This window comes from Mesorhizobium sp., from assembly GCF_965229135.1.
In the GTDB taxonomy this organism is placed as follows: Bacteria; Pseudomonadota; Alphaproteobacteria; order Rhizobiales; family Rhizobiaceae; genus Mesorhizobium.
Genome location: NZ_OZ245860.1, coordinates 453,224 through 565,653, shown reverse-complemented (window position 1 = coordinate 565,653; position 112,430 = coordinate 453,224). Strand labels below are relative to the sequence as shown.

Genomic DNA, 112,430 nt, shown 5'->3' with positions numbered 1-112,430 from the left:
CGCCGAGCGTATCTTCCTGGCATTGTCGGCGTGCAGCGTGCGCTCCGAGAAGAACACATCATGGTGCACGTTGAGCAGCGCCAGATCCTCGCGGATCATCGCCATCATCGCATCGATTGTCCGGTCCTTGACGATGGCAAGCGCCTCGTCTTCAGGCATCTGCAGCAGCTTGCGGCCAAACTCCTTGACCAGCGCCTCGCCAACAGGAACCAGATAGTCCCCCGGATAGAGCCCGGCTGGTATCTCGCCGATGTCCTCGCCCAGCGCCTCGCGATAGCGCAGCATCGCCGAGCGTCCGAGAACGTCGATCTGTGAACCGGCGTCATTGATGACGTATTCCTTTGTCACGTCGTAGCCGGCGAACATCATGATGTTGGCGAGCGCGTCCCCCACGACGGCGCCACGGCAATGGCCGACATGCATCGGCCCGGTCGGATTGGCCGAGACATATTCAACATTGGCCCTCTTGCCGCCGCCGACGGTCGAGCGGCCATAGCTGCGGCCTTCGCCGAGAAGCGCGGTCAGATGTGCCTGCCAGAAGCCATCCTTCAGCCTCAGATTGACGAAGCCAGGGCCGGCGACTTCAGCGCCCGCAATGTCCCTGTCGGCGCGCAGCGACTCCGCCAGCTTCTCGGCCAGCGCCCGCGGGTTCTGCCCGGTCGGCTTGGCCAGGACCATCGCCGCATTGGTCGCCAGATCGCCATGGGTGGCGTCGCGCGGCGGCTCTACGGCAATGCGGGACAGGTCCGGAGTGACGCCGTCGCGGTCCTTGAGATCGAGCGCTTCTACAGCTTTTATGATTCGCGCGTTGAAATCGGCGAAGATGTTCATGGGTGTGGCTCTGGCGGTTTTTGCAGGGAATCCGGCCCGTTGACCGGCAAAATCGAGCCCGCCCTAGCTCAAATCCGGCGTATGGTCAAACAAACGCCGATGTTCCTTGAGCGCGTAGGTGTCGGTCATGCCCGCCAGGAAATCAGCCACGCTGCGTGCCTTGATGCGATTGTCGGCCCGGTCGAGCCCCTCGCGCCAACCATCCGGCATGGCGCGCGGATCGGCGAAATAGACATCGAACAGGTCCTTGACGATCCGATCCGCGTCGCCGCGCACGCGCATGACATCCTTGTGCCGGTATAGGTGCTTGTAGAGAAAGGCCTTCAGTTCCTTCTCCATGGCAGCCATTTCGGCGGAAAAGGCGACCATCGTCTCGCCAGCCGCCCTCACCGCTTCGGCGCTGCCGGGCTTTATGCGCTCGAGATTGGCGGTGGTCGACTTGATCACGTCCTCGACCATCATCGTGATCTGCCGCCGCATGAGCTCATGACCGGTGCGCACGTCGTCGAGCACCGGATAGCGTGCGCGAACACCCGCCAGGATTGTCCCCGGCAGTGAGACCGTCTCCAGCATGTCCAGCGTCAGCAGCCCCGCCCTGAGGCCATCGTCGATGTCGTGGGTGTTGTAGGCGATGTCATCGGCGATCGCCGCGCACTGCGCCTCGATGCCCGCGAATCGGTCGAGTTCGAGGTCATGTAGCTCGGAATAGTCGCGAATCGCCTGCGGCACCGGCCCTTTCAGGCCCTTTCCGGTGGCGTCCACCAGCGGACCATTGTGCTTGACCAACCCTTCCAGGGTCTCCCAGGTCAGGTTCAGGCCATCAAACTCCGCGTAGCGCCGCTCCAGCCGCGTCACCACGCGCAGCGACTGCGCGTTGTGGTCGAAGCCGCCCCAGGCAGTCATCTTCTCGTTCAGGGCATCCTCGCCGGTATGGCCGAACGGCGTGTGGCCGAAATCATGAACCAGCGCCACCGCCTCGGCGAGATCCTCGTCGCCGCGCAATGCACGCGCGAGCGCCCGCGCGATTTGCGCCACCTCTATCGAATGCGTCAGCCGGGTGCGGTAATGATCGCCTTCATGCGCGACGAACACTTGGGTCTTGTGCTTCAGCCGGCGGAACGCCGTCGAATGGATGATGCGGTCGCGGTCGCGCTGGAACGGCGTGCGTGTCGGGCTCTCGACTTCGTCGAACAATCGCCCGCGCGACTTCGCCGGATCGCAGGCGTATAAAGCGCGCGGCCGGTAGCCGAAACCGATGTCGCCCAATTCGTTGGTCATGGTCGATGCCGCAGGTTGACGTGATGCAGTTGACTTGGTTGCAGTTGACTTGGCCCCTCGCGCTTCATACCTATCATGTGAAACCGAAAGCAAGGTGACGCCTATGGGCGCGGATGCAAAGACCGCCATGAAAGTCGATATGACCGAGGCCGCTGCCAAGCGGATCGCCAAGATTGTGTCTGGCGAAGCGGGCAAAACGGCGCTGCGCGTTTCCGTAGAGGGCGGTGGCTGTTCGGGCTTTTCCTACAAGTTCGATCTGGTGGATGGCCGCAACGACGACGACGTCGCCATCGAAAAGGATGGCGCCACGGTGCTGATCGACGACCTGTCCCTGGTCTATATGGGCGGCTCGGTCATCGATTTCGTCGATGACCTGATGGGCCAGTCATTCCAGATCCGGAACCCGAATGCGGTCGCGTCCTGCGGCTGCGGCACCAGCTTCTCCATCTAGAAATGCCTGCCATAGGCGCGGTCCGGCAGATCGCGCTTTCGGCCGGGCGCGATCTCGACACCACGCTTGCCTTCTGGCGCGATGTCTTGGGGCTGGGCCCGCATGCCCGTTTCGATCCGCCAGGCATCGCCTTCATCATGGCTGGCGGCGTGCGGCTGCTGTTCACCGATGGCATCCCGGCCGGAACCGTCTATCTCGACATTGCCGGCCTCGATGATTTTCACGCCCACGCCAAGGCGGCGGGGGTCCCTTTCACCGCTCCGCCGGCGCTGGTTCATCGCGACACCGAGGGCCTGTTCGGACCGGCAGGGGAAAGCGAGTGGATGGCCTTCCTAAAGGACCCGGCAGGCAATACGATCGGCCTCGTCGAGCGCCATCCGCCGCAGTAGCATCGAGGCCGTCATGAAAATCGTCACCTGGAACATCAACGGCGTCCGCGCCCGCATCGGCAATTTGACCCACTGGTTGACCGAAAGCGCACCCGACATCGTCTGCCTGCAGGAGATCAAGTCCGTCGACGAGCAGTTCCCGCGCGCCGAGATCGAGGCGCTTGGTTACAATGTCGAAACCCATGGCCAGAAGGGTTTCAATGGCGTCGCCATTCTGTCGAAGCTGCGCTTCGATGAGGTCAATCGGGGTCTGCCCGGCGACGACGCCGACGAGCAGGCCCGTTTCATCGAAGGCGTCTTCTCCACCGACAAGGGCGCGCTGCGCGTCGTTTCGCTCTATCTGCCGAACGGCAATCCGATCGATGACGAGAAGAAGTTTCCCTACAAGCTCTCGTGGATGGCGCGGCTGGAACGCTGGGCCGAGGAGCGGCTTCGGCTCGAAGAAGCTCTGGTGCTGGCCGGCGACTACAACGTCATTCCCGAACCGATAGATGCCCGCTTTCCCGAGAACTGGCTGGGCGATGCGCTGTTCCAGCCGCGGACGCGGCAGGCCTTCCGCCGGTTGCTCAACCTTGGCTTCACTGAAGCGGTTCGCGCGGTCACCGACGCGCCGGAAACCTACACGTTCTGGGACTATCAGGCCGGCGCCTGGCAGAAGAACAACGGTATCCGCATCGACCATCTGCTGTTGTCGCCGGAGGCCGCCAACAGGTTTTCATCGGCCTCCATCGAAAAGCATGTCCGGGCCTGGGAGAAGCCGTCCGACCACGTTCCAGTGGCAATAGAGCTCGCGCTGCGGCCCGCCTGACAGATGGGCCGGTCAAACCTATCCGCCGACCGGATCCACATCTCGCCACAATCGCGCGTTTGATCGGAGATCCTGATGCTGGGACGGACGCTGCCAGTGACATTGCGACTTCTTGTTTGCCCGATTGCCATGGGATCGATAATCGCGGCGACAGCCGCGGCGCTCGCCGCCCCGGAATGCCTGGCCAACGGCAAGTCATTCCAGCTCGGCCAGTCCGTCTGCCTCACACTCGCCGGTGAAAGCCACCTCGCCCGATGCGACAAAGTCCTCAACAATTCGTCGTGGACGAAGGTGGCGGACAATTGCCCAGGCGACGCGCCCACGCCGCATCCGACCGCGCCTCTCTCGACACCCCCGCCAAAAGCCGCGCCGGCAGAGCCGACGGCAAACTGATTCTATCGAGACTCTGGAACCAGCACGCGGCGCACGATCACTCGGCTACTGGCAGTCGGCTACTGGTCGCCGCCGCCGTCGCCGCCAGCCTCACCACCGCCTTTTGTGAGGATATCATCGGCCAGTGAAATCGCGGTGCGGCGGTCAGCCTCGCCCGCAGCAGCGAAAGCCTCTTCCTGCATGCCGCGAATCCATGGCTGATCGGCCGGCGAAGCGCGTTCGAGTGCCGCCGTCATCATCGCCAGCCCGCGCACGATCTTGCCGCTCTGGAACAGCAGATTGCCAAGCGTCGCCTGGGCTCCGGCATGGCCTTTCTCAGCAGCGAGCTGGAACCAGCGGCCGGCCTGCTTCACGCTGGCCTTCACCCCGCCCTCGCCCTTCAGGAACATCTGCCCCATCTCGAACTGCGCGTTCGGATTGCGGTAGTTGGCTGCGGCGCGCATGTAATATTCTTGCGCCGCCACCTCGTTTTCCGTGACTGGGCTGCCCGGGATGCCCTTGCGCAGATAGTCGCCGAGCGCCACGAGCGCGTCGGAGACGTAGCTTTCCTCAGGCGAACCGGGCTCGACGTCCTGATCGACGATCTCCGAGAAGAACTTGAATGCCGCGTAATCGTCGCGCTGCACACCGTCGCCCTCGGCATACATGCGGGCAAGCTTCCAGGTGGCGCCGATCTGGCCGTTTTCGGCCGCGTATTTATAGGCCTCTACGGCCTGATCCTTATGACCGTTCTTGTAGGCGGAGAATCCGAATTGGAACACGGCCCATGGGCTGGACTGCGGCTTCACGCCGGTCTTGTCGTCGAACACCTTGTCGTCGAAGGCCAAAGCCTGGCCCACGGCGCCAAAGATCGCAATCGCGACCAGCGCCGAAAGGACAGACGACCTCAACAACTCAGATGTCCGCATAGCAGTGTGTTTCTTTCGCACCGCCCGGATGGGTGACCGCGCCGTCGCGCGCGGGCCCTACGGTCTGTGCATATTTCCAGATCGCGCCCGACTGATAGTCGGTCGTGCGCGGCGTCCATGTCCTTGCCCTCGTCTCCAGTTCAGTTTGGGACAACGCGACTTCGATCGTGCCGTTCACGGCGTCGATCGCGATCATGTCGCCATCCTTGAGCAGCCCGATCGGGCCGCCCACGGCAGCTTCGGGGCCGACATGGCCAATACAGAAACCACGTGTAGCACCCGAGAAGCGCCCGTCTGTGATCAACGCCACCTTGCCGCCCATGCCCTGGCCATAGAGAGCCGCTGTCGTTGACAGCATCTCGCGCATGCCTGGGCCGCCGCGCGGCCCCTCGTAGCGGATGACGAGCACTTCGCCTTCCTTGTAGTTGCGGTTTGTCACAGCCTCGAAACATTCCTCTTCCGAATCGAAGCAACGGGCCGGGCCTGAGAATTTCAGCTCCGCCATGCCTGCGACCTTCACAATCGCACCTTCGGGGGCAAGGTTTCCCTTCAAGCCCACGACGCCGCCAGTTTTTGTGATGGGCCGGTTGGCGGGACGGACCACGTCCTGATCTTCATTCCAGGCAACGTGTTCCATATTTTCGGCCAAAGTACGGCCAGTCACCGTCAGGCAATCTCCATGCAGATAGCCATGGTCGAGCAAGGTCTTCATCAGCAGCGGAATGCCGCCGGCCTCGAACATATCCTTGGCGACATATTTGCCGCCGGGCTTGAGGTCGGCGATGTAGGGCGTCTTCTCGAAAATCCTCGCGACGTCGAACAGATCGAACTTTATGCCGGCCTCATGCGCGATCGCCGGCAGGTGCAGTGCCGCGTTGGTGGACCCGCCGGTGGCGGAAACCACGGTCGCCGCATTTTCCAGCGCCTTCAGCGTGACGATGTCACGAGGACGGATGTTGCGGGCAATCAGCTCCATGATCTTTTCGCCGGAGGCAAAATTGAAGCGGTCGCGCATCTCATAGGGAGCCGGGGCCCCGCAGGAATAGGGCAAGGCCAGCCCGATCGCTTCCGCCACCGTGGCCATGGTGTTGGCGGTGAACTGGGCGCCGCATGAACCCGCCGAAGGACAGGCGGCCTGCTCGATTTCGAGCAGTTCGGCATCGCCGATGGTGCCGACCGAGTGTTGGCCGACCGCCTCGAACACATCCTGCACGGTGATCTGGCGACCACGATAGCTGCCGGGCAGGATCGAGCCGCCATAGATGAAGATCGACGGCACGTTGAGCCGCACCATGGCCATCATCATGCCCGGCAAGGATTTGTCGCAGCCGGCGAGGCCGACCAGCGCATCGTAGCAGTGGCCGCGCATGGTGAGTTCGACCGAGTCGGCGATGACATCGCGCGACACCAGCGACGACTTCATGCCCTGGTGGCCCATGGCTATACCGTCGGTAACGGTGATGGTGCAGAACTCGCGCGGCGTGCCGTTGGCCGCGGCCACGCCCTTCTTGACCACTTGTGCCTGGCGCATCAGGGAGATGTTGCAGGGGGCAGCTTCATTCCAGCAACTGGCGACGCCAACCAGCGGCTGCGCGATCTCGGCCGCCGACAACCCCATCGCATAGAGGTACGAACGATGCGGGGCACGCGCCGGACCGACGGTCACATGGCGGCTGGGCAAGTTGGCCTTGGAGATGACTTTGGCGTCCATTCTCATCCTTGCCGCAGGGTTGCGGCCCACCCCATCGCCGAGCCTTTTGGCGCGTGTCCCGAGACAATTCGAGGTGCGCCGGGTTTATGGCGGGAAATAGGCGATTTCCGTGACGGAATTTGTAGCGCGGGGGTTGTTCAGAAAGTGTTGCCGAAACGTCACAATCGTACGAGGTGACGCAGGTGCGGCTTATCTGCAACGCCAGGCGCGAACACGCGCCAGGCGAGCCGGGGCAAAGGGCTCGCGCTAACAAAAAGGCCGGGCAATGCCCGGCCTTTTTGTTAGCAAATCGAACAGCTTACCACTTGAAGCTGTAGCCACCCGAGAAGGCATAGCCCCAGGCGCCGTCAACGGAACGGTTGATATTGGCGAAGTTACCGCCGCCAACTGGATAATTCGAGTACTGCGTTTCGGACACGGACGCGAGGTAGACAGCCGCTACGCCCAAACGAAGCTCACCGCCCATCTTGTCCTTCATCGAGACGCCGGTCCCAAGCGTATAGCTCGCGCCGGTCAGATCCCATCCCGTGCTTACGCCCCGATCCCAGGTTGCGAACACCGTACCGGACAGCCAGTCGTTGAACTTGTGACCGATGCCCCCGGTGACGGTCCAGCCATCGCGCCAGAAATAGTCATTGCCGCTATTGAGACCAATCAGCGGGACCTGCAGGTTGAGCTGCTTGGTGACCGACCAGTTCGTCCATTTCACGCTGCCGTAGGCGAGCCAGCCTGGAGCAACGCCGGTCTGAGCCTTGAACTCCACGGACTGGGGAAACTGCGCATCGCCAGTCGCGGGAACGGTAATTGGCGTCGGCGGGCTCGTCGGAGCAAAGGTATTGGCTTCCCCGGATGCGTTGATGCTGACGCCGGAGCGATACATCAGCTGCGCGCGCAGCGCGATCTCCGGGATTTCATAAGCAACACCTGCGCGCCAGCCTACATTGCTGTCATTGAGATTGACATGAATGGGCGCGAAACTTGACCCCAGCGCGGCTCCGGCAGCGAGATTGTAATCGGTGACTTCGTCGTAGATGCCGCCAAGAAACCAGATGCGTCCCTTGCTGAGGTCGTACTTCACCCCGCACGTTACGCCGTATTCATACATGGTGAAGTTTTCACTCAGCTTGCCGAGTGGGCCGCTCGATTGAGGCCAGGACGCGTCACCGCCATAGGATTGCGTCATCGTCCCCGCGCAAGACAGATTGTCCGTGAGCTTCAATTTGACGGCAAACGAGGGAACAACATATGCGTCCGAGTAATTCACCCCGATCAAATACGGATTGAGCGGATTTACTGAATATTTCCTGGTCGGCGCAACATACGTCACGCTGGTGCGCATATTGAAGTTGCCGTCTTCAAAAAGGATGTCGGTGTCCGCGGTGCCGCGCGAAAAGCCGCCGGCATGCACCGAACCGATCAAGGTCAAAGAAACGCACCCTGCCCCCAGCAGTGCTTTCAGACGCAAAATGTCCATGGAATTCCTCCCCGAAATACTAGTGCGGCAAGCTAGAACCAATTCAGGTTAACGGCGCAACAACGAATTCAGGAGGCGTACACGTACAGGTGACCAGAACGCAATTTCGACAAAGTGGGGCTCACCGGCAGGAGGTCGAAAACCCGACGTTTGGAAGCAAACAGACCCAAAAAGAGAGGAAAACCTGACCAAAACAGTGCAAAATAAGCACTTTTCAAGGGGGCAACGCCCCATTGTTACATTATGGCAACAATGGGGCTGAAACTTTCCGTTTACGTCAATATTAACGCAACGGAATGTGTCTTTTCGAGACAAAAACGCGGTCGGCGAGGCTGCTTGAGTGCCTCGCCAGTCGCATTGGCTCAACCGGCGTCGCGCACCCGACTCAGGGCCACCGAAAGCTTTTCCTGCGCCTCGCGATATTCGGCGAGTTTTTCACGCTCGGCCGCCACGATCTCCTCCGGGGCGCTGGCGACGAATCTCTCGTTGGAGAGCTTCTTGTGCAGCCGCGCGATTTCCTCGGTCACCTTGACCAGTTCCTTCTGCAGCCGCGCCGCCTCGGCGGTCAGGTCGATCAGGCTGCCAAGCGGCAGGCAGATGGTCGCCTCGTTGAGCACGATCTGGGCGGCCCCCTTGGGGGCGGCATCGGCCAGCGAGATATCGCCTACGCGCGCCAGCCGCTTGATCGCCGAATCCTGGCGCTGAAGCCTTTCGCGCGTCACCGCGTTGGCGCCGATCACCACCAAGGGCGCGATCGCCGCCGGCGGCACGTTCATTTCCGAACGGACCGAGCGGATGCCGGAGACAAGGTCGACCAGCCAGTTGATGTCGGCAGCCGCCTCCGCGTCCTCGAAATCCGGTGCCGGCCAAGCCGCGTGGCAAAGCAGCGACGACCGCTCCTTGCCCTCTCCGGCGGTCTGCGCCCAAAGTTCTTCCGTCATGAACGGCATCATCGGGTGCAGCAGCTTGTAGATCTCGTCGAGCACGAAGGCCACGCATGCCCGGCTTTCCGCCTTGGCGGCCTCGTCCGTGCCCATGAACACCGGCTTCAGCAGCTCCAGGTACCAGTCGCAGAACAGGTTCCAGACGAAGCGGTAGGCCGCGCCCGCGGCCTCGTTGAAGCGGTAGGACGTTATCCCATCGGTGATGTCGCGCGCGGCGCGCGTCAGCTCGGTCAGGATCCAGCGGTTGACCGCCAGCTTGGCGTCGTTCAGCCAGAACTCGTCGTTGCGGGCGACTTCATTCATCTCGGCGAAGCGCGTGGCGTTCCAAAGCTTGGTGCCAAAATTGCGGTAGCCGGCGATGCGGGCCGGATCGAGTTTCACGTCGCGCCCCTGCGCGGCCATCACCGTCAGGGTAAAGCGCAGCGCGTCGGCGCCATATTCGTCGATGAGATCGAGCGGGTCGATGACGTTGCCTTTCGACTTCGACATCTTCTGCCCGTTCTTGTCGCGCACCAGCGCGTGGACATAGACGGTGTGGAACGGCTCTTCATCCATGAAGTGCAGCCCCATCATCATCATGCGGGCGACCCAGAAGAAGATGATGTCGAAGCCCGTCACCAGAACGTCGGTCTGGTAATAGGTCTTCAGCTCCGGAGTCTGGTCCGGCCAGCCGAGCGTGGAGAACGGCCACAGCGCCGACGAGAACCAGGTATCAAGCACATCCTCGTCGCGGGTCAGGATTTCGCCCGGCTTGAAGTTCTCCAGCTTGTCCTCGACCCAGGCCTTCCACGGCCCTTCGAGCGCCAGATAATATTCGATCGCCGCGCCCAGTGCCTCTTCCTCGGTCTTTTCGACGAAGACCCGCCCGTCTGGCCCGTACCAGGCGGGTATCTGATGGCCCCACCACAGCTGACGCGAAATGCACCAGGGCTGGATGTTCTCCATCCAGTCGAAATAGGTTTTCTCCCAATTCTTCGGCACGAAATTCGTACGGCCCTCGCGCACCGAGGCGATCGCCGGCTTGGCCAGTTCGGCGGCATTCGCATACCACTGCTCGGTCAGGAACGGCTCGATCGGCACGCCGCCGCGGTCACCGTGCGGCACGGCATGGCGATGCGGTTCGATCTTGTCGAGGAAGCCACCGGCTTCCATCAGTTCGACGATCTTCTTGCGCGCGACGAAACGGTCGAGCCCATTGAGTTCATCCCACACGGCCTGGCGCTCCGGCGTCACATCGAGGCCGGCCAGGAAATCCTCATTGTCCCTGAGGTTTATCGCCGCCTCTATGGTGAGGATGTTGATCGCCGGCAGCTTGTGGCGCTTGCCGACCTCGAAGTCGTTGAAATCATGCGCCGGCGTGATCTTGACGGCGCCCGAACCCTTTTCCGGATCGGAATACTCATCCGCAACCACCGGAATCTTGCGGCCGACGATGGGCAGGACAAGGTTCTTGCCGACCAGATGCCGGAAACGCTCGTCGTCCGGATGCACGGCGACAGCCGTATCGCCCAGCATCGTTTCCGGGCGCGTCGTCGCCACGGTGATGAAGGTATTGGGGTTCTCCGGATCGAACACCTCACCTTCAATGGGATAGCGAAAGTGCCAGAGATTGCCGTTGACCTCCTGCTGCTCGACCTCCAGGTCGGAGATCGCGGTCAGCAGTTTAGGATCCCAGTTCACAAGGCGCTTGTCCTTGTATATCAACCCTTCCTTGTAGAGCGTGACGAACACTTCGAGCACGGCCTTGGACAGGCCTTCATCCATGGTGAAGCGCTCACGCGACCAGTCGGCCGAAGCGCCGAGCCGCTTCAGCTGGTTGAAGATCGCGCCACCGGATTCGGCCTTCCACTCCCACACTTTTTCGATGAACTCCTCGCGCGTCAGGTCGCGGCGATGGATTTGCTTCTCCATCAGCTGGCGCTCGACCACCATCTGCGTGGCGATGCCGGCATGGTCCATGCCTGGCTGCCACAGCACGTTCTTCCCGCGCATGCGCTCGAAGCGCACAAGGATGTCCTGCAGCGTGTTGTTGAGCGCGTGGCCCATATGCAGCGAGCCGGTAACGTTGGGTGGCGGGATGACGATCGTGAACGCCTCGGCCCCCTCCTCCGCGCCGGCACCGGCACGGAAGGCATCCGCCTCTTCCCAGATTTTGGCGATCTTCGGCTCGACGGTCTTGGCGTCGTAGGTCTTTTCAAGCATGGGGAAATGGTCCGCGCTGTCGGGAATTTTTGCTGACCCGGTGTAAATCGGAAGGCTTTGGCCAAGTCAACCGCGAGGGCTGCCCTGATGCATCAACGGCAAATAGGCGTGGCTCCGCTCATTTCAACAGACGGCCATATCCGCATTCGACACACAATCTTGCGCATGGCTTGCGCTTGATGCGCATTGGCTTCTGGCCAAAGTGGCTGCCCGGCCGGAATTCGCTAAACACAAAAGAGAAAGCGCCGCTCGATGGCGGCGCTGTACGCAAGGCCTGTGGCGACGAATTATTGCGCGCCGCGCGCCACGCGCTCTATCTCTTCGCGCACCAGTCGCTCGACCAGTGTCGGCAGATTGTTGTCCAGCCAGTCCTGCAACATCGGCCTCAGCATTTCCTCGGCCATCTCGTCGAAGGTTTTCTTGCCGCGGCTGGCGAAAGCATCGGACAGTTCGCCGAAAGCGGCGGCCACCTGGCGCCCCGTATGCTCCGACACGATCGCCGGACGGGCGGACGCCGGTTCATCCCGCGACGGTGCCGGGTCGAAAGCCGGTTCAGCCGCCAATTCTCTGTCGGGAGCCACGGCCACCGGCTGGGAGGGCGGTGCCCTTCGCAGGGCGGCCGCGTCGGAAAGCGATGTCGTTGCCTTTATCGTTTCGCCCACGGCCGCGATATCACGACGCCAGTCAGCGACAATGCTGTCCGTTGTCTCCGACACCCTGGCGGCGGCAGGTACATCGACGCTGGCTGCCGCAACCGGCGCGGCAGCGATCCTGGCACCCACTTCGGCCAAGGTCGGTGGTGCCTGGGTCACGGGCGCAAGCCCCACCGGGTGCGCCTTGACCGGAGCAGGATCGGATCGAACCGGCGTTTCCATGCGCGCGATCACCGGGTCGACAGCAGGAAGCTGAGCCTGGACCTCCGCGAAGTTCGATGGCCTTCTGACGTCCAATCCGCCGCGCAACTCGGCGCGAAATGCGTCGACCTCCTGTACCGGAGCGGGAGCAGATGCGAGGTCAAGGTCGTGACCAAGATCCTGACGCGGTTCGTCCGCTTCGCCCGCAGGCTTGCGGCCGCTATCGCTGTCCTCGATGATCCTTCGGATCGAAGCCAGTATCTCTTCCATGGAAGGTTCGCGCTGTGCGCTGCTTGCCGTCGCCATCGTCACATCCGCCGCCCTTGTGACTCGTTGTAAATGTCCCATCCAGCAAGGGGCCGGATTCGAATCATGGCGCCAGCGTAACCGACGGATTGCCACACGAGAATCCCCAATGTGGAGACATGTTGGATTTCAACAGATTAGAGCAATCACCGGCCGCATCGATTGCTCTGGATTGGCATTGCCGACGGTGGGGATCTCGATCACGTCCCTGCGCCGGAATGCCGGGGACTATGCCACCGGCAATCGACTGAGTATCCACCTGCACTCGCGCGCGAGAAACGCCGGCGGGAAGTTTGTCGACTAGTGGCCGTCCGGCGTACGCAGGCCGGTCCACTTGTCCTTGACCGCATTGTAGTGCTCTTCGGGCTGGTACTTCGTCACCTGAAGGCCAAGACGGTCGACCGACAGGCGTCCCATGGCAGACAGGATGGCATAGCTCGCCACCACCACATCGTGCTCGGAACCGGCCTGATTGATCTTGGCGGTAATGACGGCGGCCTGCGCGTTGAGGACGTCGAGCGTGGTGCGCTGGCCGACATTGCGCTCCTCGATGACGCCGTTAAGTGCCAGCTGGGCGGCATCGATGACCTGCTTGTTGGCGGCGACGCTTTCCTGAGCCGCCGTGTACTGCGTCCAGGCCGCGGTCACGGCCTGACGCACCTGGTCACGGCTGACATCGACCTCGATCCGCGCCTGGCCCAGCGATTCCTTCGACCGACGCACCGTGGCCTCGGTACGGCCGCCCGAATAGATCGGAATGGTCAGCGTCGCGCCGATGTTGGCGGAGGTCGAATTGCCGTTCGGGCTCGATATGGATGCGGGAATGTCGTGGTTGTAGCTGTCCGAAATGCCCGCCGAGGCCGACAGCTGAGGCAACAGCGCACCCTCGGCCGATTTCACCGAAAAGGCCGCCGCGTCGACCAGATGCTGGTTGGCGAGAATGGCGGGATGCTCGTTCGACGCCACCCCGATGGCAGAACCGAGACTGGCCGGTAGAAGCTTCCCAAGCGGCGAAGCACCCTTGAGCTTGCCCGGCTCGTCACCGATGATCTGATGATAGGTCGCGGCACTGGACAGCGCCTGTGCGCGGGCGGCACTCAGCTGCGCCACCGCCGATGCGCGCGACGCATCCGCCTGGGCAACGTCGGTGCGCGTGCCTTCGCCGACTTCGAAGCGGGAACGCGCGGCGCGCGCCTGCTCGGTCAGGAACTGCAGGTTCTGCTCGGTCAACACCGCGATCTGCCGGTCGCGAATCACGTCCATGTATGCGGTTGCCGCGTTATAGAGGATGTTTTCTTCGGTGTTGCGCAGGCTCTCGACGGAAGCACGCACCTGGGCCTCGGCCGAAGCGACGTTGTTGCTTGTCTGGAATCCGTCGAACAGGGTCTGGTTGATCTGGATGCCGAAATTGGCGGTCGTAGCCTTCAGGTAGCCGCCCGGATAGTTTGTCTTCGTGTAGTCTATGCTCGAAGAGCCGTTGATCGTCGGCCGCCAGCCCGACTTGGCCAGGGGCACGCCTTCGTCGGTAACGCGGACGCCCGCACGCGCCGCGTTCAGCGTCGAATTGTTCTGGTATGCTTTTGCAAGTGCGCCAAGGATGGTTTCCGCCGAGGCGGTCAGGGGAGAAAGCGCTGTCGCGGAGAACAGGACGGCGGTGAAAAGACTCTTGCGTACAGACGGCACGGTATATCCCTCATTCGTTTAACATGGGAACTGCGCCGCGCCGGCCCCTCTCAAATTCGAGCAGTCGGCGCCGCGTTTTGTTGTTCCCTGCTGTCAGCCCCAGATCACCCCGGATAAACGGATCAGCAACGATTGTTAACGCAAGCGACCATGACAGCGCTTTGGCTGCAAGACCAAATTAACTAGAATTCGAAGGCGCGAGCACGTTCAAATCCGGGTAGTGGCTTAATTGCCGCATTAAATGCGCGTCTTCCGGTTACAACCCCCCCAGCCTTGAAAAACAGTCGAGCCACGCCGGAATTTCCTTGCCCTTCAACGGCAACGAGCCGGCCACCTTCGGCAAGTTGGTCAAGCAACGGCGCCGGTACCTTTTCCACGCTGCCGCCTATGAAAATGACATCGTACGGTGCCTTGCCGGCATGGCCTTCGGCCAAGGCGCCCTTGACCACGGTGACATTGTCGCAGCCCAGCGCCGCAAGCGTTGATATGGCGGATTCCGCAAGGGCCGAATCGCTTTCCAGCGCCACGACCGACTTTGCCAGCCGCGACAGGATGGCGGCGGCATAGCCTGTGCCGCAACCGACATCGAGCACCGAATCACCCGGATTGATCTCGGCCAGCTGCAACAGCTTGGCGAGAGGCGAAGGCTCCATGAGATAGCGGGCGCCATCGGGGCCGCTGGCAATGCGGATGTCCTCGTCGATATAGGCGAGGTCACGCTGGCCGGCGCCGACAAAAGCCTCGCGCGGGATCGAAAGCATGGCATCGAGCAGCGGCGCGCTGGTCACGTCGGTGGTGCGGACCTGGCCATCCACCATCTTCACGCGGCGTTCGGAGAAATCAGCGCTCATGTTCCAACCAATCCGCTTGCCGCGAGCAACCGCGGTTCATTTCGACCGGAACGTCGCGCTCCGGCGCTGACGCGCGGGAGCCCGGGTATTGGAGGCCTCGCCCGGAATCGAACCGGGGTGCAAGGATTTGCAGTCCTCTGCGTAACCACTCCGCCACGAGGCCTCATTGCTCCCGGCGTTCCACCCGGTTCCAATAGGTTGCGGCGAAAATGCCGTCAAGCGGCCACGGCGCATTCCCTGCGGTTTCCTCAGCACCAATCCAAAAGCTTGCGTTGAAGGATCGCCGTAGCGGGCCGCTCCCACTCGTTAGCCGGTTGTTAAGCATGGTAGCCGGCGGCGGAAACCGCGGGAACGTTCGTGACGTTGAGTAAGCAGGAGGGCCGCGCCATGCATCAGGCTGAGCCGGACGGAAACGAGAGTACGCGACGCGAACTGTCCCTGATGAGATGCGAGCGGCTTGTCCGCTGCGCCATCGATTGCCTGGGCATCGAGAGCGCCAGCCGCTTATCGCCTCACGACCGCGCGCGGCTGGCTTCCGCCGCCGCCATTTTGAGGGAAATATGCGAGGCATTGGAACAAGTCCGCCCGTCGAGGCATGGTCCGTCCGCAAACAGACCGGGCCCTCCAGACTCATCGCCCGGTGTGGGCGGGCCCGCCGGGCTGAACCGTGACAAGCCCCATCGCGACAGGAATCAATGACGCAACCCCTCGAAGCGCTCATGATCCCAGCCGGCGCCAATCACGCATCCAGCCGCCGGCGCCGCTCCCACCACACGACGAACCGGCGCCGGTGCCGGCGTATCACCGCGAACTCATAGGACAGGACCAGGATGCCGAGGGGAATCATCCAGAAACCCAGGATCGGCAGGAAGCCGAGTATCCCGCCCAGGGCGAGCAGCACGCCGATGGTGATTCTTAGGCCGCGCGAGCGCGGCATGGTGAACTCGCGGCCAAGAATCGAAATCTTCCGCGCTGGCGCCTGAGTATCGTTAGCCGTCATGTCGATCGAATTAACCGCGTTTCACAAATCCCGGAGATCAGGAACACAAGCCGCAACCGCCCTTTTGGCTCCAAGATCCCTTTAAAAGGCTAATATGTGGGCGTACGCGGATGATTGCGAGAAATCGCATGGTGAAAAACCTGACAAAAAATACGAAATGCTTCTTTGCAAAGCTGAAACGGGTTTGCTATAGGCTGCCCCACTCACAGAGAGAGCGACTGTTCCCCGGTAGCTCAGTGGTAGAGCAACCGGCTGTTAACCGGTTGGTCGCTGGTTCGAATCCGGCCCGGGGAGCCAAGTTTTTCAAAGTCTTGCTAGCCTCCCTCGCCCCCCTGATACGTGAAATATTCGTCAGGGCTGCAGACAGCGTTTCGTGAGAAAACGCCATGAATTTAGCTGTGTGACCAGACGTATTGATTTCCGCCGGCTTTCGGGACTACCGGCGGGTATAGGTGCCCCCGTGGCGCAGGCATGTTGAACTGGCGTGCGAGCCCGCACGAGAACGTAGAGCGCCCCTTGGTTGGACGGCGCTTGGAGCCTGGGCATAAGCAGGCAGGCGCACCCATCAACTCTCCCCCTCTCCGCGCCAGCGCGACAAAGTTGATGCAGGTCAACGCCGACGCTTGATCGGCATGGTCTCATGCCTCCATCATCGAATGGAGAAGACCATGACCCAAGAGAGCCTGCTCGTCGTAACGTCGATCGTCACCGTTTTCGTCCTTTTCATAGCTGTCCTGGCATACGTGACTTTCCAGGAATCGCGCCAACAGCCGCGTCGGCAGCGGGCAGCTTCGATCGAGACCAACCGGACACCGGGCCGGCGGGCGGCCTGATCGACGACGCTTCGCGAAAGGTCCGGATTTTTCAGCGTCGCAGTCCAACCCCGCGGGCCATGTCCAGCGGTTCGTCGCGTCGAATTCCACCCCCGGTAACCAAGGGCCGACGGCGCCACGAAATCGTGATGACATGCGCTGGATGGCTGAGGACTCCCGCATTGCTGGCATTCTGGGCCGATGCTAGCGTCGCTTCCGGGGGACTACCAAAGGAGATCGCAATGAGGATTACCACCATCTTGGCTTCCGTCGTTCTGGCCGGGCTCGTTTCGGGCGGAGCCATGGCCGCCACGGCAACCGCGACAGCGCCAGCGACGGCACCGGCTACAGCACCGGCCGCAGCGACGCCGATGAAGAAGGCGACGACACCTCAAACCGCGGTTTCGAAGCAGTGTTCCGCGCTCGCCGACGCCAAGGGCCTGCATGGCAAGGATCGGGAGAAATTCCGCGCAGCCTGCAAGAAAAATGGCGGCAAGGCTCCGGCCTGATCCGCGCATTTCGCCACTGGCATCGCCAGTCGCTTGCAGGGCGTCGGCTGGCCTGATGGGCCGATGGGCCGGATAAGGAAATCCGGCCCAACATAAACAAGACATATGATGCGATCCGCTACGGGGCGGAGGCTGCCGTTCAGTCCTCGACTGTGGCTTCGATGATCTTGCGTGGGGCCGCGCGCCGCGCGAAAGTGGCATGGTTTCGGGGAGGAATCATGCGCAAGATCCTGGCTACGACGCTGCTGATGGCGGGTGCGCTCTATGCGAATGCCGTGCTGGCGCTGGACAGCACCGGCACGCCGGTTGTCGTAACCCCGCTGGCATCGCGCGCCACGACAGCATCCGGTCAGCCGATCACCCTGCCGCGGAAGAACGTGCAGGTGCTGGTTTCCACCTATGATATCGCGCCAGGCGCCACCTTGCCCGTCCACAAGCACCCCTTCCCGCGCTACGCCTATGTCGAAGCTGGCACGCTTCAGGTCACCAACGTCGACACCGGCAAGAGCAATACCTACAAGACCGGCGATTTCATCATCGAAATGATCGGCCAGTGGCACCAGGCCACCAATGTCGGCGACGGTCCGGTCAAGCTGCTGGTGATCGATCAGGTCGAGGAAGGCGCCAAGAACACGATTCTGCGCCAGTAGCCCCCTCACTGAGACCCTCGAACAGTACCCGGGCCAGGAGTGGCCGCCTGGCACAAGCGGCGGCGCGCTGTTCGCGCTTTCGCGGCAATCGGCCCGATGCTAGGGCTGGCGGCGAAAAAATCATGGATTGGATTGCCCTTGACCAAAGCTCCTCGCCCGCCGCTGATCGAAATCTGTGTCGAGGGCATCGATGGCCTTCTGGCCGCGCAGGCGGCCGGCGCCGACCGGGTGGAACTGTGCGCCAGCCTGATAGAGGGTGGCATCACACCGAGCCTCGGCACGGTGCGTGCCGCGCTTGACCAGTCAACGATACCGTTTCACGTCATGGTGCGGCCGCGCGGCGGCGATTTTCTCTACAGCGAAACCGAATACCGCTCGATGCTCGCCGACGTCGTTGCGCTGCGCGACCTCGGCGTTGCCGGCGTCGTCTTCGGCTGCCTCAATGCCGACGGCACGATCGACGACCGACGCATGGGCGAGCTGACCGAGGCGGCCGGCCTCGTGAACGTCACCTGCCATCGCGCCTTCGACATGACGCGCGATCCGGTCGAGGCGCTGGAAGCACTGATCCGCTGCAAGGTCGGCCGCGTCCTGACGAGCGGCCAGCGCGATACCGCCGTCGAGGGGGCAGCACTGCTCGCCGATCTGGTCCGGCAGGCGGGCGACCGCATCATCATCCTCGGTTGCGGCGCGCTTGACTTGCAAAACATCGCTGAGGTGCGCAAGACCACCGGACTGACCGAAATGCATTTCGCCGCGCTCAAGGACGTGCCGAGCGGCATGCACTACCGCAACCCTCATGTCGGCATGGGCGGCTCTGACCTCGACCGCGAATATCGCAACACCCTGACCGACACGGACCTTGTCGCGGCCACCATCGCGGCGGCCAAGGCATGATTTCTTCCCCGTCCCCAATCGCCCATGTCTCGGCGGACGATGAAGCAATAATCCTCGCTCTCAACAACGAGCATGCGGCCGAATTGTCGTGGCTGGAGCCCGAGCGTCTGTCCTTCCTGCTCGGCGAGGCTTTCTACGCACGCCGCATCGGCACGCTTGAAGCCTTCATCATGACCTTCGACCAGGACGCGCGCTACGACAGTCCGAATTTCCTCTGGTTTCGCGAACGCTACCAGCGTTTCGTCTATGTCGACCGTGTCGTGGTCGCGGCGCAAGCGCGCGGTCGCGGCCTTGCCCGGCGGCTGTATGAGGATCTGTTCGACCACGCCTCGCGCGCCGGCCAGACGATCGTCACCTGCGAGGTGAACGCGGAACCGCCCAATCCGGCATCGGATGCCTTTCATGCAACCCTTGGCTTCGCCGAGGTTGGCGACGCCGTGATCCATGGCGGCGAGAAGGCAGTGCGCTACTATCTGCGCGAACTGAAGGCGTAACGAGCCAGAATTGATCGATAATAAGCCGGCAAACAAAAGGGGCCGCAAGACCCCTTCTGTTGTTTACCAACTCCCTCAGGCGTTGGCGGCGGCCACGGCACGCTTTGCCATGACCGCGATCAGATTGGCGCGGTATTCGGCGGACGCGTGAATGTCGCTCATCAAATTCTTCGCCGGCACCTTGAAGCCTTCGAGCGCGGAAGCCTCGAAATTCCTGGCCAGCGCCGCTTCGATTTCCTTGGAGCGGAAGACGCCGTCATCGCCGGCCCCGGTTACGGCAACGCTGACGCCGTCCTTGCCCTTGGCGACGAACACGCCGACGATCGCATAGCGCGAGGCCGGATTGCGGAACTTTTCATAGGCAGCCTTGGCCGGCGCGGTGAAGGTCACAGCGGTAACGATCTCGCCTTCCTTCAGCGCCGTCTCGAACAGGCCCTTGAAGAACTTGTCGGCTGATATCTCGCGCTTGTTGGTGACGATTGTGGCGCCCAGCGCCAGCATCGCCGCAGGATAGTCCGCCGCCGGATCGTTGTTGGCGATGGACCCGCCGATCGTGCCCTTGTGGCGCACCGCGGGATCGCCGATCAGCGACGCCAGATGCGCAAGCGCCGGGCAGGCTTTCTTGAGCTTCTCATCATTGGCGACATCGAAATGCGTGGTGGCCGCGCCAATGGTTACCGTCTTGCCCGACACCTTGACGCCCTGCAGCTCCTTGATCCGCGACAGGTCGACCAGGTCTGAAGGCGCGGCAAGCCGCGTCTTCATGGCGGGAATGAGCGTCATGCCGCCCGACAGCAGCTTGGCATCGCCGGTCCTGATCAGCTTGGCGGCGTCAGCGACCGACGCGGCGCGATGGTAGTTGACCGAATACATGGGCTTTCCTCCTCAGTGTTTCGTCGCGGCGCGGATCGCTGCCCACACGGTGGACGGCGACGCCGGCATGGCCAGGTCGTTGCTGCCGATGGCGTCGGTGATCGCATTGATCACCGCCGGCGGCGAGCCGATGGCGCCGGCTTCGCCGCAGCCCTTGATGCCCAGCGGATTGCCGGGGCAAGGCGTGTTCGAGGTCGAAACCTTGAACGACGGCAGGTCGCCGGCGCGCGGCATCGTGTAGTCCATGTAGCTCGCCGTCAGCAGCTGTCCGCTGGGATCGTAATATGCGCCCTCCAGCAAAGCCTGGCCGACGCCTTGCGCGATGCCGCCATGCACCTGGCCTTCGACGATCATCGGGTTGATGATGTTGCCGAAATCATCGGCGGCGACAAACTGGATGATCTCGGTCGTGCCGGTTTCCGGATCGACCTCGACCTCGCAGATGTAGCAGCCTGCCGGGAAGGTGAAATTCGACGGATCGTAGAAAGCCGTCTCCTTCAGTCCGGGCTCCATTCCGCCCGGCAGATTGTGGGCGGTGTAGGCGGCAAGCGCCATCTGGAACCACGGCACGCTCTTGTCGGTGCCGGCCACCTTCAATGCGCCGTTCTCGATGACGATGTCGCCCTCGTCCGCTTCCAGCAGGTGCGCCGCGATCTTCTTGGCCTTGGCCTCGACCTTGTCGAGCGCCTTGACGATGGCCGACATGCCAACCGCACCGGAGCGCGAACCGTAGGTGCCCATGCCCATCTGCACCTTGTCGGTGTCGCCATGGACGATTGAGACCGAGTCGATCGGCACGCCGAAGCGCTCGTTGACCAGTTGCGCGAAGGTCGTCTCGTGACCCTGGCCGTGGCTGTGCGAGCCGGTCAGCACTTCGATCGTGCCGACCGCGTTGACGCGGACCTCCGCTGATTCCCACAAGCCGACGCCGGCGCCGAGCGAGCCGACCGCGGCCGACGGCGCGATGCCGCAGGCCTCGATGTAGCAGCTCATGCCGATGCCGCGCAGCAGCCCCTTCTTGGCGGCGGCGGCCTTGCGCTTGGCAAAGCCGGCATAGTCGGACGCCTTCATCGCCGCGTCGAGCGAAGCCGCGTAGTCGCCAGCGTCGTAGCACATGATGACCGGCGTCTGGTGCGGGAACGAGGTGACGAAGTTCTTACGACGCAGTTCCGCCGGCGAAACGCCGAACTGCCGCGCGGCCGTCTCCATCATCCTCTCCATGACGAAGGTCGCCTCCGGCCGCCCTGCCCCGCGATAGGCATCGACGGGCGCGGTGTTGGTGTAGATCGCCTTCACATTGGCGTGGATCGCGGGGATGTTGTACTGGCCCGACAGCAGCGTCGCGTAGAGATAGGTCGGCGTCGCCGACGAGAACAGCGACATGTAGGCGCCGAGATTGGCCTGCGTCTCGACCTTGAGACCAAGGATCTTGTGGTCAGCGTCGAAAGCCATTTCGGCGTGGGTATGATGGTCGCGGCCATGCGCGTCGGTGAGGAAGCTTTCGGTGCGGTCGGCCACCCATTTCACCGGCACGCCGGTTTTCTTCGAGGCCCACAGGCAGACCAGTTCTTCCGGATAGATGTAAATCTTCGAGCCAAAGCCGCCGCCGACATCCGGCGCGATCACGCGCAGCTTGTTTTCCGGGGCGACATTGTAGAAGGCGCTCATCACCAGCCGCGCGACATGCGGGTTTTGCGATGTCGTCCAGCAGGTGTAGTGGTCCTCGGCCTTGTCGTAGTGGCCGAGAGCCGCACGCGGTTCCATGGCATTGGGAACCAGCCGGTTGTTGATGATGTCCATCTTGACGACATGGACTGCCTTCTTGAAGGCCGCGGCGGTGTCGTCGGCATTGCCGATGTCCCAGTCGAAGATCAGATTGTTCTCGGCTTCCGGGTGGATCTGCGGCGCACCCTTGTCCATGGCCCTGGAAGCATCGACGACGGCCTTCAGTTCCTTGTAGGTGATCTCGACCGCTTCGGCCGCATCGCGCGCCTGGCCCTTGGTCTCTGCAACGACGATGACCACCGCGTCGCCGACATAGCGGACCTTGTCGAAAGCGAGCGGGGACCAGGCGCCCATCTTCATCGGCGAACCATCCTTGGAATGGATCATCCAGCCGCAGATGAGGTTGCCGATGCCGTCGGCCTTGAGTTCCTTGCCGGTCAGCACGCCGATGACACCCGGCATCGCCTGAGCCTTCTTGACGTCGATCTTCTTGATCTGCGCATGCGCGTGCGGGCTGCGCACGAATGCCGCGTGCTTCATGCCGGGAACCACCATGTCGTCGACATAGCGGCCGGCGCCGGTGATAAATCTCTTGTCTTCCTTGCGCGCAACGCGAGCGCCAACACCTTCAATACCCATCAGAAATTCCTCCGAATTTAAGGGATTAGGCAGTAGGGCGTAGGGCAGTAGTGAAAAGGGGCTCGTGGTTTCTTATAGCCATTTGCCCTACTCCCTATTGCCTACCCCCTAAGTCCTACGCAGCTTGCCTGGCTTTGCCCTTGACGCCCTTGGACATCGTCTTCGATGCCGCGAGGATCGCCTTGACGATGTTGTGGTAGCCGGTGCAGCGGCAGATGTTGCCCTCGAGCTCGGCGCGGACCGTGGCCTCGTCGAGACCTTCGGGATGGCGGCTGATCATGTCGGTCGCCGTCATGATCATGCCCGGCGTGCAGAAGCCGCATTGAAGCCCGTGATGTTCCTTGAAGGCCGCCTGCACAGGATGCAGGTCGGCTCCGTCAGCCAAGCCTTCGATCGTAACGATCGTTGATCCGGAAGCCTGTACGGCGAGCATTGAGCACGACTTCATCGCCTTGCCGTCGACATGCACCACGCAGGCGCCGCATTGCGAAGTGTCGCAACCGACATGCGTTCCGGTGAGGCCGAGATTCTCGCGCAGGAAATGAACCAGAAGCGTTCGGTCCTCGGCCGTGCCGCTCACCCGCTTTCCGTTCACCGTCAACGATACGTCCGACATGATTCCTCCCTGGGTACGACCTTGGTCATCACGTGCCGACGCCATGCGGAAGCTTCGGCGATCCGCTATTCTTATACTGCATAACGCATGAAAAACAGCGCGGCGGAAAAGCCGGCACATTGTACTTTCGGTCATGGCCTCGCGGAAATCGTGGCACCCAACCGCCCCATTGCCAAACGGGTGCCTGAAGACAACAATGCAGCCTGACGCTCGCGGTCCAAAAGCACAAAAGAGCGTCGGAGGAAATGCGGAGGAAGCCGCTGGCCAGTTCAAGGACTAGCTATGCATGCGGCCTGTCGGCGCTCACCACCGACGAGCCCGACATGGACGCGTTCGCCAAGGCGATCGCGGCGGAAGCCGCCGCGATCGATGCCGGCTTCGCGCTGCTGTTTTTCTCCCAGAGCCTCATCGATGCAAGCGCCCTGTCAGACGCTCTGCGCACCCATGCGCCGGCACTACACTATGCGGGCTGCTCCACCGCCGGCGAAATCACGCCGCAGGGTCTGGAGGATGGCCATGTGCTGGCCATGCTGCTTCCGTCCGAGTCCTTCACGGCCGTAAGCGCGATGGTCGATGATCTGTCCTCGTCCGGCATGGACAGGATCACCGGCGAAGTGGAGGCGCTCAGGCGATCGCTGCGCCTGAGAATAGGGGGCGAGCGCCCCAAAAGCACCTTTGCGCTCTGCTTCATCGACGGGCTCTCCTATGCCGAGGAAGCGGTGACATCAGCCATCCACTGGGGCCTCGACGACATTCCGCTGATCGGCGGTTCGGCCGGCGACGATCTGAAATTCGAGACAACGCGCCTGATCTCCAACGGCAAGGTCACCTCGGACAGCGCCATCATCGTTCTGATCGCCAGCGAGATTCCCTTCCACGTCTTCAAGACCGACAATTTCGTTCCCACCGACGAGAAGCTGGTGGTGACGGCGTCCGATCCCGACCATCGCATCGTGCGGGAATTCAACGCCACCAACGCGGCGGAGGAATATGCCGCTGCCGTCGGCATCATGCCCCAGACGCTGACGCCGCTCAGCTTTGCATCGCACCCGGTGGTGGTGAAGGTCGGCGGCGAATATTACTGCCGCTCGATCCAGAAGATGCACCCGGATGGCTCGCTGTCGTTCTTCTGCGCCATAGACGATGGCGTGGTGCTTTCCATCGCCCAGCCCAAGAGCATGGTGGAATCGACGCGGGCCGCCCTCAAGGATGTCGAGGACAGGCTTGGCGGCATCGACATGATCCTTGGTTTCGACTGCGTCCTGCGCCGGCTCGATGCGCGCAACCGGCAGGTCTTTCGCGACATTTCGGAGCTCTACCGGGTCAACAATGTCATTGGCTTCGGCACATATGGCGAGCAATATCGCTCCATGCACCTGAACCAGACTTTTACCGGCATAGCCTTCGGCGAACGCCAGGCGGCGGAATAGGACATTGCCATGCCGCTGAAGGACATCGACGACCTGGAGAAGCTGAAGAAGATCAACGCAGCGCTCGTGGGCCGCGTCGAACGCTCCATGGACCAGCAGGGCAATGCCTTCTCGCTGTTCCAGACAGCCATTTCGCTGGAGAACCGGGTGCGTACGCGCACCGATGAGTTGCATTCGACCCTGCGCCGGCTGGAACAGTCCAACATCGACCTCAGCGCCGCCAAGGAAAATGCCGAACTGGCGAACCTGTCCAAGACAAGGTTCCTCGCCGCCGCCAGCCATGACGTGCTGCAGCCATTGAATGCCGCGCATCTCTCGGTCTCGGCGCTGGCCGAGGTGCAGACCAGCGACGAGGGCAGGAAACTGGTCCGCCAGGTCGAGCGGTCGCTGGAGACGATGGAGGACCTGCTCCGCACCTTGCTCGACATATCCAAGCTCGACGCCGGCGTCGTCCAGCCCGACATTGGCGATGTCAGCCTGGAGGCGCTGTTCTCGTCGTTGCGTTCCGATTTCCTGCCGGTGGCGCAGTTGAAGGGCCTGTCGCTGAAATTCCGCCCGGTGCACGCAGCGGTCCGTTCCGACCGCACCCTCCTGCGCCGCATCCTGCAGAACATTCTATCCAATGCGCTGCGCTACACCCGCGCCGGCGGCGTGCTGGTCGGCACCCGGCATCGCGGTGACACGATCCGCATCGACGTCGCCGATACCGGCTGCGGCATCCCCGAGGAGCAACGCGAAGCCGTGTTCGAGGAATTCCATCGCGGCACCAACTCCGCCGATTCCGAACTGGCAGGCGGCGGCCTCGGCTTGGGCCTCGCCATCGTGCGCCGCATGGCCGGCGCGCTTGGCCATCCCGTGACGTTCTCGTCGAAGGTCGGGCGCGGCACGATCTTCCACATCGATGTTCCCGTGGGCATCGGCGCCAGCGCCGACGCCATCGCCCATGCCGCCGACATGGAACGGCCGCGCGGCTACGGACTGTTCGGCACCAAGGTGCTGCTGGTCGAGAATGACGCCGACGTGCTGCAGGCGATGACGTTCCTGCTCGAGCGCTGGCAGTGCCTGGTGCGCGCGGCCACCTCGACCGACGACGCGCTCGACCTGCTCGGCGACACCGACTGGGTGCCCGACATCGTCATAGCAGACCAGCATCTCGACGGCGGCGACCTCGGCACCGCGACCATCGCCGAAGTCCGCGACTATCTCGGCCGCGCCGTGCCGGCGCTGATCGTCACCGCCGACAGCACGGAAGTTGTGGCGAAAGCCGCCCGCGCCGCCGGCATCGAGCTGATGCGCAAGCCGCTAAAGCCGGCGCAGCTACGCGCGCTGCTGGCGCATCTACTGGCTTAGGGACCCGCTTAGATGGAGCAGGAATGAGCCATCCGAACTTCATAGTACGTGCGGTGATAGATGACTGGCATGGCAACTTGTTGAGTGACGAAGAGGTACTTGTTCCTTCTATCGAAGTCATTTCCGACCTGGTTGGACTGCTCAATGCAGACGACAGGACGATTGTATCTCTTTTCGGCCGCAATGGCTCATCTCTAACAATCGGCGGCGGGGGCGATCGGTATATTGTCTTTGTCTCCACACCAGACGAGAATCTGTGGAACTTAACCTCGGAAAGAAGCGAAACAGAAAAAAACATCGTTTTGAAAATTGGTGGTCAGGAAGGTGATTTCTCAACCCGCCAGATAATCGACAGAACGTTAGCAATGTATGCAATACGATCTTTCTTTACCGATGGAACGTTGCAGCCTGCAGACCGCTGGGAAAAACAAACTTAGTCAAGCCAAAATACCCGTGGCTTTTGCCGTGGTAGAAGCGCTCAAAACCCCGCCTGATCGCGAAACAGCTCCGCGTTGTCCAGCTTCGAAACCTCGATCACCGCTTGCGTGCGGCTGTGGACATTGAGCTTGCGCAGGATCTCGGAGACATGCGCCTTGACCGTGGTTTCGCCGACCTGCAGCTCGTAGGCGATCTGCTTGTTGAGCAGGCCCTGTGTTACGGTGACGGTGCACTTTATCTGCGATTTACCAAGTACGGCCATCCTGGCCTTCGGCGTGCTGCGCAAAAAGCGAGACCTTAGATCGACGCAATGCAAGGAGGCATTTTCTTGCCCGCGTAACGAGAAGGAGAACAAAGTGGTCGTACAATTCTACGGTATCACGTTCGATCTGCCTACCGGATGGGAAGACATAACTGACGACCTTCCCACAGGGTCACCACCTACCCTAGCAAAAGCGTCAGGTGTGGGAGCTGTTCAATTCTCTATTGCAAAACATCGTAGCGGGAAAAAGTCGAACGCAGATTTCGGCGAACTTAGATCGTTTATGGTTGAGCTTTGTCAAAACAATCTCATAGACACCGAGCATATTTCGGCGCGAAAATTTGAAAAAATAATGTGCGTTGATGTAATATCAAAAAAGGCAGATCAGACTTTATCTGCATGGTACTTGTCAGATGGAGACGACTTTGCATTCGTGACATACCTCGCCTTGGGTGAGGAAAACGACCGGATAAATGAAGAATTGAACGATACGAGAGAGATAATTTCGTCCATATCGTTTTAGCGTCCGATAGAGAGTAGCAAACCACGCGTCTTTTTTTTGCGCTAGAAGTGTTCTTCATACCCTGCTGCAGCGCACGATCACCGGCGGCCTACTAGCGCCCCCTCAAAACCCCGCCTGGTCCCGAAACAGTTCCGCATTGTCGAGCTTCGAAACCTCGATCACCGCCTGCGTGCGGCTGTAGACGTTGAGCTTGCGCAGAATCTCGGAGACATGCGCCTTGACGGTGGTTTCGCCGACCTGCAGCTCATAGGCTATCTGCTTGTTGAGCAGGCCCTGGCGCAGCATCTGCAACACCCGCAATTGCTGCGGCGTCAGCGTGGAAAGACGTTGTACCATCTCGGCGCGGTCGGTGCTCTCGGCATCCGGCGGCTGGCCTTCATAGGTTTCGGGCACATAGATGGCGCCTTCCATCACCGATCGGATCGCATTGGCCAGAACGCTCTTGCGCGCCGATTTCGGGATGAACCCGGCGGCACCATAGGACAATGCCTCGGAAATGATCTTCGGCTCCTCATAGCCGGAAACGATGACCACCGGCAGGCGCGGATAGCGCGTTCTGAGCTGCAGCAGGCCCTCAAAACCATGCACGTCGGGCATGCTGAGGTCGAGAAGCGCAAGGTCAAAGGGTTTTGCGTCCGCCAGCAGGTCCAGCGCTTCGGTGATCGAGCGCGCCTCGACCGTATCGACTTCCGGATAGGCCATCTGCACGGCGCTGTGCAGCGCCTCGCGAAACAGCGGATGATCGTCGATGATCAGAAACCGGGCGCGGTCGTTGACTGTGGTCATGTGGCTCGCTTCAGTTCGCACTTGCGCAGGATAGTCCCCTGACCATGGCCAGATTATTGCCAAATAGTACATCACCTTCTGTCCGGACGAGGCGGTTGGCGCTTTCTCCAACGCATGCCTTGCCCGGTCGTTCAAATCGGTCGAATGTGCCAGCCACGCCACCCCAAGCCCACGACATTTGAAGCAGAGACCGCGCATGACAAAGTTCGTCCTTCCGCCGCCCGCAACGCCATCGGTTGCCATCGCCGGCACAAGCGAGCGTTTCGCGGTGCGCCGCATCTTCTGTGTCGGCCGCAATTACGCGGCGCATGCGCGCGAACTTGGAAATGACGAACGCGATCCACCCTTCTTCTTCACCAAGCCGGGCGACGCGGTGGTCGATTCCGGCACAGTTATCCCCTACCCCCCGCTGACCGAGAATCTGCATCACGAGATCGAACTCGTCGTCGCCATCGGCAAGGCCGGCTTCCGCATTTCACTTGGCCGGGCACTGGACCATATCTGGGGCTACGGCGTCGGCATCGACCTGACCCGGCGCGATCTCCAGGAGGAAGCGAAGAGGGCGGCACGGCCGTGGGACTGGTCGAAGAGCTTCGACCGCTCCGCCCCTTGCGGCCCTCTCGTTCCCGCCACGAAATCCGGACATCCTGAAAAGGGCAGCATCTGGCTCGCCGTCAATGGCGAGATCAGGCAGGACGGCGACCTCGCCGAACTGATCTGGCCGATCGCCGATATCGTCTCGATCTGCAGCGAGGCGGTCGAGTTGAAGCCTGGCGACCTGATATTTACCGGCACGCCGGCAGGCGTCGGTCCGGTCAATCCGGGCGAGACAATCACCGGCGGCGTCGACGGCATCGGCGAGATCGAGGTGACCATCGGGCCAGCCGAATGAGCGACATCGTCCTTCACAACTACTACCGCTCCTCCACATCCTACCGGGTGCGGATCGCGCTGGAGATGAAGGGACTGACCTACGATTACGTGCCGCATCATCTGCGCCATGGCGATCACCTGGAACCGGCTTATCTGGCGGTTAATCCGCAAGGGCTGGTACCGGCGCTGATATGGGGCGGCAGGCTGTTGACGCAATCGCTGGCGATCATTGAATTCCTCGACGAGACAAAGCCCGAGCCGCCGCTGCTCCCCCGGGATGCACTGGGTCGCGCGCGCGTCAGGATGCTGGCGCAGATGATCGCCTGCGACATCCATCCGGTGAACAATCTGCGCGTGCTGACGTCGCTGCGAACTTTGTTCGGCGCGGGTGACCAGGACATCGCCAACTGGTTCCGGCACTGGGTGAACGAAGGCTTCCAGCCGCTTGAAAAGATTCTGGCTTCGTCGGTCGAGACCGGCGAATACTGTCATGGCGGCACGCCGGGCCTGGCCGATATCTGCCTGGTTGCGCAGGTCACCAACAATGCCCGCTTCGACGTCGACATGACGCCATACCCAACGATCGCGCGTATCAATGCCGCCTGCATGGCGCTGCCGGCTTTTCAGAAGGCAGCTCCCCAGAACCAAATCGATGCCGAGTAGAAGGCCAACGACCAGGACCAGGCAAAGGTGCTGGCAGACGTCGAGGCCTGCGCCGCCTGCATCCCATGCGTGCCGGAAGACGGCGACGATCCGCCCCGCGCGCTTGTTTGGCTGAATCGATTTCCGGTCAGTGCGACAAGGAATCGGCTATCGTCGACCCGGACGCACAGGTGCGCGAAGGGTGGAGTTGCCAATGAAAGCCGTCGTCTTTGAAAAATTCGGCGAGACGCCGACGATCCAGACCGTTCCCGACCCGAAGCCGGCTCCGGAAGGTGTCGTCATCAAGGTCGAGGCGACCGGGCTGTGCCGTAGCGACTGGCATGGCTGGATGGGTCATGACGATGATATCCGCCTGCCTCATGTGCCCGGCCATGAACTGGCGGGCGTGGTCGTGGCGGCCGGCAAGCGCGTGACGCGCTGGAAGGCAGGCGATCGGGTCACCGTGCCCTTCGTCGGCGGTTGCGGGCGCTGCTTCGAATGCACCTCGGGCAACCATCAGGTCTGCGAGCATCAGTTCCAGCCCGGCTTCACCGCCTGGGGCTCGTTCGCCGAATATGTGGCCATCGACTTCGCCGACACGAATCTCGTGCGCCTGCCGCAAGAAATGGAATTCGCCACCGCCGCCAGCCTTGGTTGCCGCTTCGTGACCTCGTTTCGGGCTATCGTCGACCAGGGACGGGTGAAGCCCGGCGAATGGGTGGCCGTTCACGGCTGCGGCGGCGTCGGTCTGTCGGCGATCATGATCGCCAGCGCCATGGGCGCCAATGTCATTGCCATCGATCTCACCGACGAGAAACTGGAGTTTGCCCGCAAGGTCGGCGCGGTGGCGACCATAAATGCTTCGACGACGCCCAACGTCGTAAAAGCCGTCAAGCAGATCACCGATGGCGGCGCGCACATGTCGATGGACGCGCTCGGCCACCCGACGACCTCGTTCAACTCGATCTCGAATTTGCGCCGGCGCGGCCGTCACGTGCAAGTCGGCCTGATGCTTGGCGACCATGCCAAGGCACCCGTGCCGATGAGCAAGGTTATCGCCTTCGAACTCGAAATTCTCGGCAGCCACGGCATGCAGGCCTTCCGCTACCAGGCGATGATGGAGATGATCCGCACCGGCAAGCTCAAGCCGGAATTGCTGGTCGGCAAGAAGATCAGTCTCGACGAGGCACCCGCAGCCTTGATGGCGATGGGCGGTTTCGAAGGCATCGGCATCGGCGTCGTGACAAGCTTCTAGCAGGCAACGCGGCGGAGCCACCATCTACCGCGCGAATTTCTTGGCACCGAAGACGCAGAGCACGACGGCGAAGGCAACCGCCACCATGGCGGGGCTGACCTGCTCATGCAGCAGGCTCGCCGCCAGCGCCAGGCCGAAGAAAGGCTGCAGCAGCTGCAACTGTCCGACAGCGGCGATGCCGCCCTGCGCCAGGCCGCGATACCAGAAGACGAAGCCGATCAGCATGCTGAACAGCGAGACATAGACGAGACCGATCCAGGCCTGAGGGCCGACGCCGGCAAAGGTCGGCGGCAGCGTCACAAAGGTCAGCACCAGCATGATCGGCAACGACAGCGCCAACGCCCAGCAGATCACCTGCCAGCCGCCAAGCTTGCGCGACAGCGCCGCCCCCTCGGCGTAGCCCAGCCCGCAGACGATGATTGCGGCCAGCATCAAGCCGTCCCCGACCGGTGAGGCGGTCACGCCTTGAAACAGTGCAAAACCCGCGACAAGCGCGCTGCCCAGGCACGAAAACAGCCAGAACGCCGGGCGGGGACGATCGCCGCCGCGCAGCACGCCGAAGATGGCGGTCGCCAGCGGGAGCAGGCCGACGAAGATGATGGAGTGCGCCGAGGTGACATGCTTCAGCGCCAGGGCGGTGAGCAAGGGGAAGCCGACCACCACGCCAAGCGCGACGATCACCAGCGACAGCAGATCTCCCCGCTTCGGGCGTTTCTCGCGAAAGACGAGCAGAAGCGCCAGGCCGAGCAGGCCGGCTATGGCGGCGCGAGCCGAGGTCAGGAAGATCGGGTCGAAATCCATCACCGCCACGCGCGTCGCGGGCAACGAACCGCTGAAGATCAGAACGCCGATGAAACCGCTCACCCAACCGCTCGCCGTCTTGTCCATTGCAGGCTCCTTCTGTCGGGTCCTCTATCGAGCTTGCCCTATGGCGCCGCCAGAGACAGTACAGTACAATTCGGCAAAACTGTTATGGTCCGTTGGAGAGTACAGATGGGTGAACCAGCCATAAGGCTCGACGGCGGCGCAACACTTGTCGAAAGCGTCATGGCCACCATTCGACAACGCATTGCGGCGCGTACGCTGACACCAGGCGCGCGATTGCCCTCGATCCGCGCCTTCGCCCAGTCCATGCAGGTTTCCAAATCCACCGTGGTCGAAGCTTATGAGCGGCTGGCGGCCGAAGGCACGATACGCTCACGGCCGGGTTCGGGCTTCTACGCAGCCGGGCAACTGGCCCCACTATCGCTGGCCGAGATCGGCCCCCGGCTCGATCGTGCGGTCGATCCGCTCTGGGTATCCCGCCAGTCGCTGGAAGCCGGCGACGACGTCCTGAAACCGGGTTGCGGCTGGCTGCCGGCATCATGGATGCCGCAGGCCGGCCTGCGCCGGGCACTGCGCACGGTGTCGCGGGCCGACGATGTCGCGCTTGCCGACTACGGCACGCCGCTCGGGCTGCCGCCGCTGCGCCAGCTGCTGGCGCGGCGCATGGCCGAGCACGGCATCGACGCCTCCCCCGACCAGATCATGCTGACGGAATCGGGCACACAGGCCATCGACCTCCTGTGCCGGATGCTGCTCGAGCCCGGCGATACGGTGCTGGTCGACGATCCCTGCTATTTCAATTTCCATGCGCTGTTGCGCGCGCACCGAGCGAAGGTCGTCAGCGTTCCCTACACGCCGTCGGGGCCGGACATCGATTTGTTCGCCCAGGCACTCACCGAGCATCGGCCGCGCCTCTACATCACCAACTCCGCCATCCACAATCCGACCGGCGCGATCCTGTCGCCGGTCACCGCCCATCGCCTGCTAAAGCTCGCCGACCAGTCGGACCTGACCATCATCGAGGACGATATCTTCGCCGATTTCGAACATACATCCGCCCCCAGGCTGGCGGCGTTCGATGGACTAAGCCGGGTCGTCCATATCGGAAGTTTCTCCAAGACGCTTTCGGCGTCGGTGCGTTGCGGCTTCATTGCCGCGCCCCGCGACTGGATCGAGCGGCTGATCGACCTCAAGATCGCCACGACCTTCGGCGGCGGGCGGCTTGCATCGGAGCTCGTACTCACCCTTTTGAAGGACGGCAGCTATCGTAAGCACATGGACTTGCTGCGCGCCCGGCTTTCGCGCGCCATGCACCAGACGGGCGGGCGCCTTCGGGCGATCGGCATCATCCCCTGGATCGATCAGCCGGCCGGCCTGTTTTTATGGTGCAGGCTGCCCGATGGCGTCGATGCGGCCGACGTGGCGCACCGGGCGCTGGCCGCCAGGGTCGTTCTGGCGCCCGGCAATGCCTTCAGCCTATCTCAGACCGCCAGCCGCTTCCTGCGCTTCAATGTCGCCCAGTCCGAGGAAGACCGGATGTTCAGGACGCTCGAAGCAGCGATGGCGCATTGAACGACACTCGATCCGATCCGTCGCGGCAAGTATCACTGCATCCTGCTCGCGAAGAACGTCGAAGGTTGCCGAGCCATCGCAGTGGGCATCGTCTTCACCGCTTCGGTGACGGCGAACGGCGCAGTGCAATAATTCGGGAATGTCGCGGGAACAGCGCTCGCCAGAGGCGATTGGCCGGCAAATCATAGGCGAATGCCGGCAAGGCCCCCGGCACGCAACGGAAGCCCCAGCTTCGTCGGACTGCACGAGATTTTCGCCATGCGATAAATCGTGCGGTCCTCATGCATTCATCCGTTATTTCACGGCGATGCGAACTGTCAGGTCGGTCGTACCTCCGTCGGTCGAGCCGGAACGGATTTCCACCTGATCCTCACCTTTGAAATCGGGATTCGGCGTGTAGTAGACCCTAACTCCATTGCCCAGAATGGAGTTGCATTTGTAGCGGACATTGTCCGCCGTAAAACTCGGAAAAACTTTCGCCTGTTCGATCTTGATGGTTCCATGATCCGGGCCTGATAAAACCTGAACCGAAGGAGGGGCAAGGAACGTACAATTGGGATCTACTTGATAGTGCTCCGAAAGCAGGACAGGCTTTCCTGAAGTGGTTGTTTTTGTCCAGCCAGGACCATTGGGATCGCCGCCCGAACTGGTTGAGCATGCCGCGAGAAACAGAAACAATATCAGCGAATTCGCCAAGCGGACCTTATGAATAGGCATACATTCCCTCCCATTTCATATTCACCAGGACTTTTTACTGAATGAGTGCAGTGTCTCCCCAATTGTCGATAGGCGCTGCGCGGATAAACATCGGACATATTAGCTGAAAGTGCCGCAACGTGCACGGTCAATTGCTCCTCATGCCCAGGGCAACGGCCTTGGACCATGACAAGCGTTTCAGCTATCCGTGTCTTGCCGCCCCGGTCCGAGCGCGCCGATCACCGTGACGCCGCGCAGACCTCCCGCACACAGTCGCGCAACCAGCGCTGCGCCGGATCGGCATCGAGACGCGGATGCCAGAGCATGGAGATGGTGACCTCGACGGTAGCCACCGGCAGTGGGAAGCTATGCATGCCCGCGCGAGCGCCTTCGGTATGGCGCTCGGGTACGCTGGCGATGAGGTCGGATGCGCGAGCCAAGGCCAGCGTCGCCGAAAAGCCGGCCACCATGCAGCCAACTGTTCGTTGGAGTCCAAGCCGCTCAAGGGCCTCGTCGATCGGCCCTCTCTCGCGGCCGCGCCGCGAAACGCTGATATGGCGGCCTGCCGCGTAGCGCTCGGGCGTCACAATGCCCTCGCTCAACGGGTGACCGGCGCGGACCGCACCGATGAAACGGTCGCGAAACAGCGCCTGAATGCGCATCTCCGGTCCCGTTTCACCCGCGACGCCGATTTCGAGGTCGATTGATGCTTCGCGCAGCGACATGACATCCTTGTCGAATTTCGGCGCGAAACGCAGCCGCACGCGAGGCGCCTCGGCTTCGACACGGGCAACAAGGCGCGGCGCGAACTCCTCCACGAAACTTTCATTGGTGCGCAGCGTGAAAATTCTGTCGAGGCCTGCAGGGTTGAGCAGCTTGACGGGGCGCAAAAGCGCCTCCGCGTCCTGAACCACACGACCGGCCTGCTGCTGCAATTCCAGCGCGCGCGGCGTTGGTACCAGGCCACGTCCGGCGCGAACCAGCAGCGGATCACCTGTCGTCTCGCGCAATCGCGCCAGCGTCCGGCTCATCGCCGATGGGCTGAGCCGGAGACGGCCGGCGGCCCGCGCCACGCTGCCTTCCGTCAGCAGGACGTCAAGGGCGACAAGGAGGTTGAGATCCGGCGACGACATGGCGGAGATCGTAGCATGGATCCATACTGATGTGGCGTCTGATGCACGAATAAAGTGCAAATGCTGCGCGTTCCGCCACATCGTCACGATGAGTAGCTTTCCGATGGCTCCCGGTTCGGGAGTGGTCGCAAAGGAGATCATCTTGGCCATCGCTGAGCAAAGTCGCATCGAACTGATAGCAACGCCCGAACAGGCGCGATCCGTCGGATGGGCACTGGCAAGCCTTTCGCTTGCAACGCTGTTGTCTTCACTCGGAACCAGCATTGCCAGTGTCGGGCTTCCGTCGCTGATGCAGGCATTCGGCGCATCGTTCCAGCACGTGCAGTGGGTCGTCCTGGCCTATCTGCTTGCCATCACGACCCTGATCGTCAGCGCCGGACGGCTCGCCGACATGGTCGGGCGACGGCCGCTGCTGCTTTGCGGCATCGCGCTGTTCACGGCGGCATCGGTGCTCTGTGGCCTTGCGCCCACGCTTTGGCTGCTGGTCGCGGCACGCTCAGTGCAGGGCCTTGGCGCGGCAATGATGATGGCGCTGACGCTCGCCTTTGTCGGTGAAACAGTCGCCAGGACGAAAACCGGCAGCGCGATGGGCCTGCTCGGTGCCATGTCCTCGATCGGCACCACGCTTGGCCCTTCTCTCGGCGGCCTGCTGATTGCCTGGCTCGGCTGGCGGGCGATCTTCCTGGTCAACGTGCCGCTGGGGGTCCTGACGTTTTCCCTCGCCTTCCGAACCCTGCCGGTTCGCAAGACGACAACGGATGGAGGCGGTTTCGACGCCATCGGCACCAGCCTGCTCGCGCTGACGTTGGCCGCCTATGCTCTGGCCATGACGCTTGGCCGGGGCAGCTTTGGTGTCCTCAATCTCGGCCTGCTTGTCGCTGCTGGCGCCGGCGTGCTTCTGTTCGCCTTTGTCGAGGCACGCGTTTCCAACCCATTGATCCAGCGGGCGAAGTTTCGCGACCGCACATTGAACGCAAGCCTCGCCATGAGCCTGATCGTTGCGACGGTGATGATGGCGACACTGGTTGTTGCCCCGTTCTACCTTTCCAGCGCGCTTGGCCTGAACGCCGCGATGGTCGGACTGGTGCTGTCCGCGGGACCGCTTGTCTCGTCCCTGTCGGCGCTGGCGGCAGGACGCCTGGTCGACCGCTTCGGCGCGCACCGGATGATGGTGACCGGGCTGTTCAGTCTCACCTTGGGCACCGTCCTCATGTCACTGGTCAGGGCGGATTTCGGCATTGCCGGCTATGTCGTGCCAATCATCGTCACCTGCGTCGGCTATGCCCTGTTCCAGACAGCCAACAATTCAGCTGTGATGGGAGGTGTCGGCGCGGAGCAGCGCGGCGCGGTCTCCGGCCTGCTCAACCTGGCGCGCAATCTCGGCCTGATCACCGGCGCATCGGTGATGGGCGCCGTTTTTGCGGTGGCATCGGCCGCAAGACAGGCAGGTGCCGGCGTCCTGACGCCACATGCGGCGACCTACGGAATGCGGGTCACATTTGTGACTGCCGCGGTCCTGGCATGCGTCGCGCTGATCCTCGCACTGTTCTCGGCTCGTGCCGCCGCGCGGCGCTCATGACAAGCCCAGACCTTTCAGGCCCCCGCCCGCCTGCGGCGCTCATAGAGCATGACGAGCGTTTCGGCGGTAAGCGCCGGCTTGGATTCGCCTTCGATCTCGATGGTGTTCGCGGCTTTCAACAGATACTGGCCGGGACCCATATCCTCCATCGAGATCAACGTCGCGCGGAGCCTGATGCGCGCGCCAACCTTTACCGGCGCGAGGAAGCGCACCTTGTCAAAACCATAGTTGAACGCCGCCTGCGTGTTTTCCGGCACGATGCCCATGCCAAGAGCCAGTGAGCCGATGATCGACAGTGTCAGATAGCCATGCGCAATCGTCGTACGAAACGGACTTTGGCGACGTGCCCTTTCAGGATCGACATGGATCCATTGGTGATCGCCCGTGCATTCGGCAAACTGGTTGATCCGATTCTGATCGACCGTCGTCCATTCCGAAACACCAAGTTCCTGCCCGGACATTGTCCTGAGCTGTTCGTAAGTCGGCGGCGCCTTAGGCCGTGTTTCCGTCATTCCCGCTTTCCTGGTAACGTTTTCCGCCTCCGGACCACGAACCGACAGTCCCTGTCAATTCGCTTGCCGTGATTCCGTTCCGCCAGGCGCGGTTTGCCGCAGCGGATTCAGGCACGCACGGCGAATTCACAACGGACATGAACGCCGCCGAAAGCATCGCAAAAATCGATGGTTTATTTCTTCTCGTAGCCGGCGCGGATTTCCTCCATCGCAGCTTTGATGCGCTCCCTCAGGATCTCGACGGATTCGGTGCCGGATTTCTTGACGAGTTCCGCGACCTCGCCAGCATTCTTCAGCGCGGCTTCGAAGGACTTTCTGGCGAATTCGGTTTGTTTGGCCATCAACTCCTGTGGATTGCCGGGAGCCCGGTAGCTCTGCGCCATATCGGTGATTTCGCGCAGCGCGTCCTGCAGAATCTCGCGCTGTCTCGACATGAGCGATGACGCACCGGCGGCACTCGCCCTGGCCGACTTCTCCAGCGCCTCGAGGTTCTTGCGGTGGTGGGCAAGGATGGCCTCGACATCGACATTCGGCACCTTCAGGTCACGGCCGAACCTGCCGAACATGTCCATGAATGAATCTGAATCCGGTTGTTTCGCCATGACTTTTCGCTCCCTGTTGCCGCTACGCGGACGCCCTTTTTTTCGAGAATACCACTCGCGCGTCACGTGTCCATGCGGACATGCCGCGAAGCATGCTCGAGCCGGCGGTCGGATCAGCTGGACAGGAACAGCCGCTCCGCCACGTAGAGCACGACACCGGCGATGCCGCCGATAATCATGCCGTTGAAGCGGATGTATTGCAGATCCCTGCCGATGTTCATTTCGATCAGCCGCGTCAACTGGGCAAGATCCCAGCGCTTGACCTGGTCGGCGATGAATTTCGAGACGCCGCTCTTCTGGCTGTCGACGAAGGAGGCAAGCGCCACGACGAACCCCTGGTTCATATCAGCTCGGATCTGCGCATCATCGGCAAGATGCCGGCCGACTTCGACGAACATCCCTGTCAGGTGCGCGCGGATCATCGAATTTGGCGCCTTGGCATCCTGCTCGATGAACAGGCTGAGGCTTGCCCACATGTCGCCGGCCAGCGCCTTCAGCTCCGGGCGGGCAAGAAAATCGCGTTTCAGCATCTCCACCCGCCTGGCGTATTGTTTGGATGTCCTCAGGCGCTCGATGAAAGTTTCGGCAAAGCGGTCGAACTCGGCGCGCATCGGATGATCGGGATCGGCCCGTACCTCATCAAGCAGGGAGCCGGCAGAGGCGACGATCTTCTTCAGGAGATAGGCGTCGGCGCGGAACAGGTTGAACAGCGACGGCAATTCCTCGCGGATCTTCTCGCGCATCTTCGCCAGCGCCTGCTCGTCATTCAGGAACCGGCCCATCACCTTGATGAACTCGTCGAAGAGTTTCTGGTGACGGCGGTCGTCGGTCAACGTCGACAACAGATCGGCAAAGAGCGGCGCCAGCGGTATCTTGTCGACCTGTTCCAGCACGCGGCTGCTGACGAAACCAGGCAAGCCCGACTGCTCTACGGCCGCGAGCGTCTGCGGCACCAACCGGCTGACAAAGTGGGACAGGCCGGCCGCCCGATCAGGATCAGCCAGCCAGTCGGCGACGAGGGCGGAAAAATCCACTTCGGCCAGCTTTTCCCGGACCGGTCCCGGCGCCAGGAAATTGACCTCGATAAAGCGGCCGAGATTGTCGGCGATGCGGGTCTGGTTCGCCGGGATGATGGCCGTGTGCGGGATCGGCAGGCCAAGCGGCCTCTTGAAGAGCGCCACCACCGCATACCAGTCGGCCAGTCCGCCGATCGTCGCGGCTTCCGCGAAGGCGGCAACAAAACCCAGCCACGGAAAACGGCCTTCGAACGATTTGGCCAGCGCAAAGATCAGGACGCAAAGAGCGAGCGATGCCGTCGCCAGGAGCTTGGTGCGCCGCAAAGCCGCGAGCTTGGCGGCGGCATCCGCGTCAAGAGGGATGGGCGTGGACGCAGGAGCTGGATCGGTCTTTGACATGATGAGCTGCTCCTGCTCGATGTTGCGCGCCCAACCAAGCTCACGAATTGCACGACGACACACATAAAGTTGACGAGAATATTCATCTATTAGGTGGGGCTAGTCTGGAATTGTTCCAAGGTATAGGCCATATTCCGCCCCAGCCAGTGCTTCATGAGGACAAAATGCGGCTTACGCGTCAGACCAACTATGCCATGCGCATCTTGATGTATTGCGCGGCCAACGACGACCGGCTGAGCCGCATCCCTGAAATCGCCGCCGCCTACACGGTGTCGGAACTCTTCCTGTTCAAGATCCTGCAACCTTTGGTGGAGCATGGTCTCGTCGAGACGGTGCGCGGCCGCAATGGCGGCGTCAAGCTTGGCCGCGCCGCCGAATCGATCAGCCTGTTCGATGTCGTGCGCATTACGGAAGAAAGCTTCGCCATGGCCGAATGCTTCGAGAACGATGCCGCCGAATGCCCGCTGGTCGACAGCTGCGCGCTTAATTCGGCGCTGCGCGAGGCGCTCAACGCCTTCTTCGCCGTGCTCGCCCGTTACAGCATCGCTGATCTCGTGGCCGCCCGTCCGAATGTACGCAACCTGCTCGGCATCGACATGCTGGTGGACCGGCGCGCGCCGGCAGCCTGACCTTCTGTCGGAATTTTGGCGAGATTAATTCCGGCAAAGGCGCACAGCGGTTTTCCTCGCTCGATTGTGCCGAAAGCACATAACGCAATCGGAGGTTGAACCGCGTTCGAGACCATGTCTTAGAGCGGCGAGAAAAAAATCCGGGGGAATTGAAATGCGCAAATCTGGCGCCATTGTCGCGGCGTTTTGTTTCTGGCGGGCTCATCGGCGGTATATGCCGATCACTTGGCCCCGTACTCGACAGTCTGCGGTTCGCGACTCAACGCCATAGGCGAGGACGGAATCAACAAGGTCGTCAATTTTGCTCGAGGTTCGGCCTGACGGCTCGGGGGAAATCTTCGCGGAAATGGTGAATTCAACCGACCAGCTTGACGACGCGGCCCTCATCAGCGCCTTGGACGGGACGCTGAAACGCACCATAGTCGCTAACATGGCCGACCACCTTAAGCCGCGGGAGCAATGACCGGCTGCTTGCCGCGGTGGATAAAGGCCTGGCCGACACAGGGTTACGCGGCCGACTGAGGCAGAACGAAGGGGGCGTTGCCGGCCGGCAGGACGCCGACCCTGAGCCGGCAATCGAAGACCTTTTCCATCAGGTCATCTCTCAGCACATCCTTTGGCGAACCGGTCGCGGCAAGCCTGCCGCGATGCATGACGAAAATCCGGTCCGCATACATGGCCGTCAGATTGAGGTCATGCAGGATGGCGATGACGCCCCCGCCCCTTCTGGCAAAGTCGCGGGCGATGTTCATGATGATCAGCTGGTGCTTGATGTCGAGGCTGGACACCGGCTCGTCGAGGAAGAGATAGCGCGGCTGGCCGTCGAGCACCGGCGCCCAGACCTGACAGAGAACGCGGGCAAGCTGGACGCGCTGCTGCTCGCCGCCGGAAAGCTCCTGGTAGAACCGCCCTGCAAAACCGTCGAGATCGACGCGGGCCAGCGCCCGCTCGGGCAGGCGCGCGTCTTCCCCGGGCAGCACGCCGGAGCGTCCGCCGACCATTCCGAGCTTGACGATCTCGCGCACGGTGAAGGGAAAGGACAGGATCGTGGCCTGGGGCAGGACGGCCCGCAAGGCCGCCGTCTCGACCGGCTTCATCGCCGAAAGGTCGCGACCGTTGACGGTGACGCGGCCCGTATAGGCAAGCTCTCCCGACAGCGCCTTGAGAAAGGTCGTCTTGCCCGAACCGTTGGGTCCGACGATGGCAGCGATCTCGCCCGGCCGTGCCTGGAAATCGACATTGGCGACAATGCGCTTGCCGCCGAGCGCCACCGAAACATCCAGCCCCTCGATCATGCCCACTTTTCCATCATGCCGCTCTTGCATAAGGATAGCCTCAAAGGTCTAAGACGCCGCGCTTGCGCAGCAGGATCCAGAGGAAGAACGGCGCGCCGGCAATCGCGGTGACGATGCCGATCGGCAACTCGGCGGGCGCAACGACGGTACGGGCGACCGCATCCGCCAGGAGCAGCAACGCCGCACCAAGCAGCGCCGATGCCGGCAGCAGATAGCGATTGTCCGGACCGATCAGCAATCGCAGCAGGTGCGGCACCACGATGCCGACAAAGCCGATACCGCCACTGACGGCGACGGACGCGCCAACCGCCGCCGAGACGCCAATGATTGCCACATATTTCAGCCGCTGCACGGGTATGCCGAGATGGCCAGCCGTTGCTTCGCCGAGCGACAGCGCGTTGAGCCCGCGCGCCAGGAACGGCATCGAGGCCAGCGCCAGAACGATGACCGGCCCGACGGAACCGATCTTGTGCCAAGTCGCGCCGCCCAATGAGCCGAGGGACCAGAAGGTCAGGTCGCGCAGCTGGCGATCATCCGCCATGAAAATCAGGATGCCGGTCAGCGCCATGGCAAGGGCCGCCAGCGCTATGCCGGCCAGCAGCATGGTGGCGACGGACGTCTGTCCCCGCCGCGTGGCGACCTGATAGAGCAGCAATGTTGTGGCCAGGCCGCCGAAGAAGGCCGCGAGCGGCAACGCAAGCGTGCCCAGCGCCAAGGTGATCGGCGCCAGCACAGTGCCGCCGAGCACGATGATGGACACGGCACCAAGGCTCGATCCCGCTGAAACACCGATCAGGCCGGGGTCCGCCAGCGGATTGCGGAACAGGCCCTGCATCACCGCCCCGGAGACGGCGAGCGCCGCGCCGACCAGCATGCCCAGAATGACGCGCGGCAAGCGGATGTCATAGACGATCAGGCGGTCGCGTGCGCTCAGCGCCGCGTCGCCTGGTCCCATGCCGAACAGCCAGTCACGAATCACGCTGACGGCCGATGCATTGGAGGCGCCGGAGGTCAGCGATGTCAGCATGGCAAGGGCAAGCCCGAGGCACAACAGAAGAATAACGATGCGTGCACGTCCCGAACGATCGCCTTCGGATGCAGTCGCCATATCCTTTAGCGGACCGGCGATCGATTGATCGGCCATGATACGCCCGCTCAGTCCGAGACCTGAGCGCCGTAAAGCGAAACGGCGAGCTCGTGGATGGCGTCCGCCGTGCGCGGACCGAAACCAAGCAGGTAGCCGCCATCCATGCGAATGATCCTGCGCGCGGCACCCGCCGGTGTCGAGGCGATGGACGCGTTGCCGAGCAACTCGTCATCCGACGTGGGCGGGCCGGCATTGCTCATCATCATGATCACGTCCGGCTTGGCCGTGACGATCGCCTCGTCCGACAGTTGCTTGTAGCCTGAAAAGCCCTCGATCGCGTTGACGCCGCCGGCCAGCTTTATGATGCCGTTGGCCGCGGTCTCGCTTCCTGCAGCGAGGATCTTGCCGCCCTGCATCGACAGAATGAACAGGATGCGCTTGCGCTCCTTGATGGACGCGGTCTGTTTCTCCACGGCCTTCAGCTTGGCATCGACCTCGGCGGTCAGCGCATCGGCCTTGCCCTCGGCGCCGAGCGCCTTGCCGACGATGCGGATCTTTTCCAGGATGCCTTCATTGTCGTAGCGTTCGGGCACCTCGATGAAGGGGATGCTCGTCTTCTTCAACACATCGACGGCCTCCTTGGGGCCGCTGCCATGCAGCGCCAATATGCCGGTCGGGTTGACCGACAGGACGCCCTCCGGCGATAGCTGACGCATATAGCCGACATCCGGCAGCTTCAGCGCCGCTTCGGGGTAGCGGCTCGTCGAATCGCGCGCCACGAGGTGGTCCTGTTCACCAAGCGCGTAGACGATCTCGGTGATCGAGCCGCCGATGGCCGCTATCCTGGACGTGTCGGCGAAGACGGAAGCGCCTTGCGTCGCCCAGGACGGCAGAACCGCCGCGAGAGCGAGCGAAAGACCGATCGCCGGCGCTAGTGACAGCCTGAAGATGGGCGCAAATCTGGACGTCGGCGCCCATCTGGAAAAGAAGGTCATTGTCGTTCGTCCTCAGGCAGCAGTCGGGCTCGGGATGCGCGGCAGGTTTTCGGCAAGGAAGCGCCAGTCTTCGCGCTCGCCTTCGCCTTCATGACGCTTGCCGAAGAACTGGATGATCATGTTGCCATCGGCCCCATAGACTTCGAGCGACGTGACATAGCCGTCCTTGGTCGGCTTGCGCACGGCCCAGACCTCGTCGATATGATCGGTTCGCAAATGCAGATGGAACGTCTCGTCCAGAACGTTGATCCATGGGCCCATCGGCTTGATCGACTTGACCGGTCCGGAATGGATCTGGATGCAGCCGCGATTGCCGACAAAGCACATGATCGGCATCTCGCCCTCGGCGGCGTGATGGAACATGGCGCCGACGGCGTCATTGTCGAGCAGCCAGGCGTAGTCCTGGCCAACCATGCGCACCGCTTGCCGACGGCTGAGTTTCAGTGTCTTCAGCATGCCAAAGAACTGATGCACGTCCGTCAGCCGGCTCCAGCGATCGCGCAGATCATCGAGACTGGCGGACGCATCCGGATTTTCGACCTGACCCAAGACCTTGCCTGCCGAAATGGCGACGGTAGGCTCCTGGTTCGACGATTCGAGCTCGGCCACCAGCTTCTGATAGGCATAAAGGTTGGATGCAGGGCGCAGATGCACCTTGTGCACGGCCTCGCCGGCATCGTCGAAGAATTGCAGGCTGCGGCGGATTTCGCCACCGTCACGCTTTTCAACGGCAAAGCCGTGCGCCCAGACCTTGGGGAAGATGCGCAGGTCGATGTTCTCGCCGAGCACCATGGCGTTGTGGTTGCCGGTCACCACCTTGTCGTAGACGCCGATCTTCTCGTGAACGGCACTCTCGTTGCGGGTCAGTGCCATGACCTCTCCAACCGCCTCAAGGCCGGTCAGCAGGTCATTGACGCGCGGCTCGATGCGCACGACGCCATCGCCGCAATGCGCGGCCACCAGTTCGGCTTCCGAAATGCCGAGCTGGGACGCGAGGTCACGCTCGCGCGTTTTCGGATTGTCTGTCCGCGCCCGCCGGATTTCGTGCGGAGCGGGTTTTACGCGCTGGTCCATGTCTACCCCTACTTGTTGAGAATGAGCTTGCCCTGGCGGGTGATCTTCAGCCGGTACAGCGCACCGTGATGCTCGATGCCGATCTCGTGCTCGCCCTGGAAAAGCGTGTTGCTGGACAGGGTCCGCACAGCCAGCGGAACCCGGTCGAAACGGGCCGAAGCATCATCGGAACGGCGGACGCGATAGCGAAAATCATGGGGATTGTGGGTGTTCATCTGGATCGATCCCTTTCCTGTGCCGGGCGTCTGGCTAGGCGTTGCATAGAATGCCGATTCATTTCTTGACTCGAATAATCATGTTTACTAGTCAGTGCAATACCGGACTAAATGAGTCAACATTTAAGACGCCGGTGACGATCAAAAATGCGAGCAAGCGCCAGGCCAGCCAGCATGAAACCTGAATTTTTGGAGTTGGGGCATGGGGTTGGTACATTGGGGACGGTCGGGGCTGGTTGAAAACACGGTCCCGGCGCATCGGCCCATGGCAAAAGGAATGGCCACATTGCTAGCCGGCGTGGCCGCCATGACGCTGCTGGCACCACAGGCTAGCGCGCAACAGGCACAGGCGCCGACGGATCAGCAACAGGCCGAAACGAAGAAGGCCGAGGAGGCCAAAACCGCGCCGGCGGGCGTGACGCTGCTCGACAAGATCCTGATCATCAGCCGCACCGGCGAGACGGCGATCGAATCCATGGCCTCGGTCAGCCATGTCGACCAGGAACAGCTCGACCGCCGCATGGCAACGACACCCGGCGATGTGTTTTTCGGTGTTCCCGGCATCACCATGCAGGCTGACGCCCGGCGAGTGAGCTCAAGCGTGAACATTCGTGGCCTGCAGGACTTTGGCCGCGTCGCCGTGATCGTCGATGGTGCGCGGCAGGATTTCCAGCGTTCCGGCCATGGCACGCAGTCAACGTTTTACCTCGACCCTGAATTGTTGAAGTCAGCCGACGTGATTCGCGGCCCCGTCGCCAATACCTATGGTTCGGGCGCGATAGGCGGCGTGGTCTTCTTTGAGACCAAGGACGCGCAGGATTTCCTGAAGCCAGACGAAACCTGGGCGGCATCGGTTACCGGGCGATACGAAAGCAACGCCAAGGGCTGGACGACAAGCGCGGCAGGCGCCTACCGATTCAACGAGAACTGGGATGTTCTCGGCAACATCGTCTATCGCAACTATGACGACTACAAGGATGGCGGTGGCGACACGGTCAGGGGCACCGGCTTTGACGTGTTGAGCGGCCTGCTCAAGACGACCATCCGCCCCAGCGAGAACAGCGAACTGAAACTGGGCTGGAATGGCACAGGCGACAGCTGGACGGAGACCAGCAGCGGCGTGCCGGCTTATGATGTCGATCTCAAGCAGAATACTTTTACCGCCCGCTACAACATCACCGACGATGCGAAGAGCTGGCTCGATCTCCATGTCAACGCCTCCTACGGCAAGACGAATCTCGATCAGACAAGCGTGATAGCGCTTAACCGCTACGACCCCTCGACCGGCCTTCCGGTGACGGTGCCCGCGGGCGCACAGTCGAACTATGACCTAGGCACGTTCAGCCTCGATGTGTGGAACACATCGCGCTTCGAGACAGGAGATTTCGCCCACCAGCTCACCTATGGCGGCGACTTTGTGAGCGACAACGTTGAAAATGGAGGAGCCACGGGAGGCGACAGCTTCTACTCGCCATCCGGCAAGCGGCGGGTCTCGGGCGGCTACGTCCAGGACAAGATCTCCTGGAACTGGCTGGAGATCGAGGCAGCTCTGCGCTACGACAACTACAGCCTGAAAAGCGATGAAGGTGACACCTCCGGGGATCGTCTGTCCCCGCGTATCACGGTCGGCGTTTCGCCCTTCGAGAGCCCTGGCCTTGATGGTTTGCAGTTCTACGGGACTTACGCCGAAGGCTACCGCTCGCCCTCCATCACCGAAACCCTCATCAGCGGCCTGCATCCGGCCGGTGTTACCTTCCCGTTCCTGCCGAACCCGAATCTGAGGCCGGAAACCGGGAAAACCATGGAAGCCGGTATCAATTACAAGACCAACGGAATTATCCAAGCCGACGATGCGCTGCGTATCAAGGCCGCGTACTTCCACAACGATATCGACGATTACATCGGCTTGAACGACAATGTCGGCGTGGGCAACAACGGATGCCCCTATTTGCCTGGATTGCCACCGATCTGGACTCCGGGAGGCTACTATATCCCGACCTGCGCACAATATCAGAACTACGCCAACGCCAAGATCCAGGGCTTTGAATTCGAAAGCGTTTATGAGGCGGCATGGGGTTTTGCAGGTCTCTCCGCCTCCATCACCAACGGTCATCAGATGACCTATGCCGGCGTCCGCCAGGACCTCTCGACCATCCCGTCCAGTCAGGTCTCGGCGCAGGTCGGCTTCCGCTTCCTCGAAGACAAGCTCACTGTCGGCGGCGAGGTCCAGTACAACGGTAAGCCGAAGGGCAATGCGCTGGCCAAGGATTATACGCTGGTCAACGCCTTTGCCAGCTACCAGGCGACCGACAATTTGAAGGTTGATTTCCGAGCCGACAATCTGTTCGATGTCAAATACGCCAACCCTCTGAATGCCACCACGACATCCGTCGTCTACGAGCCCGGCATCACCCTGAAGCTGGCGGCAACGATGCGATTTGGAGGCTGATGACAATGACGAGCTTGACGACATCGCTTCGTCTGCTGACCTCGGCGCTGGCGATGTCGCTTGCGACGGTGCCGGCGTGGGCTCAGCAGTCCGCGCCGGTCCCTGCCTTGGGCCTCGAGCTCAATGGCGCGCAGCCTTCTGACAAGGGCTGCCGCCTGACATTCGTCGTCAGCAACAATCTCGGCGCCGACCTGTCCAAGACGGCGTTCGAGATCGCGCTGTTCAACGAGGCCGGAGTCGTCGACCGGCTGACCGTGCTCGACTTCAAGGACCTGCCCGCCGGCAAGACCAAGGTGACGCGCTTTGATCTGGCCGGCGCCGACTGCGCCAAGATCAGCCGTGTGCTGATCAACAGCGCGACGCAATGCACGGGCGCGGGCGTCGAACCCAATGCCTGCATGCGCAAGCTGAAGACGGTCTCCAAGACCGGCATCGCCTTCGGCGTCTGACGTTGGGACTGGAAGTTGCCTTCACCCGAAGCATAAGTGGTTCGCCGCTGGCCAGCCCCGGCCCGGTTTCGTTCGAAGCAATCGATCTTGATTTGACAATTGCTCGTGCATCGCGGCAGTTTGCGCCGCGCGACATGCAGGATATCAGCCCCCTCCCCGAGGCCAGTACCGAACTGGCGATCACGCCAGCCGAATCCATCGCGCAAGCGCAACCGCCGGCCGACAAAGGCAAATGGTCGGCGGCGATTATCTTATCCTGCCTTCTTCATGCCGGCGTGGCGGCAGCTTTCCTGATATCGCCCAAGGGCAAGTTGGAATCCCCGAATGCGGAGCAGTCGGAGGGCAGTGATCAATCTGGAGACAAGGTTGCCGGGAGCGCGCTCGACAAGGACCCAGCGGCGATAAACGTGACAATCGAGCCGCCGACACCGGCGCCGGCAAAGCCAGTCAGACCAACGCCGCCAAAGCAACCTACCGAGCCCATACGGGAACCAACGGCCGAGCGTACCGCACCTTCGCCGGAACCTGCCAAGCAGCCGGACATACTGGTGGCCAAAGCCCCCCGCCCCGACGACCAGAGCGTTGTCGCCAGCACCAAAGTGCCGGACAAGCCGGTCACCCAGGTGGAAAAAACCGAAACGTTGGTTGCCGTTCCAGAGCAGCCGCCGATCCCCAGCGCTCGTCCAACTCTGGCCACACCTCCCGCTACAGCAAAGGAAATGGACGACAAACGTGGCACCGCGGACGGCCAGGACCGACTGGCCGAGGCCGCCAGCAAGGGCAAAAGACAGAGAGAGGCCGGCAGCGACGAAGCGGAATTCAACTACCGCAGCGAAGTCATCCGAAAGCTCAGCCGGGTCAACCGTGCCGTTCCGCCTTCGGTGCAATTGACTGCGGTCAACAACGCCGTCGTGACGTTCATGATCGGCGCCGATGGCGGGATTGAGGACCTGCGTATCCTGCAAAGCTCCGGATCGCCAAATTTCGATCAGGTCGCGCTTGGCATCGTGCGCAAGGCAGCTCCCTTCCCGCCAATTCCACCACAGGTCGACAGCAAGACCTTGGTGTTCGAGCCCGAGGTCGGCCCATTTTGAGCGCGCAAAACCGCGACGCGAACCATCAACATCCACGCGAAAGGAAACCACCATGTACATCGCCATGAACCGCTTCAAGGTCGAGAAAGGCTCGGAGGATGCTTTCGAGGGCGTCTGGAAGAACCGTGATTCAAGCCTTTCGGAAATGAAGGGTTTTAAGGAATTCCATCTGTTGCGCGGCCCGGTGAATGAGAACGAGGGCTATACGCTATTCGCTTCGCATACGGTTTGGGCGAGTCACGACGACTTTGTCGCCTGGACAAAATCCGAGAACTTTCGCGCCGCCCACAGGAATGTCGGCAACACCAAGGTCCACTATATCGGCCACCCTCAGTTCGAGGGATTTTCGGTTGTCGAAGGCGCCTGACATGGTTTCGCCTGCGGCCGAGCCTGCGCGCACGATCCCCGTCCTGCCTTCACCCGACATCGCCGTGTCTCGCGATTTCTATCGCGCCCAGCTCGGCTTCGATGTCGTCGGACCCGAGATGGAAGACTATCTGATCGTGCGTCGCAACGAGATGGAGATCCATTTCTGGAAGAGCGAGGATCGCAGACTGCCGGAAACATCATCCTGCTACATCAGGGGCGGTGAAGTGCCGGCGCTGCACGCTGAGTTTTCCGCGCGCGGCGTCGAAAGGCTGAGTGCCTTCACCGTTCGCGCCTGGAACATGAAGGAATTCTACGTCTGGGATCCGCACGGCAATCTTCTGAAATTCGGTTGCGCCCCGGAAGAGGTTTGAGGCTGTCGCCACATGGGCGGCAACCTGTCGTCAGCCAGCGGCCCTGCCGAACAAACGCCGCAGTGCCCTCATGATACGCTTGCGCTGTCGCCGCCAGCGGTTTTTGCGGTCAAGAAGCGGCGCGATGCGCGGGTCGTCGATCAGGCAATCAAACCGCCTCACATGATGCGCAAGGACCGCTGCCACGAAACCTCTGTTGTTGATTGCGTCAAGACGTGCGGCATTGGCCACAACATAGTCGAGAACATCGGCCCCCAAAGCGATTTGCCTGGCCTCGTTCGCCGGCGACTGCTGCACATGTCCGCCCTCGTATGCGCTGTTGGTCGACACATTGGCCCCATGCAGGCGATAGAGGCCCAGGGATTCCGACAGAAGCAGGCTGCCGGCCACCAGATGCGCGCACGTCGCCACAATATAGTCGGTGTTTAAAGTCGACCGGAAGGGGAAAGCCAGCACCGGCTCGAGCGCGCCGCGCCGAAAAACCATCGAGGATGTCGGTGCCCATATCCAGCCATAGGTCTCGGGCCCGAAGTAGGTAATCGGACACTGCGATGAAGAGGCGACCTCAGGCGCTGTCTCGCCGAGCCAAGTGGCGGGTGTCACCGCAATGCCGCGCGCGTCGAATTGGGGACGTGGTTTGCGCAGCGCCGTGTAGGTGCCGCTCAACGCGGCACGGTCATGTTCTACCAGCAAGAGGTCGGAACTGGACAGCGACGCCGGATGTGTCGCGTTCAGATGGCCGGCAAGGTGCGCGGCGAGAAAATCTGGCAGCCAGACATCGTCGGCATCGAGGAAAGCCACGAATGGCCGATTGCCCGCGGCAAAACCATCACGGAATGCTGCAAGCTGGCCGCCATTCTGCGATCGTGCAAGCAAACGCAGGCGCGGATCGCCTATCGCTTCGAGAAGCTGATGGACATGTTCGGCGGAGCCGTCGGTGGACGCATCATCGACTATGACGCAGCTCCACCCCTGGTAGGTTTGCGCCAACACGGAACGGATCGCCTCCTCAACATAGGCGCGATAATTGTGACAGGTAATCACAACGTCGACATGCGGCAGCTCAAAAGGCGCGGATATGCGTTGCATCGGGCGTTTCGCTTCAAATCGAGTTGTGCCCGAGTTCCCCGCCCAGGCGCGTGTTCTCTTGCATACACACAAGCTCGCGACGTGAAAACCTTGGCTCTCCATGCACCAGCCGGCAAGCAGGCGCGGGCGCATGCGGGAATTTGGCGGTTCCACCTGCTACACGGCCTGGTGAGCGAGGCTCAAGGCTCCGCGCGGCGTGGGCATGACAGCCAAGCGGCCGCCCGCGCACGATCCGCATGGCAGCCTGTTGAAAAATCAGCTGCGCGCCTGAAGAGCCGTGAAACCGCCGGCAGCCTGTCGTCAGGCCGAAGCCATGCCGAACAGTCGCCGCAGCCCCCGGGCGAAACGCTTGCGCTGGCGCCGCCAACGGCTTTTGCGATCAAGAAGAGGCCAGATGCGCGGGTCATCGATCAAGTGGCCAAACCGCCTGACATGATGCGCAAGGATCCCCGACACGAAGCCCTTGCCGTTTATTGCGTCAAGACGTGCGGAATTGGCCGCGACATAATCGAAAACATCGGCACCCAAAGCGATCTGCTTGGCCTTGTTCGCCGGCGAATGCTGCACATGTCCGCCCGCATATAAGCTGTTGGTGGAGATGTTGGCCCCGTGCAGGCGATAAAGGCCCAGGAATTCCGGCAGGAGCAGGCTGCCGGCCACCATATGCGCGCAGGTCGCCGCCAGGTAATCCGTGCCCGTCCTCACCTTGAATGGGAAAGCCAGCACTGGTTCGAGTACGCCACGACGGAAAACCATCGATGATGTCGGCGCCCATATCCAGCCGTAGGTTTTGGGCCCCACATAGGTGATCGAATGTTCCGATGCATAGCCGATCCCAGCCCCCTCGCCGAGCTGATTGGCAGGCGGTATGGCGACCCCGATGGGAGCTTCCCCGGGACGCTGTTTGCGCAACCCGAGGTAGGTCCCGCTCAGGACGACACGGCCGCGATCGACCAGAAGAACATCGGAGCTGGACAGAGATGCCGAGTGTAGCGAGTTCAGATGGGCGGACACATGCGCGGCGAGAAAATTCGGCAGCCAGACATCATCGGCATCAAGGAACGCCACGAACGACCGATTGCCCGCGGCAAGACCATCGCGGAATGCTTCGATCTGGCTGCCATGTTGCGATCGTGCCAGCAAACGCAGGCGCCGGTCGCCTATGGTTTCGAGAAGCTGACGGATATGTTCGGCGGAACCGTCGGTGGAGGCATCGTCGACGATGACACAGTTCCACCGCCGGTAGGTTTGCGTCAATACGGAACGGATCGCGTCCTCGACATAGGCGCGATAGTTGTAGCAAGTGATGACAACATCAACATGCGGCAGCTCAACAGGCGGAAACAGGCGTTGCATGGGGTTCGCCTCAAGTCGGGTTCAAACCCGACTATCTCCCAGCGCCTGCCTTTCGCACAAACAAAAAGCCGACAACGAGCAAGAAACCTTGCCCTTTATGCTCCGGCCAGCAGGCTGGCATTGCCTCCCGCCGCTGTGGTGTCGACGCAGACGGCGCGCTCGTGGGCATACGCGGCCGGGTTGAGCACCTCGCTGACCAAAGGCACGATCGGACCGCTGCGGTCGGCGATGACCTTGCGCACGATGCGGGCCGCTTCCGGTGTGCCCGAGAAGGCGACGACGTCTACCCGCAGCGAGCGCGCCTCGACGGGATCGGGACGACCATCGATCGCGGCCAGCGGCAGGCCCTTGCCGGTCAGCGCGGAGAGCGCCGCCGGTGCACCCGGCGCGACGGCCAGAACCGCATTGCCAGCCGCGAGCGCCTGGATGGCTTGGGCGAGCAGCGTATCGCCATCGGGCCCCAGGCAGAGCACCCGCCCGCGCGGCGACAGCGACAGCGTGTTGGCCTCGCCGGTCGGCCCAGGCAAGTCGACCTGGCCGAAATCGATGCCGGCGGCGGCGGCGATGGCCGCCGAGCCCTTGCCGCGCAGATGCTTGCGCAGGATCGCGATCCGATCGGGCCGCGTCGACCAACCGCCAAGCGCCGGATCCGGCAGATTGTCGGCGAGTTCGGTGGCGGTGACCTTATGGCCCTCGGCAAGATGCGTGCCGGCCTCGGGCCCCTTGCGGAAGCGGCGCAGATAGTGCGGGCCGCCGGCCTTCGGCCCGGTGCCCGAAAGCCCCTCGCCGCCGAATGGCTGCGAGCCGACGACGGCGCCGATCTGGTTGCGGTTGACATAGATGTTGCCGGCATGGATGCCGTCGACGAAGTGCTGGACGCGGCCCTCGATGCGGGTGTGCAGGCCAAAGGTCAGGCCGTAGCCCTTGCGGTTGATGGCCGCGATGACCGCGTCGATCTCGTCGGAATCGAAAGTGGCGACGTGCAGCACCGGCCCGAACACCTCGCGCTCCATCTCCTCGATGCCCTTGACCCGGAAGACGTGCGGCGCGACGAAGCGGCCATCCTTCGGCGCTTCGAGCTTGGCGATCAACCGGCCCTGCAGGCCCATCCTGGTGCAATAGTCGCGGATCGACGCCTGCGCCTCGTCGTCGATGACCGGGCCGACATCGGTCGAAATCAGCCAAGGGTCGCCGATATCGAGCGCCTCCATGGCGCCCTTCAGCATCTCCAGCATCTTCTTCTCGACGTCCTTCTGCACGTAGAGCACGCGCAGGGCCGAGCAACGCTGGCCGGCGCTCTGGAAGGCCGAGGCCAGGATATCGCGCACCGCCTGCTCGGGAAGTGCTGTGGAATCTACGATCATCGCGTTGAGACCGCCGGTCTCGGCGATGAGCATCGCATCGGGCGCCGCGGTCTCGGCCAGCTGTTTTTCGATCAGTTTGGCAACTTCCGTCGAACCGGTGAAGCAGACTCCGGCGATACGTGGGTCCGCGGTCAGCGGACCACCGACCGATGGGCCGTCCCCGGGCAGAAGCTGGATGACGTCCTCCGGCACGCCTGCTTCGAGCAGAAGTTCAACGGCACGGAACGCGATCAACGGCGTCTGTTCGGCCGGCTTGGCGATCACCGAATTGCCGGTGACCAACGCCGCCGCGATCTGGCCGGTGAAGATGGCAAGCGGGAAATTCCAGGGCGAGATGCAAACAATGGCGCCGCGCGCCTCGGTGCCCGCTTCGGCGCTGGCTGCTTCGGCGGCGTAATAGCGCAGGAAGTCTACGGCCTCGCGCACTTCCGCCACGCCGTCCGCCAGCGACTTGCCGGCCTCGCGGGTGGCGAGCGCAAAGAACTCGACGGCGTTGGCCTCATAGAGATCGGCGGCACGATTGAGGATGGCTGATCGCTCGGACACTGGACGCCTTGCCCACGCCGGCTGCGCCTCCACCGCGATGCGCACGGCGGTCGCGACCTGCTTCGCGGCCGCCTCATGAACGGTGCCGACCACTTCGGAGGGCTTTGCCGGATTGACCACCGGGCGCGGCTTGCCGTAGCCGGCGGCGCGCGTGATGGGCTTGGCGTGCCAGCGGTCCGGCCCGGCAAATCCGGCCTTCGCCTTGTCGATCGCCGCCAGCGTCACCGTGTCGGTGATGTCGAATCCCTTGGAATTGCGACGACCGGCACCGAAAATCGCGGCGGGACGGGCGATCGCCGGATTGGCGGCCGGACCCTGCTTCTCGACCGTTTCTAGCGGGTCGCGGGCGATGTCCTCCGGTTCGACCTCCTCGTCGGTCAACTGGTGCACAAAGGACGAATTGGCGCCATTCTCCAGCAAACGGCGGACCAGATAGGCCAAAAGGTCGGAATGCGCGCCGACTGGCGCATAGATACGGCAGCGCGTGCCCTCGGCCTGCCGAACCGTTTCGTGCAACGCCTCCCCCATGCCGTGCAGGCGCTGGAATTCAAAGGAGTCGCGATCGGAGGCCATGGACAGGATGGTGGCGACGGTGTGGGCATTGTGGGTGGCGAACTGCGGATAAATGCGGTCCGTCATGCCAAGCAGCTTCTTCGCGCAGGCCATGTAGGACACATCGGTGTTGGCCTTGCGGGTAAAGACCGGGTAGCCGTCGAGCCCAAGCGTCTGCGCCCGCTTGATCTCGGTGTCCCAGTAAGCGCCCTTGACCAGCCGCACCATGATGGTGCGGTCGTACTTCTTGGCCAGCGCATGGAGCCAGTCGATGGTGAAAGCCGCGCGCGGGCCATAGGCCTGGACGACGACGCCAAAGCCGTTCCAGCCGGCCAGTTCCGGATCGGCCAGCACCCGTTCGATCACATCGAGCGACAGATCGAGCCGGTCCGCCTCCTCGGCATCGATGTTGAGCCCCATGCGCGAATGCCGCGCGGCAAGAGCCAGGGACAGAAGCCGCTCGGTCATGACCGGCAGCATCTCTTCCTTCTGCGCCACCTCGTAGCGTGGATGGATCGCCGAAAGCTTGACCGAGATGCCGTGATTCTGGCGGATATCGGGACCGTTGGAGCCGGCATCGAGCGAGGAAATGGCGTCCGCATAGGCCTTGTGGTAGCGCAGCGCGTCGGCCTCGGTGCGGGCGGCCTCGCCCAGCATGTCGAAGGAATAGAGGTAACCCTTCTGGATCATCGACCGGCCGCGCTTCACCGCCTCGGCAATGGTGCGGCCCAGCACGAACTGCTCGCCCATCTCGCGCATGGCGGCGGCAACGGCCTTGCGGATCACTGGCTCGCCCAGCCGGCGCACCATCGAACGCAGCGTGCCCTCGATGCCACCCTCGCCCTCATCGAGCACCCGGCCGGTCAGCATCAGCGCCCAGGTCGAGGCGTTGACGAAGATGGAGCTTGAACCGCCCGAATGCGCCGACCAGTCATGCGGCGCGATCTTGTCGGCGATGAGATCATCCATCGTCTCCGTATCGGGCACGCGCAGCAGCGCCTCGGCCAGGCACATCAGCGCCACGCCTTCCTTGGTGGAGAGGCCGTAGGCCGAGAGGAACACCTCCATCAGCCTGGGATCGGTCGAACCGCGCACCGCACGCACCAGATCGGCGGCACGCGCCGAAATTGCCTTGCGATCCGCCGCCGAAAGCCCGGTCGCCTCGGCCAGGCGTTTCACGGCCTCGTCCTCATCGGGCAAATAATTGGCGCGGATCTGCTGGCGGATGGCGTTGAGCGCTGGCATGGCGGTCCTATCGAGCGAGCACAATTGAGCGGGCCGGCGGTCACCGGACCGAATGGCGTACGCTAGCACAGGTGCGATTTTTGGTCGGTCCAAAGAAATCGACATTATGGTACGATCGATCTATCGTTACGTCCCCAATCTATGATTTGAACCAAGATTCCGATGACAGAAGACCAATTGGACCGCATTGACCGCAACATCCTATCCGCATTGGCCAGCGATGGAAGATTGTCCATGTCGGAACTGGCGGCAAAGGTCGGCCTGTCGAAGACCCCGGTGCAGGCACGGGTGAAGCGACTGGAAAAGGATGGCTACATCCGCGGCTACCAGGCGATCATCGACCGCGAGCACATGGGCGAAGGCCACGTCGCCTTCGTCCAGGTGAAATTGTCGGACACACGCTCGGCCGCGCTCGACGCCTTCAACCGCGCCGTGCAAACCGTGCCGGAGATCGAGCAGTGCCACATGATGGCGTCGAGCTTCGACTATCTGCTGAAGGTCCGAACCAGGGATATCGCCGCCTATCGCCGCGTGCTGGGCGAACGCATTTCTGCTCTGCCCCATGTCGCCCAGACCTCGACCTTCGTGGCGATGGAGACGGTGAAAGACAGGTGACTTACTCCGCCAGCGTCTTCAGGAAAGCCACCAGCGCCGCACGCTCCCGGTCCGAAAGCTCCAGCGGGTGGATTTCGGACACACCTTCGACGCTCGGCGCCGCCTTGGTGTAGTGCCCCACAACCTCGTCGAGCGACGAAAACTGCCCGGCATGCATATAAGGCGGCCGCGTCGCCGCACCGCGCAATGACGGCGTCTTGTAGGCGCGTATCAGCTGCGGTGCGTCCTTGACCATGAAGCGCAGCTCGCCGCAGGCGCTGGGGTCACCATCGCGAAAGGCGCCCAGACAGTTGAACGGATCGGCTTCGACCTGCGCCACCGCGTCGACGCGGCCCCGATCCAGCGGCAGATCCGCCACAGGCGGCACGCCGGTGTTGTGAAAGCTGTTGTCGGTGAAGCGCGGGCCATTGTGGCAAGTGACGCAATTGGCCTTGCCGATGAAGAGTTTCAGCCCCTGCATCTCCTGGTCGGAGAAAGCATCGTCGCCCTTCGGCTCGGCTCCTGTCGCCAGATCCAGGGCAAACCGGTCGAAGCGTGTCTCCTGTGGCATGATCGATCGTTCGAAGGCGGCGATCGCCTTGCCTATGTTGGAAAAGATCCGGTTGACCGCATCGCGTTGCTCATCACTCATGCCGTTCCATGCTGCTCTTTCGGCATCGCTGCCCAAAGGGCCGGCGTTGGCCGGAATGGTCGAAAGATCTGGCAGCGGCCCGAAGATGCGCTCATAGCGATCGCCGAAGCGGGCCTTGATGTAATGCGCGTAAGCCGCACGGTTTCCAGCCTGCTCCAACGGATTTTCCAGCGGTGTCAGCGCCTGTGCCCAAAGGCTGTCACGGCGCCCATCCCAGAAGAACCAGGCATTGTAAGCGACACCGGCCAGCGCCATGGTGCGTCGGTTGGTTCGCGCGAGACCCACCGCCTGCGGCAGGTCATCCTGGAACTGCCGGTCGATCTTGTGGCAGGTCGAGCACGAAACCGTACCGTCGCGGCTCATGCTGTTGTCAAAGAATAGCGTCGAACCAAGGGCCGCGGCCGCGGGCACGTCGGCGAAGCGGTTGGTGGTGTCGGGTTTCAGCGACGGCAGCGTCGACAAGGCCAGCGAGGCTATCGTCTTCTTCTCGGCGTCGGAAAAGTCCGGCTTTCCGCAGCCGGCGAGCATGGTGGCCAGCGAAAGTACAAGAAAACCAGATAGGCGAAGAAGACGCCTCATCGGCGGCTCACAAGACCACGTTGAAGACGACCGTGTCGGAACCCGCGGTGGCGGAAATGGCAAAATGCAGCTGCCACCAGCCAGCCATCGTGAACTTCACCCCTTCGATTCGATACCGTCCATCGCCCAGATAGTCGGTCGCCTGCGGACTTGTCGGCAGGCCATGATTGTGCTGCGGCATGCCGCCCGACACCGCTATCGCGGCTCCTTCCACCGGGTCGCCTGTGGTTGTCTTCAATGTCAGCAACCAGGATTCCAGTTCGCCCTGGCGCACGACACCCCGCTCCGGCTCGAAACTCGCCAGGAACAAGCCGTTGTCGCTCTTCTTCGATCGAGAGACGTCCGGACCGGCAAGCTGAGCCGTTTGCGGCGTGGTCAGGTAGACCACGGCAAGGATGCCGGCCAGCAAAGCGCCCAGACCAAGACCCGCCAGAAGATAACGCCATAATGATGCCAAACCGGTTCCTCTTGCGCGGATAACGTTGCGACGGACACATAGCGTCCCGTCAGCCTGTGGGAAAACGCATCTGGCGGAAAAATCCGCCTTTGCCAAGCATGGCGCCGCGGACGGCAAAAAGCTACAGCGGGACTCTCACGGAGGGATATCCATGGCAGGAAACGGCGTCGCCTCGATCGGTGAATGCATGCTTGAACTTTCGGGCCAGGCCGGTCCGAACTGGCGCATGGGCTTTGCCGGCGACACGTTCAACACGCTGTGGGCTCTGCATGCGCTGAGCGGCGATCGTCCGGCCACCTACGTGTCGGCCTTCGGCGATGACCCGTTCTCGCACGACCAGATCGGTTTCTTCGCGCAAAACGGCATCGGCATCGGCGCCAGTCCCGTCATCGCGGGCGCACGTCCCGGCCTCTACGCCATCTCCCTGGCAGGCGCCGAACGGTCCTTCACCTATTGGCGCGGCGATGCAGCCGCCAGGCAGCTTGCCTCCGATCCCGTCGCCTTGGCGAAAAGCCTGCAAAACCAGTCGCTTGTCTATTTTTCCGGAATCACCCTGGCAATTCTGGACGAAGCCCCGCGCAAGGCATTGCTGGCGGCCATCGCGATCGCGCGCGGCGCCGGCAGCCGGATTGCATTCGACCCCAACTACCGGCCTCGGCTCTGGCGCAAGCGCGAGGATGCGCAGGCCGCGATTCTCGAAGCGCTTGCCGTCACCGACATCGCGCTGCCGACCTTTCCCGACGAGCAGATGCTGTTTGGCGACACGACGCCGGAGGCAACGGCGGAACGGCTGGGAGAGATCGTCGGCGAGATCGTCGTCAAGAATGGCGAGGACCCGGCGCTTGTTGTGTCAAACGGCGTGATCGCGCGCGTGCCCGCCGTTCATGTCGCCGCTCCCGTCGACACGACGGGCGCGGGCGATTCCTTCAACGGCGGCTATCTCGCCGCCCGGCTTGCCGGCCACGCGCCTACAGAGGCCGCTGGATATGCGCATCGCGTCGCCGCCGCCGTCGTACAGGTGCGTGGCGCGTTGGCACCGTTCGAGGTTTTGCGTAACGCGTTCGCGGGGTAGGTTGAAAAGGACCGACTTAAGGCAGCCTGAACCGGTATTCCGTCACCTGATGATAGATCGCGCCAGGCCATAGCGTCGCCTGCGGGAAATACGGACGGTTGGGAGCGTCCGGCCAGACCTGTGCTTCCAGGCAGAACCCGGAGAACGCGCCGTAGCGGCGTCCACCCAGCCCCAGGGAAACCGGAGCCACATACTGTCCCGTATAGAGCTGTACGCCCGGCTCGGTGGTCCAGACCTCCATTTCGACGCCTGAATTCGCCCCTTGCGCCCAAGCCGCCTGCCGGAGCGGACCGCGCGTCGGCGCCAGGCAGAAATTCTGGTCATAAGGGAGTTGTTCGCCCTCGTTCTCCATGCGGATCGGCCGCGCCTGGCGAAAGTCGAATGCCGTGCCGTCGACCGGCTGCACGGCCCCTGTCGGGATCATGTCGCCGTCCACCGGCAGATAGGCGCCGGCATTCAGCATCAGACGGTGGTCGAGGATGTCGCCGGCGCCGCCATCGTCCAGGTTGAAATAGGAGTGCTGGGCAAGGTTGCACAGTGTCGGCTCCTCGCAGGTCGCCGTCAGTTCGACGCTGAGCGTACCCGGGATTTTCAGCCGATAGGTGCAGGTCACCTCGAGCGCGCCCGGAAATCCCATCGCGCCGTCGGGATCGTGCAATGTCAGCGTGACGAAATCCCGGCCATGCAGCGAGACCGCCCAGGCCCGGCGGGAATAGCCCTGCGAGCCGCCGTGCAGCGTATGCTTGTCGAGGAAATTGCGTTCGGCCTGATAGCGATTGCCGGCGATGGTGAAGCGGCCATCGCGAATGCGGTTGGCAAAGCGCCCGACAACCGCACCGAAGAAGGCCGTGTCCGTTTCATAGGCCTGGAAACGGTCATAGCCCAGCACCAGCGGTGCATCATGGCCGGCCAGGCGCAGATCCTGGATGATTGCGCCCAGCCCGATGATGTTGGCGGTGAGGCCACCACCCTTGATGGTGAAGCGGCGGACGTCCTCGCCCGCCTGCGTCGTTCCGAAAACCTCGCCGTCCTTCATTGCAATGCCCGCAAACGCCAGTCGTTGATCGATGCTTGCCTGACCTCGCGGACCGGCTTTGAGAATCAGAGGCCTAGGCCGCCGATGCAAACATACTTGGTGTCGAGGTAATCCTCGATACCCTGATGTCCGCCTTCCTTGCCGAGGCCCGATTCCTTGACGCCGCCGAACGGAGCCTCGGGTGTGGTGATGAGGCCTTCATTGACGCCGACCATGCCATATTTCAGCCCTTCCATGACCCGGAAGGCACGGCCGAGATCGCCGGTGTAGAAGTAGCAGGCGAGTCCGAATTCCGTGTCATTGGCGAGCGCGATGGCCTCCGCCTCGGTCTCGAACTTGAACACGGGAGCCACCGGGCCAAAGATCTCTTCCTTCATGAACCGCATGTTCGGCGTCGCATCGGCGATGACGGTCGGCTGGAAGAACGAGCCGCCCAGCGCATGGCGCTTGCCGCCGGCGACGACCTTGCCGCCCTTGGCGGTGGCGTCGGCGATCAGTTCCTCGACCTTCTCGACGGCCTTGTCGTCGATCAGCGGTCCCTGCTGCACGCCGTCCTCAAGGCCGGAACCGACCTTCAGCGCGTTGCTGGCCGCGGCAAGCTTTTCGACAAATTTGTCGTAGATGCCGGCCTGGACCAGGAAGCGGTTGGTGCAAACGCAGGTCTGGCCGGAATTGCGGTACTTGGCGGTGATGGCGCCGGCCACGGCACGATCGAGGTCGGCGTCGTCGAAGACGATGAATGGCGCGTTGCCGCCCAGTTCCATCGATACTTTCTTCACGGTGACGGACGACTTCTGGATGAGGATCTTGCCGACTTCGGTCGAGCCGGTGAAGGTGATCTTCGACACCAGCGGATTGGAGCAGATCTCGTCGCCGATCTCGCCGGCGGCACCCGTCAGGATGTTGATGACGCCCTTCGGGAAGCCGACTTCCTCCGCAAGCGCGCCCCAGGCCAGGCCGGAATATGGCGTCTGCGAAGCCGGCTTGACCACGGCGGTGCAGCCGGCGGCCAGCGCCGGGCCGAGCTTGCGGGCCAGCATCGAGGACGGGAAGTTCCACGGCGTGATGGCGGCGATGACGCCAACCGGCTCCTTGGTGACCAGGATGCGTCGATCGGCCCAAGGCGACGGAACGACGTCGCCATAGGTGCGGCGGCCCTCTTCGGCGAACCACAGGATGTACGCCGCGGCCGAGCCGATCTCGCCTTTCGATTCAAACAGCGACTTGCCCTGCTCGATGGTCAGGAGTTCGGCGAGCACATCCTGGTTGTCCATGATCGCGTCGTGCAGCTTGCGCAGCAGCTTCGAGCGATCGAGCGCGGTGGTCTTGCGCCATGACTTGAAGGCAGCGTCGGCGGCCTCGATGGCGCGGCGGGTCTCGGCCTTGCCCGACTTCGGCACGGTGCCGATCTTCAGGCCGGTGGCCGGGTTGTTGACATCGACCGTCTGGCCGCTGTCAGCCTGCACCCATTCGCCGTTGATGAGATTGGCCTGCCGCATGAAATGGCTGGTTTTCTGAAGCATGGTCTAGCCTCCGTTCGGCGCACTGACGGGCCGGTCTGTGGATTTCTTTTGAACGTCCCTGACGGCAGCGATGCGGGCACGTCAGGACGTGAGCCACTGCTCTTTACCTAGGGCAAGCCCTGCAAGCAATTGCAAGATGGCATATAGGCTTTGGGCCAGGGAGAAACTACCCGAACACCTGTCCGACAACCGCCAGCCAGAAGCTGGTGGTGACCGCCGCGCAAGCCGTGGCGATGGTCATCTGGTTCGACGCCAGCGCCTGGCCCGTGTTGAACTGCACCGCGATGAGATAGGAATTGATTCCCGACGGCAGTGCCGCCACGACGACCGCCACCTTGGCCGTCAGCGGCGGCAGCCCGAACAGCCAGACTAGACCGAGAACCAGTGCCGGCATCAGGAAGAGTTTCAGCGTCGAAAGCGCGAGCGCCGGCCGGACATTGCCTGTAATGCCGAAACGGCGCAGGCTGAGCCCCATCGCGAACAGCGCCACGGGGCCGGCGGTGCTGGCCAGCGCATCGACCAGCCGCGAGACGAGCCCCGGCAACGGGGTCCCGCCGATACGCCAGGCAAGGCCGGCCAGGATGCCGATGATCAGCGGATTGACCAGCAATTTGCGCAGGAAACTCCTGACGACGCGCAAGGGATGCACCGGTTCATTGCCACTGCGGCCAAACATCTCGAACAGCACGATCGAGGCTATCATCATGATCGGCAGATGCACCGACACCAGGAGGGACAGCACCTCGAAACCGTCCGACCCGAATATGCCTAGGATGAACGGGGCGCCCAGCAGGACGACATTGGAATAGGACGACGACACGCCGCCAACGATTCCGGCGCGTGCGTCGCGTCCGAAGATCCGTGTGATGACAAGGTGCCCGGCGGCCCAAGTCAGCGCCACCGCGATGAAGTAGGCGGACCATAGCGACCATGGCGCCACGCCATGGAAATCGGCATTGACCATCGTCTGGAAAAGCAGCAGCGGCATCGCCACGCTGACCGCGAAGTCGGATATACCCTCGCCGCTCGCAGGCTTCAGATAGCCGGTGAGCCCGGCAAGATATCCGAGCGCGACAAGGCTGAAGACGAAAAGGACTGTTTCAGTCAACGGGGACATTTCCCTGGTGATAGGCGAGCCCTGATTGCTGCGCAATCGCCCTGGCCTTCGAAATGATCCGGCCGCCGACGTCACGCGGCCGTGCCTTGTTTTTCGGCAGACTTTACCGTCCCTATATACCGGTCATCGGCACCCGCCTGCCGGCGACCATAAAAGGATAGTTGATGATTCGATTTGCCCTCGCGCTGTTCCTGCTTGTCGTCCCCGCCTCTGCTCATGCGACCGACGCAGGCTGGGCGCTGCTGCGCGACGGCGGACATGTCGTGCTGCTTCGTCATGCGATGGTCACCGGCTCCACCGATCCGGCGAATTTCGACATCGCCACATGTTCCACCCAGATCAGCCTGTCGGCGCGAGGCAAGCAGCAGGCCAGCAAGATCGGCGCATTGTTCGCCGCACGCGCGGCGCCCGTCTCACGCGTCCTGTCCAGCCGCTATTGCCGTTGCCTCGACACGGCACGCATCGCCTTCGAGGCCGAGCCGCAGCCCTTTGCGCCGCTCGACCTGCTGTCGACCGACGAGACGCAGAAGGCCGCGCAGATCGCGGCGATCATGAAGGAGATCCGCGCCTATTCCGGCTCCGACAATCTGGTCATGGTCACCCACCTCGAAGACATCGTCGCGCTCACCGGCATCTCGCCGCGCGAAGGCGAAGCGGTGGTCGTCGCGCCGCAGGGCGAGGGCCTGCGCGTGCTCGGCCGCGTGACATTTTGACCGGGTTTGCGGCGAGCACGAAGCGGCCACGCCATCATTTTGGCCGATTGCACCCCTGTATCCCATCCAAGCGCGGCGCATTCGGCCTTTTCCTGCCGGGAAAAACCGATTAGACAGCGCGCAACCACATGCGGACAGATTCCGCCCGCAAATGCCCGCGAATGAAGGAAAAGCCCTTGTCCACCACGTTCGACAAAGTCGCCAAGATCATTGCCGACACCAGCGAGATCGATATCGACACCATCACGCCAGAGAGCCACACCATCGACGATCTGGGCATCGACAGCCTCGACTTCCTCGACATCGTCTTTGCCATCGACAAGGAATTCGGCATCAAGGTGCCGCTGGAAAAGTGGACGCAGGAAGTCAATGACGGCAAGGCGTCGACCGACGACTATTTCGTCATGAAGAACCTGTGCGCCAAGATCGACGCGCTGGTCGCGGCCAAGACGGCCTGATGTGGTGCAAGCCGCGCGGCCTTGACGCGCCTTGCAGCCTGACCCACAACAGCCGCCCATGAGCTCTCACGACGTCGTCATCACCGGTATTGGCCTTGTCTCCTCTCTGGGAGAAGGTCCGGATGCGCATTGGCGGAAACTCGCCCAACCAGGTCTGAGCCCGGTGCTCGAGTCCGGGCGGTTCGCGCCGTACACCGTCCATCCTTTGCCGGAGATCGACTGGAACCTGCAGATCGCCAAGCGCGGCGACCAGCGCCAGATGGAAACCTGGCAGAGGCTCGGCACCTATACCGCCGGTCTTGCGCTGGACGATGCCGGCATCAAGGGCAATGACGAACTCTGCACCACCATGGACATGGTGGTGGCCGCTGGCGGAGGCGAGCGCGACGAAGCGGTTGACGCCGACATCATGGCCGCTTCGGAAAGCCGCAACGACCGCGACGTGCTGCTCAACGAGAAGCTGACCACCGAACTGCGTCCGACCCTGTTCCTGGCGCAGCTTTCCAATCTGCTCGCTGGCAACATCTCCATCGTTCACAAGGTGACGGGGTCGTCGCGTACTTTCATGGGCGAGGAAGGTGCGGGCGTCTCCGCGGTCGAGACGGCTGCATCGCGCATACGCTCGGGCCAGTCGACGCATATCCTGGTCGGTGGCGCCTTCCAGACAGAGCATTCCGACATGCTGCTCGGTTATGAACTGGCCGGCTATCTGCATCGCGGTCCATGGAAGCCGGTCTGGCAAAGACAGGGCGCGGATGGCGGCGGCGTCGTGTCCGGCTCCGGCGGCGCCTTCCTGGTGCTGGAGCAGCGCGAACACGCTATCGCCCGTGGCCGGAAAATCTATGCCGAGCTGGGATCGGTCGTTTCCGGCCGCGCTCGCAGGCGTCTTGGCGGACTCGATACGGAGATTGCCACGCTGCTGAGGCAGGCCGGGTTGCCGAAGGGCGATTTGCTGGCAATGTCGGGGGCATCGGGCGCCCACGCGGCGACAGCGGCCGAGAAAACGTCATTCGACGCCAATCCGGCAATCGCGGCGCGCGGCTTCTCGACGCTGACCGGACATATGAAGGAAGCCCAGTTTCCCTTCGCCGTTGCGCTGGCCGCGCTCGCGGTCGACCGCAAGGCCGCCTACCCTGTTTTCGACGCCGCAGCCGAAAAGCCGTTCGAAGGCGTTCCGAAAAGCGTCCTTGCAACGGCGGTCGGCTATCACCAATTCGAAGGCATGGCGCTGGTCAACGCCGCGTAACGCGGCGTTTGAACTTGCATGCCGCAACGATAAACGGTCGAGGGCTAACGCATGGCCAAACTGAATGATCACATGGGCAGGCCGATCGTCGCCGTCACCGGCATCGGCGTTGTTACCTCGCTTGGCATCGGCAAGGCCGACAATTGGGCGGCGCTGACATCGGGCAAATCCGGCATCCACCCGATAACCCGCTTTCCCGTCGACCACCTGAACACCCGCATCTCCGGCATGGTCGACTTCCTGGCGTCGAGTTCGAAGGGCGCCAGCCCTCTCACCTACGAGTTGGCCGAAACCGCTGCGCGTGAAGCCATCGTGGAATCCGGTCTCGACTCCGGTGATTTCGGCGGACCGCTCTTCCTGGCCTCGCCACCGGTCGAGCTCGACTGGCACGAGCGCTTCTCGCTCTACAATTCCGACAGTCAGGACTCCGGCGCCGAAAGGCTGCTGAGGGTGGCGCGCGGGCTGAAGGAACTCGATATCTTCGAAACCACCCAGTTTGGCTCGATCGCCGACCGCCTTGCCGACCATTTCGGCACGCGCGGCCTGCCGATCACACTGTCGACCGCATGCGCCTCCGGCGCCACCGCGATCCAGCTTGGCGTCGAGGCAATCCGTCGCGGCGAATGCGACCGGGCGCTCTCGATCGGCGCTGACGGTTCCGCGACCGCCGAGGCGTTGATCCGTTTCTCGCTGCTGTCGGCGCTGTCGACCCACAACGACAATCCGGAAAAGGCGTCGAAACCGTTTTCCAAGGATCGCGACGGCTTCGTGCTGGCCGAAGGCTCCGGTGCTCTCGTGCTGGAATCACTGGAAGCCGCCCTTGCGCGCGGCGCCACCGTTCTGGGTATCCTCAGCGGATGCGGCGAGAAGGCCGACGATTTCCACCGCACCCGCTCGAAACCCGACGGCTCGCCGGCTATCGCCGCGGTCCGCGCCGCCCTCGCCGATGCCGGCCTGAGCGAAGACCAGATCGACTACGTCAACGCCCACGGCACCTCGACGCCGGAAAACGACAAGATGGAGCACCTTTCGCTGTCGACTGTATTCGGCGAGCGCATCGGCTCGATGCCGATCTCGTCGAACAAGTCGATGATCGGCCACACTCTGTCGGCGGCCGGCGCCGTCGAAGCCGCGTTTTCGCTGATGACCATGCGCGAAAGCGTCATTCCGCCGACCATCAATTACGACAATCCCGATCCCGCGATCGTGCTCGACGTGGTGCCCAACAAGAAGCGCAACGCCGAGGTTCGCAGCGTGCTTTCGAACTCGTTCGGCTTCGGCGGCCAAAACACCTGCCTTGTCATGGCGCGGGAACCGGTCTAATGCATGTCGCCCAAAAGTGCGATGCGGTTTTGGGATAACGACATGCATGAAAACAAGGACTTAAAACGCACGACGCGTTTTTAAGTCGCCCCTTCCGCTCAACAGAACCGACAGGCTCCATGCGCGCACTGCAACTCATCGAGGACCGCCGTCTGGAAACGGTGGACCTGCCTCCTCCGCCGCCGCCTTCGCTCGGCGAAGTGACGCTACGCATCAAGGCCGTGGCGCTCAACCACATCGACGTCTGGGGCTGGCGCGGCATGGCCTTCGCCAAGCGCAAGCTGCCGCTTGTCGTCGGCGCCGAAGCCTCCGGCGAGGTCGAAGCGGTCGGACCCGGCGTCTCCAATCTCGCTCCGGGGCAGCTCGTGTCGATCTATGGCGCACGCACCTGCGGGCTCTGCCGCGCCTGCCGCGAAGGCCGCGACAATCTGTGCGAACATGTTTCTGGCGTCCACGGCTTCCACCTCGACGGCTTTGCCCGAGAGAAGATCAACCTGCCCGCACGCCTGCTGGTGCCCGCACCGCCCGGCGTGACCGATATCGGCGCGGCAGTGGCCCCTGTGACCTTCGGCACGGTCGAGCACATGCTGTTCGACAACGCCAGGCTTCAGCCGGGCGAGACGATCCTCATCCACGCCGGCGGCTCCGGCATCGGCTCCGCCGCGATCCAGCTGGCCAAGCGGATGGGCTGCACCATTATCACCACCGTGGGATCCAACGACAAGATCGAGAAGGCCAAGGCGCTAGGAGCCGATCACGTGATCAACTATCGCGAGGACCGCTTCGAAGGCGTCGTGCGCAAGCTGACGAAGAAGAAGGGCGTCGACGTGGTGTTCGAGCATGTCGGCGCCGATACCTTTGCCGCGTCGATGCTGTGCCTGAAGCGCGGCGGTCGCCTGGTCACCTGCGGCTCGACCTCAGGCGTGTCGACGCAGATCAACCTGATGCAGTTGTTCCAGCAGCAGTTGAAGCTGCTGGGATCCTTTGGCTGCCGCATGGAGAACATGGCCAATGCAATGCAGAAGATGGCGGCGGGCATCGTTGCGCCGGTCATCGACACCGAGGTCGGCTTTGACGACATCGACACGGCTCTGAAGCGCATGGAAGGCCGCGACGTGTTCGGCAAGATCATCCTGCGCGTCTAGGATCAGTCTTGGCCAACGTGTTCAAGAAGGCCCGCCGCGACCTGGCGTTTCGATACGGCAGGCAACTGCGCCAGCTCAACTACTGGCTGGTTGCGCGGGCCGCGATGCTGATCATCGGCGTGCTGCGCCTGCTGCCGGCAGACAGCGCGCTCAACTTTGCCGACCGCGTCGCCCGGCGCATCGGCCCGTGGGTGGGACGCCATGACGTCGCCATCGACAATCTGCGCAAGGCCTATCCCGAAAAGAGCGACAGCGAGATCCAGGCCATCGCATCGGACATGTGGGGCAACATGGCCCGCCTCGCCGCTGAATACATCTTTCTCGACGCCCTTTTCGACTATGACCCAGCCTCGACGAAACCGGGCCGTGTCGAGGTCAAGGGTATCGAGCATTTCGTCGAGATTGCCGGCGAGAAGAAGCCGCATATCGTCTTCACCGGGCATCTCGGCAATTTCGAACTGCTGCCAGTAGCCGCCGCCACCTTCGGCATGAACATCACGGCGCTGTTTCGGCCCCCCAACAACCCCTACCTCGCGGATTACATCCTCTCGACACGCCGCTCGACGATGGGATCGCTGCTGCCGTCCTCGACCGGCGCTTCCTTCGCGCTGGCGGGTGTGCTGGAGAATGGCGGCAATATCGGCGTCCTCGTCGACCAGAAATTCTCGAACGGACTGGAAACGACCTTCTTCGGCCGCCCCTGCCAGAGCAATCGTGTTTTGGCCACCCTTGCCCGCCATTACGAATGTGATGTCTATCCGGCCCGCTGCGTGAGATTGCCCGGCAACCGTTTCAGGCTCGAGATCGAGGACAAGCTGAGCCTGCCGCGTACCGCCAGCGGCAGCGTCGACGTCCATGCCACCACCCAGTTGCTAAACGACGTGGTTGAGCGGTGGGTGCGTGAAGATCCCGGCCAGTGGATGTGGTTTCACAAAAGGTGGGAGATGAGTGGCCGTCGCAAGCGTCGGGAACAGGCCGAGACGGCGAGCTGACGCCTGGCCGGAAGGGATTTGAGAACAACCGTCAAATCCAAATCTTGAGACCAGGCTCCGCCGCGCCGCGACCTACGCATCAAAAGCAAAAGCCGCGGAGAGCAGAACTCCGCGGCTTTTGCATCGATGGTCTTCAGCTTGCCGAAACCATCATCCCCCGGCAAATGGCAGGATGAAGTTTGGCCGATAGGTGTCCATCGTGGCGCCGTTGCGGTCTTCGTCAAGCAAAGTGTCCGAACCGAAGCTGGCGCGCAGCCCGATCACGTATTTGTGGATGTTCTCGCTTTCGCCGCCTGCGTAGGCGTGATCCAGCTGGTAGCGTCCAAACACCGAAAACGGCGACCCGGAAAACCGGTACATCGCCTGGAGCGCACCGGTGACGGTGTTGAGATGCTCGCCGGATATGGAAATGCTCGAAAAACCGAGTTCGGCATCGAAGCGAAGATTGTCGCGTGCAAAATAGCGCGCGACGCCGCGAGTACCCCAGTCGTCGATATGTTCGGACGAACCGTTGGCCCGCAGTTGCCCGTAGTACACCTGGCCATAGAGCGTCACATTGCCGATATAGACCTGGGCTTCGGGTCCGACGCTGAAGTCATAGATATTTTCGCCGCCGATACCGTCGCCGCCATATCCGGTGATCGTCGCGAAACCGCCCAGCGCGTACGCGCTCGGATCACGCCAATAGGCATGAACCGCGCCGCCGTAGCCGTAAAGATTCTGGCCCTGTACCCAGAGGGAATCGACCATGGCGTCGGTCTGGATATTCCAGCGGGCATCGATCGGGAAATTGACGCGGCCTGTTCCGCCCGCTGTCGTCGCCGTCGCGTGGTCGCCTGGCACAGTCAGGTACAATCCGCCAAGGTAGGCTTCGACATAGCCGGAAATGTGCGGAGCGGCGACGGTCTGATCCATGACGATCGCATCGGCGGCGAAAGCCGAGGTGGCCGTCGCCGCCATCGCCACGCTTATAAGCAGTCTGTACATTAGAATCCCCTCAGTTGCCTGTCCGGGATTTACCACCAACACGTGTTCAGGCAAGTCATCTGCGGGACCATGCAAGGCGAAGCGTTGTTGTTTTCGGTACCATTGGGATATTCCTGCAACATTTCAGGCATCGCAGACCCGAAATGGTATCACCGCGCCGATAAGCGCCCGAACTCCTGGCAGAGCCGAATGTCCTCGCAAAACCCGAGTCTCTGGCTGTACTGGTTCGTGTGAGGATCGGCGTATTGCCAAATGCCGGCTATCAAATCAAAACGCCGCGAAGACCCCTCCTCGCGGCGTTTTGCATCCCCCGGCTAAGGCCGTCGTCCCCCGGCAAATGTTGGATTGAAATCTCGCCGATACATGCTCCTCAAAGCAAGGACCAACAGCTTCAAACCGGGCGCGCCCGCTTTGTTTTCGGTACCATTGCGCTATTCCTGCAACATTTCGACCATGTATACAGTCGAAAGGACGCAGCCACGTTGGCCGCGGCTATGACGGAGATAGCCGTTGGATCGTCTTAGTTCGTGATGAGGATCCGTGTATTGCCGAAGCCGGCTTCCTGCACCATCGAATAGAACGTCGCGGCATTGGCGGTCTGCAGCCGCACGCAGCCATGCGATGCCGGGCGCCCCAACTGTCTGACCGCACCGGTGCCGTGAATGGCGTAGCCACCGTGGAAGAACACGGAATATGGCATCGGCGACATCTCGTATTTACGCGAGTACCACATCCGCTCTGTCCGTTGCGGCCGATACGTGCCTCGGGGCGTGAAGTACCCCTTGCGGGCGGTGGAAACGTTCCAGCGATACAGCACCTCGCCATACTTGCTTACAGTCATCGTCTGTGACGATACGTCGATGTTGGCCACCAGGCTGGCGGCCCAGCCCTGAACCGAAGAACCGAACAGCATCGCGACAAGCATCGCCGCCATGAGAACTGTCTTTTTCATGCGATCAAACCCCTTTGATTGCCCCTGCCTGCATGTTTTCACGTTGCTTTCATTTTTTAAGAGGCAGAGACGTGATTTAGCACACACTCGTTGACGAATTGGCCAATCCGAAGCGGCGAATTTGAACGATTTTCCCGCGATAGTTGCCGCAACAACACGTTGCACCAGCGTTCTTCGAACGAGGCTTGCAAAACCATGATGATCCCTGCTCAATCCTCCAGATGAACGAACGACTCCTCAAGGCGGTGGATGATCGGGTCGATGACCTGATCGCGCTGACCGCCGACCTGATCCGCTTCCCAACCATCAATCCGCCAGGCGAGGCCTATCGCCCATGCGCGGAATACATCGGTGCACGCCTGAGGAAGCGGGGTTTCGAAACCGAATTCATTCGCGCCGAGGGCGCGCCGGGAGACACCGACCGATATCCACGCGTCAATGTCGTCGCCCGTTTCGCTGGCCGGTCGACGGGCGCCTGCGTCCATTTCAACTCGCATATCGATGTGGTCGAAGCCGGGGAAGGCTGGAGCGTCGATCCTTTTGCCGGTGTCGTGAAAGACGGAAGGGTCTATGGCCGCGGCGCCTGCGACATGAAAGGCGGTCTCGCCGCCTCGATCATCGCCGCTGAAGCCTTCATGGAGGTTTTTCCCGATTTTCACGGCGCCATCGAGATTTCCGGCACGGTTGACGAGGAGTCGGGTGGCTTCGGTGGCGTCGCCCATCTTGCCAGGCTGGGCTATTTCTCCGCCCCCAGGGTCGATCACGTCATCATCCCCGAACCGCTCAACAAGGACCGTATCTGCCTTGGCCATCGCGGCGTCTGGTGGGCGGAGATCGAGACAAAGGGCGAGATCGCGCATGGCTCGATGCCGTTCCTTGGCGACAATGCTGTACGCCACATGGGCGCGGTGCTGCAGGCTTTCGAGGATGAGCTGTTCCCGGCGCTCGATCGCAAGATGACGCGCATGCCGGTCGTGCCCGAAGGCGCCAGGCGTTCCACCATGAACATCAACTCCATCCATGGCGGCCAGACCGAGGACTTCCGGCCTGGCCTGCCCTCGCCCAACGTGCCCGACGCCTGCCGGCTGACCATCGATCGCCGCTTCCTGCTTGAAGAGGACCTCGGCACCGTCAAGAGCGAGGTGACGGACATACTCGACCGGCTGAAGCGGGAGCGCAAAAAGTTCGACTACGAGATTCGCGACATCATGGAAGTGTTGCCGCTGATGACCGAGCGCGATGCGCCGGTGGTAAAGGCTGTGGCACAAGGCATCATGGAGATATTCGACCGCGAACCCGATTATGTGATTTCGCCTGGCACCTACGACCAGAAGCACATCGCCCGCATCGGACATATCTATGACTGCATCGCCTACGGGCCGGGCATTCTTGATCTGGCTCACCGGCCCGACGAGTGGGTGGGCATCAACGACATGGTGGAATCGGCGAAGGTGATGGCGATCGGGCTCAACCTGCTGCTGCGTGGCAAGCTCGCCGGTTGATACGGCCAGAGACGGAACCGCTGGCGGAAAAAACATTCCTCCGTGCGAAGCCGGACAGCACGAAACGCGATTTACTCCGCTGAAAAATCACGCTTCTATCCGCCGGGTTCGAGCTATGGGGAGTTGCACGATGAAATTGTGGAAGATCATTCTGGCCGCGACGGCCATGTCTCTTGCCGCCGGAACCTCGGCGTTTGCCGCGCGGACCGATCTGGTCATCGGCATCCCGCTCGAACCCCCGCATCTCGATCCGACCGCGGGTGCCGCCGCCGCGATCAAGGAAGTTCTCTATGCCAATGTGTTCGAGGGACTGACCCGCATTGGCCCCAACAGCGAAGTGCTGCCGGATCTGGCCGAGAGTTGGACCATTTCCGACGACGGCAAGGTCTATACCTTCAAGCTGCACACTGGCGTGAAATTCCATGATGGCAGCGACTTCAGCGCCAACGACGTGAAATTCTCGCTCGACCGCGCCCGCGCCGACAACTCGGTCAACGCGCAAAAGGGCCTGTTTGCCGCCATAGACACCGTCGAGGTGGTCGATCCAGCGACGGTGAAGGTCACGCTCAAACACCCGCAAGGTTCCTTCCTCTACAATATGGGCTGGGGTGACGCGGTGATTGTGTCGCCCAAATCGGCGGACACCAACAAGGAAAGGCCGATCGGCACCGGTCCGTTCAAATTCCAGAACTGGGCCAAGGGATCGTCGATCACGCTGGTGAAGTCAGATCATTACTGGGGCGCTCCGGTGTTCCTCGACAAGGTCGAGTTCCGCATCGTGCCCGATGCCGCCGCCTATGTGCCGGCGCTGCTTTCCGGCGACATCCAGGCTTTCCCGTTCTTCGATCCCGACAGCGTCGCGCAGGTTAAGGACGATCCGCGCTTCAAGGTGGTGGTCGGCGCGACCGAAGGCGAAACCATCCTGTCTATCAACAACAAGAAGCCGCCATTCGACAAGCTGCAGGTCCGGCAGGCAATTTCCTACGCGCTCGATCGCAAGGCGATCATCGATGGCGCCTCGGCCGGCCTCGGCCTGCCGATCGGCTCGCATATGTCGCCGACCAACAAATATTATGTCGATCTCACGGGCCGTTATCCGCACGATGTCGCCAAGGCCAAGGAACTCCTGAAGGAGGCGGGGCTGGAAAACGGCTTCAGCGCGACGCTGAAACTGCCGCCGCCCTCCTATGCGCGGCTTGGTGGCGAGATCATCGCCTCGGAGCTTCGTGATGTCGGCATCAACCTCGAGATCATCCCGGTCGAATGGGCGCAGTGGCTGGATCAGGTCTTCACCAAGAAGGACTATGACCTGACCATCGTTTCCCACACCGAGCCCAACGACATCGATATCTATTCGCGCAAGGACTACTATTTCAATTACCAGAACCCGGCCTTCAACAAAGTCATCGCCGACCTGGATCTCACCTCCGACGAGGCCAAGCGCAAGGAACTTTACGCCCAGGCGCAGAAGATCCTGGCGGATGATGCCGTGGTCGGCTTTCTCTACGAATTGCCGAAGGTCGGCGTCTGGGACGCCAAGCTGCAAGGCCTGTGGGAAAACGCACCGATCCAGGCCAACGACCTGACCAAGGTGAAGTGGGCGGATTGATTTCGCGCGTCCATAAAATGCGCTGCCCCGGGACCGGAAACCACTTCCGGGGCATATGGCTACGCCAATGACCGCCTATCTTCTCAAGCGCCTCGTCATCGCCGCGCTCACCTTGGTGCTGGCCTCCGTCGTTGTCTTCGCCGTGCTGGAGATCCTCCCCGGCGATCCCGCGCGACTGATGCTGGGCATGAACGCCAGCGCCGATCAGGTCGAACTTCTGCGCGACCAGATGGGCCTTAACGCGCCTCTCGTCCAGCGCTACCTGCACTGGGCCGGCGGTCTGCTGAGACTGGATTTCGGCCGTTCCTACACCTATTCGGTGCCGGTCCTCGATCTCGTGCGCGAGCGGCTCGTCGTCTCGCTCCCGCTGGCGCTGATCGCCTTGGCGCTCTCCACCATCATCGCCATTCCCGTCGGCCTGTTTTCCGCCGGAAGGCGTGGCCGGGTTGGTGACACGATAACCATGGGCGCGGCACAGCTTGGCGTCGCCGTGCCGAACTTCTGGTTCGCGCTGATGCTGATCTATGTTTTCGCGGTCTGGCTGAGGCTGGTGCCGGCCGGAGGTTTTCCTGGATGGAGCGCTGGCTTTTGGCCGGCGCTGAAAGCACTGATCCTGCCGGCGATCGCGCTTGCCCTGCCGCAGGCCGCCATCCTGGCGCGGGTGACCCGCTCGGCGTTGATCGAGGTGCTCAACGAGGATTATATCCGCACCGCTCGCGCCAAGGGCCTGCCTTACCGTGCCGTCCTGTGGCGCCACGCGCTGCGCAACGCCATGATCCCCGTACTGACCATCCTTGGCCTGCAGTTCGCCTTCCTGCTTGCCGGCACCATCATCATCGAGAATGTCTTCTACCTGCCCGGCCTGGGCCGACTGGTGTTCCAGGCGATCACCCAGCGTGACCTGATCGTGGTCGAAAGCGTCGTCATGCTGCTGGTCGCGGCGGTTATCGCCGTCAACCTGATCGTCGACCTTTCCTATGCGGTCGTCGATCCGCGACTGAGAAGCCGCCAATGACACTGCATATCGACATCCCCCAGGAGACATTCACCGGCATCCTCGCCAAGGCGTTCCGAAACACCGCGTTTGTTGCCGGCTTCGTCATAACCCTGCTGATCCTGGCGATGGCTGTAATCTCCTATGTCTGGACGCCCTACGATGTCACAAGGCTGATCATCGCGGACAAGACGCAAGGTCCCTCTCTGGCGCACTGGTTCGGCACCGACCATTTCGGCCGTGACATCCTGTCGATGGTCATGGTCGGCGCCCGCAACTCGATCGCCGTGGCGCTGGTCGCGGTCGGTATCGGCATGGGGGTCGGCGTACCGCTCGGCGCCTTTGCCGCGGCGCGCGGCGGTCTCATCGACGAGATGCTGATGCGGGTCAACGATCTGGTCTTCGCCTTCCCTGCCCTGCTTTCGGCGATCATGATCACCGCCATCTTCGGGCCGGGCGCGGTCAATGCCATCATCGCCATCGGCATCTTCAACATACCGGTCTTTGCCCGAGTAGCCCGTGCGGGCGCGCTGGCGATCTGGCCGCGCGAGTTCATCCTTGCCGCGCGCGCCGCCGGCAAAGGCAGGACGCTCATCACCATCGAGCACGTGCTGCCCAACATCGCCACGCTGCTGCTGGTGCAGGGAACCATCCAGTTCGCGCTCGGCATTCTCGCCGAGGCGGGGCTTTCCTATGTCGGGCTCGGCGCGCAGCCGCCCATGCCGAGCTGGGGCCGCATGCTGTTCGACGCGCAGACCCGCATGGTGGTGGCGCCGTGGATGGCGATCTTTCCCGGCATGGCGATCGTCATCACGGTGCTCGGGCTGAACCTGCTTGGCGACGGCATCGCTGATATCATCGATCCGAAATCGCGGCGGCGGCGATGAGCCTGCTGGACATCCAGGACCTCTCGCTGACCATCGGCGACACGCCGATCCTGAAGGGGGTCGAACTTTCCATCGCGCCCGGCGAAGTGATGGGCCTGGTCGGCGAATCCGGCTCCGGCAAGTCGATGACCGCGCTGGCGCTGATGCGGCTCTTGCCGCACGCCGCGCGGACGACGGGACAAATCCGCTTCGATGGCATCGACATAACGGCAGCCACTGAAGACCAGATGTGCGCGCTGCGCGGCGACGACATCGGCATGATCTTCCAAGAGCCGATGACGGCTCTCAACCCGGTGAAAACCATCGGCGAGCAGGTTGCCGAGGGCATACGGTGGCACACCAAGGCAAGCCGCGCCAACGCCGAGGAGCGCGCGCGAAAAATGCTCGACCGCGTCGGCCTGCCCGAAGCGCAATTCCCGCTATCACGCTATCCGCACGAATTGTCCGGCGGCCAGCGCCAGCGCGTCGTCATTGCCATTGCCTGCGCGCTAAAGCCGAAGCTGCTGATCGCGGACGAGCCGACCACGGCACTCGACGTGGTCCTGCAGGCGCAGATCCTCGACCTCCTGCGCGACCTTGTCGCCGAAACCCACATGGGACTGCTGCTGATCTCGCATGACCTGGCTGTCGTGACCGAAATGGCGGATCGCATCACCATCCTGCGTCGCGGCGAGGTCATGGAAGCAGGAGACACGGCGCGTACCCTGTCGGAACAGACCCATCCCTACACGCGCCAGCTGGCGCAGGCCTCGATGCATGTGCCGGCGCGCGCGCGGCCGCACAATGCCGGATCGACCGCGCCTCTGCTCGAGGTCGAAGGCGTGACGCGGGATTACCCCGGGCGGCGCATGTCGCTCCTCCGGCGCGCTGCGCCGATCCGTGCTGTCAACGATGTTTCCCTGTCGGTGACACCGGGCCAATCGGTGGCCCTGGTCGGGCGTTCCGGTTGCGGCAAGTCAACGCTCGCCCGCATGATCCTGGCGCTGGATCGGCCGACATCAGGCGCGATCCGGTTCAAGAGCCAGGACATCATTGGCAAGAGCGAGACCGAGCTGAAGCCGGCGCGCCGCGACATGCAGGTGGTGTTCCAGGACCCCTACGGCTCGTTCGACCCACGCCAGAAGGTGGCGAAACTGATCGCCGAACCGCTGCATGTCCTGGAAACGAAGCCGTCAAAGGCCGAACGGCGCGAAATGGTGGCGCATGCCCTGCACGAGGTCGGCCTCGACGTCGCTGACATGGACAAGTATCCGCACGAATTTTCCGGTGGCCAGCGCCAGCGCCTGTCGATCGCCCGCGCGATCATCACACGCCCGAAACTGGTCGTCGCCGATGAGCCGGTCTCCGCGCTCGATGTCTCCATCCGTGCCCAGATTCTCGACCTGTTCGCGGAACTCAACCAGAAGCTCGGCATTGCCTATCTGTTCATCACCCACGACCTGACCGTGGCGCGCGCCATCACCGACGAGGTGCTGGTCATGCATGACGGCAAGATCGTCGAGCGCGGCAAGACGCGCGAGGTGCTCGACCACCCGCAATCCGAAGCCGCCAAGGCACTGGTAGCGGCTGCTCCGGATCTGCGCAGGGCGATTGCACGCAGAATGCAGGAACAGGGGTGAGCGGCCGTTCCGCTCCTACTCGTTAGGCCTTACGACATCGACCGGGCTGATCTCGAGCAGGTCGAGCGTACGGCGCAGCAGACGTACCTCGCTTTCGGCGAGCTGCGAATCCGCCTTGGCTATTTCCACCATGTGGCGGGCGAGAAGCTTGCGCCGCTCGATATCGAGATCGCGAAACAGGGCGATGGCCTGCGAGCCATTTGTCTCGTAGCCAAAATCGTTGAGATATTCGATCACGGCATCGATGCTGGTTTCCTGGATGTCGAAGGATTCCTTGCAGATGCGCCTGAATACGGCCATCTCGCTTTCGCTGACGGAGCCGTCGGCAAGGATCATGCGGAACAGCATCAGCAATTCCGCCGAAAGCACCGGATCGTCGGCCACCTTCCGCACGCCGGGGTCGCCGTCGAAGATCGAGCGTATCTGTTCCAGCAATCCGGCAGCCATGGAGGTCCCTTTCGATTCGTCCCAATAGGTAGCGCGGAATCGGCCTTGCGCAAACGGGGTGGGCGTGGTCGAACGCCTTCTGCCTTCAACGTCCGAACGCTTCCATCGATCCCATGTTCGATCTCGCCACCCAGACCGTCGTCATGCTCGCCTTCGCGGCCTTTGCCGCCGGCTTTGTCGATTCGATCGCCGGTGGTGGCGGCCTGATCACCGTGCCGGCATTGCTTCTTGCCGGCTTCACACCGGTCCAGGCGCTGGCCACCAACAAGCTGCAGGGCATGTTCGGCTCGGGCTCGGCGACAATCCACTACGCTTCGAAGGGGCATGTCGACCTGCGCCGCCAGCTTCCTTCGGCCCTGCTGGCCCTCGTGGGAAGCGCGATCGGCGCGTTGCTGGCGACGATCGTGCCCGGCGATCTCCTGCGGGCTCTCCTGCCGATCGTCCTGATCGCAATCGCCATCTATTTTGCTTTCAAACCCAATATGAATGATGTCGACCGCGCCGAGCGGCTCTCGCCGTTCCTGTTCGGGCTGACGATCGTGCCGGCAGTGGGGTTCTACGATGGCCTTTTCGGTCCGGGGGCCGGCTCCTTCTACATGCTCGCCTTCGTTGCGCTGGCCGGCTACGGCGTGCTCAAGGCAACGGCGCATACCAAGCTGCTCAACTTCGCTTCCAACATCGGCGGCTTCGTCGTTTTCGCCGCCTTTGGCGTTGTCTACTGGAAGATTGGCTTGATGATGGGCGTCGCCCAGTTCCTCGGCGCCCGTCTCGGCGCGAGCCTGGCCATGCGCATTGGCGCGCGGTTGATCAAACCGCTGCTGGTCATCGTCTGCCTGGCACTGGCGGTGAAGCTTCTGGCTGATCCCGCCAACCCATTGCGCGTCCTGATTGCTGGCACGTGACCGCACGCCTGATAAAATGATGCATACGAATCATGTTGGTTGGCGGACCGACATGAACTGACGGGGACCAATTTCATCTCCTTGACTTGTGCCGGCCGAAAAGGCCGAGCACTCCAGACTCAGGCAACTCGGAGCGCCCGGCCAAAAGCCGGGCGCTTTTGATTCTGATCGATGGTCTGCTAGATTCCGCGCGTGGAAGGATAGCCATGCCGATCGAGCTGCAACGTCGGAAGGAACAGGACTGGTCTGTCGCTGGCCGGTTCGACATGCTGCGGCGGGTCCCTGAACCCAGGCTTTCGGGCGTCGTCACCGACATCTGCGGTTACCGCGAAACCGCTCCCGGCCATTTCCGCAACACCGAACATGCATCGCTCACCGTGCCGCTGGTCATCAGCTTTGCCGAACCCTTCGCCATCGGGCTCGGCAGGAATCCTGGCGACAATGACCGTTTCGCCAGTTTTGCCGCCGGCCTCTATGCTGGACCGGTGGTGATCGAATCCTTCGGCGCCGCCTGCTGCGTCCAGGTCAATTTCACACCACTCGGCGCGCGCGTTTCTTCAGCCGGCCAATGAGCGAGCTGACCGACAGCATGGTTGTGCTGGATGACTTACTCGGCGCTGAAGGAACGGCACTGCGCGAAAGGCTCGGCAACACGCCGGACTGGGCGGCGCGTTTCGATCTGGCCGAAGCCTTCGTCGCCAGCCGGCTGTCCAAAGCCAGGGAAATGCCGATCGAAATTGAATGGGCCTATGACAGCATAATGGCGTCCGGCGGCCGCGCGCGCATTTCGTCGATCGCCGATAGCCTGGGCTGGAGCCGCAAACATCTCGCCGCCAGCTTTTCCAATGCGATTGGCGTCGGTCCCAAGACGTTATCGCGCATCGTCCGCTTCAACCGGGCGCTTCGCTTGTCAAGGCGGGAAACATGCGACTGGGCGGATATCGCCGCTGATTGCGGCTATGCCGACCAGGCGCATCTGGTGCGCGAATTCCGGGACCTTGCTGGCGAGACGCCCTCGGCGCTCACCGTGCTTGCGTAGCCCACAACCCCAGGTAACATTTCTTCAAGACGCCGGAACGGCCTTCGCACAGAGTGGGTTATCGACCAACCGGATGAAGGAGGCAGTCATGCCCACAACTACCGAGGCGCCGCGACTTTACCCCGCCCTGCGCTACAAGAACGCCGCAAGAATGATCGACTGGCTCGGCGAAGCTTTCGGCTTCAGCGTGCGCGCCCGTTATGGTGAAGGCGACATCGTTCATCATGCCGAACTGTCGTTCGGCTCATCGATGATCATGCTGGGCACCGTGCGCGACGACGACTACGGCAAGATGGTGGGTGAACCCGGCACAGGCGGCGGCAAGTCGATCTACATTGCCGTCGAGGACGCCGACGTCGCCTATGCCCGCGCGAAGAAAGCCGGCGCGGTGATCATCCAGGAACTGGTCGACCGCGACTATGGCAGCCGCGAGTTCATTTGCCGCGACCCGGAAGGCAATGTCTGGTCGTTCGGCACTTACTGGCCAAAGGCAGGCGAAAAGGCATAGATCCTACCTGGCCAGGCCAAAGATCGCGTCGCAGTCGAGATGCACCTCCAGCTCGGCGGCGACGTCGTCCAGCGCCCGTTCGACCTCGGCGCGGTAGTCGAGGTCGCTGCCGTTGACGCCCAGGCTTTCGAGGAATTTGCCGCGAAAGGCGTTGGCGCAAAACAGGCCGTGCATGTAGGTGCCCAGCACCTTGCCATCAGCCGAAATCGCGCCGTCATCGACGCCGTTGATGACGGCGGAGGGCCGTCGCGTGTCCGGACCGGTGGTGCGGCCGAGATGGATCTCGTAGCCTTCCAGCGGCAGGTCGAATGGCACCGAGCGCGCTGTGACGTTGCGCACGGTCTTCTCTGGCTCCATCACCGTCTCGATGTCGAGCAGGCCCAGACCTTCTGCTTCGGTCACGCTGCCCTCGATGCGCTGTGGGTCGCGAACGATCCTGCCGAGCATCTGGAACCCGCCGCAGATGCCGACGACATGGCCACCGCGCTTGCGGTGCCCAAGCAGATCGCGGTCCCAGCCGTTCTCACGGAACTGCAGCAAATCGCCGATCGTCGACTTGGAGCCGGGAATGACCACCAGCCCCGCATCCTCCGGCAGGCGTTGACCGGGCGGCACGAACACCACCTCGACCTGCGGTTCGGCCTTGAGCGGGTCGAGATCGTCGAAATTGGCGATGCGGCCAAGCATCGGCACGGCCACCTTCAGTGCCCGCTTTTCGCCGGAAGCCAGCCGTTCCAGCACGACGGAATCCTCCGAAGGCAACCGTGCGGCGGCCTTGAGCCATGGCACGACGCCAAAACAGCGCCACCCGGTGAAACCTTCAATCGCCTTGATGCCGTCGTCGAACAGCGAAACGTCGCCCCGGAACTTGTTGATGAGGTAGCCGACAATCATGCGCCGGTCTTCTTCCGGCAGGATCAGATGCGTGCCGGCGATAGAGGCGATGACGCCGCCGCGATCGATGTCGCCGACCAGCACCACCGGAACATTGGCGCGCGTAGCAAAGCCCATATTGGCGATGTCGCGGCTGCGCAGGTTGATCTCGGCAGGCGAACCGGCGCCCTCGACGATGACGAGATCGGCGCCCTCGCCGACCTTGGCCCAGGAATCCAGCACGGCGTCCATCAGCCGGCTCTTCAGCGCCTGATAATCGCGCGCCCGCGCCTCGCCGAACACCTTGCCCTGCACGATGACCTGCGCGCCGACATCGGTCTGCGGCTTGAGCAGCACCGGATTCATGTGGACGGTCGGCTCGACACCGCAGGCGATCGCCTGCAGCCATTGCGCGCGGCCAATCTCGCCGCCACCACGATTGTTGTCGCCGGGAATGTCGGCAACGGCGGCGTTGTTCGACATGTTCTGCGGCTTGAACGGCCGCACCTTCAACCCGCGCTTTTTCGCGGCGCGGCACAGGCCCGCGACCAGCACCGTCTTGCCGACATCGGAACCCGTGCCCTGCAGCATGATGGCCCTGGCCATTATGCCCTGCCCTGCGCGACGGTTCCGGTGATCGTCGATTTCGCCGCCAGCGGCCCGCCGCGCCAGATATAGAGAGCCAGCAGCGGCTCCTGCCCCGTGCGCATGGCATGATTGACGTTCGAGGCATGGTGTACGACCTCGCCTGCCGCGCGAACGCGGAAGCCGCTCTCACCCATGCGCCACTCCGTACCACCGGTCAGCGGAATGTAGATTTCTTCGGCCACGTGGTGATGGTCGGGATAGACGATATCAGGCCCAAGGATGAGAAGGCCGGCGGCGACCTCATCATTGGCGAAATGGCCGCGCATGCCGAATACTTCCAGCCAGCCGTAATTGTCGATGAATGCCTTGCCGAAATCGGCTTCGGTGTAGGTCTGGCCCCAGCGGAGGTCACTGCCATGCGCCGCCAGGAACCGTACCAGCGGCCTGGCGCCCGCCGGCGCCAGGTCGGCAGCGCGATCCAGGTGGCTGACGCAGGCAAGCGGGTGCGGTTCGAGTGCTCGGGCCGGCATATCCCAGTCGATTCGTGTCACGGCATCGCGCACCAGCGCATTGTCGACACTGGTGAGGTAACGATGGAACGTCTCAAGCAGTTCGTTGATATTTGTCGTCATGGTTCTCGTTCGCGCATCCATCCGCGCACAGCCGCTCCGCTCAAGGTCGGGTTGCGCGGCGGCATCATTGGTCTAGATTGGTGCCCGCGCAAAGCCAAAAACGACAGGCCAGCACACTGACTGGCCCCAGATCAGGGAGCACGCCATGGACGCCGCGGTCGATGCGAGCACCAGCCAGTTCGAACTCAATGAGGAGCAGCGCGCCATACAGGAAATGGCCGAGGCCTTCGCCGCCGATCGTGTCGCGCCGAACGCACTGGATTGGGACCGCAGGAAACATTTCCCGGCCGATGTGATCCGCGAAACCGGGCCGCTCGGCCTTGGCGGCATCTATGTCCGCGACGATGTCGGCGGCTCGGCGCTTGGGCGGCTCGACGCCGTGCTCATCTTCGAGGCGCTTTCCCGCGCCGACCCGGCCTTTTCGTCCTTCATCTCGATCCACAACATGGTGGCGTCGATGATCGACCGCTTCGGCAATGACGAACAGCGCCAGCGCTTCCTGCCCAAGCTGACTTCGATGGAATGGCTGGCCAGCTACTGCCTGACCGAGCCAGGCTCCGGTTCCGACGCCGCCGCGTTGAAGACGCGCGCGGTGAAGAGCGGCGGCGACTATGTGCTGAACGGCACCAAGCAGTTCATCTCCGGCGCCGGCGATAGTGACATCTATGCCGTCATGGTGCGCACCGGCGCCGAAGGGCCGAAGGGCATTTCCACCATCGTGGTTCCCAGGGACGCGCCCGGCCTCTCCTTCGGCGCGAACGAACACAAGATGGGCTGGCATATGCAGTCGACCCGCCAGGTCATCTTCGACGACTGCAAGGTGCCCGTTGAAAACCTGCTGTCCACCGAAGGCGCCGGGTTTGGCATTGCCATGGCGGGGCTGGACGGCGGCCGACTGAACATCGCCGCCTGCTCGCTGGGCGGCGCGCAATCGGCGCTCGACAAGGCGCTGTCTTATACTGCCGAGCGCAAGGCCTTCGGCTCGAAGATCAACCAGTTCCAGGCGCTGCAGTTCAGACTCGCCGACATGGAGACGGAGCTGCAGGCGGCGCGTATCTTCCTCTATGCCGCCGCCTCGAAACTCGACCGCAAGGCACCCGACGCCGGCAAATGGTCGGCAATGGCCAAGCGCTTCGTCACCGACACCGGTTTCAACGTCGCCAACGATGCGCTGCAACTGCTCGGCGGCTACGGCTATCTGCACGACTACGGCATCGAAAAACTGGTTCGGGATCTGCGCGTCCACCAGATTCTCGAAGGCACCAACGAGATCATGCGCGTCATCATTGCACGCGTCCTGATCGGCCGTTGAAATCGATAAATCCGGGAGAGAGACAATGACGACGATCGCCTTCATCGGCCTCGGCAACATGGGCAATCCTATGGCCGCCAACCTCGTCAAGGCGGGGCATACGGTGCATGGATTCGACCTGATGCCGGAGAATTTGACCCTCGCGCGCGAGCATGGCGTGGTCGTCGTGGCCAACGCACTCGCCGCCGTGAAGGACGCCGATGTCGTCATCACCATGCTGCCAGCCGGCAAGCACGTACTGTCGGTCTATGAGGACATCGCGCCGAAGGCAAAGAAAGGCGCGCTGTTCATCGACTCCTCGACCATCGATGTGGAATCGGCGCGCAAGGCGCATGCCGTCGCCAGCAAGCATGGGTTGCTGTCGATCGACGCGCCGGTCTCGGGCGGCACCGGCGGCGCCACCGCCGGCACGTTGACCTTCATGGCCGGCGGTTCGAAGGATGCTTTCGCCAAGGCCGAGCCGATCCTTCAGCCGATGGCCGGCCGCATCGTGCACTGTGGCGATGACGGCGCCGGACAGGCGGCCAAGATCTGCAACAACATGATCCTCGGCATTTCGATGATCGGCGTCGCCGAAGCCTTCGTGCTGGCGGAAAAGCTGGGCTTGTCGCATCAGGCGTTGTTCGATGTCGCCTCGACATCCTCCGGCCAATGCTGGTCGCTGACCACCTATTGCCCGGTGCCCGGCCCGGTGCCGACCTCGCCCGCCAACAAGGACTACAGACCGGGCTTTGCCGCGGCCTTGATGCTGAAGGACCTGAAGCTGGCGCAGGAAGCGGCGCAGGGCGCGGGCGCGGTGACGCCACTTGGCGCCGAGGCGGCGCAGCTCTACGCGCTGTTCAACGCCCAGGGACATGCCGGCGCCGATTTTTCAGGCATCATTAATTTTCTACGCGGCGCAAATCCATAAGTTGCTAATATGACTGAACTTTTTTCGGCTGTTTCGAGAGAAACTCGTCAAATTTAGGTTTGCTTAAGCTCTCGATAACCCCCCGGTAACGATGTCCCTATAAAACGGATCTCGAGGCGGACATATCGCATCCGCCCGGCGCTCCGGATCAGGTCTCGCGTACCGGAGCCCGTAAGTTTCGCCAAGTGTTCGAGTAGCGAAACGCCATGCGTATCTGGCAAAGCCGCGTTCCCGCTGGAGCGCGGTTTTTGCGTTTCCGTCACCTATGTTGCCGCGCCTGGCCTATATCCCGATTGCCGCATTCGGAACCGGCACATGATCTTCGTTGATCAGGACGATCGGTGCATCGACGCCATCCACCCTGACAACAAGCAGGCGCATGCTCCATTTGCCGGCTGTGCGCACGGCATTGGATATGGCCGTGCCGGTGCCTTTGCTGCCATGGATTGGGATGCTGAACTGGGCGTCACCCGAGCCGTTCGCATTGACGTTGATATGGCCGCCGATCCAGAAATTATTAGCCAGGTCATCGCCGATGGCCGATTTGACCCGATCGTCCGCCCGAATGGCGTCCATGGTGATGCGATACGCGTCGTTGCCTTTGAGGATATAGGGAATGCTGCCGATGGAAGCCGCAAGGCCGCCAATCGCAACCACCCAGACCACCAGCCCGGCAATTGCCCAGTTGCGCTGCGTCTTGCGGAACTGCTCGGCGTCGCGCCAGGCGCGGTTCCGCCAGGCCCAGCGGCTGCCGCGCGCACCCAGTACGATGATCATGATGATGTTGACGACAGGGATAAGCGCCAGCAGCGCGATGAACGTGCTGTTGCCGATACCCCAGATCCAGTTGAGGAAGAAGGCGCCCCAATTCCAGCGGTCAAGTTCGGCCGGAATTTCGGCAGGCTCGTTGAGCGGCTGTCCAGCCATGATGTCCCCCTGATGCATCCCGCCCGAAAGCCCGCGGCGATGCGTTAGGCAAAGGTGCCTCAGCGGGTTCTAGACGATGATCCCGAAAACGGTAATCGGTTTTCGCTTGGCCGGCGGTCTGTCAGGCGCCTTGTTCAGGTCTTTGTCGACAACCGGCGAAAATTCGCCTTCACGGCAACGCTTGCCGGCTTCAGCGCGGCGTTCACGGACCTCTCGGCCGCGATGCCGTTGAACAGCGACGGCGTGCGTCCGGAAAAAACTTCCGGCCAGAAGCGCGATGCCGACTGAAGCAGCGACATTTGCGCGGCAAATGCACCTTCGGCCATCGCGACGGTCTTCTCGTTCACCGCACGGGCCGTCTCCGTGCCCCACGGCCGGCTGCTCCCGGCATCCTTGGCCATCATTGGCAGGCGCATCATCGCCACCAGCGGCGCCAGCATCAGGTCCGCGCCGATGCTGGCTGCTTCTTGCACGCGTCGGCTCTTGCCGGTCTTTCTCATGGAAACGAACCCCTTGTCTCAGCCGATATGGCCACTGCGTATCACACTACGCGCGGAAGACAGCATCGTTCCCGGTCTCAACCAATTGCAGTCCCCACCCGGGCGCTCTCATCGAAGAGCGCCCGGCTAAGGTCACAGGCCTATCGCTTGCGCAGATCCGCCTGCGCAAGGTCGAGTGCCTTGGTGATACGCTCGCAAGCCATGTCGATCGTGTCGCGGGTCCAGATCAGCGGCGGCGACAGGATCATCGTGTCGCCGGTGGCCCGCAGCATCATGCCGTTGGCGATTGCGTGGTCGCGAACGACGACCGCGGCGCTGCCCGATGGCAGGAAACGCTCCTTGGTGGCCTTGTCCTTGACGATCTCGATCGCGCCCATCAGACCGATCGAGCGCACCTCGCCGACCAAGTCGTGTCCGGCAATACGCTCCTGCAAGGCTTCTGCGAAATACGGTCCGGTGTCCGTCTTGACGCGGTCGACCAGCCCCTCCCGCTCGATGATCTCGAGGTTCTTCAGCGCCACGGCACACGCCACCGGGTGACCGGAATAGGTATAACCATGGTTGAACTCCCCACCCTTCTCGACCAGCGTCGACGCAATGCGGTCGCCGACCAGCAGCGCCGACAGCGGCTGATAGCCGGAGGTCAGCGCCTTGGCGGTGGTGATGGTGTCCGCCTCGACGCCGAAGGTCTGGGCGGCGAACCACTCGCCGGTGCGGCCGTAGCCGGTTATGACTTCGTCCAGCATCAGCAGGACATCGTATTTGCGGCAGATGCGCTGCACTTCCGGCCAATAGCTCAACGGCGGTATCTTCACGCCGCCCGCGCCCATCACAGGCTCGCCGATGAAGGCGGCAACCTTGTCGGCGCCGGCCTCGAGGATCGCATCCTCGACGGCCTTTGCCGCGCGCAGGCCGAAATCATGATCGCTCTCGCCCGGCAGCGCCAGTTCGTAGGCGTAGGGCATCATCACATGGACGATGTTGGGAACCTCGCCGCCGAGCTGCTTGTGCATGGCATCCATGCCGCCGAGCGACGTGCCGGCAACCGTCGAGCCGTGGTAGCCCATCTTGCGCGAGATGATGCGGTTCTTTTCCGGCTTGCCTTCCAACGCCCAGTAGTGGCGCACGAGACGCAGCGCCGTGTCGTTGGCCTCCGAACCGGAGGAGCCATAGAACACCTGGTTGATGTTCTTCGGCGCGATTTCCGCCAGTTTCTTGGACAACAGCACCGGGGTCGGCGTCGAGCATTTGAAGAAGGAATTGTAGTAGGGCAGTTCCTTCATCTGCGCGTAGGCGGCATCCGCCAGTTCGTCGCGGCCATAGCCGATGTTGACGCACCAAAGGCCTGCCATGCCGTCGAGGATTTCAGCCCCCTCGGAATCATAGATGAACGGACCGTTGGCGTGGGTGATGATGCGCGAGCCGGCTTCGCGCAGTTCCTTGTGATCGGTAAACGGGTGAAGGTGATGCGCGGCGTCGATCTGCTGAAGCTGCTTCAGCGAATAGTTCTGATAGGTCATGGATTTGATCTTTCCTCTTGGAATCATTCCGGCTGGGCCGGGGCGGATTCGTCAGAGGCAGGCGGGAGGCGAGTAGCCGATGCGGGCGCAGAGCCGCAAAAGCTCGGCGCGCAGCGTGCGCGATGACGGTGTCACCGCGACGCGGAATGCGCGAGCTGATAGTCTAGCGAAAGCCATGGCCGCCACCTTAGACCAAAGGATGGTCAAGGTGAACCACCCTTTGCTTGGCCACCCGAAGGATTCGCGATCAAGCCTTGGCTGTCAGCGCTCTCTGCAGGAACACATACTTCATCGCGGTCTGCGCTGCCTGCGGACGGCGGTCGCCGCGCCCGCCATGTCCGCCTTCGGTCTCCTCGAAGAACAGCGTCTTGTCATGCCCCGCTTCCTGCAGACGGGCGGCCATCTTGCGCGCATGTCCCGGATGGACGCGGTCATCGGCGGTCGACGTCGTCAGCAGCACCGGCGGATAATCGGCATCACCGTTGACGTGCTGATAGGGCGAATAGGCGGAAAGCCACTTCGCGTCTTCGGGTTTCGACGGATCGCCATACTCCGCCATCCAGGAGGCGCCGGGCGGCAATTCGGTGTAGCGCAGCATGTCGAGCAACGGAACCTCGATGATGACAGCGCCGAAAAGCTCGGGATGCTGCGTCAGGGAAACACCGGTCAGCAGGCCGCCATTCGAACCACCCTGAATGCCGAGCGAGGATGCGGTGGCAATGCCGCGCTTGACGACATCCTGCGCGACCGCCGCGAAGTCATCGAAGGCATTCTGGCGGTTACCCTTGAGTGCCGCCTGATGCCAGGCCGGCCCGAACTCGCCGCCGCCGCGGATGCAGGCCTGCACATAGGCGTTGCCCTTCTCCAACCACAGCCTGCCGCGCACACCGGCGTAGCCGGGCAGCAGCGGCACTTCGAAACCGCCATAGCCGTAGAGCAACGTCGGCACCGGGCCTTTCTGGTCGCGCCGCCGGACGACAAAGTACGGGATCATCGTGCCGTCCTTCGAGCGCGCCTCGAACTGCTCAGAGATCAACGGCGATGCATCGAAACGCGCCGGCTGCGCTTTTACGGTGGCGAGCGTCTCGCCATTGTCATCCGACCAGATGATCGAGCTTGGCGTCAGGAAATCCGTGAACGAGAACGAAACGCTGGAGCCGAAATGTTCGGCATGGCTGATGCCGACATTGCCGTTTTCGGGCAGCGCGACCGGCTTCATCGACCAGGCGCCGTCCTTGCGCTCACAGACGATGACCTTGCCGCGCACATTGTCCATCATGTTGATGAACAGCCGGTCCTGGGTCCGCGCAAGGCCGGCGATCGACACACGGTATGCCGGAGCGAACAAGGTTTCGATGGCGCCGAGTTCACCGGTTTCAATCCATCGCGCGAAATCCAGCGAATAAAGTCCGTCGGGCTGGCACGCCGTGCCGTCCGGCGCCGTCCAGGGCGTACGTACACCGAACACCATCTGGTCCTTGAACAGCGCCGTGTCGGTGACGTCGTCGGGCAGCGGAATGCGTCGGTTCTCGCCGGACGGGAGATGGAGAAAGCTGTGCGATGCGAAGAAATCGAGCGTTCGCGCCAGGAACACATGGCGCCTGTCGCCGTCGAACTCGACGCCGGCACCAACGGCGAGATCCTCTTTTTGCGCCTCGAAGATCGGCGTCGCGTCTTCCAGCTTCGTGCCACGCTTCCACAGCTTGATCACGCGCGGATAGCCGGACTGCGTCTTCTCATCCTCCTCGAAGGCCGCGGAAACGATTACGGTGTCCTTGTCCAGCCAGCCGAAGCCCGACTTCGAAGCCGGGGCTCGAAATCCGTCCTCGATAAAGGATTTGGTCTCGATATCGAATTCACGCATCTCGCTGGCGTCGCCGCCGTCCGGAGACATCGACAGCAGGCAGCGGCTGAGCTCCGGATAGAGCCGGCTGGCGCCGCTGAACACCCATTTTATCCCCTCCTTCGCCGCAAGCTGGTCGAAGTCGATGATTGTTTCCCATTGGGGCTTCTCGGTCTTGTAGGAAGCGACACTCGTGCGGCGCCATAGGCCGAGCGCATTGGTCTTGTCCTGCCAGAAATTGTAGACATGGCCCTTGAGCGCGGACCCGACAGCGATATTGTCCTCGGCCGTCATCAGGTCCAGCGCCGTCTCGAACGACGCCTGATAGGATGGATCCCCCTGCAACTGGCCGACGGTGACTTCATTCTGGCGATGAACCCAGTCGAGCGACTGCTTGGCTGTCCTGTCCTCCAGCCAGAGGAAGGGGTCTTTGGTGCCGGCTTCTGGCTTGGCGATTGGCTTGGTCATGGAATCTCCGATAGGCAAGGCTTCGGCACGCAACATCGACATGCCCGGTCCGATATTCAATAGCCGCGGCACCTCGGCCGAGGAATCAGGCTTTCCTGCGGCCGACTGCGCTGGCGACCGCCAGCGCCAGGCACAGCAGGCCAAGTGTGAGCGGCAAACCTCCCGCGCCGAGGACATCCATCGCGCTGCCTGCGAGCGGCGGAACGGAAATGCCGCCGACGCCCCACATCAATGAAAAGGCGGCATTGCCCGCGATCAATGTCGAGCCCGTGAAGCGGTCGCCCAACTCGATGATCGACATCGTGTAGATACCATAGGAGACGGCGCCCCAGACGAAGATCATCGGCCAGATCAGCGGTGTTTCGATGAGCACCGGCAGCAGAGCGCATCCGAGTGCCGTAATCCCTATGCACATAAGCCTTACAAGCCGTGCCGTCAGTCTTTCGGCCATCAGGCCGAGCGGTACCTGCATGGCGATGTTGCCTGCGATCATCACCGAAAGCAGCGCCGACATGCGGGTCTCGGCGATGCCGTAGTGCGTTCCGTAGACCGGCAGCAGCGCCAGTGCCGCCTGTTCGAAGCCGGCGGCGACCACGACTGAAAACAGCAGCAGCATGGCCCGCGGCATGAAGCCGAGGACGGATACGCGGTGCCCTGCCTCGTCCACTTTCGGCAAGCGCCCGAGCACCGAGGCCAGGCAGATACCGCAAACAACGAAGGCGGAAATGCCGACAACAAACGGCGGCCAGCCCTCCGTACCGACGGCAAGGAGGCAAAGCGGTCCCGCCGCGAAACCGGCCGAGATGATCGTCGAATAGACACCCATGATGCGCCCGCGTCTCGCCGCCGGCGCCAGCGCGATGACCCAGATTTCGCTCAGTACATAGAGCGGATTGGTGACCACGCCGATCAGGAAGCGCAGTGGGAACCATAGATAGACGTTCTGCGTCCAGCCGATCAGCGCCAGCACGATCGCCGAGAGAACCGCGCAGGTGAGTGCGGTGCGCCCTGCCCCGAACCGTTGCGCCAGTCCCGGGATAAGCGGCGACGACAGGATGAAACCGATAGGCGTCATCGCCGCCGACAGGCCGATCATGGCCGGAGATTCGCCCTGGCGCTGCAGGATAAAGCTCAACAGCGGATAAGACAGCCCCTGCGCGATGGCGAACACCGAAACGGTCGCGATCACTCCGGTGATCGCGGCCCATTTTATTGCCGCCTCCCTGTCGCTCGAACCGGTCGCTACCATCTTGTCATCCACAATGAAGTGCCGCTCTCCCTCGGCGAGCCATCCAGCTATCTCCAGGATTTCGAGAACGAAAGAGCCGCGCGGCGAAATCAGCTTGCGCCAGGGAGCGGGCTCAGGACCTCCCGCGCACCGACGACCGGTAGAGCGCGAAAGCGACAAGGGACACATCGAGCACGGCGATAACGGTGGGCAGGCCGAGCGGGCCGATCGCCTGCATGAGCGCGCCGGCGGTTGGTGGCCCGACGATACCGCCAGCACCCCACATCAGGGCGAACGCCGCATTGCCGGAGACAAGTGCCGATCCCTTGAAACGGCTGCCGAGTTCGACCAGCGCCATCGTGTAGACGCCGTAGCCGACCGCGCCCATGACCAGCAGCACCAACCAGATCAGCGGCGTCGTGATCAGCAACGGCAACAGTACCGCGCAGACGGCTGTAGCCACGGCGCAGGCGATGATCATGGCCCGGCCGCCAAAACGCTCCGCCAGCAGGCCAAGCGGGATCTGCAGGAAGATGTTGCCCAGCGACAACACCATGACCAGCGCGGCGAGCACGGCTTCGGGCAGACCATAGCCGGACCCGAAGACAGGGATCAGCGCATAGGTGCTTTGCTGGACCGCGGCCGACACCAGCACGGCGAACAGCAGCGCCGGCGCCAGCCTGGCGAAGCCGACAAGACCGCCGGAGGGCTGGCCATCGTCCTCGAAGCCGGCAAGGCTCGCCGAGACGGCGCGCAGGATCACCGCGCAGAGCACGAAGCCGGCGGTGCCGACGATGAACGGGACCCATCCCGATGTGCCGACGGCGGTCAGGACCAGTGGGCCCGTCGCGTATCCGACGCCCAGCACGGAATTGAAGATGCCCATGACCCTGCCGCGCCGCGAGGGTGGCGCCAGCGACAGCGCCCAGACTTCACCCAGGATGTAGAGCGGGTTGATGATGACGCCCACGACGAAGCGGATGACGAACCATGCGACCCAGTCCTGCAGATAGCCGATGGCGAAGAAGCAAAGCGCGCCGATCAGCGAGCAACTGACGGCAAGCGTACGGGCGCCGACGAGCCGGACGGCGGCCGGCACCAATGACGCCGAAAGAACCAGGCCGAGCGGCATCATCGCGGCGGAAAGACCGATCAGCGCCGGCGACATGCCCTGCTTCTGCATCAGCAGCGTGAACAGCGGCGAACTCAGGCCTTGCGCCGCGCCGAACATGGCAAGTGCAGCGGTGACGCCGGCAAGGGCTGCCCATTGCAGGGGCGGTTCGACGGTGTCGGTGGAAGAGGTCATTGCCGCTCGCGGTTGGAGGTCGAACCAACCTACAAGCCGAACGATGCTTGCGTAAGTTTCAGCGCCGTCAAATCGGCGATCCAGCCGCCTGCCCCATGGGCATGTCGCTTCCCTCGCCCTAGTGGTCGCCGCCTCCGCAATGGCTGGCGGGCAGCCGGTCCATTATGCCGCCCGCTATCGCATCGCACGAGGACCATCATGACCGCCGCCCTACAACCAGCAGAATCGGCCCAGGCGCCCGACCGTGCCCGGCGTGGCGGCCGCGCCGGCAAGCGCGCCGGCGGCTCGGCCGCGTTCGAGCAGCCGGCTTTCCGCCAGCTGAGAAACCCGCTCGCACCGACCAGGCTGGTCTCTGACGACGAGCTGGAATCGATCCACCTCGCTTCGTTGCGCGTGCTGCGGGAAATCGGCGTCGACGTGCTGCATGACGAAGCCCGCCGCATCATGAAGGCGCATGGCGCCGATGTGCGCGACGGCAGCGAACGCGTGCGCTTCGACAGCGACATGATCCTGGAGCTGGTGTCGCACTGCCCGTCCGAATTCACCATGCATGCCCGCAACCCCGCGCATAATGTGCGCTTCGGCGGCAACAACCTGATCATCTCGATGATGGCCTCGGCGCCCAATTGCTCCGACATCGATCGCGGCCGCCGGCCGGGCAACCAGGCGGACTACCGCAACTTCCTCCGCTTGGCGCAGATGCACAATATCCTGAACTGCACGGGCGGCTATCCGGTCGAGCCGACCGATATCCATCCGTCGGTCCGCCACCTCGAATGCGTACGCGACCTCGCGACGCTGACCGACAAGGTGTTCCACATCTATTCGCTCGGCAAGGAGCGCAATGTCGACGGCATCGAGATAACCCGCATCGCGCGCGGCATCAGCCACGAGCAGTTGCTGGAAGAGCCGTCCGTCTTCACCATCATCAACACCAACTCGCCGCTCAAGCTCGACGTGCCGATGATGGAAGGCATCATCCAGATGTCGAGCAAGGGCCAGGTCGTGATCGTCACGCCGTTCACCCTGTCGGGTGCCATGGCGCCGGTGACCATCGCCGGCGCGCTGGTGCAGCAGAATGCCGAGGCGCTGTCGGGCATCGCCTTTGCCCAGATGGTGCGCAAGGGCGCCCCTGTTGGCTATGGCGGCTTTACCTCCAATGTCGACATGAAGTCCGGTTCGCCGGCGTTCGGCACCCCGGAGTACATGAAGGCGCAGCTTGTCGGCGGCCAGCTCGCCCGTCGCTACAACATCCCATACCGCACCTCCAACACCTGCGCCGCCAACACGGTCGACGCCCAGGCCGCTTATGAAAGCGTGTTCTCGTTGTGGGGCGCCGTCCAAGGCGGCGGCAATCTGATGATGCACGCCGCCGGCTGGCTTGAAGGGGGCCTGCGCTGCTCCTACGAAAAGACCATTCTGGACATCGACCTCTTGCAGATGGTGGCCGAATTCCTCACCCCGCTCGACTTGTCCGACGAGGCCCTCGGCTTCGACGCCATCCAGTCGGTTGGCCCCGGCGGCCACTTCTTCGGCACCCAGCACACGCAGGACCGCTACAAGACCGCCTTCTATTCTCCGATCCTCTCCGACTGGCGGAATTTCGAAACCTGGGCGGAAGCCGGATCGCCAACGGCGATGGAAAAGGCCAACAAGGTTTGGAAAGAGCGGCTGGCCACCTACGAAGAACCGTACATGGACCCGGCCGTCCGCGAAGAGCTCAACGCCTTCGTCGAAAAGCGCCGCTCCGAAGGCGGCGCGCCAACCGATTTTTGACCATCTGTATTCGTTTGATGAATAGTCGACCCCCACTCCGTCGAGCTTCGCTCGACACCTCTCCCCCGATCGACGGGGTAGAGGAAGCGCGCGCAATTATTCCAGCCGGCGCCCTTCCTCTCCCTCCGGAGGGGGGAGAGGTGGCGCTGCGAAGCAGCGCCGGAGTGGGGGAAGCCGTTCATGAAACGCGCAGCCGCCGCAAAATAGGCACAACCCAGCGAGCCCGAACTCTCAGGCAGGGAGGCAACCAGGCAGAAGCATTGCTTTGGCTTGAACTAAAGGCGCGCAAACTTGGCGGCTATCGATTCACCCGCCAATTCTCCATCGGCCCCTTTTTTGCAGACTTCGCCTGCCGAGAAAAATGGCTTGTCGTTGAAGTCGATGGACCCCAACACGCCGACAGTTCCTACGACCGCCAACGCGATGATTTCATGCGCGTCCAAGGCTATTCGATCCTGCGTCTCTGGAACCATGACGTGCTGAAACATCGTACCTCCGTCTGTGAAACCATCCTTGCCGCGCTTGATGGCAGGCTGACCGAAAACATCGCCGTATCCGACCTCCGCTTTGTTTTCACGCCGCGCTCACCCGATTCAATTTCTCTAAAAACGGACCTATCTTCATGAAATCCCACGTAAAAGCGGTAGTCATTGGCGGCGGCGTCGTCGGCTGCTCGGTTCTCTACCACCTGGCCAAGGCCGGCTGGACCGACATCATGCTGATCGAGCGTTCGGAGCTCACCTCCGGCTCGTCCTGGCATGCTGCCGGCGGGTTCCACACGCTGAACGGCGACCCCAACGTCGCCAAGCTGCAGGCCTACACGGTGCAACTCTACAAGGAGATCGAGGAGATTTCCGGCCAGTCCTGCTCGCTGCACCTGACCGGCGGCGTGATGATGGCCGACACCCCCGAGCGCATGGACTTCCTGCGCCTGGCGCACGCCAAGGGCCGCTATCTCGGCATGGACACCGAGCTGATCACACCATCCGAAGCCAAGGCCATGTTCCCGCTGATGGACGAAACCAATTTCGTCGGCGCCATGTGGGATCCTGTCGAGGGCCATCTCGATCCGTCCGGCACCACCATCGCCTATTCCAAGGCGGCCAAGAAGCTCGGCGCCGAGATCGTGCTGCGCAACCGCGTCGTCGAATTGACGCAGGAGGTCGACGGCACCTGGAACGTCGTCACCGAACAAGGCACGGTGAAAGCCGAGCATGTCGTCAACTGCGGTGGCCTGTGGGCGCGCGAGATCGGCCGTATGGTCGGCGTCGAACTGCCGGTGCTGGCCATGGAGCACATGTATCTGCTCACCGAGCCTATGCCGGAGGTCGAGGAATTCAACAAATCGACCGGCCGCGAGATGATCGGCGTGCTCGATTTCAAGGGCGAGATCTACACCCGACAGGAACGCAACGGCATTCTGCTCGGCACTTACGAAAAGGCCTGCAAGCCGTGGTCGCCGGTCAACACACCGTGGGATTTCGGCCATGAACTGCTGCCGCCGGATCTCGATCGCATCGCGCCGTCGCTGGAAATCGGCTTCAAGCATTTCCCCGGCATCGAGAAGGCCGGCATCAAGCAGATCATCAACGGCCCCTTCACCTTCGCGCTCGACGGCAATCCACTGGTCGGCCCGGTGCAGGGCCTGACCAATTTCTGGTGCGCCTGCGCCGTCATGGCCGGCTTCAGCCAGGGCGGTGGCGTCGGCCTCGCGCTGTCGAACTGGATGGTGCATGGTGACCCGGGCTTCGACGTCTGGGGCATGGATGTCGCCCGCTTCGGCGAGTGGGCCGGCCTGCGCTACACCAACGCCAAGGTGCGCGAGAACTATTCGCGCCGCTTCTCCATCCGCTTCCCCAATGAGGAACTGCCGGCGGCTCGCCCGGCGCAGACGACGCCGCTCTACGACACGATGCTGGCCAACAACGCCGTCATGGGCGACTCGTGGGGTCTCGAAACCCCGCTGTGGTTCGCGCCGAAAGGCAAGGAACCCAAGGACATCGTCTCCTTCCATCGCTCCAACGATTTTGGCCCGATCGGCGAGGAAGTGCGCGCCACGCGTGAGGGTGTCGGCGTTACGGAAATCGCCAACTTCGCCAAATACGAAGTGTCGGGACCGGGCGCGGAGGATTTCCTTAACCGGCTGATGACCAACCGCATGCCGAAGACCGGCCGCATTGTGCTGACGCCAATGATCAACGAAATCGGCAAGCTGATCGGCGACTTCACCATCGCCAAGGCCGGCGAAGACCGCTTCATGATCTGGGGCTCGTCGGCGGCGCAGAAGTACCACATGCGCTGGTTCGAAAAGCACCTGCCGAAGGACGGCTCGGTTCGCATCCACCGCTTCGACCAGACGCTGGTAGGTCTCTCGATCGCCGGACCGAAATCGCGTGACCTCTTGCAGAAGCTCGTCGATGTCGACATCTCGACAAAGGCCTTCCGCTTCATGGATTTCCGCGAAATGGCCGTCGGCGGCGCGCCCTGCATGGTCAACCGCATCACCTATACCGGCGATCTCGGTTACGAGATCTGGATGGCGCCGGCTTACCAGCGCCTCGTCTACAAAGCGATCAAGGACGCCGGCGAGGAATTCGGTCTGGTCGATTTCGGCATGCGGGCCCTGCTCTCTATGCGCCTGGAAAAGAACTTCCCTACCTGGTTCCGCGAGCTGCGGCCGATTTACGGGCCATTCGAGGGCTCGATGGACCGCTTCATCAAGCTTGAGAAGAACGACTTCATCGGCCGCGAGGCCGCCGCCAAGGAACACGCGGAAGGACCAAAACTGCGCCGCGTCTCCTTCATCGTCGATGCGGACGGCGCCGACGTGATGGGCGACGAGCCGATCTGGGCCAAGGTCAGCAAGGACTACGGCACGGTGGAAAAGCCGCATGGCTATGGTGCTCCGCGCTTCGATGACAAGGGCAAGGAAGTGCGCGGCTCCAAGGCCGCGGAAGGCGCCTCCGCGGTGCGCGGCATCGTCGACGGTGAATGGCGCGTGGTCGGCTGGGTCACGTCGGGCGGATATGCACACTATGTGCGGAAATCGATGGCGCAGGGCTACGTTCCGGCGGCACTCGCAGAGGACGAAAGTGCCGGCCTCTTCGAGATCGAGATCCTCGGCCACCGCCGCCCGGCCCGCATCAACGTCGAAGCGCCGTTCGATCCGAGCGGCGAGAAGATGCGGACCTGAGCTCCGGTCATGGACAGCGCGGCGCCCAAAGGCAGCTTCGGCCGCCACCGCAAGATCATGCCGTTCGAGCCCGACTCGATCGAGGCGCTGCGTGAAGCCTCCCGCGAGAAGGCGGCTTCACTCAACCAGCATCTGCTGGGCTATGGCGCCCAGGCTGAATCGGAATGGGCGGCGGCAGGCATTGCCGCCCCCGATCTGCCGGCGATGCGCCGATATCGGCTGGAGCGAATCCGCGCCGAACTGAAGCGGCGCGGCTATGCCGGCGCCCTGCTCTACGATCCCGTCAACATCCGCTACGCCACAGACTCGACCAACATGCAGCTCTGGGTGGCGCACAATCCGACGCGTCATTGTTTCGTCGCCACCGAGGGGCCGGTGGTGCTGTTCGACTATTTTTCCTGCGAGCACCTGTCCGACCATTCCGGCGTCGTCGACGAGGTGCGCCCCGCCATATCCTGGATGTATCTCTATGGCGGCGAACTGACCGACCAGAAAGTCCGCCGCTGGGCCGCCGGCATCGCCGACCTGGTCAGGGAGCATGGTGGCGGCAACAGCCGCATCGCCGTCGACCACCTCAATCCCGAAGGCGTCGAGGAACTGGCGCGCCTGGGTGTCTCGATCGGCAATGGCGAAGCGGTGATGGAAAGCGCCCGGCTGATCAAATCACCGGACGAAATCCTTGCCATGCGCCGCTCGATCGTCGCTTGCGAGGCCGCGATGGGCGAGATGGAAAAGGCCCTGAAGCCAGGCATTTCCGAGAACGAATTATGGGCGGAACTGCATCGCGGCAACATCGCGCGCGGCGGCGAATGGATCGAGACGCGGCTGCTGGCATCGGGACCGCGCACCAATCCGTGGTTCCAGGAATGCTCGTCGCGTGTCATCGAAGCCGGCGACCTCGTGGCCTTCGACACGGACCTCATCGGACCCTACGGCTTCTGCGCCGACCTGTCGCGCACTTGGCTGTGCGGCGATGCAAAGCCGACTAATGAACAGCGTGACCTGTTCCGCATCGCCGCCGACCAGATCATCAACAACACGCAATTGATGCAGCCGGGCGTCTCGTTCCGAGACCTTGTCGAACGCTCGGCGGTGCCGCCGGGAGACTGTTTCCCGACCCGCTACGGTGTGCTCTATCACGGCGTCGGGCTGGCCGACGAGTACCCGACCCTGCCACATGCCAGCGACTGGACATCAGACACGCCGGACGGGGTAATCGAACCCGGCATGGTGCTGTGCGTGGAAAGCTATATCGGCAGGCTTGGCGGGCGCGAAGGCGTCAAGATCGAGGAGCAGATCCTCATCACCGAGACTGGCAACGAGCAACTCTCAACCTACCCGCTGGATGCGCGGCTGCTCGGCTAATCCGGCAAGGGCTTCGCGCATTGCCCGGACCGTCTTTTCCGGCGTCGTCCTGGCGGTGATGAAAGGCAGGCCCTTGCGCCGTCCTGTCCAGCCGACGATCACGACTTTCCGCGCCGCCGGCTCGAAACGCCGCGCCAGCGCCCAGCTTTCGCAATCGATCGCGGCTATATCCGCTTTACCTTCGGCGACAGCGACGATCGAGCCGCGATGACCGCCGCTTTCGCTGCGCGACGCAAAGATGTCCAGGCTTTCCCCGGCGGCCTGCAAATCGCGCGTAAGAGCGATGATGCCCGACATGGAATCGAGACTGTTGAAGGTGAAGCGCTTGCCACGGATCAGATCGAGCGGGAGGGATGGGCCGCCGTCCGCAGGCGATCGAACCTCCGGCCCCTCGCCCTTGCGCATCACCAGCGCACTCGAGTAGAGCTCGCCTTGCCCGCCTTCATAGGCGTCATAGCTGGGCTGGCCAACCACTTGCACATGCCTGGACAGGCCGAGTTCCATCGGTCCCCAGCAAGTCTGCGCGAACAGCAGTGCGGGATGTAGCCAAAGCTTGTGAAAATCGAGTTCGCCCGGTGGCAATGTCGCCGGATCGGGCGCGATCAGCTTGCCATCGGCATCGTGGATGCCGCCCGGCACCGGCGGCAGGTCGCCGTTAAGGCGCACGATGGTTTGCGGCGCGTCGATACCCTTTTGCCGGAAGGCATCGCGCAATCCTACCCATTGCGCATCGACTTCCGCGCGTACTTCGGGCCAGTCATACATCGGCAACGCCGCAATAAATTCGCTCATGCCGATATCAGACCGTTACGTGGGAAGGTTGAAGGGGTTCACAGACCGAAGTCTAGCAGGCCAGCCCAGCTTGCCGCAAAAGCTTATTCCTTCGGCGGCTCGGCGGGGACCGGCGCGGTACCGAGACCATTGACGTTGCGAGCCCTGATGCGCGGCTGGAAAGCACGGCCAGGTTCCGGCGCACGCCGCAGCACCGGATGTACCAGCGGCTCCTTTGCCTTGAAGGCATAGGCTTTGATCAGCGCGAAATAGTTCGGATAGGCATAGCCGTTGTTCATCCGCAGCCATTCCTCGCGACGATCGCGGAACAGCTTCGGCAGATTGTACCAAGCCACGGTCGGGCTCTTGTGATGGACGAAGTGCAGATTGTTGTTGAGGAACAGGAAGGACAGCGGCGACCGCTCGATGATCACCGTGCGGCCTTCCGGATGTTCCGACCATTGATGCTCGGCGAAAGTGCGAATCGCGATCAGCGACTGTCCGAGCCAGACCGGCACCAGGATGTAGAGCCACAGCGGAATGCCAAAGCCGAACTGCACGATCGGCACTACGACCACGAGGCCGATCGCATGCAGCAGCCAAGCCTTGCGGATCACCTTGTCGCCGCCGATCACATGCTTGGCATCGTCAATGAAGAAGCCGATGCAGGACAGCCATGGACCGAGGAAGAAACGGCCGGCCATGGTGTTGTTGATCTTCAGCAGGAATTTCATCGCCAGGGGCAATTCGTCGTGATGCCAGAGCGCCTTGTAATAGCTCTCGGGATCGTCGAGCGGATCGGTCAGCCGCTCGTCGGCGTGGTGGCGCAAATGAAGCGTCTTGAAACGGCGAAACGGCCAGACAAGACCGATCGGCAGAAACACGAAAGCTTCGTTGATCAGCGCATTGCGCGTCGGATGGCCATGCAGCACTTCGTGCATGATCGATGACTGCAGTGCCAGGGTAAAGCCAAGGATGGCGAGCGCCAGGACCGGATATGAGGGCCAGAGCAGGAAGCCGGTCGCCAGCCATGTCCCGTAACAGAAGAAAGCGAGTACCACGGTCGGCCATTCGATGGCTGGTGCGTTGTGTCGCCTGATGCTCTTGCCTGCCATGCTATCGACCACTGTCCCTTTCAGTCGCCGGAACCCCAACTGGCTCCTGACAGCATAGTGTCAGGAGAAGTGATTCCACTCAACGAGACAAAGTGTACAAACTGTTGCGATTGCGCATTTTTGACCGCACATGTTACACATTGTAAACAGCCTTGGGGATTCATTTACGCCTGAGCAGGTGAATTGAATAGCTCCGGCGCAAATTTCTTCCTAAGGATTCGTGGAAAGCAGCGATGGACAAACGCGACCTGTCAGCAATCTTCCGGGAGCGTCTGAAGCTGCTCCTGACACGATCCGACCTCAACCAGTCGGCCTTCGCCGCCGCTGTCGGCATCGACCGCTCGGCACTGTCGCAACTGCTGTCGGGCGCCTCGACGCGTCTGCCACGCGCTGAAACGCTGCTCAACATCGCTGCCGAATTCAAGGTGTCGCTCGACTGGCTGCTCGGCCTCAGCCAGGACGAGGGCCTGACTGGTGAAATCCGCGAGAGCCTGGAGATCGAGGAAGCGCCCGACGGTTTCGACCGCACGCTGCTGGCCAAATGGTTCGCGGAAGCCGCGGGTACCAAGATCCGCTATGTGCCGGCCGGCATTCCCGACCTTCTGCGAACACACGCGCTCGTCGACTACGAAGCCAACATCACCAACAGGAGCCGCCAGGCGCAGGCCATCGAGACCCAATACCGCATCGAATACAACCGGCGTCCGGAAACCGACATGGAAGTCTGCATGCCGCGCCACACGCTGGAGATTTTTGCCCGTGGCCTTGGCGTCTGGGATCGCTTTCCCGAGGCTGACCGGAAGCAGCAACTCGCCCATATGGCGACGCTGCTCGACGACCTCTACCCGACCTTCCGTCTGTTTCTCTATGACGGCCGCATGCGCTACTCGATACCGCTCACCATCTTCGGTCCCTACCGGGCCGCCATCTATGTCGGCGACATGTATGTGGTGCTGAACGCAACCCAGCCGATCCAGGCCCTCACCCAGCATTTCGACAATCTGATCCGCGCCGCCGACGTCAACCCGCATGAGGCCGCCGGCTACGCCCGCAATCTGGCCGGCATGTCGTTCCCGTCAGGCTCTGTCTGATCGATGGCGCTCGAGCTCATGGTCGAGCGCCAGACCGCATTTCCCCAGACCATCCGTACCCTTCGCCCCCGATCCTGTCGATCTCTTCCAGAACTCTCTGCCGCGGACGGATGGCGGGCTGATTGTAGAGGCATCGATCAATCCGCCCGGCGGCTACGTGACGTTGCGCGCCGAACAGGACCTGCTGCCGGTGGTTACCGCCTGCTCGGTCGATTGCTACCCGACCAATGGCGGAGTCCGCACCGGGATCGAGGTCGAGATCACCAGCGGATCGTGAGAAGTGGCAGTGATGTCCGCGATGTCATGGCCGCAATTTCATTGACTAGACATAAAGACTTCTTTATATCCTTATCCAATTCATAAACCATGAAAGCCAATTCGATGACGACGACCAACCCCATTGACGCGCTGCTGGCTGAAAAGGGTGTGCTGCTGGCCGATGGCGCCACCGGCACCAACCTTTTCGCCATGGGGCTGGAAGCCGGCGAGGCACCGGAACTGCTGAACGAGACGGCGCCCGACACGATCACCAGCCTGCATCAGAACTTCGTCGATGCCGGCGCCGACATCATCCTCACCAACTCCTTCGGCGGGACGCGTCATCGGCTGAAGCTGCATCATGCCCAGGACCGCGTTCATGCGCTGAACAAGCGCGCCGCCGAGATCGCCCGCGCCGTCGCCGACAAGGCCGGCCGCAAGGTGATCGTCGCCGGTTCGGTCGGCCCTACAGGCGAACTTCTGGTCCCGCTCGGCGCCATGACCTATGACGAGGCGGTCGACGCCTTCGCCGAACAGATCGAGGGCCTCAAGGAAGGCGGCGCCGAAGTCGCCTGGATCGAAACCATGTCGGCGCCCGACGAAATCCGCGCTGCAGCCGAAGCTGCCATTCGCGTTGGCCTACCCTACACCTATACGGGTTCGTTCGACACCGCCGGCCGTACCATGATGGGGCTGCTGCCCAAGGATATCCATGGTGTCGTCGACGGCCTGTCGCAGGCCCCGCTCGGCGTCGGCGCCAACTGCGGTGTCGGTGCGTCCGATATCCTGGCATCGCTGCTCGACATGACCGAGGCAAAGCCGGAGGCGACTGTAATCGTCAAGGGCAATTGCGGCATTCCGGAATTTCGCGGCACCGAAATCCACTATTCCGGCACGCCGGAACTGATGGCCGATTATGTGCGGCTCGCGGTCGATGCCGGCGCGAAAATCGTTGGCGGCTGCTGCGGCACCTCGTTCCAGCACCTTGCCGCCATGCGCAAGGCGCTTGACGCGCACAAGAAGTCGCAGCGCCCGACGGTTGCCGCGATCGTCGAGCGCATCGGCCCGATGCGCAACAAGGTGGCGACCGAAAACACCGCCGAGACAAGCGAAGCCCGCCGCGAGCGTCGTCGCGGCCGCGCCTGAGGCGATCGCTTTTTGGTTATCCGCCGTTGTCGGCGTAGCTTGACTGCGCCGACCTGAAATCGACAACATTGTCGCCGCGCATCGTCATGATCGCGCCGGATGAAACAGGATCGCTTATCTGTTCCAGCATGATGCGGAAGCGGTCGTTGGTCAGCGCCGACATCGCGGTGTGACGCGCCTGCGCGACGTCGTCGCTGATGCGCCTGGATTCGGCTGATGGAACCGCCGGAGCGTTTCGCACCGGTGGTGTCGGGTTGGCGATAGTACTGATTTGCAATTCCGGCTCCCTCAAGCCCCGTAGAGATGAGCGGTGTAACAAGTGGAGGTTGCGATCCGGTACCGGAAATGCCGCGCAATTTAACGATCGCCGCACATCGCCTCAAGCCGCCTTATCGCCTCGTTGAAGGCCAAATCAAAGGCGGAAAAAGCTTCCGCAGGAACCCGTTGAACCAGGCGGCTTGCGCGCCATCGTGCAGGCTCATGAGGCGATCCTGCTCCTCGCGCGTCTGTGCGCCCGGCTTGTCATAATTCGCCCCGGGACGGTCCTGCACGCGCCTGAAACCGGTCGCCGTGGCTTCCGCGTGGAACTGCAGGCCGTAGACCTTGTCGCCGATGCGGAAAGCCTGATTGGGAAACAGGTCGCTCGAGGCAAGGTGCTGGGCGCCTTCCGGCAATTCGAAGCCATGCCAGTGTGATTGCGTCACATGGATCGGCGCGGACAGGAAATCTTCCGCCCCCACGGTCGGATAAAGTGGATAACAGCCAAATTCATGTATGCCGCTCGCCGGCGGACCGACATGCGCACCGCGATGCCAGGCAATCTGCTGCGCGCCCTGGCAGATACCGAGCAACGGGATATCGGCATTCATGCAGAAGTCGATAAATCGGTACTCATCCAGCAGGAATGGATGCAGCGACGTATCGTAGACATTGTACATGCCGCCATAGACGACGCCGCCCGCGACACCGTCATCCGCATCCAGCGTCTCTCCGGCATAGGCGCGACGCAAGACCGGCTCGTAGCCGTTTAGCAGGAGATAGGTGAACACGCGGTCGTCAGCAGGCTCGTCGCTGTGCCGCACCAGAACAATACGTTTCTTCATGGTCCTGCCTTTTCCGCCAGAATGGTTGGCGGAAGATCGCGGTGCAACGAAAAAAGGCCGGCACGGGAAAGATCCCTCGCCGGCCTGCCTCACCCGCCCGCAGGTCGGTTCCCCTGTCAGAACGCTCCAGCCTGACAGAGACCGGCCGTTATCATCACTACTTGCTGTCGCCCAGCGCCGAGGCCAGTCGCACCAGCGACAGGAACTCGGACCTGTACCCGAACGGGTCGGCGCCTCGTGCGGCATCGGCGATCTGCATGATCTTGTCGTAGCCGAACTTCGCCGTCGCATCTTCGTCGCGCAGTTTTTGGCCGAACGCCGCGACGGCAACCGAGAAACGCTGATCGGCACTCGCCTGATCGAAGGACGATACCTCGTTGGCTGATGTCACCGGCGTGGTGATCAGCTTCGAGACGTCTTCGTTCGGCAGCTTGTAGCGGATCTTGACGAAGGCATATTCGTCGGCATTGGCCACGCCGCCATTGTCCACCGAGGCCTGGCCATAGCGAAGCGGGTCGACCTGCTCGCCGCCGCTGCCTTTTGGCGTGACCTCGTAGATCGCGGTGACCGAATGTCCGGAGCCGATGTCGCCGGCATCGACGCGGTCATTGTTGAAATCCTCCCGGTTCAGGGCGCGGGTCTCGTAGCCGATCAGCCGGTATTCGGAGACCTTTTGCGGATTGAACTCGACCTGGATTTTTACATCCTTGGCGATTGGAAACAGTGTCGAGGAGGCGTCCTCGACCAGCACCTTCTCGGCCTCGGCCAGCGTATCGATATAGGCGGCGGTGCCATTGCCGTTCTGGGCGATGGTCTGCATCATCTGGTCGTTCAGATTGTCGTGGCCGAAGCCGAACACCGACAGAAACACTCCGGTCTTGCGCTCCTTCTCGATCAACCGCTTGAGATCGTCATCATCCGATTGGCCGACATTGAAGTCACCGTCGGTGGCCAGCATCACGCGATTGACGCCATCCTTGATGAAGGATTGCTGGGCAAGCCGGTAGGCTTCCTTGATGCCGGCCTCGCCGGCCGTCGATCCACCCGCCCGCAGGCTGCCGATCGCCGCCAGTATCTTGTCCTTCTCGACAACTTTGGTCGGCATCAGCACCGTGCCGGCCTCGCCCGCATAGGTGACGATAGACACGGTGTCGTCGGCCTTGAGCTTGTTGACCAGCAGCCGGAAGGCCGACTGCAGGAGCGGCAGCTTGTCCGGCTCGTCCATCGAGCCGGACACATCGATCAGGAAGACCAGATTGGCCTTGGGCTGCTCGGCAGGTTTGATGTCAAAACCCTTGATGGCGACATGCATCAGCTTGGTGTGCTCGTTCCACGGCGTCGGCATGACGCTGACGGTCGAGTTGAACGGCGTCGACGCGGAGTCCGGTCCCTTCCAGTCATAGGGGAAATAATTGATCATCTCCTCGACGCGGACCGTATCGGCCTGCGGCACGGTGCCTTCCTTCAGCGAGCGCCGCACGAAGGAATAGGAGGCGGTGTCGACGTCGATCGAGAAGGTCGAGACCGGATCCTCGAGTGCGGCATGCACCGGATTGGACTTGAAATCCTCGACACGATTGCGGTCTTCTGCCTGGGCCGGCACCTGATCGGCGGAAACCGGTGCGGCCCGCCGCACCATCAATTTGGACCCGACGGACATGCGGGCAACTCGGGAGGCATCCGCCATCGGGGGCGGCGCGTTCGCGCTGCCATCGAGTGAAAGTTGACCGGCGGGAGCCGGCGCGGGCGCCTGCTTGTAGGTCTTGAGAGTGCCGTATTCCGGCTCGTTGACTGCCGCTGGCATCTCAGCCTCCGGCGGGACAACAGGTGCCACCGACTTATCCGCTCCCAGACCGGCGACTTGCCCTGCTCCAGATTTCAGCGGCGGAGTCCGGTCGAGGAGTGCTTTTACCGCCTCACGCCGTTCAGCGTCGTCGTCAGCCTTCTTCTGCTTGTAGGGCTCGGCCGGCGCCTTCACCGTGGCCGGCTTGTCGGCCAGCGTCTCCGTGATCGTTTGGCCACCGCCCGATATCGGCGGCTGTTCGCGCAGCAGATGGAAAGTGGCGTATCCGGCGATCGGCAGGGCGACGAGCCCGGCAATGGCCGGCGTGGCAATCAATCTCTTTTGCATGATTTGGCTCCAGAGCTTTTGTGCTCGCTCTGTGAGACGAAGCCTCGCGGCCGATCCTTGGGTGGCGGGCGAATCTTTTTCGTCCAGGTCATAGGCGCGCAAGGCAGCCTCGAAGGCGCGTGCCTTCGCGCTCTCGCCCGGCGCCGGTGCCGCGATGTCGCGCAGCCTCTTGAGTTCGTTGTCGTCGACCATGGTCACACTTCCCCGGCCGAACGCATGAGCGTCTTCAGCCGTTTCTTCGCTTCATGGATGTGCCAGGAAACAGTCGTCTCCGAGATCGCCATCACTTCGGCCGCCGCCGCGTGACCGAGCCCTTCGCCATAGACAAGGAGCACGGCATCGCGCTGCTTGTCCGGCAACATTCGCACCGCCGCCCAAAGCGCCTCGGCCGGATCTTCAACGTCGACCGAGGCTTCGCCCGAGATCAGCGCATGGACGCCATAGGCCTCGGTTTTGACCGCCTCGCGGGCAGTCTTGCGCATTCTGTCGCGCACGGCATTCAGCGTCATGGCGTAGAGCCATGTCGTGAACGCGCCACCGCCATGATAGTCGCGGATCGCCCGGCCGAGCCGGACGCAGACGTCCTGGGCAATGTCTTCCGCGTCGGCCTTCGCCCCACACCAGCGATAGGCGGCGCGATAGACGAAGTCATAGTGGCGCTCCAGCAATATGCCGAACGCCCCCCTGTCTCCGCCCTTCGCCCGCCCGATCAGTTCGGCGTCGGAGGCTTCGCTTTCATCCAGCATCATCGCCATCATTGTCTCTTGGACGAAGGCTAGTGGCGATTCCTTGGGGCCATGGAAAGAAATTTTTCAGATTGGCTGTTTTCGCCCCGGCATGCGAAGTCCAACTGTTTCCACGAGGCCTTCACGGGAGGCGCAAGAAAGAGTGACCTGTTGTCGGCAGGCATGGCGCTGGCAATTCCGGTTCGACTCGGGTCTTTGTTGCGGAGCTTGATCACGAAAAATGGTACCCGGTTTCTCGGACAGGCGGTTCGTTCGTCCAGGGATCATGCTCCCATAGAGAAATGGCTGCGGCCTGAACGTTGAACATGTCGGAACCGGAAACACCATCCGCCCCCAGTGGCTCGCAGCTGTTCTGGGTCTTCACACGCATCGCCCTGACGAGTTTCGGCGGTGGGTTGAGCGGCTGGCTGCTGCGGGAGTTCGTTCAGAACCGCAAATGGATGACGCAGGAGGAATTCCTCAACGGCCTTTCCATTTCCCAGGCGCTGCCTGGTGTGAACGTCAAGAACATGGCCGTCTGGATAGGCTACAGGTTTCTTGGCTGGCGTGGCGCCTTGATTGGCTTTGTTGGCATCATCGTCCCGCCCGCTATCGTCATCGTTCTGTTGGGAGCGCTATTCGCCTCCTTGTCACGCTATCCGCTGACGCATGTGGTGTTGACCGGAGCCGCGGCGGCCGCTGTCGGCCTGTCGCTGTCCATGGGCATCACGGCAGCACGAGCAGTGCCTCGAAGCGCTATTCCCATCATGATCATGGCCGGCACATTCGTCGCCGTCGCTATCCTGCACTGGCCGCTTTTCTGGGTCGTACTGGCCGCCGGATTCTTGGGCGTGGCCTTTGCCTACGCCAAGGGGACAAGTTGATGAGTGAGAGCCCCCACACCTCGCTGGTGCTGAGCTTGCTGGCGGTGTTTGCTCCGCTCTCACTCGTCACCATTGGCGGCGGACAGAGCGCCATTGCCGATATCAACCGGCAGGTTGTCGACGTCCATCAATGGATGAGCCAGTCGCAATTTGTCGAGGCATTCGCCATCTCGCGGATGGCCCCGGGGCCGGGATCCTTGCTGGTGACTTTGATCGGCTGGCAGGTCGCCGGGTTTTGGGGTGCAGTCGTTTCAACCCTGGCCATTTTCGGCCCGACGACCTTTCTCATCTACGCCGTCGCTCATATATGGTCCCGCGACGGCGGCACGCGCTGGAAGCGGGCGCTCGAGGCAGGACTCCGGCCTGTCGCCGCGGGCATGATCCTCGCGTCGACCTATATATTGCTGCAGGCCATAGACGGCGGCTGGTTCGCACGCGCCGTGGCCTTTGCATCAACCGCGGCGCTTCTCACCACCAGGGTGAATCCGCTGCTTCTGATCGGCGCGGGTGTGGCTATTTTCATCGGGCTCCATGCGACGGGCCTTGTCTAGGCAATCGGAACCATGGCTGCCGCGGATGCCGTCTAGACCGCTTGTCCCGCCACCCAGCCGGACGACCACGCCCATTGGAAATTATAACCACCGAGCCAGCCGGTGACATCGACGACCTCGCCGATGAAAAACAGGCCGGGCACGGATTTCGCCTGCATCGTCTTCTGGTCAAGCCCCTTGGTATCCACCCCGCCAAGCGTGACTTCCGCGGTACGATAGCCTTCCGATCCAGCAGGCTTGATACGCCAATCATTGACGGCGGCGTCGATGGCTTTCATCCGCGCATCGGAAAGATCCGCCAGATTGCCATCGATACCGGTTCGCTCGGCGATCGCCTGCGCCAGCTTTTTCGGCAGATGGTTGGCGAGCACTGTCTGCACCGCCTGCCGGCCATTGACACGCCTGGCGGATCGAACAAGATCGGCGACATCCGTTCCCGGCAGCATGGCGATGCGGATCTCGTCGCCCTCGCGCCAGTAGGACGATATTTGCAGGATGGCGGGCCCGCTGACGCCACGATGCGTGAACAGCATCGCTTCCGAAAACCGCGTCTTGCCGCAGGAAACTTCGGCATCGACGGCATTGCCGGCCAGCGGCGCGAGCCGCTCGAGTGTCTTTGCATCGAAGGTCAGCGGCACCAATGCCGGGCGCGTTTCGACGATGGCAAGGCCAAACCGGGAGGCGATCTCGTAGCCGAAGCCCGTCGCGCCCATCTTGGGAATGGACTTGCCGCCGCAAGCCACGACCAGCGACCGGCAGGCGACCGCACCGGTGGACAGGGTCACGACGAACCCGTCCACTGTCTTGCTGATGTCCTCGACGCCTGTCGATAGCGCCAGTTCCACGCCCCTGCCCTGCATTTCGCCGACCAGCATGTCGATGATCTGGCGCGCGGAGCCATCGCAGAACAACTGTCCCAGCGTCTTCTCGTGATAGGCGATGCGATGCCGCTCGACGAGCGCGATGAAATCGCGCTGCGTATAGCGGCTGAGCGCCGAGATGCAAAAATACGGATTTCCCGACAGAAAGTTCTTTGGGCTCGCATGGATGTTGGTGAAGTTGCAGCGGCCACCGCCGGAGATGCGGATTTTTTCGCCGGGCATTGCCGCATGATCGAGGATCAGCACCGAACGGCCGCGCTTGGCGGCCTCCAAGGCGCACATCATTCCAGCGGCGCCGGCGCCGATGATCACGACATCAAAGGATTGCATCAGGCTATTCGTTCCCGCTCGGCCAACTACCTTTGGGGCCGCGCCACTTGGCTGCCTGATACCGCGAACGGACTGGACAGCCAACAGGCAAGAACAGCCGGACGAAAGCTCAGATCAGTGTTTCGGCAAAGAGCGCGCCCAGCCGCTTCCAGTGACGCTCCGCGCCCGCCGCATCGAAGACACCGTGATCCGACACGCACCAGCCATGCGCCATGCCGACATAGTTCTCGATGGCGTGGTCGACAGCCGCCACGCGCAACGCCTCGGCAAGCCGCGTTGACTGTTCCGGCGGGAAGCTTCTGTCGACGCCCGCCATGCCGACATAGACGCGCGCCTTGATGGCGGCGGCCTTGTTATGCGGACTGTCGGCGGCATCGCTGGCGAGATTGCCGCCGTGGAAGCTGGCGGCGGCCTTTATCCTGTCTGGATAGACAGCGGCGGCGTTGAGCGCCCGTGCGCCGCCCATGCAATAGCCGACAGTGCCGATCGGTCCGGTGACGCCCTCAGCCGCCAGTGCATCGAGGAAAGCGCCGCTGTCGTTGATGGTCATCTCCTGTGTCGTGCCAGTGACCATGGCCATGATGGCCGCCTTGCTCTTCTCCTCGGTGAATGCCGTCTTGGCGTCGAACGGGCCGTAAGAGCCAAATCGGTAGAAAAGATCGGGAACCAGCACCGCATAGCCGTCGCCGGCCAGCCGTTCCGCCATGGCATCAAGCGCGGGTCGCGGGCCAAAGGCGTCCATATAGAGAATGACACCGGCCTTGGACTCCCCAGCCGGGCGGAATAGCCCCGCCTTGGCCGCGCCATCGCTGGTTTTGATCTGAATATCCTGCTTGGCCATAATGCGCTCCGTTGCCTTGTCGAGCGATACATATCCGCGCCGGCAGGTTGGGCAAGGCGTTACCCGAACCGTGTGGTCAACATTTCGTGCGGCGTTCGTCCAACGACCAGGGACCCACGAAAAGCCATCTCAGACGTCGCTATCGGCAGGCACGGTTCGTGCGCCAACGTGCAGCGCCCGGCCGGCACCAAACCCCATGATGGCCGCGCCGAGACCCAGCGCGACAAACAGGAAGGCCGTCTCCGAAAAGCTGCCGGTCCAGCCGCGGATCAGGCCGACCAGCAGCGGGCCGAATGCCGCAAGCACATAGCCAACGCCCTGCGCCATGCCCGAAAGATGCGCCGCGACATGCGAATCCGGCGAGCGCAGCACGATCAATGTCATCGCGGCCGCGATCAGGCCACCCTGCCCGATACCTTGCAGGACCGCCCAGAAAAGCACGGTCGAGGTCGGCGCGAACAGGATGCCGAGCAACGCCGTTACAGCGATGCCGACAAGCGCCACGTTGATGCCGCGCTGGTCCTTGAGCCGCACCGCGATGGAGGGCACGGCAAGGCAAGTGACGACCTGCGCCATGACAGACACCGAAGCGATGGCGCCGGCGGTGGGTGCGTCGAATCCGCGCTCGCGCAGGATCGGTGCCAGCCAGCCGAAGATGCAATAGGCAAGTCCCGACTGCAGGCCCATGAACAAGGTCACCTGCCAGGCCAGGCGATCGCGCCACAGGCCGACGACGCGAAAGCCGCCATGACTGACCTGCCGCCGGCTGCCCAGCGCCTGCGGGATCCAGATCAGCAGCATCAGCAATGTCGGCACCGCCCATGCGCCGAGCGCGCCCGACCAGGAGCCCGTGACAAAGTGCTCGATCGGCAGGGTGAGACCTGCGGCGGCAGCCGAGCCGGCGCAAAGGGCCATGGTGTAGAGCCCGGTCATGACGGCGGCGCTACCGGCAAAATCGCGCTTGACCAGGCCCGGCAGCAGGACGTTGCCGATGGCTATGGCGCCGCCGGCAAGGAAGGTGGCGACAAACAGCAGCGGCACCGAGCCGAACCAGCGCAACCCGGTTCCCAGCGCCAGCAGCACCAGCGCGCCGAGCAAGGTGCGTTCGGCCCCATAGCGCTGGGCAAGTCTTGGCGCAAACGGCGCAAACAGGCCGAGGCACAGGACCGGTAGCGTGGTCAGCAGGCTGGCGCCGGTCGTCGACAGACCGGTCGCCTGCATCACCTCGGGCAACAGCACCGACAGGCTGGAAAACAGTGGCCGCAAATTGAAGGCGATCAACACAAGGCTGGCACCGAGAACGATGCGCGCGGCACGGCTGCGCGGTTCGGGCGGCAACGGCAGGCTGTCGGCTTCGGCATCGATGAGTTCCAGGCTCCCGACGGCCTCGGATTGCGCCACCGCGTGAGGTCCACGAAAACTCTGGTTCATTGGGAAAGCAGTCTTTCAAGTTGGGCAAGCACCGGCGCCATGAAAGCACGCACGGCGGCAACCGCGCGGTCCGGATCGTTCGCGGCGATGGCTTCGACGATGGCCGCGTGCGCCTGCTGGTCGGGCTCGGGCAGTTCGCCGTCGATGGTGGCATGGATGGTTTCGGTGATGGCGGCGGTGAAGAAGTCGTAGAGTTCCATCATCGCTCTGTTGCCGGACGCCGCGACGACCGACTTGTGGAAGGCGAAGTCGCGACGAATGAAGGCTTCGCTTCCGCCGTCCGCGACCGTGCCGCGCTCACCGAGCAGTTGCCGCATCCGCTCGAGATCGGCAGGCGTATGGCGCAGCGCGGCGAGCCGCGCGGCTTCCAGGTCCAATGCGGCCCGCGCCTCCCATTGATCGCGCAGGCCCGCGCGCTTGACCCGGTCGAGCGCGGCCGAAGAATCGACGGCGGAGCGCACGTAGGTGCCGGAGCCCTGGCGCGTATCCAGAAATCCTTGCGAGACCAGCACCCGCACCGCTTCGCGTACCGTGCCGCGACTGACCGACAAAAGATCCGCAAGCGCTGCTTCATTGGGAACACGCCCGCCCACGCCCCAGCGTCCGGCAATGATTTCGGCGCGCAGGCTCTCGGCGGCACTGTCGGTGAGATTGGTTCTGGTGGCGGGTTGCATTGGCCTATTCATCAAATCATCCGATGACTTGATGGATAGGCAGGCTTCTGCCTGCCGTCAAGCTACAGGCGTGCGGACACCGCGTACCAGCACCGGCAGAGCGGTATCGGGAACAAGGCGATTCCGTCAGCCGACCATCGGCGCGAAACTTGCCATGTGAAACGCCTGCACATTGGCCGGATAGCGATAGGAGGTACCGTAAGGGCAGGCATTGCGGTCAAGACAACCGCCACTGCGGCACGCTTCGCCCCTGACCCCACGCACATGCGCCAGACAAGACTGATAGGCGAATCCATCTTCTGAGTACGCGTCGACCGGACAGGCTTTCATGCAG

At 62.6% G+C, this 112,430-nt stretch carries 106 protein-coding genes, 2 tRNA genes and 1 pseudogene (2 of these 109 running past the window's edge); 51 read left to right on the top strand and 58 right to left on the bottom strand.

Features of this window, described 5'->3' with window-relative positions:
* Both argS and ACO07C_RS02655 read right to left on the bottom strand, forming a co-directional pair.
* Nucleotides 1-831, bottom strand: partial view of an arginine--tRNA ligase gene (gene argS, locus ACO07C_RS02660; RefSeq protein ID WP_421912682.1) — the beginning only. 927 nt of this gene lie to the left of the window's left edge; 831 of the gene's 1,758 nt are visible here — the first part of the coding sequence; the start codon lies at nucleotides 829-831; its stop codon lies beyond the left edge, outside the window.
* A gap of 63 nt (nucleotides 832-894) precedes the next feature.
* Nucleotides 895-2,109 (bottom strand): deoxyguanosinetriphosphate triphosphohydrolase, encoded by a 1,215-nt coding sequence (locus tag ACO07C_RS02655; protein WP_421912681.1) that lies wholly within the window; start codon nucleotides 2,107-2,109, stop codon nucleotides 895-897.
* Between the two features lie 103 nt (nucleotides 2,110-2,212).
* Here ACO07C_RS02655 and erpA point away from each other — a divergent pair, with 103 nt between their 5' ends.
* From erpA to ACO07C_RS02635, 4 genes are all read left to right on the top strand, one after another.
* Nucleotides 2,213-2,560 carry an iron-sulfur cluster insertion protein ErpA gene (gene erpA / locus ACO07C_RS02650; protein ID WP_421912680.1) on the top strand — a complete coding sequence of 116 codons (348 nt, stop codon included), beginning with the start codon at nucleotides 2,213-2,215 and terminating at the stop codon, nucleotides 2,558-2,560.
* Between the two features lie 2 nt (nucleotides 2,561-2,562).
* Nucleotides 2,563-2,949: a VOC family protein gene (locus ACO07C_RS02645; RefSeq protein WP_421912679.1), complete on the top strand. Its 387-nt coding sequence runs from the start codon at nucleotides 2,563-2,565 to the stop codon at nucleotides 2,947-2,949.
* 13 nt (nucleotides 2,950-2,962) lie between these two features.
* Nucleotides 2,963-3,757, top strand: coding sequence for an exodeoxyribonuclease III (gene xth, locus ACO07C_RS02640; protein WP_421912678.1), 795 nt, complete (start codon nucleotides 2,963-2,965; stop codon nucleotides 3,755-3,757).
* A 75-nt stretch (nucleotides 3,758-3,832) separates the two neighbouring features.
* Nucleotides 3,833-4,150, top strand: a complete 318-nt coding sequence (locus ACO07C_RS02635; RefSeq protein ID WP_421912677.1) for a hypothetical protein — start codon at nucleotides 3,833-3,835, stop codon at nucleotides 4,148-4,150.
* A gap of 59 nt (nucleotides 4,151-4,209) precedes the next feature.
* Here the strand turns inward: ACO07C_RS02635 and ACO07C_RS02630 are convergent, their stop codons facing one another.
* The 9 genes from ACO07C_RS02630 to ACO07C_RS02590 all read right to left on the bottom strand — a co-directional run bounded on the left by ACO07C_RS02630 (nucleotide 4,210) and on the right by ACO07C_RS02590 (nucleotide 16,083).
* On the bottom strand, nucleotides 4,210-5,058 hold the full coding sequence (locus ACO07C_RS02630; protein WP_421912676.1) for a tetratricopeptide repeat protein: 849 nt from the start codon (nucleotides 5,056-5,058) through the stop codon (nucleotides 4,210-4,212).
* Entirely contained in the window at nucleotides 5,045-6,769 is a 1,725-nt protein-coding gene (ilvD, locus tag ACO07C_RS02625; protein WP_421912675.1) for a dihydroxy-acid dehydratase, read from the bottom strand. The genes ACO07C_RS02630 and ilvD overlap by 14 nt, the downstream gene beginning before the upstream one ends.
* Before the next feature lie 298 nt (nucleotides 6,770-7,067).
* A complete protein-coding gene (locus ACO07C_RS02620; RefSeq protein ID WP_421912674.1) occupies nucleotides 7,068-8,243 on the bottom strand; it encodes an OmpP1/FadL family transporter in 1,176 nt (391 codons plus the stop codon).
* A 362-nt stretch (nucleotides 8,244-8,605) separates the two neighbouring features.
* Nucleotides 8,606-11,389 (bottom strand): valine--tRNA ligase, encoded by a 2,784-nt coding sequence (locus ACO07C_RS02615; RefSeq protein WP_421912673.1) that lies wholly within the window; start codon nucleotides 11,387-11,389, stop codon nucleotides 8,606-8,608.
* 287 nt (nucleotides 11,390-11,676) lie between these two features.
* Entirely contained in the window at nucleotides 11,677-12,549 is an 873-nt protein-coding gene (locus tag ACO07C_RS02610; RefSeq protein WP_421912672.1) for a DUF2497 domain-containing protein, read from the bottom strand.
* Nucleotides 12,550-12,849: 300 nt separating this feature from the next.
* Complete coding sequence (locus ACO07C_RS02605) at nucleotides 12,850-14,232, bottom strand: TolC family outer membrane protein (RefSeq protein WP_421912671.1); 1,383 nt, start codon at nucleotides 14,230-14,232, stop codon at nucleotides 12,850-12,852.
* A 182-nt stretch (nucleotides 14,233-14,414) separates the two neighbouring features.
* A complete protein-coding gene (locus ACO07C_RS02600) occupies nucleotides 14,415-15,083 on the bottom strand; it encodes a protein-L-isoaspartate O-methyltransferase family protein (RefSeq protein WP_421912670.1) in 669 nt (222 codons plus the stop codon).
* 89 nt (nucleotides 15,084-15,172) lie between these two features.
* Nucleotides 15,173-15,246: transfer RNA gene (locus ACO07C_RS02595), tRNA-Cys, on the bottom strand.
* Between the two features lie 576 nt (nucleotides 15,247-15,822).
* On the bottom strand, nucleotides 15,823-16,083 hold the full coding sequence (locus ACO07C_RS02590; protein WP_421912669.1) for a hypothetical protein: 261 nt from the start codon (nucleotides 16,081-16,083) through the stop codon (nucleotides 15,823-15,825).
* A 222-nt stretch (nucleotides 16,084-16,305) separates the two neighbouring features.
* Here ACO07C_RS02590 and ACO07C_RS02585 point away from each other — a divergent pair.
* The 6 genes from ACO07C_RS02585 to ACO07C_RS02560 all read left to right on the top strand — a co-directional run bounded on the left by ACO07C_RS02585 (nucleotide 16,306) and on the right by ACO07C_RS02560 (nucleotide 19,445).
* Nucleotides 16,306-16,380, top strand: a tRNA-Asn gene (locus ACO07C_RS02585).
* Between the two features lie 371 nt (nucleotides 16,381-16,751).
* Complete coding sequence (locus tag ACO07C_RS02580) at nucleotides 16,752-16,916, top strand: hypothetical protein (protein ID WP_421912668.1); 165 nt, start codon at nucleotides 16,752-16,754, stop codon at nucleotides 16,914-16,916.
* A 221-nt stretch (nucleotides 16,917-17,137) separates the two neighbouring features.
* Nucleotides 17,138-17,404 carry a hypothetical protein gene (locus tag ACO07C_RS02575; protein WP_421912667.1) on the top strand — a complete coding sequence of 89 codons (267 nt, stop codon included), beginning with the start codon at nucleotides 17,138-17,140 and terminating at the stop codon, nucleotides 17,402-17,404.
* 218 nt (nucleotides 17,405-17,622) lie between these two features.
* The gene (locus ACO07C_RS02570) at nucleotides 17,623-18,054 is read left to right on the top strand and encodes a cupin domain-containing protein (RefSeq protein WP_421912666.1); all 432 of its coding nucleotides are present in this window, start codon (nucleotides 17,623-17,625) and stop codon (nucleotides 18,052-18,054) included.
* A gap of 138 nt (nucleotides 18,055-18,192) precedes the next feature.
* Nucleotides 18,193-18,951 carry a copper homeostasis protein CutC gene (locus tag ACO07C_RS02565; RefSeq protein ID WP_421912665.1) on the top strand — a complete coding sequence of 253 codons (759 nt, stop codon included), beginning with the start codon at nucleotides 18,193-18,195 and terminating at the stop codon, nucleotides 18,949-18,951.
* The gene (locus ACO07C_RS02560; RefSeq protein ID WP_421912664.1) at nucleotides 18,948-19,445 is read left to right on the top strand and encodes a GNAT family N-acetyltransferase; all 498 of its coding nucleotides are present in this window, start codon (nucleotides 18,948-18,950) and stop codon (nucleotides 19,443-19,445) included. Before ACO07C_RS02565 ends, ACO07C_RS02560 begins: the two co-directional genes overlap by 4 nt.
* A 75-nt stretch (nucleotides 19,446-19,520) precedes the next feature.
* Here the strand turns inward: ACO07C_RS02560 and ACO07C_RS02555 are convergent, their stop codons facing one another.
* The 3 genes from ACO07C_RS02555 to ACO07C_RS02545 form a co-directional block, all read right to left on the bottom strand.
* Nucleotides 19,521-20,318 (bottom strand): FAD binding domain-containing protein, encoded by a 798-nt coding sequence (locus ACO07C_RS02555; protein ID WP_421912663.1) that lies wholly within the window; start codon nucleotides 20,316-20,318, stop codon nucleotides 19,521-19,523.
* A gap of 12 nt (nucleotides 20,319-20,330) precedes the next feature.
* Nucleotides 20,331-22,682, bottom strand: a complete 2,352-nt coding sequence (locus ACO07C_RS02550) for a xanthine dehydrogenase family protein molybdopterin-binding subunit (RefSeq protein ID WP_421912662.1) — start codon at nucleotides 22,680-22,682, stop codon at nucleotides 20,331-20,333.
* Nucleotides 22,683-22,797: 115 nt separating this feature from the next.
* Nucleotides 22,798-23,298: a (2Fe-2S)-binding protein gene (locus ACO07C_RS02545; protein ID WP_421912661.1), complete on the bottom strand. Its 501-nt coding sequence runs from the start codon at nucleotides 23,296-23,298 to the stop codon at nucleotides 22,798-22,800.
* Between the two features lie 245 nt (nucleotides 23,299-23,543).
* Here ACO07C_RS02545 and ACO07C_RS02540 point away from each other — a divergent pair, with 245 nt between their 5' ends.
* The 3 genes from ACO07C_RS02540 to ACO07C_RS02530 are packed head-to-tail and all read left to right on the top strand — an operon-like array spanning nucleotide 23,544 to nucleotide 26,515.
* Nucleotides 23,544-24,728 (top strand): FIST N-terminal domain-containing protein, encoded by a 1,185-nt coding sequence (locus ACO07C_RS02540; protein WP_421912660.1) that lies wholly within the window; start codon nucleotides 23,544-23,546, stop codon nucleotides 24,726-24,728.
* 9 nt (nucleotides 24,729-24,737) lie between these two features.
* A complete protein-coding gene (locus tag ACO07C_RS02535; RefSeq protein ID WP_421912659.1) occupies nucleotides 24,738-26,078 on the top strand; it encodes a hybrid sensor histidine kinase/response regulator in 1,341 nt (446 codons plus the stop codon).
* A gap of 23 nt (nucleotides 26,079-26,101) precedes the next feature.
* Complete coding sequence (locus tag ACO07C_RS02530; protein ID WP_421912658.1) at nucleotides 26,102-26,515, top strand: Imm1 family immunity protein; 414 nt, start codon at nucleotides 26,102-26,104, stop codon at nucleotides 26,513-26,515.
* Between the two features lie 41 nt (nucleotides 26,516-26,556).
* Here the strand turns inward: ACO07C_RS02530 and ACO07C_RS02525 are convergent, their stop codons facing one another.
* Nucleotides 26,557-26,778, bottom strand: coding sequence for a response regulator transcription factor (locus ACO07C_RS02525; RefSeq protein ID WP_421912657.1), 222 nt, complete (start codon nucleotides 26,776-26,778; stop codon nucleotides 26,557-26,559).
* 94 nt (nucleotides 26,779-26,872) lie between these two features.
* On the opposite strand from ACO07C_RS02525, the gene ACO07C_RS02520 reads away from it, so the two are divergent.
* Nucleotides 26,873-27,301 (top strand): hypothetical protein, encoded by a 429-nt coding sequence (locus ACO07C_RS02520; protein WP_421912656.1) that lies wholly within the window; start codon nucleotides 26,873-26,875, stop codon nucleotides 27,299-27,301.
* 102 nt (nucleotides 27,302-27,403) lie between these two features.
* On the opposite strand, the gene ACO07C_RS02515 is transcribed toward ACO07C_RS02520, so the two are convergent.
* Nucleotides 27,404-28,087: a response regulator gene (locus tag ACO07C_RS02515; protein ID WP_421912655.1), complete on the bottom strand. Its 684-nt coding sequence runs from the start codon at nucleotides 28,085-28,087 to the stop codon at nucleotides 27,404-27,406.
* Between the two features lie 196 nt (nucleotides 28,088-28,283).
* Between ACO07C_RS02515 and ACO07C_RS02510 the strand changes: the two genes are divergently transcribed.
* The 3 genes from ACO07C_RS02510 to ACO07C_RS02500 all read left to right on the top strand — a co-directional run bounded on the left by ACO07C_RS02510 (nucleotide 28,284) and on the right by ACO07C_RS02500 (nucleotide 30,857).
* Entirely contained in the window at nucleotides 28,284-28,979 is a 696-nt protein-coding gene (locus ACO07C_RS02510; RefSeq protein WP_421912654.1) for a fumarylacetoacetate hydrolase family protein, read from the top strand.
* The gene (gene maiA / locus ACO07C_RS02505; RefSeq protein ID WP_421912653.1) at nucleotides 28,976-29,623 is read left to right on the top strand and encodes a maleylacetoacetate isomerase; all 648 of its coding nucleotides are present in this window, start codon (nucleotides 28,976-28,978) and stop codon (nucleotides 29,621-29,623) included. The genes ACO07C_RS02510 and maiA overlap by 4 nt, the downstream gene beginning before the upstream one ends.
* A 193-nt stretch (nucleotides 29,624-29,816) precedes the next feature.
* A complete protein-coding gene (locus tag ACO07C_RS02500; RefSeq protein ID WP_421912652.1) occupies nucleotides 29,817-30,857 on the top strand; it encodes a zinc-dependent alcohol dehydrogenase family protein in 1,041 nt (346 codons plus the stop codon).
* A 24-nt stretch (nucleotides 30,858-30,881) separates the two neighbouring features.
* Here the strand turns inward: ACO07C_RS02500 and ACO07C_RS02495 are convergent, their stop codons facing one another.
* Nucleotides 30,882-31,745 carry a DMT family transporter gene (locus ACO07C_RS02495; RefSeq protein ID WP_421912651.1) on the bottom strand — a complete coding sequence of 288 codons (864 nt, stop codon included), beginning with the start codon at nucleotides 31,743-31,745 and terminating at the stop codon, nucleotides 30,882-30,884.
* Between the two features lie 105 nt (nucleotides 31,746-31,850).
* On the opposite strand from ACO07C_RS02495, the gene ACO07C_RS02490 reads away from it, so the two are divergent.
* Nucleotides 31,851-33,254: a PLP-dependent aminotransferase family protein gene (locus ACO07C_RS02490; protein WP_421912650.1), complete on the top strand. Its 1,404-nt coding sequence runs from the start codon at nucleotides 31,851-31,853 to the stop codon at nucleotides 33,252-33,254.
* Nucleotides 33,255-33,548: 294 nt separating this feature from the next.
* On the opposite strand, the gene ACO07C_RS02485 is transcribed toward ACO07C_RS02490, so the two are convergent.
* Both ACO07C_RS02485 and ACO07C_RS02480 read right to left on the bottom strand, forming a co-directional pair.
* The gene (locus tag ACO07C_RS02485) at nucleotides 33,549-33,971 is read right to left on the bottom strand and encodes a hypothetical protein (RefSeq protein ID WP_421912649.1); all 423 of its coding nucleotides are present in this window, start codon (nucleotides 33,969-33,971) and stop codon (nucleotides 33,549-33,551) included.
* Nucleotides 33,972-34,189: 218 nt separating this feature from the next.
* Nucleotides 34,190-35,083: a LysR family transcriptional regulator gene (locus tag ACO07C_RS02480; protein ID WP_421912648.1), complete on the bottom strand. Its 894-nt coding sequence runs from the start codon at nucleotides 35,081-35,083 to the stop codon at nucleotides 34,190-34,192.
* 142 nt (nucleotides 35,084-35,225) lie between these two features.
* Between ACO07C_RS02480 and ACO07C_RS02475 the strand changes: the two genes are divergently transcribed.
* Nucleotides 35,226-36,662: an MFS transporter gene (locus ACO07C_RS02475; RefSeq protein WP_421912647.1), complete on the top strand. Its 1,437-nt coding sequence runs from the start codon at nucleotides 35,226-35,228 to the stop codon at nucleotides 36,660-36,662.
* Between the two features lie 14 nt (nucleotides 36,663-36,676).
* Here ACO07C_RS02475 and ACO07C_RS02470 read toward each other — a convergent pair whose 3' ends face one another.
* From ACO07C_RS02470 to ACO07C_RS02460, 3 genes are all read right to left on the bottom strand, one after another.
* A complete protein-coding gene (locus ACO07C_RS02470; protein ID WP_421912646.1) occupies nucleotides 36,677-37,174 on the bottom strand; it encodes a MaoC family dehydratase in 498 nt (165 codons plus the stop codon).
* 173 nt (nucleotides 37,175-37,347) lie between these two features.
* Nucleotides 37,348-37,776: a phasin family protein gene (locus tag ACO07C_RS02465; protein WP_421912645.1), complete on the bottom strand. Its 429-nt coding sequence runs from the start codon at nucleotides 37,774-37,776 to the stop codon at nucleotides 37,348-37,350.
* Nucleotides 37,777-37,889: 113 nt separating this feature from the next.
* Nucleotides 37,890-39,191 carry a DUF445 domain-containing protein gene (locus tag ACO07C_RS02460; RefSeq protein ID WP_421912644.1) on the bottom strand — a complete coding sequence of 434 codons (1,302 nt, stop codon included), beginning with the start codon at nucleotides 39,189-39,191 and terminating at the stop codon, nucleotides 37,890-37,892.
* Between the two features lie 164 nt (nucleotides 39,192-39,355).
* Here ACO07C_RS02460 and rirA point away from each other — a divergent pair, with 164 nt between their 5' ends.
* The gene (gene rirA / locus ACO07C_RS02455) at nucleotides 39,356-39,820 is read left to right on the top strand and encodes an iron-responsive transcriptional regulator RirA (RefSeq protein ID WP_421912643.1); all 465 of its coding nucleotides are present in this window, start codon (nucleotides 39,356-39,358) and stop codon (nucleotides 39,818-39,820) included.
* Nucleotides 39,821-40,326: 506 nt separating this feature from the next.
* On the opposite strand, the gene ACO07C_RS02450 is transcribed toward rirA, so the two are convergent.
* From ACO07C_RS02450 to hemP, 5 genes are read right to left on the bottom strand one after another with little or no spacing between them, the layout of a single operon-like run.
* A complete protein-coding gene (locus tag ACO07C_RS02450; RefSeq protein WP_421912641.1) occupies nucleotides 40,327-41,115 on the bottom strand; it encodes a heme ABC transporter ATP-binding protein in 789 nt (262 codons plus the stop codon).
* 40 nt (nucleotides 41,116-41,155) lie between these two features.
* Entirely contained in the window at nucleotides 41,156-42,259 is a 1,104-nt protein-coding gene (locus tag ACO07C_RS02445) for a FecCD family ABC transporter permease (protein ID WP_421912640.1), read from the bottom strand.
* 11 nt (nucleotides 42,260-42,270) lie between these two features.
* Nucleotides 42,271-43,197, bottom strand: coding sequence for a heme/hemin ABC transporter substrate-binding protein (locus ACO07C_RS02440; protein ID WP_421912639.1), 927 nt, complete (start codon nucleotides 43,195-43,197; stop codon nucleotides 42,271-42,273).
* A 12-nt stretch (nucleotides 43,198-43,209) separates the two neighbouring features.
* Complete coding sequence (locus ACO07C_RS02435; RefSeq protein ID WP_421912638.1) at nucleotides 43,210-44,271, bottom strand: hemin-degrading factor; 1,062 nt, start codon at nucleotides 44,269-44,271, stop codon at nucleotides 43,210-43,212.
* 8 nt (nucleotides 44,272-44,279) lie between these two features.
* A complete protein-coding gene (hemP, locus tag ACO07C_RS02430) occupies nucleotides 44,280-44,486 on the bottom strand; it encodes a hemin uptake protein HemP (RefSeq protein ID WP_421912637.1) in 207 nt (68 codons plus the stop codon).
* Between the two features lie 202 nt (nucleotides 44,487-44,688).
* On the opposite strand from hemP, the gene ACO07C_RS02425 reads away from it, so the two are divergent.
* The 5 genes from ACO07C_RS02425 to ACO07C_RS02405 are packed head-to-tail and all read left to right on the top strand — an operon-like array spanning nucleotide 44,689 to nucleotide 49,218.
* Nucleotides 44,689-46,935: a TonB-dependent hemoglobin/transferrin/lactoferrin family receptor gene (locus tag ACO07C_RS02425; RefSeq protein WP_421912636.1), complete on the top strand. Its 2,247-nt coding sequence runs from the start codon at nucleotides 44,689-44,691 to the stop codon at nucleotides 46,933-46,935.
* Between the two features lie 5 nt (nucleotides 46,936-46,940).
* Nucleotides 46,941-47,384: a hypothetical protein gene (locus ACO07C_RS02420; protein WP_421912635.1), complete on the top strand. Its 444-nt coding sequence runs from the start codon at nucleotides 46,941-46,943 to the stop codon at nucleotides 47,382-47,384.
* Nucleotides 47,385-47,386: 2 nt separating this feature from the next.
* Nucleotides 47,387-48,478: a TonB family protein gene (locus ACO07C_RS02415; protein ID WP_421912634.1), complete on the top strand. Its 1,092-nt coding sequence runs from the start codon at nucleotides 47,387-47,389 to the stop codon at nucleotides 48,476-48,478.
* A gap of 52 nt (nucleotides 48,479-48,530) precedes the next feature.
* Entirely contained in the window at nucleotides 48,531-48,845 is a 315-nt protein-coding gene (locus ACO07C_RS02410; protein ID WP_421912633.1) for an antibiotic biosynthesis monooxygenase family protein, read from the top strand.
* A gap of 1 nt (nucleotide 48,846) precedes the next feature.
* Nucleotides 48,847-49,218: a bleomycin resistance protein gene (locus tag ACO07C_RS02405; RefSeq protein WP_421912632.1), complete on the top strand. Its 372-nt coding sequence runs from the start codon at nucleotides 48,847-48,849 to the stop codon at nucleotides 49,216-49,218.
* A 30-nt stretch (nucleotides 49,219-49,248) separates the two neighbouring features.
* Here ACO07C_RS02405 and ACO07C_RS02400 read toward each other — a convergent pair whose 3' ends face one another.
* The 3 genes from ACO07C_RS02400 to putA form a co-directional block, all read right to left on the bottom strand.
* The gene (locus ACO07C_RS02400) at nucleotides 49,249-50,439 is read right to left on the bottom strand and encodes a glycosyltransferase family 2 protein (RefSeq protein WP_421912631.1); all 1,191 of its coding nucleotides are present in this window, start codon (nucleotides 50,437-50,439) and stop codon (nucleotides 49,249-49,251) included.
* A 168-nt stretch (nucleotides 50,440-50,607) separates the two neighbouring features.
* Complete coding sequence (locus ACO07C_RS02395; protein WP_421912630.1) at nucleotides 50,608-51,663, bottom strand: glycosyltransferase family 2 protein; 1,056 nt, start codon at nucleotides 51,661-51,663, stop codon at nucleotides 50,608-50,610.
* A gap of 95 nt (nucleotides 51,664-51,758) precedes the next feature.
* Nucleotides 51,759-55,370 carry a bifunctional proline dehydrogenase/L-glutamate gamma-semialdehyde dehydrogenase PutA gene (gene putA, locus ACO07C_RS02390; protein ID WP_421912629.1) on the bottom strand — a complete coding sequence of 1,204 codons (3,612 nt, stop codon included), beginning with the start codon at nucleotides 55,368-55,370 and terminating at the stop codon, nucleotides 51,759-51,761.
* 162 nt (nucleotides 55,371-55,532) lie between these two features.
* On the opposite strand from putA, the gene ACO07C_RS02385 reads away from it, so the two are divergent.
* The gene (locus ACO07C_RS02385; protein WP_421912628.1) at nucleotides 55,533-55,985 is read left to right on the top strand and encodes an Lrp/AsnC family transcriptional regulator; all 453 of its coding nucleotides are present in this window, start codon (nucleotides 55,533-55,535) and stop codon (nucleotides 55,983-55,985) included.
* 1 nt (nucleotide 55,986) lies between these two features.
* Here the strand turns inward: ACO07C_RS02385 and ACO07C_RS02380 are convergent, their stop codons facing one another.
* Both ACO07C_RS02380 and ACO07C_RS02375 read right to left on the bottom strand, forming a co-directional pair.
* Nucleotides 55,987-57,195, bottom strand: coding sequence for a cytochrome-c peroxidase (locus ACO07C_RS02380; protein ID WP_421912627.1), 1,209 nt, complete (start codon nucleotides 57,193-57,195; stop codon nucleotides 55,987-55,989).
* Nucleotides 57,196-57,202: 7 nt separating this feature from the next.
* Nucleotides 57,203-57,652: a FixH family protein gene (locus ACO07C_RS02375; RefSeq protein ID WP_421912626.1), complete on the bottom strand. Its 450-nt coding sequence runs from the start codon at nucleotides 57,650-57,652 to the stop codon at nucleotides 57,203-57,205.
* A gap of 151 nt (nucleotides 57,653-57,803) precedes the next feature.
* Here ACO07C_RS02375 and ACO07C_RS02370 point away from each other — a divergent pair, with 151 nt between their 5' ends.
* Complete coding sequence (locus ACO07C_RS02370; RefSeq protein WP_421912625.1) at nucleotides 57,804-58,724, top strand: sugar kinase; 921 nt, start codon at nucleotides 57,804-57,806, stop codon at nucleotides 58,722-58,724.
* Between the two features lie 16 nt (nucleotides 58,725-58,740).
* Here the strand turns inward: ACO07C_RS02370 and ACO07C_RS02365 are convergent, their stop codons facing one another.
* The 3 genes from ACO07C_RS02365 to ACO07C_RS02355 form a co-directional block, all read right to left on the bottom strand.
* Nucleotides 58,741-59,766, bottom strand: coding sequence for an aldose epimerase family protein (locus ACO07C_RS02365; RefSeq protein WP_421917425.1), 1,026 nt, complete (start codon nucleotides 59,764-59,766; stop codon nucleotides 58,741-58,743).
* 59 nt (nucleotides 59,767-59,825) lie between these two features.
* Nucleotides 59,826-61,283, bottom strand: coding sequence for an NAD-dependent succinate-semialdehyde dehydrogenase (locus ACO07C_RS02360; protein ID WP_421912624.1), 1,458 nt, complete (start codon nucleotides 61,281-61,283; stop codon nucleotides 59,826-59,828).
* A gap of 166 nt (nucleotides 61,284-61,449) precedes the next feature.
* Complete coding sequence (locus tag ACO07C_RS02355) at nucleotides 61,450-62,400, bottom strand: AEC family transporter (RefSeq protein WP_421912623.1); 951 nt, start codon at nucleotides 62,398-62,400, stop codon at nucleotides 61,450-61,452.
* Nucleotides 62,401-62,564: 164 nt separating this feature from the next.
* On the opposite strand from ACO07C_RS02355, the gene ACO07C_RS02350 reads away from it, so the two are divergent.
* The 6 genes from ACO07C_RS02350 (at nucleotide 62,565) to ACO07C_RS02325 (ending at nucleotide 68,277) form a co-directional block, all read left to right on the top strand.
* The gene (locus ACO07C_RS02350; protein WP_421912622.1) at nucleotides 62,565-63,113 is read left to right on the top strand and encodes a histidine phosphatase family protein; all 549 of its coding nucleotides are present in this window, start codon (nucleotides 62,565-62,567) and stop codon (nucleotides 63,111-63,113) included.
* 176 nt (nucleotides 63,114-63,289) lie between these two features.
* Nucleotides 63,290-63,571 (top strand): acyl carrier protein, encoded by a 282-nt coding sequence (locus ACO07C_RS02345; RefSeq protein ID WP_010909964.1) that lies wholly within the window; start codon nucleotides 63,290-63,292, stop codon nucleotides 63,569-63,571.
* A 58-nt stretch (nucleotides 63,572-63,629) separates the two neighbouring features.
* Nucleotides 63,630-64,817, top strand: coding sequence for a beta-ketoacyl-ACP synthase (locus tag ACO07C_RS02340; RefSeq protein WP_421912621.1), 1,188 nt, complete (start codon nucleotides 63,630-63,632; stop codon nucleotides 64,815-64,817).
* Nucleotides 64,818-64,868: 51 nt separating this feature from the next.
* Nucleotides 64,869-66,140 (top strand): beta-ketoacyl-ACP synthase, encoded by a 1,272-nt coding sequence (locus ACO07C_RS02335; protein WP_421912620.1) that lies wholly within the window; start codon nucleotides 64,869-64,871, stop codon nucleotides 66,138-66,140.
* 119 nt (nucleotides 66,141-66,259) lie between these two features.
* The gene (locus tag ACO07C_RS02330; RefSeq protein WP_421912619.1) at nucleotides 66,260-67,285 is read left to right on the top strand and encodes a zinc-binding dehydrogenase; all 1,026 of its coding nucleotides are present in this window, start codon (nucleotides 66,260-66,262) and stop codon (nucleotides 67,283-67,285) included.
* A 17-nt stretch (nucleotides 67,286-67,302) separates the two neighbouring features.
* Nucleotides 67,303-68,277, top strand: coding sequence for a lipid A biosynthesis lauroyl acyltransferase (locus ACO07C_RS02325; protein ID WP_421917424.1), 975 nt, complete (start codon nucleotides 67,303-67,305; stop codon nucleotides 68,275-68,277).
* A 150-nt stretch (nucleotides 68,278-68,427) separates the two neighbouring features.
* On the opposite strand, the gene ACO07C_RS02320 is transcribed toward ACO07C_RS02325, so the two are convergent.
* Together ACO07C_RS02320 and ACO07C_RS02315 are read right to left on the bottom strand one after the other, a co-directional pair.
* Nucleotides 68,428-69,264, bottom strand: a complete 837-nt coding sequence (locus ACO07C_RS02320) for a hypothetical protein (RefSeq protein WP_421912618.1) — start codon at nucleotides 69,262-69,264, stop codon at nucleotides 68,428-68,430.
* A 520-nt stretch (nucleotides 69,265-69,784) separates the two neighbouring features.
* Nucleotides 69,785-70,216, bottom strand: coding sequence for a L,D-transpeptidase (locus ACO07C_RS02315; protein ID WP_421912617.1), 432 nt, complete (start codon nucleotides 70,214-70,216; stop codon nucleotides 69,785-69,787).
* Between the two features lie 221 nt (nucleotides 70,217-70,437).
* Here ACO07C_RS02315 and ACO07C_RS02310 point away from each other — a divergent pair, with 221 nt between their 5' ends.
* From ACO07C_RS02310 to ACO07C_RS02290, 5 genes are all read left to right on the top strand, one after another.
* Nucleotides 70,438-71,718: an acetylornithine deacetylase/succinyl-diaminopimelate desuccinylase family protein gene (locus ACO07C_RS02310; protein WP_421912616.1), complete on the top strand. Its 1,281-nt coding sequence runs from the start codon at nucleotides 70,438-70,440 to the stop codon at nucleotides 71,716-71,718.
* A gap of 130 nt (nucleotides 71,719-71,848) precedes the next feature.
* On the top strand, nucleotides 71,849-73,327 hold the full coding sequence (locus ACO07C_RS02305) for an ABC transporter substrate-binding protein (RefSeq protein WP_421912615.1): 1,479 nt from the start codon (nucleotides 71,849-71,851) through the stop codon (nucleotides 73,325-73,327).
* Between the two features lie 67 nt (nucleotides 73,328-73,394).
* Nucleotides 73,395-74,342, top strand: coding sequence for an ABC transporter permease (locus ACO07C_RS02300; RefSeq protein WP_421912614.1), 948 nt, complete (start codon nucleotides 73,395-73,397; stop codon nucleotides 74,340-74,342).
* Nucleotides 74,339-75,208, top strand: a complete 870-nt coding sequence (locus ACO07C_RS02295; RefSeq protein ID WP_421912613.1) for an ABC transporter permease — start codon at nucleotides 74,339-74,341, stop codon at nucleotides 75,206-75,208. The genes ACO07C_RS02300 and ACO07C_RS02295 overlap by 4 nt, the downstream gene beginning before the upstream one ends.
* Nucleotides 75,205-76,827, top strand: coding sequence for an ABC transporter ATP-binding protein (locus ACO07C_RS02290; RefSeq protein ID WP_421912612.1), 1,623 nt, complete (start codon nucleotides 75,205-75,207; stop codon nucleotides 76,825-76,827). The genes ACO07C_RS02295 and ACO07C_RS02290 overlap by 4 nt, the downstream gene beginning before the upstream one ends.
* 15 nt (nucleotides 76,828-76,842) lie before the next feature.
* Here ACO07C_RS02290 and ACO07C_RS02285 read toward each other — a convergent pair whose 3' ends face one another.
* Nucleotides 76,843-77,274 (bottom strand): TerB family tellurite resistance protein, encoded by a 432-nt coding sequence (locus ACO07C_RS02285; protein WP_421912611.1) that lies wholly within the window; start codon nucleotides 77,272-77,274, stop codon nucleotides 76,843-76,845.
* Between the two features lie 113 nt (nucleotides 77,275-77,387).
* On the opposite strand from ACO07C_RS02285, the gene ACO07C_RS02280 reads away from it, so the two are divergent.
* The 3 genes and pseudogenes from ACO07C_RS02280 (at nucleotide 77,388) to ACO07C_RS02270 (ending at nucleotide 79,723) form a co-directional block, all read left to right on the top strand.
* Complete coding sequence (locus ACO07C_RS02280; protein WP_421912610.1) at nucleotides 77,388-78,176, top strand: TSUP family transporter; 789 nt, start codon at nucleotides 77,388-77,390, stop codon at nucleotides 78,174-78,176.
* A gap of 206 nt (nucleotides 78,177-78,382) precedes the next feature.
* A pseudogene (locus ACO07C_RS02275) lies at nucleotides 78,383-79,215 on the top strand (helix-turn-helix domain-containing protein).
* A gap of 88 nt (nucleotides 79,216-79,303) precedes the next feature.
* Entirely contained in the window at nucleotides 79,304-79,723 is a 420-nt protein-coding gene (locus tag ACO07C_RS02270) for a VOC family protein (protein ID WP_421912609.1), read from the top strand.
* A gap of 3 nt (nucleotides 79,724-79,726) precedes the next feature.
* Here the strand turns inward: ACO07C_RS02270 and ACO07C_RS02265 are convergent, their stop codons facing one another.
* Complete coding sequence (locus ACO07C_RS02265) at nucleotides 79,727-81,202, bottom strand: cobyric acid synthase (protein ID WP_421912607.1); 1,476 nt, start codon at nucleotides 81,200-81,202, stop codon at nucleotides 79,727-79,729.
* Nucleotides 81,202-81,816: a dimethylsulfonioproprionate lyase family protein gene (locus ACO07C_RS02260; RefSeq protein ID WP_421912606.1), complete on the bottom strand. Its 615-nt coding sequence runs from the start codon at nucleotides 81,814-81,816 to the stop codon at nucleotides 81,202-81,204. Before ACO07C_RS02260 ends, ACO07C_RS02265 begins: the two co-directional genes overlap by 1 nt.
* Nucleotides 81,817-81,961: 145 nt before the next feature.
* Between ACO07C_RS02260 and ACO07C_RS02255 the strand changes: the two genes are divergently transcribed.
* Both ACO07C_RS02255 and mmsB read left to right on the top strand, forming a co-directional pair.
* Nucleotides 81,962-83,128 carry an isobutyryl-CoA dehydrogenase gene (locus ACO07C_RS02255; protein ID WP_421912605.1) on the top strand — a complete coding sequence of 389 codons (1,167 nt, stop codon included), beginning with the start codon at nucleotides 81,962-81,964 and terminating at the stop codon, nucleotides 83,126-83,128.
* 25 nt (nucleotides 83,129-83,153) lie between these two features.
* Complete coding sequence (gene mmsB / locus ACO07C_RS02250) at nucleotides 83,154-84,038, top strand: 3-hydroxyisobutyrate dehydrogenase (protein WP_421912604.1); 885 nt, start codon at nucleotides 83,154-83,156, stop codon at nucleotides 84,036-84,038.
* Nucleotides 84,039-84,320: 282 nt separating this feature from the next.
* On the opposite strand, the gene ACO07C_RS02245 is transcribed toward mmsB, so the two are convergent.
* The 7 genes from ACO07C_RS02245 to ACO07C_RS02215 form a co-directional block, all read right to left on the bottom strand.
* A complete protein-coding gene (locus ACO07C_RS02245; RefSeq protein WP_421912603.1) occupies nucleotides 84,321-84,965 on the bottom strand; it encodes a cytochrome c oxidase assembly factor Coa1 family protein in 645 nt (214 codons plus the stop codon).
* A 134-nt stretch (nucleotides 84,966-85,099) separates the two neighbouring features.
* Nucleotides 85,100-85,465 (bottom strand): hypothetical protein, encoded by a 366-nt coding sequence (locus ACO07C_RS02240; protein WP_421912602.1) that lies wholly within the window; start codon nucleotides 85,463-85,465, stop codon nucleotides 85,100-85,102.
* 140 nt (nucleotides 85,466-85,605) lie between these two features.
* Nucleotides 85,606-86,985: an aspartate aminotransferase family protein gene (locus ACO07C_RS02235; protein WP_421912601.1), complete on the bottom strand. Its 1,380-nt coding sequence runs from the start codon at nucleotides 86,983-86,985 to the stop codon at nucleotides 85,606-85,608.
* A 51-nt stretch (nucleotides 86,986-87,036) separates the two neighbouring features.
* Entirely contained in the window at nucleotides 87,037-87,162 is a 126-nt protein-coding gene (locus tag ACO07C_RS02230; RefSeq protein WP_421912600.1) for a capsid protein, read from the bottom strand.
* Between the two features lie 70 nt (nucleotides 87,163-87,232).
* Entirely contained in the window at nucleotides 87,233-89,296 is a 2,064-nt protein-coding gene (locus ACO07C_RS02225) for a prolyl oligopeptidase family serine peptidase (protein ID WP_421912599.1), read from the bottom strand.
* 85 nt (nucleotides 89,297-89,381) lie between these two features.
* Nucleotides 89,382-90,545: an MFS transporter gene (locus ACO07C_RS02220; protein WP_421912598.1), complete on the bottom strand. Its 1,164-nt coding sequence runs from the start codon at nucleotides 90,543-90,545 to the stop codon at nucleotides 89,382-89,384.
* Between the two features lie 112 nt (nucleotides 90,546-90,657).
* Nucleotides 90,658-91,830 (bottom strand): MFS transporter, encoded by a 1,173-nt coding sequence (locus ACO07C_RS02215; RefSeq protein WP_421912597.1) that lies wholly within the window; start codon nucleotides 91,828-91,830, stop codon nucleotides 90,658-90,660.
* Between the two features lie 198 nt (nucleotides 91,831-92,028).
* Between ACO07C_RS02215 and ACO07C_RS02210 the strand changes: the two genes are divergently transcribed.
* The 4 genes from ACO07C_RS02210 to ACO07C_RS02195 all read left to right on the top strand — a co-directional run bounded on the left by ACO07C_RS02210 (nucleotide 92,029) and on the right by ACO07C_RS02195 (nucleotide 98,164).
* Entirely contained in the window at nucleotides 92,029-93,606 is a 1,578-nt protein-coding gene (locus ACO07C_RS02210; protein WP_421912596.1) for a trimethylamine methyltransferase family protein, read from the top strand.
* A gap of 140 nt (nucleotides 93,607-93,746) precedes the next feature.
* On the top strand, nucleotides 93,747-94,232 hold the full coding sequence (locus tag ACO07C_RS02205) for an endonuclease domain-containing protein (protein ID WP_421912595.1): 486 nt from the start codon (nucleotides 93,747-93,749) through the stop codon (nucleotides 94,230-94,232).
* Complete coding sequence (locus tag ACO07C_RS02200) at nucleotides 94,229-96,799, top strand: GcvT family protein (protein ID WP_421912594.1); 2,571 nt, start codon at nucleotides 94,229-94,231, stop codon at nucleotides 96,797-96,799. The genes ACO07C_RS02205 and ACO07C_RS02200 overlap by 4 nt, the downstream gene beginning before the upstream one ends.
* A 9-nt stretch (nucleotides 96,800-96,808) precedes the next feature.
* Nucleotides 96,809-98,164: a M24 family metallopeptidase gene (locus ACO07C_RS02195; protein ID WP_421912593.1), complete on the top strand. Its 1,356-nt coding sequence runs from the start codon at nucleotides 96,809-96,811 to the stop codon at nucleotides 98,162-98,164.
* Here the strand turns inward: ACO07C_RS02195 and ACO07C_RS02190 are convergent.
* Together ACO07C_RS02190 and ACO07C_RS02185 are read right to left on the bottom strand one after the other, a co-directional pair.
* Nucleotides 98,129-98,956, bottom strand: a complete 828-nt coding sequence (locus ACO07C_RS02190) for a phosphate/phosphite/phosphonate ABC transporter substrate-binding protein (protein WP_421912592.1) — start codon at nucleotides 98,954-98,956, stop codon at nucleotides 98,129-98,131. The genes ACO07C_RS02195 and ACO07C_RS02190 overlap by 36 nt on opposite strands.
* Before the next feature lie 83 nt (nucleotides 98,957-99,039).
* Nucleotides 99,040-100,050 (bottom strand): fatty acid desaturase, encoded by a 1,011-nt coding sequence (locus ACO07C_RS02185; protein WP_421912591.1) that lies wholly within the window; start codon nucleotides 100,048-100,050, stop codon nucleotides 99,040-99,042.
* A 233-nt stretch (nucleotides 100,051-100,283) separates the two neighbouring features.
* Between ACO07C_RS02185 and ACO07C_RS02180 the strand changes: the two genes are divergently transcribed.
* Together ACO07C_RS02180 and bmt are read left to right on the top strand one after the other, a co-directional pair.
* Entirely contained in the window at nucleotides 100,284-101,141 is an 858-nt protein-coding gene (locus ACO07C_RS02180) for a helix-turn-helix domain-containing protein (protein ID WP_421912590.1), read from the top strand.
* A gap of 381 nt (nucleotides 101,142-101,522) precedes the next feature.
* A complete protein-coding gene (gene bmt / locus ACO07C_RS02175) occupies nucleotides 101,523-102,545 on the top strand; it encodes a betaine--homocysteine S-methyltransferase (RefSeq protein WP_421912589.1) in 1,023 nt (340 codons plus the stop codon).
* A 16-nt stretch (nucleotides 102,546-102,561) separates the two neighbouring features.
* Here bmt and ACO07C_RS02170 read toward each other — a convergent pair whose 3' ends face one another.
* The 4 genes from ACO07C_RS02170 to ACO07C_RS02155 all read right to left on the bottom strand — a co-directional run bounded on the left by ACO07C_RS02170 (nucleotide 102,562) and on the right by ACO07C_RS02155 (nucleotide 106,534).
* Nucleotides 102,562-102,822, bottom strand: coding sequence for a hypothetical protein (locus ACO07C_RS02170; protein WP_421912588.1), 261 nt, complete (start codon nucleotides 102,820-102,822; stop codon nucleotides 102,562-102,564).
* A 112-nt stretch (nucleotides 102,823-102,934) separates the two neighbouring features.
* Complete coding sequence (locus tag ACO07C_RS02165) at nucleotides 102,935-103,648, bottom strand: glutamine amidotransferase-related protein (RefSeq protein WP_421912587.1); 714 nt, start codon at nucleotides 103,646-103,648, stop codon at nucleotides 102,935-102,937.
* 157 nt (nucleotides 103,649-103,805) lie between these two features.
* Complete coding sequence (locus ACO07C_RS02160; RefSeq protein WP_421912586.1) at nucleotides 103,806-105,971, bottom strand: YfbK domain-containing protein; 2,166 nt, start codon at nucleotides 105,969-105,971, stop codon at nucleotides 103,806-103,808.
* Nucleotides 105,972-105,973: 2 nt separating this feature from the next.
* Entirely contained in the window at nucleotides 105,974-106,534 is a 561-nt protein-coding gene (locus ACO07C_RS02155; RefSeq protein ID WP_421912585.1) for an RNA polymerase sigma factor, read from the bottom strand.
* Between the two features lie 296 nt (nucleotides 106,535-106,830).
* Between ACO07C_RS02155 and ACO07C_RS02150 the strand changes: the two genes are divergently transcribed.
* Together ACO07C_RS02150 and ACO07C_RS02145 are read left to right on the top strand one after the other, a co-directional pair.
* Nucleotides 106,831-107,388 carry a chromate transporter gene (locus tag ACO07C_RS02150; protein WP_421912584.1) on the top strand — a complete coding sequence of 186 codons (558 nt, stop codon included), beginning with the start codon at nucleotides 106,831-106,833 and terminating at the stop codon, nucleotides 107,386-107,388.
* On the top strand, nucleotides 107,388-107,939 hold the full coding sequence (locus tag ACO07C_RS02145; protein ID WP_421912583.1) for a chromate transporter: 552 nt from the start codon (nucleotides 107,388-107,390) through the stop codon (nucleotides 107,937-107,939). Before ACO07C_RS02150 ends, ACO07C_RS02145 begins: the two co-directional genes overlap by 1 nt.
* 32 nt (nucleotides 107,940-107,971) lie before the next feature.
* Here the strand turns inward: ACO07C_RS02145 and ACO07C_RS02140 are convergent, their stop codons facing one another.
* The 5 genes from ACO07C_RS02140 to ACO07C_RS02120 form a co-directional block, all read right to left on the bottom strand.
* The gene (locus ACO07C_RS02140) at nucleotides 107,972-109,150 is read right to left on the bottom strand and encodes an NAD(P)/FAD-dependent oxidoreductase (RefSeq protein WP_421912582.1); all 1,179 of its coding nucleotides are present in this window, start codon (nucleotides 109,148-109,150) and stop codon (nucleotides 107,972-107,974) included.
* Between the two features lie 109 nt (nucleotides 109,151-109,259).
* Nucleotides 109,260-109,991: a dienelactone hydrolase family protein gene (locus ACO07C_RS02135; protein WP_421912581.1), complete on the bottom strand. Its 732-nt coding sequence runs from the start codon at nucleotides 109,989-109,991 to the stop codon at nucleotides 109,260-109,262.
* A 129-nt stretch (nucleotides 109,992-110,120) separates the two neighbouring features.
* A complete protein-coding gene (locus ACO07C_RS02130) occupies nucleotides 110,121-111,422 on the bottom strand; it encodes a CynX/NimT family MFS transporter (RefSeq protein ID WP_421912580.1) in 1,302 nt (433 codons plus the stop codon).
* Nucleotides 111,419-112,096, bottom strand: coding sequence for a FadR/GntR family transcriptional regulator (locus ACO07C_RS02125; protein ID WP_421912579.1), 678 nt, complete (start codon nucleotides 112,094-112,096; stop codon nucleotides 111,419-111,421). Before ACO07C_RS02125 ends, ACO07C_RS02130 begins: the two co-directional genes overlap by 4 nt.
* Nucleotides 112,097-112,222: 126 nt before the next feature.
* Nucleotides 112,223-112,430: the 3' end of a hypothetical protein gene (locus tag ACO07C_RS02120; RefSeq protein WP_421912578.1), read on the bottom strand. 485 nt of this gene lie beyond the right edge of the window; the window shows 208 of its 693 coding nt (coding positions 486-693); the start codon falls outside the window, past its right edge; its stop codon occupies nucleotides 112,223-112,225.

Bases quoted from the DNA above. Each gene is read 5' to 3' on its own strand.
- ACO07C_RS02655 (WP_421912681.1), bottom strand. From the start codon at position 2,109: ATGACCAACGAATTGGGCGACATCGGTTTCGGCTACCGGCCGCGCGCT.
- erpA (WP_421912680.1), top strand. From the start codon at position 2,213: ATGGGCGCGGATGCAAAGACCGCCATGAAAGTCGATATGACCGAGGCC.
- ACO07C_RS02645 (WP_421912679.1), top strand. From the start codon at position 2,563: ATGCCTGCCATAGGCGCGGTCCGGCAGATCGCGCTTTCGGCCGGGCGC.
- xth (WP_421912678.1), top strand. From the start codon at position 2,963: ATGAAAATCGTCACCTGGAACATCAACGGCGTCCGCGCCCGCATCGGC.
- ACO07C_RS02635 (WP_421912677.1), top strand. From the start codon at position 3,833: ATGCTGGGACGGACGCTGCCAGTGACATTGCGACTTCTTGTTTGCCCG.
- ACO07C_RS02630 (WP_421912676.1), bottom strand. From the start codon at position 5,058: ATGCGGACATCTGAGTTGTTGAGGTCGTCTGTCCTTTCGGCGCTGGTC.
- ilvD (WP_421912675.1), bottom strand. From the start codon at position 6,769: ATGGACGCCAAAGTCATCTCCAAGGCCAACTTGCCCAGCCGCCATGTG.
- ACO07C_RS02620 (WP_421912674.1), bottom strand. From the start codon at position 8,243: ATGGACATTTTGCGTCTGAAAGCACTGCTGGGGGCAGGGTGCGTTTCT.
- ACO07C_RS02615 (WP_421912673.1), bottom strand. From the start codon at position 11,389: ATGCTTGAAAAGACCTACGACGCCAAGACCGTCGAGCCGAAGATCGCC.
- ACO07C_RS02610 (WP_421912672.1), bottom strand. From the start codon at position 12,549: ATGGCGACGGCAAGCAGCGCACAGCGCGAACCTTCCATGGAAGAGATA.
- ACO07C_RS02600 (WP_421912670.1), bottom strand. From the start codon at position 15,083: ATGAGCGCTGATTTCTCCGAACGCCGCGTGAAGATGGTGGATGGCCAG.
- ACO07C_RS02590 (WP_421912669.1), bottom strand. From the start codon at position 16,083: ATGACGGCTAACGATACTCAGGCGCCAGCGCGGAAGATTTCGATTCTT.
- ACO07C_RS02580 (WP_421912668.1), top strand. From the start codon at position 16,752: ATGACCCAAGAGAGCCTGCTCGTCGTAACGTCGATCGTCACCGTTTTC.
- ACO07C_RS02575 (WP_421912667.1), top strand. From the start codon at position 17,138: ATGAGGATTACCACCATCTTGGCTTCCGTCGTTCTGGCCGGGCTCGTT.
- ACO07C_RS02570 (WP_421912666.1), top strand. From the start codon at position 17,623: ATGCGCAAGATCCTGGCTACGACGCTGCTGATGGCGGGTGCGCTCTAT.
- ACO07C_RS02560 (WP_421912664.1), top strand. From the start codon at position 18,948: ATGATTTCTTCCCCGTCCCCAATCGCCCATGTCTCGGCGGACGATGAA.
- ACO07C_RS02555 (WP_421912663.1), bottom strand. From the start codon at position 20,318: ATGTATTCGGTCAACTACCATCGCGCCGCGTCGGTCGCTGACGCCGCC.
- ACO07C_RS02550 (WP_421912662.1), bottom strand. From the start codon at position 22,682: ATGGGTATTGAAGGTGTTGGCGCTCGCGTTGCGCGCAAGGAAGACAAG.
- ACO07C_RS02545 (WP_421912661.1), bottom strand. From the start codon at position 23,298: ATGTCGGACGTATCGTTGACGGTGAACGGAAAGCGGGTGAGCGGCACG.
- ACO07C_RS02540 (WP_421912660.1), top strand. From the start codon at position 23,544: ATGCGGAGGAAGCCGCTGGCCAGTTCAAGGACTAGCTATGCATGCGGC.
- ACO07C_RS02535 (WP_421912659.1), top strand. From the start codon at position 24,738: ATGCCGCTGAAGGACATCGACGACCTGGAGAAGCTGAAGAAGATCAAC.
- ACO07C_RS02530 (WP_421912658.1), top strand. From the start codon at position 26,102: ATGAGCCATCCGAACTTCATAGTACGTGCGGTGATAGATGACTGGCAT.
- ACO07C_RS02525 (WP_421912657.1), bottom strand. From the start codon at position 26,778: ATGGCCGTACTTGGTAAATCGCAGATAAAGTGCACCGTCACCGTAACA.
- ACO07C_RS02515 (WP_421912655.1), bottom strand. From the start codon at position 28,087: ATGACCACAGTCAACGACCGCGCCCGGTTTCTGATCATCGACGATCAT.
- ACO07C_RS02510 (WP_421912654.1), top strand. From the start codon at position 28,284: ATGACAAAGTTCGTCCTTCCGCCGCCCGCAACGCCATCGGTTGCCATC.
- maiA (WP_421912653.1), top strand. From the start codon at position 28,976: ATGAGCGACATCGTCCTTCACAACTACTACCGCTCCTCCACATCCTAC.
- ACO07C_RS02500 (WP_421912652.1), top strand. From the start codon at position 29,817: ATGAAAGCCGTCGTCTTTGAAAAATTCGGCGAGACGCCGACGATCCAG.
- ACO07C_RS02495 (WP_421912651.1), bottom strand. From the start codon at position 31,745: ATGGACAAGACGGCGAGCGGTTGGGTGAGCGGTTTCATCGGCGTTCTG.
- ACO07C_RS02490 (WP_421912650.1), top strand. From the start codon at position 31,851: ATGGGTGAACCAGCCATAAGGCTCGACGGCGGCGCAACACTTGTCGAA.
- ACO07C_RS02485 (WP_421912649.1), bottom strand. From the start codon at position 33,971: ATGCCTATTCATAAGGTCCGCTTGGCGAATTCGCTGATATTGTTTCTG.
- ACO07C_RS02480 (WP_421912648.1), bottom strand. From the start codon at position 35,083: ATGTCGTCGCCGGATCTCAACCTCCTTGTCGCCCTTGACGTCCTGCTG.
- ACO07C_RS02470 (WP_421912646.1), bottom strand. From the start codon at position 37,174: ATGACGGAAACACGGCCTAAGGCGCCGCCGACTTACGAACAGCTCAGG.
- ACO07C_RS02465 (WP_421912645.1), bottom strand. From the start codon at position 37,776: ATGGCGAAACAACCGGATTCAGATTCATTCATGGACATGTTCGGCAGG.
- ACO07C_RS02460 (WP_421912644.1), bottom strand. From the start codon at position 39,191: ATGTCAAAGACCGATCCAGCTCCTGCGTCCACGCCCATCCCTCTTGAC.
- rirA (WP_421912643.1), top strand. From the start codon at position 39,356: ATGCGGCTTACGCGTCAGACCAACTATGCCATGCGCATCTTGATGTAT.
- ACO07C_RS02450 (WP_421912641.1), bottom strand. From the start codon at position 41,115: ATGATCGAGGGGCTGGATGTTTCGGTGGCGCTCGGCGGCAAGCGCATT.
- ACO07C_RS02445 (WP_421912640.1), bottom strand. From the start codon at position 42,259: ATGGCCGATCAATCGATCGCCGGTCCGCTAAAGGATATGGCGACTGCA.
- ACO07C_RS02440 (WP_421912639.1), bottom strand. From the start codon at position 43,197: ATGACCTTCTTTTCCAGATGGGCGCCGACGTCCAGATTTGCGCCCATC.
- ACO07C_RS02435 (WP_421912638.1), bottom strand. From the start codon at position 44,271: ATGGACCAGCGCGTAAAACCCGCTCCGCACGAAATCCGGCGGGCGCGG.
- hemP (WP_421912637.1), bottom strand. From the start codon at position 44,486: ATGAACACCCACAATCCCCATGATTTTCGCTATCGCGTCCGCCGTTCC.
- ACO07C_RS02425 (WP_421912636.1), top strand. From the start codon at position 44,689: ATGGGGTTGGTACATTGGGGACGGTCGGGGCTGGTTGAAAACACGGTC.
- ACO07C_RS02420 (WP_421912635.1), top strand. From the start codon at position 46,941: ATGACGAGCTTGACGACATCGCTTCGTCTGCTGACCTCGGCGCTGGCG.
- ACO07C_RS02410 (WP_421912633.1), top strand. From the start codon at position 48,531: ATGTACATCGCCATGAACCGCTTCAAGGTCGAGAAAGGCTCGGAGGAT.
- ACO07C_RS02405 (WP_421912632.1), top strand. From the start codon at position 48,847: ATGGTTTCGCCTGCGGCCGAGCCTGCGCGCACGATCCCCGTCCTGCCT.
- ACO07C_RS02400 (WP_421912631.1), bottom strand. From the start codon at position 50,439: ATGCGCCCGCGCCTGCTTGCCGGCTGGTGCATGGAGAGCCAAGGTTTT.
- ACO07C_RS02395 (WP_421912630.1), bottom strand. From the start codon at position 51,663: ATGCAACGCCTGTTTCCGCCTGTTGAGCTGCCGCATGTTGATGTTGTC.
- putA (WP_421912629.1), bottom strand. From the start codon at position 55,370: ATGCCAGCGCTCAACGCCATCCGCCAGCAGATCCGCGCCAATTATTTG.
- ACO07C_RS02385 (WP_421912628.1), top strand. From the start codon at position 55,533: ATGACAGAAGACCAATTGGACCGCATTGACCGCAACATCCTATCCGCA.
- ACO07C_RS02380 (WP_421912627.1), bottom strand. From the start codon at position 57,195: ATGAGGCGTCTTCTTCGCCTATCTGGTTTTCTTGTACTTTCGCTGGCC.
- ACO07C_RS02370 (WP_421912625.1), top strand. From the start codon at position 57,804: ATGGCAGGAAACGGCGTCGCCTCGATCGGTGAATGCATGCTTGAACTT.
- ACO07C_RS02360 (WP_421912624.1), bottom strand. From the start codon at position 61,283: ATGCTTCAGAAAACCAGCCATTTCATGCGGCAGGCCAATCTCATCAAC.
- ACO07C_RS02355 (WP_421912623.1), bottom strand. From the start codon at position 62,400: ATGTCCCCGTTGACTGAAACAGTCCTTTTCGTCTTCAGCCTTGTCGCG.
- ACO07C_RS02350 (WP_421912622.1), top strand. From the start codon at position 62,565: ATGATTCGATTTGCCCTCGCGCTGTTCCTGCTTGTCGTCCCCGCCTCT.
- ACO07C_RS02340 (WP_421912621.1), top strand. From the start codon at position 63,630: ATGAGCTCTCACGACGTCGTCATCACCGGTATTGGCCTTGTCTCCTCT.
- ACO07C_RS02335 (WP_421912620.1), top strand. From the start codon at position 64,869: ATGGCCAAACTGAATGATCACATGGGCAGGCCGATCGTCGCCGTCACC.
- ACO07C_RS02330 (WP_421912619.1), top strand. From the start codon at position 66,260: ATGCGCGCACTGCAACTCATCGAGGACCGCCGTCTGGAAACGGTGGAC.
- ACO07C_RS02320 (WP_421912618.1), bottom strand. From the start codon at position 69,264: ATGTACAGACTGCTTATAAGCGTGGCGATGGCGGCGACGGCCACCTCG.
- ACO07C_RS02315 (WP_421912617.1), bottom strand. From the start codon at position 70,216: ATGAAAAAGACAGTTCTCATGGCGGCGATGCTTGTCGCGATGCTGTTC.
- ACO07C_RS02310 (WP_421912616.1), top strand. From the start codon at position 70,438: ATGAACGAACGACTCCTCAAGGCGGTGGATGATCGGGTCGATGACCTG.
- ACO07C_RS02305 (WP_421912615.1), top strand. From the start codon at position 71,849: ATGAAATTGTGGAAGATCATTCTGGCCGCGACGGCCATGTCTCTTGCC.
- ACO07C_RS02300 (WP_421912614.1), top strand. From the start codon at position 73,395: ATGACCGCCTATCTTCTCAAGCGCCTCGTCATCGCCGCGCTCACCTTG.
- ACO07C_RS02295 (WP_421912613.1), top strand. From the start codon at position 74,339: ATGACACTGCATATCGACATCCCCCAGGAGACATTCACCGGCATCCTC.
- ACO07C_RS02290 (WP_421912612.1), top strand. From the start codon at position 75,205: ATGAGCCTGCTGGACATCCAGGACCTCTCGCTGACCATCGGCGACACG.
- ACO07C_RS02285 (WP_421912611.1), bottom strand. From the start codon at position 77,274: ATGGCTGCCGGATTGCTGGAACAGATACGCTCGATCTTCGACGGCGAC.
- ACO07C_RS02280 (WP_421912610.1), top strand. From the start codon at position 77,388: ATGTTCGATCTCGCCACCCAGACCGTCGTCATGCTCGCCTTCGCGGCC.
- ACO07C_RS02270 (WP_421912609.1), top strand. From the start codon at position 79,304: ATGCCCACAACTACCGAGGCGCCGCGACTTTACCCCGCCCTGCGCTAC.
- ACO07C_RS02265 (WP_421912607.1), bottom strand. From the start codon at position 81,202: ATGGCCAGGGCCATCATGCTGCAGGGCACGGGTTCCGATGTCGGCAAG.
- ACO07C_RS02260 (WP_421912606.1), bottom strand. From the start codon at position 81,816: ATGACGACAAATATCAACGAACTGCTTGAGACGTTCCATCGTTACCTC.
- ACO07C_RS02255 (WP_421912605.1), top strand. From the start codon at position 81,962: ATGGACGCCGCGGTCGATGCGAGCACCAGCCAGTTCGAACTCAATGAG.
- mmsB (WP_421912604.1), top strand. From the start codon at position 83,154: ATGACGACGATCGCCTTCATCGGCCTCGGCAACATGGGCAATCCTATG.
- ACO07C_RS02245 (WP_421912603.1), bottom strand. From the start codon at position 84,965: ATGGCTGGACAGCCGCTCAACGAGCCTGCCGAAATTCCGGCCGAACTT.
- ACO07C_RS02240 (WP_421912602.1), bottom strand. From the start codon at position 85,465: ATGAGAAAGACCGGCAAGAGCCGACGCGTGCAAGAAGCAGCCAGCATC.
- ACO07C_RS02235 (WP_421912601.1), bottom strand. From the start codon at position 86,985: ATGACCTATCAGAACTATTCGCTGAAGCAGCTTCAGCAGATCGACGCC.
- ACO07C_RS02230 (WP_421912600.1), bottom strand. From the start codon at position 87,162: ATGGCTTTCGCTAGACTATCAGCTCGCGCATTCCGCGTCGCGGTGACA.
- ACO07C_RS02225 (WP_421912599.1), bottom strand. From the start codon at position 89,296: ATGACCAAGCCAATCGCCAAGCCAGAAGCCGGCACCAAAGACCCCTTC.
- ACO07C_RS02220 (WP_421912598.1), bottom strand. From the start codon at position 90,545: ATGGTAGCGACCGGTTCGAGCGACAGGGAGGCGGCAATAAAATGGGCC.
- ACO07C_RS02215 (WP_421912597.1), bottom strand. From the start codon at position 91,830: ATGACCTCTTCCACCGACACCGTCGAACCGCCCCTGCAATGGGCAGCC.
- ACO07C_RS02210 (WP_421912596.1), top strand. From the start codon at position 92,029: ATGACCGCCGCCCTACAACCAGCAGAATCGGCCCAGGCGCCCGACCGT.
- ACO07C_RS02200 (WP_421912594.1), top strand. From the start codon at position 94,229: ATGAAATCCCACGTAAAAGCGGTAGTCATTGGCGGCGGCGTCGTCGGC.
- ACO07C_RS02195 (WP_421912593.1), top strand. From the start codon at position 96,809: ATGGACAGCGCGGCGCCCAAAGGCAGCTTCGGCCGCCACCGCAAGATC.
- ACO07C_RS02190 (WP_421912592.1), bottom strand. From the start codon at position 98,956: ATGAGCGAATTTATTGCGGCGTTGCCGATGTATGACTGGCCCGAAGTA.
- ACO07C_RS02185 (WP_421912591.1), bottom strand. From the start codon at position 100,050: ATGGCAGGCAAGAGCATCAGGCGACACAACGCACCAGCCATCGAATGG.
- ACO07C_RS02180 (WP_421912590.1), top strand. From the start codon at position 100,284: ATGGACAAACGCGACCTGTCAGCAATCTTCCGGGAGCGTCTGAAGCTG.
- bmt (WP_421912589.1), top strand. From the start codon at position 101,523: ATGACGACGACCAACCCCATTGACGCGCTGCTGGCTGAAAAGGGTGTG.
- ACO07C_RS02165 (WP_421912587.1), bottom strand. From the start codon at position 103,648: ATGAAGAAACGTATTGTTCTGGTGCGGCACAGCGACGAGCCTGCTGAC.
- ACO07C_RS02160 (WP_421912586.1), bottom strand. From the start codon at position 105,971: ATGGTCGACGACAACGAACTCAAGAGGCTGCGCGACATCGCGGCACCG.
- ACO07C_RS02155 (WP_421912585.1), bottom strand. From the start codon at position 106,534: ATGGCGATGATGCTGGATGAAAGCGAAGCCTCCGACGCCGAACTGATC.
- ACO07C_RS02150 (WP_421912584.1), top strand. From the start codon at position 106,831: ATGTCGGAACCGGAAACACCATCCGCCCCCAGTGGCTCGCAGCTGTTC.
- ACO07C_RS02145 (WP_421912583.1), top strand. From the start codon at position 107,388: ATGAGTGAGAGCCCCCACACCTCGCTGGTGCTGAGCTTGCTGGCGGTG.
- ACO07C_RS02140 (WP_421912582.1), bottom strand. From the start codon at position 109,150: ATGCAATCCTTTGATGTCGTGATCATCGGCGCCGGCGCCGCTGGAATG.
- ACO07C_RS02135 (WP_421912581.1), bottom strand. From the start codon at position 109,991: ATGGCCAAGCAGGATATTCAGATCAAAACCAGCGATGGCGCGGCCAAG.
- ACO07C_RS02130 (WP_421912580.1), bottom strand. From the start codon at position 111,422: ATGAACCAGAGTTTTCGTGGACCTCACGCGGTGGCGCAATCCGAGGCC.
- ACO07C_RS02125 (WP_421912579.1), bottom strand. From the start codon at position 112,096: ATGCAACCCGCCACCAGAACCAATCTCACCGACAGTGCCGCCGAGAGC.